This window comes from Achromobacter sp. ISS7, assembly GCF_056523125.1.
Genome location: NZ_JAWRZD010000002.1, coordinates 168706 through 275934 on the forward strand (window position 1 = coordinate 168706; position 107229 = coordinate 275934).

A 107229-nucleotide genomic window follows, 5' to 3' on the forward strand; every position below is an offset into this window, starting at 1 on the left:
GCGGCGTTCAAACCAACCGCTGGTGCACCACTCGGATCGAGGCATCCAGTACTGCTCGACGTATTACCAACGCCTGCATGCCCGACATGGTATCCGTTGCTCGATGACCGACGGCTACGACTGCTACCAGAATGCCTTGGCCGAGCGGGTCAACGGAATCCTGAAGGGAGAGCTGTTGCTCCAAAGACCCGCTGATCTGGCCCAAGCCAGACTCATGGTCAGGCAGTCTGTCCAGATCTACAACACCGAGCGCCCACATCTATCCCTACAATGCAAAACACCCGATGAAGTTCATCGGGTGCTCAGTCCGTAATTGCTACGGATACCGGCCCATAGGTGTCAACCTAGGGCAGGACGGGTCACGACTTGACCTAGATGTGGCGGGATGGCGCTTTAGGATGCCATCCCGTTTTTCTTAGCCTTGTCCGTAACGAGGGCGCTCCACCACCGCCGGCAGCGGAGTAACGAGCTTCTCGAGGAGTTGCACTGACTCCTCCAGGGCCAGGCCGTCCGGAGACTTGTAACCTCGATCGATCTCGCGCTCCCACGACGGATCACCGTCGTAGCGCACTAGGCGATCGAGGGCATCCCAAAGATCCATCTGGATCACTTGCGACTCGTAGCGAGGCAGGCTGAGCAGTACCTCGTTGGCCAGCGGCGGATGAGCATAGGCGGCCACATACGATTGGCTCAGACCAATGCGATCGCGAATCTTCAGCAGATCGTCGATCGGCAGCTTGCCCACTCGCACGTAGCGCTCCTGGTTGGGCGCCGTTGTTAGGCCCGACGGACCAGCAAACACTGGCGCATCGACCACTTCTTGTGCAATCGCGGGGCCGCTGAGCGTGGATAGAGCAATGGCAGCCGCCATACCGAGCTCGCGCGCCCGCTGGCGAAACACGGCGAGCGCTTTCATCCAGGCGCTATCCGGAGTTCCGGTCGACTCGATGCGCACATTGCCGTGGCCAAAGAAGGCTTTGGCAGCATCGCAGGGCTGGGCTTGATCACGCTCCTGCGTGTTGCGCTTTACTTGCGCGATGAGTTCCTTCAGATTCGACATATCGACCTCAAAGTTTTCGGCCAGGCGCGACGCCATAGCCTGGTTTAGGCAGCCATTCAGCCGGCAGCACGTGCGATTTCAAGATCCGCGGAGAACTCGCTCAGTTCAAGAACGAAGTCCTTCACCGGGACCCCTTCGCTGTTGACTTCGAACACGGTCAAGCTGAGACCGGCATGCACACGATCGAGAACTACGCTGGGCAACTCCTGACCCAGTCCGATCACCTCGGACACGTCATCTTCAGCGCGCCACATGATCGCGCCCTGCACGTATCGGATTCGCGTGGGGGCGCCCCGTCCGGGCCGGTATGGAATCATCAGCGCGGGCCCGGATTCGTTTGTTGCTACAGCGAAATTCAAAATGTTTTCGGCCATACTTACGTTTCTTTTGGCAGTTGTTAAAAGGCAATCCCATGAGCGAAATTCGCCCTTGGTTCAAGCAAATGCGGCGGTTCCGAGTTCGAACAACTGCCTCGGCCAGTGATGGCGCCAGCCCTGAAGAACTGGCCGCAAACCTTCGGCTCCTGGCCAGCGCTATCGAAGAGCGATTCGACCTCCCTGGTGAGCTCCAGGCAGAACTGCGACGGCGTGCGGCAGCTCACCTCTGCTTGGTGATGGATGTTGAGGCTTCCAGGGTGGATGTGGACCATCCAGCTGTTCGCGACCAAATGAACCAAGCCAGTGAATTTGCTACCGAAATCGCAGCTGCACTTGCACTGAACGGTTAATTTTAGGCTATTACGATCAAGTTCAAACCTGCAAAACCTTAGATAATTGGGCATATCTTTACTTGGAGTCGATATGTCCCATCAAGTGCTTTCCCCCGCTGCTATCACCGCCCTGCTGGAAACCCTCTCGGTTTCCCCCGTTCATGGTTCCTCGGTGTCTCGTCCGTCCACGAGCCGAGCCAGCCTCTTCCTGATGCACCCGCATTTCAGTCTCGTCCAAAACCGAGCTGACATTCCCCGATCGCAGCTTCATAACACAAGCAACGAGAACCGCTTTCCGCACTTCCGCGTGGATGTGACGGCCGAGCTCCGGGAGGTTATGCGCAACGCCGGTATGGTGTATTCGGTCGACGGCAACGACCTCGATCGTGACTATTTCCTGGAACTGCTCGAATCGGGCACCATCCTCGCCCGCTATCAGAGCATCTTGGGGTCGAGAATCATCGGCGAGTTGGCGCCAGACCAGGTGGTGGAGCTGATCGAATCGATGGCGCGCCGGCTACGTGAGCGTGAGGGCATGAAGGCCAACGACGAGAAGCCGACCGTACGCCGAGCTGCGGCAACGCCGGCTCCTGCGGGCTCCCGTATCCCGGCCGCGGTGCTCGAGCAAGCGTCCATGCTGGTGCCGCGCGGCGCCCGACTGGAACTGCCGGCCCAGCAGTTGACGGAGTATGCTGCGATCAAGAGCCTGGTGGAAAAGGCCGGAGGCAAGTATCAGCGCGGGGGCTTCAACTTCCGATCCGAAGAGCACCTGGCCACATTCGTCGCGGGCTTGCAGACTGGCCAGCCTGTCAATGAAAAGAAGCAGACGCAGTTCTTCGCCACACAGCCGCCAGAAGTCGAGGCCATGCTCGAAGAGCTTCAACTCGAACCGTACGAAACGTTCCTCGAGCCCTCGGCAGGCGACGGAGCGATCGCGGCGCCAGCGCGCGCGCTCGGCGCACAGGTCACCGTTATCGAAAACTGGCCCGAGAACGTCAAGGCACTCGAGGCCAAGGGCTTTTCCGTGATTGAGAAGGACTTTCTGCAGGTCACTCCCGAAGAGACCGGCCTCTTCGACGTTATCGGCATGAATCCGCCCTTTAGCCAGCGACAGGATGTGGCGCACATCAAGCATGCCCTTTCCTTCCTCGAGCCTACCGGCCGCCTCAGCGCCATCATGAGTCCGGCCTTCCAGACGTCGGGGATCAGCGCGCACAAGCAGTTCAGGGAGCTGCTGGAGTTCATTGACGCTCCCATCACCCCGATCGACGCAGGCGCGTTCAAAGCAGCCGGCACCATGGTCAGCACCGTGCGCGTCCACATCGACATGGCCACGCTGAACGAAAAGCTTGTGATGGCCAACAAGTCCCCCGCCGACTTTGGTCTGAACCTGGCGCCGCTGGCCGCCGATCCCGTCGATGACATCGAACGTTCGGTCCGCCCCCGACAAAAGGCGGCATGACAGCTAAGAACTTCCACTGAATACGCCGTCAGCATCCCTTCGGGGGTTGACGGCGGTCTCCGATGCCCGATATAGTCCTGACCTCGCGCCAGCGCCAGATCTGGGTACTCTGAAAAAAGGCAGCATCGGGATCATCCGATGCTTATTCACACTCGATGCAACGACTCAGTTTTCGTTTGCGGGTGACAGTGCCCTCGCATTTGCGACCCGAAATCGAAAATTTTGATGCCATTTACTGGCAACACTTGGAGTCTTAGCATGTCTGCTTTCATCAAAAGCCTCGCCTACGAGGCGCATCAAACTTCTCCCCTTCGTTCTACGTTCAGCCGTGCTCAGCACCTCGAGATCGTTTCGTCCGCGCTCGGCTACTTTCAGTACAAAGATTTCGTGGAGGCCAAGGTCGACTTTGACCAGTTGATCAAGCAGCCCACTGCCGTGCTTGTATTGAACGACGACCCCGTGCGCGATCGCATTGCATCGATCGCCGGCGCATCACTGCGTCGCGACCAGGTCGCCAGCGCAGCTTACTGGTTCGTCAATTTCATCAAGGATTTCGTCAAGGATCGTGCCCCGTGCCAAGCGTTCAAGTACGAGGAAGATTTCCTGGCCCACTGCATCGAGCATCTTGCCTTGCCACACATGCACAGCTCGCCTGTCTTCCGAGACGCCATAGCTTTTATGAACGCATCGCGCGTGGACTTTGGCGGACACGACTGGCATGGTCTTCAGCCGTTGCAAGATCAACATGATGACAGCTGGGATACGGGCTCGGGTTATGCCGACCTGACGCCCGTAGGGCTGCCGGCGGAATCCGATCACTCCATGGCGACCTCGATCGGCTTCTTGTTCCGAAAGCTGGATCGTCGCATCGTGGCTAACGCCCCGATCGATTACTGGTTCGCCGCCACCGTGACCGACGGCAACCACGGCTCCCCAACGACGGTTTGGGAATGCGGGCGCACGCCTGGCTTCATCAGCTGATCGAAAGGGCCCTGTGGGGCCCTTTCCTTTTCCCATGCCAAAAAGCTAGAATAAACGTCTGTGTACAAACCCCAAACAGATGTTTCGACCATGTCCGCGCCAGTCTCTCCTAGCTTCCAAGTTTTGCTCGACGCCGCGCGTGCTTGCGCAGTTGAGCCCAGCGACATCCACTTGGTTCTCAACGAGAGCCGGCAATCAGTGAACAACTGGCGCGTCCGTGGCGTTTCTGACGCAGGGAAAATCAAGGCACACTTGGCGTTTCATGTCCCGTTCAGAATGTTCGATCCCGAATTGGAGGCCAGCCTGACCATCATGGCAGTGCCCGACGGCGTCTATCCGGACGTGAACGCGCCGGAGTGGCCGCTTCCTATGCTGGACCAAAACCGATACGAACGCCTTTCCGACGAGGAAAAGGCGTTCGTTCAAGGCGCGGCCAGTCAGGCGATGCGGACCGTACGATCTTACTGATCGGTGCCGGCAAATTCCGCAAAGTCGGAGAAATCTTGCGTCGCCGTGATGAACGTAGGGTTCTTTGAACGCGCCCCCGCCACCAGGTCGAGGAAGGTGCTGATTTTCGAAGGCTCGACCAGTCCGTTGGGTACGCGGTGCAGAAACCCCATTGCCGTGCGCACGCGCCATAAGAGCTTGTGAAATGCTCGACCGTACGCCTCTGCGTCCCGGGAGAGCGCAACGGCTTGTTCTGGCGGAATCCCTTGCAGCAACGCCGCGCCAATCCAGCGTCCGTTCTCCAGGATGGAAAAACTGTCACCTCTTGTCGGGCCGGCCTTATCAGCATCGAAGGCCTGGGCCAGCAGAAAGAGCAAAAATTCGTCTTCCCGACGCGCATCCCACAGATAATCATCCCAGCACACCAGCTGGTAGGTATCGTACTGGCCACACAACTGGGCGTCCGAAAACGCATGAAGCTCGGGGTAGAGATTTCTGAGCCCCGCCAGCGCTGCGGCTGCATGTTCATTGGGCTCAGCATCGGCTTGGTTCGGCCATTCAAAGAGCTCGGCACGGCGCCAAAGGGCGGCGGTTCCAGCTTCAACCGTTTCCTTGACTGCCTGCTGTAATGAGACCCAGCGCTCCTCCATTGCCTTCAGATCTCTCTGAAATTGCAGAGTAACCGGCGGGAAACCGGCTTGAAACGTCAAATCTACGACGTCGGATGATCCACTTGCTCCGGGCAACTCCAAAGCTGGCCACGGGGGTAGCTGATCCAACGACAACGGTGCGTCGAGCGTCATGGCTTGCCCGCGCACACGGAAGTCTCCGAGGCCCTCGATCGCACCGCCCACCAGCAACTGCGCGAGTGCCGCGCAGGCGGCCGTCTGGTCGACATAGCAGCCAGGAAGCATCGTTCCTAACTCGGAATGTCGGATTGATGTTTGGCCGCTCCCGTCGCTCACCAGTTCGAACGGGCGGGGAATGATTGACCACGTCGTCACCGCATCCATTGCCGATACCGTGGCATCGGCAACAAGTGATGGGATATCTGCCGGCAGACCAAGCTTGCCGCCTTGGCGCCACGCCTTCACGTTGGCGACCAGCTTGCTAAACACGAATACTCCCGCGGCCATGACCTGAAAATCAGCGTTAGGAATGCCGGGGATGTCACGAAGCTCTCTCTTGAGTTCGTCGTCTGGATTCGTGGCAAACGACCCGACTTCATCGATCACCGCCAGGCACAAGGTCGGCCCCGGTTGGCTGGGGGCGTCAAGTTTAAGCATGGGTGCCTCTTTTCCGTTGATGCGCCAGGTTGTCCTCGAGTTCGACTAGCGAAATCTCGTACTGGCTCATGAGCGCTGCGATGGATCCGACCATCCGAGCACGGTCTTGGCGGTTGGCTTGATCGAGCTGCCGAATTGCCTCATCACGCTCCTGCATCGCTTCCGAAAGCGCGACTAGCTCCTGGTCTTGCTGAATATCTTCTTTGCCAGGGACAAGCGGTGCTACAGCGGTCATACAGTGCATCCTTGAAGAAGTAACAAAGATAAACAGCCTAGCAATCCGGTGATTACCACTTCAAGGGGGGCTTGCAGCAGAAAGTACTTGTCAAATTGAAAATTTCATGCCTGCAAAATCAGGAATAGAGCGCAGCAGGCGCGCCGGACCCTTGTCGGCTCGCCTGGCCTGCGGCTAGATCACCCCTTCTCCCTGCGCCGCCTTCTGGTTGATGTTCGCCAGAATCTTCGCGGCTGCTCGACGGGCCACGGTGGCGGCGATACCGTCTTCATCCGCCTCCTCATCGCCAGTCATTTCCTGGCGGACACGATCGATCTCGAAGCGCGCGGTGCCTTCCGGGAAGACGTCGGACAGTCCTTTGAGCATGAGCCAATAGTCGTCACCGAGTTCGCGCTGAGCGACCTTGCGGACCGCCACGTCAAGTGCGGACGAGTTGAATGCCCACTGCTCCATGCTCGAGGCCGAGTTGTAGAGCAACTGGCTGACCGTACCCTTGTCCGTCTTGAACATCGCAAAGACGGGGGCGCCCTTCGGGCCAGGACCCAAGCAGTCGTTCAGGATGGACAGGCGCTCGGCGTCCGACAGCTCGAACGTCGTTTGGATTTCCTTGGCCGCTTCTGCCGAACCCACGCCGAGGACGAAGAAGTTGTTGGCCGTCTGCACCAAGTCCTTGTCAAAGTCGCTGAAGAGCTGCGATGACAGCAGGGGCACCACGTTGTACTTCCGCCCTTCCCGGAAGTCTTGCTTGACCATACGCAACACGTTCTCCATGCCGTGGGCGTTGTGAAACTCGTCGTACTCGAGGAATTTCAAGGTTTCCCACATGACCTGGATCCGCGCGGATTGGTAGCGCTGGTAGCGCTCCGGCACCTGCTTGGCCACCTCATCCCACTTGAGGAAGAAGTTCTTGGCGCCCAGCTGCCGCGCGAACAGGATCATGGTTTCCGCGCGCCGGCGGCTTTCTTCGGAGCTAGCGCTGGCCAGCACTTCTTCCAGGTCGATCGAGATCACCCGGGCATCGCCCACGTCGAAGCGGGTGTAGGTGGACAGCAGCGCGTATTCGCGCGAAGCGGTGGTGATCGATCGCTGAAAAACCGCCGTGATCATCTCCGAGGTAGCCGAAGGAGTGTTCCGATACAGATCCTGAATGCTGTCGGTGTGCGCGGCCGCAATCAGGTCATCCAGAATCGGTACGGCGTAGCGCTGCGCTTGCACCGCAGCATGAACGTCGCCGGCGTCGAACAGCGCGTCCACCACGTCGTAGATCCGCGGCGCCGCGTCGTCGCTCAGATCCATACCCATCTTCAACAGCTTTTCCGTGATGTCCGGATCAAGGGCACGTTGCCACCGTTTGGCCGAAAGGCTTGCGCGGCCAAGGTTCTTGTAGGCGGCGTCGATGACCTGGCCGACAAATCTCGTGCCTTCGGGCCCGAGCCCCGGGCACAACGAGGTGACCATGTTCACCTGCGAATCCCGCTCCCGCTCCGTCGGCACATCCAACCCAAGTTGCGTGTCGAACATGTTGATCGCGTATTCCGCCGTGTTCCGCAGGCGGATCGAGATTGCTTGGTGACGGCGGCTAGGCGGCAAGATGCCGCGCGCCATTTCGATCACGTTGGCGCTGGACATGCCCTTGTCGATAATCACGATGTAGGGCAGGTCCGACAGGCCAGGCGAAAAGAGAAGGCCGGCGTTCAAGCAGTTCATCAGGAACGACTTGCCGCGGCCGGGGGGCGCAAAGACGAGGGTTCCCCAAAACGCCTGAATCGGGCTTCCGAAGGCAACCGGGTAAGGCTTGCCGCGGATCGTACGCAGCAGCAGCTGACCCTGATTCCAGGGGGAAGCGGCTTCATAGATCGGCATCATGCGAGCAAAGGTGCTCAGCGGCCCGGGAATGTACGGCGCAGGGTTGTATCGCGACAGCGACGGCGCCGTCGCCAGGAGCATGTGCAAAGGCGATCCGGATTCGTTGCTCACCGTCGTGCCGCCCCAGCTTTGCAACGCCATTTTCAGCAGCGAAATCTGACCCTGAAGCGTGTCACGGTCAGCCGCCCAGGTGGTGCATACCATCCGCGCCGCGGCGACGTACTTGCCCGCTTCGCTCATCTTTTTGAGCTCGGCCCACCCGTCGCGCAGCGCGCGGTTATGGCTGCCAAAGCCGCCAAAGAATCCAGCAAAAAGCTGATCCATTTGCTTCTGCTTCATGCCCTGGGGAGAGATCTCCAGGCTTGTGGCATAAGGAAATCGCTTACCCAGACGGGATGCCAGGTGAGAGAAGCCGGGTGCTGGGTCCTCGTGGGGGGCGACGTCGAGCTTGAGAGACCCGTACCAAATGCCTTCGCGCTCGACCACCTCGAAGTTGGAGAAGTCTTCTTTCATGGGCTCAGAGAAAAACTGACGCGCCAAGGACGCCGGCATCATGTTGCCGATGTCTCCCGTGCGGCGCAGCGTCGATCCAGTTGGTGCGCGATCGCCGAACATGTCAGGCCGCCAGTTCACGGGTACGCCAGAGCCGTCAACGAATCGACGCAGGCAGTACATCGCGTCCGAGTTTTTCATCTTGTCGACCATGATGCCGATACCCGCGGCCTCGCTTTGAATCGAGGCGACCAAATCCTCGACCATGGCGTCATGGCGGGACAGCAGCACGGGATAAATCGGGGTGATCACCTGGTTGAAGAGCGGATCAGCGGCTGAACCGCTCTTGATGTCTGTGCCCGGCACGGCGCTGGCCAAGTCTTTGGTCAGATCCGCTTGCGCTTTTCGAGTCCACTCTGCATATCGCTCAGCCTCCTGCGGGTTCAGACCCGTTTTGAGCGTGTACACCGCGAGGATGATCGTCTCGTCGTTGCAGAGCTTGCTGAGAAACTGCGCGCGAACGTCGAACCAGAGCTTCGAATTTGCCGACGCGCCCATTCGTCGGGCGGTGGTCGTCGCTCCGCGCAGAAGATCGGTGATCAAGTTCGTGGTGCCAACGGGGTCGGAGAGGTAGCCCACCGTGACTTTGTGCTGCAGGCCGGTCCCGTCCTGGAGCTTGATCTGCAGCTGATCGGAGACCTTATCCGCCATGGCATCAAAGTCGGCCGGGCCGATCAGTCGACGTGCCCCTCGGATGCGAAGATAGGTCACCAAGTCCCCATCGTTGGTACGCATCACGTCGGGCGCTACCGGCGTCCCCAGGGCTATATGAGCCTGAATGTCGCCGCGCAGCTGAAAACCGCTGATGTAGTAGAGAAACCTTTCCAGTTTGCTGCGCGACATCCACGCGAACGCGAGGATGACACCCAGCACAACGAAGATGACGATCGAGGTGCCGACCATTTATGCTCCGATTTGCACGTATAGATCGGAGAATAATATGGTGCGCGACGCGTTCTACAAAGGCAAAAGGCCGCTAATGCGGCCTTTTCACTCAACAATCGAATTCAGTTCGTCGGACGGCTCCGCCGGGCGAGAACTTGTTGATTCACGGTTTCAACGTGCTCCCGATGTTGCGCAACCAGAAGCGCGGCCAAGTCAAAATGGTTGACCCAGCACCAGTTGCTTTCCGCCAGCACAGGGGCCATTGTTGGCTGGGTGCCGGTGCGGCGCGGGATCGTAGAGAGCAGCTCCGCGAAGGCCGGCCCATAGCTGTGGCGCTCCATCTGGTTGATCCGCGCACCAAAAATCGCCACCTCGCCGCGCGCATCGATAGAGGTGGGACGTTCGATGGTGAAACCGTGCATGCCAGCCAACGCGACGATGCCGTCGATCAAAAGCCGCTCGCGCGCATTCGCGTGTGGCACGGACGCCACCTGCCCCGACTTGAATGCTTCTTCAGCTGCAGCAAGCTCTTCCATTGCAATCACGAACTGCGCGGTATGGCCGGCGACCGTGGGTTGGGTCATTATGCTGTCCTCTTTCAAGCCGGCTGCTGTCGGCGAAATCCATGGAAAACGGCTTCTTCAGGCACCAGGCCCACATCGTCGAGCAGATCCGCCTTTGGGCGCAACGCTGTGGCGAAATGCTCCATGACGCCTCGCGTTTCACCATCCCTGCCCACTTGTGCCGAATAGTGCTGAAAGACGCGCGTCGCGTGAACGGCGGCTTTCAACGGGGGTTCCAAGACGATGTAGTCCAGGTCCATGATGACATGGTGCCCGAACTTCGAGATGAGGTCGTGGAACGGTGTATCCAACCCTCGATGTGGATCGAACACCCAGGGCTGCTCCCGAGGCAAATCCCGCATTGGAGTCTGCAACATGGGGGGGGCGGAAATCGGGGTGTTCATGACACGACACCTAGCAAAATAACCTAGGGATTATACATACAGGAATTCAGCCAATCAGCGCCGAACGTATCGATACTCGGCACATGCCGCTTCGTCCACTTCGGCATCTGCCGCCGGCGCCACACCCCCTTCGATGACAGAAATAACCAAGCTGTTGTCGAGCAGGGTCGATGCGACGAAGCGCGGCATCAGATCTTCCGAGCACAGGAAATTGCCGTGGCGTAGCACCGGGTTAGTCGGCTGTGTGACCTGATAGAGCGTCGTCACACCCCAACGCTTAATTTCCTTCAGCTGCAGGCGAGCGCCGCCCTCGAATTGGATCACCTTGCCGTCGAATGCCAACGGCCCGGTGATGGATTCGGCAGTGGTGCTCACGGGTACCCAGGTAAGCGCCTGGCCAGCGGCCGAAGCGCTCGTCACAGCAGCTGCGGTCAGAACCAGTCCGGCGATTGTGCGATTGATAATGGATCGAGTCATTCTTACCTCTCAGTGGAGCGTGGCGCCACGCTGGCCAGTACGCGCGCGGCAATAGATCAGCGGCTGGCCGAAATAGACGAAATCACCCTCGCTACCGACTTTCTCGCCCATCAACAATTTGGCCATTCCTGCATGTGCCTCGTCGAGCGAGGCGAAAACCTCAGGGACTCGCGCATCCAGGTTGGCGTGGCGAATCAGTATCTGGTTCGGATTCGTCAAATCGATCCAGTAGCTGGGGTGTGCAACGCCCCAGACAGAGGCAGCTTCGAAGGCGCTCGCTACAGAGCTGCGAATGAGCGACACCACAGAAGGACGCTGTTCATCCAAGTGGTCATGATCCCGCCGGCGCAACAGATGGGAGAGCTTCATCGGAAGAAAGGTTGAGCCCTGACTCATCGTCGGCTGATGATTTTGCTGTGCGGCGGGGATGGTGCAGTTCACTCGCTTTGCTTGGTTCGACATTGTTGGGGTCACGCGCTACAAAACTTCGATGAACCATCCTAGCAAACGGGATTGCGTCGATTCAATGGGGTGTGGACTGTAGCAAGCTAGCCCCGCAGACGTTCACGCACACGCACAATCTTTCCGTTTGCTTCGCCGAGAGCCAAGCGAACCGCTGCGGCTAATTGCGCGTCGCTCCACCCGGCGCACAGGTCAACGGGCCCCTTTTTCGGCTTGGCGGCTCCGTCTGGCGCCTCCGGCATCGGATCATCGGGTCGGAGAAACAATTGCGTGCCTTCTTGCGTTCGGGCTGCTGCCTTTGCCAGCTGATCCGCCAGCTCGTTGTTTTCATGCCCTGCATGACCACGCACCCATGTCCATCGCACCTGTAGCTCGCGCATGGCCGCATCCAGCTCCATCCACAAGTCTACGTTCTTGACCTCTCCCCCTTCCCGCGTACGCCAGCCGTTCCTCTTCCAGCCTGGCAACCATTCTGTAGCGCCCCTCAGCACGTACTGACTGTCGACAAACAGATCTACGACGCCCGTCTCCCCTTCCAATGCGCGCAATCCGTTGATGGCCGCGGAGAGTTCCATGCGGTTGTTTGTCGTGTCCGAGTGAGGCTGCGCGATGTGCATGCGGGCTCCATCGGGGTAGATGATAACGGCGGCCCAGGCCCCGGGACCGCCAGGATTCTTCAGGCACGAGCCGTCACAAAAGACCTGAACCGGCATGACAGTATTCCTCAATTGAAGCGATAATTCATGCTAACAAATTGGACATTTGAAAATCAAAGCGCACCGAGCGCGAAAAGGACTTCCTATGGGCGGCAATGCACTCTCTGTACCGACCACCCGGCTTCCCGCTGCCCAGTATGGCGAGTTGGCCAAAGCAATCAGCGCCCGCTTTCCCGCCCGGGCGGCGGTGATCCCGTCGTATCGTGACAAGGCCGACTTCGGCGACATGGATGTGCTGGTGGCAGGTGGTCCCGGATATGACCCCGCAGCATGGGCAGCAGCGCTCGCCGGTGAAGATCTCGTTCCCAACGAATTCGTCAGGAACGGCGACGTCACCAGCTTTGGAATGCGACAGCCGGGCGGCGTGTTCCAAGTCGACTTGATCAAGGTTCCAGCCGAGTCCTTCGATTTTGCCTACCGGTACTTCGCCCTCAATGACATGGGTAACCTCCTCGGGCGCGTTGCTCACAAAGCCGGATTGAAGCTCGGTCATCTGGGTCTGCTCTTCACCCTACGCGAGGGCCAACACGGAGAACATGTGATCGCAGAACTTCCCGTCACCCGAGACTGGGGGGAAGCGCTCTCAATGTTGGGCTATGACGCTGCGGCGTACGAACGGGGCTTGTCTGGTGAATTCCGCAACCTGGAAGACATTTTCCAGTACGTGATCACCAGCCCGTTCTTCCATCCGGACATCTACAAGCTGGAGAATCGCAACAACGTCTCGCGCACCCGAGATCGCAAACGCCCCACGTACAATGCATTCCTCAAATGGCTCGATGATGAAGGCCGGGTCACGCCGTCGTTCTCTTGGGCGGCCAAAACGGAAATCCGCGCGCAATTTTTGCAGGAGGCGAAGCGGCTATTCCCCGCATTTGATGCGGCGCTAATCGCCGCGCGCCTGCGCCATGAGCGTGACCAATCCGTGCGTCGGAAGGTCAATGGGCGACTCATCCAGGAACTCACAGGACTGGAGGGTAAGGCTCTGGGCCAATTGATCGCAAACCTCAAAGGCGCACACGCCACCCCCGAGGACTATGCGGACTGGGTGCTCTCCGCAAGCGATGCTCAGATCCGCTCTGTGGTGATGGAACTCGCATACTCCGTCGAGCAAACGCCGCGTCCGCGCCCGAGGGGGTGAGCGCTCGACATTGCCGGCGGGATCTCCATGATCCAATCCCCGCCGGCCATCTTTCCGCTTTCCAAGAAAGGGATTCCTGATGCCTTACAAAGAATTCACCCAAGGTTGCTTCGTCGATGAAGACGGCATTGTCCGAGACATCGCGGCGCCAGGCCCATGCCTTACCTGCATCGTCTCGGGCAATGTCGTCGACCTTTGCGGACCGCTCGTAGAAGGCGACGGACGGGAGGTAATCGGCTCCTTCACTTTCTACCCCTCCCTCGATGCACTTGCAGCTGCTGGATTCCGACCAGGTCCTGATGGGCATGCGGTCGAAATCGAAGCGGTCGCGAACACTTCGGTACGTCCTCGCGGATAGGTTCCGCGTGATCAGCAGCGACGAGCCGGCCCATGCCGGCTTGAGTTCGCGCGCCCCCGTCGGTATGATGGCAGCGCGCCGGCAGCTAGCCCCTTTCCGCCTCCGCTCATACCGAGCACGGAAGACCTGCCATCCCCCTTCTTTCTGCCAATCTTCATCGGGCCGTCGACGGGTAACGGAGGCACTTGTCGTAATTGTGCGGCCCTGACTCCACGGAGATTAGGCAATGTCCACTATTACCCTTTCGACTAGTTCGCGCACCGCCATGGCGCGCAAGCTGACCCAGTCACTTGCTGAGCTTGGACATCGAGTCCCTCATGCTCAGGCCACCCGCGTTATCGCTAGCGTGCTCGACTCCAATGAACATGCTTTGGCGGCCGCGCTTAAATCTTCCTCCGCGCCACCAAGCACAGGACCTCATAAATGCTCCGTAGACGGGTGCGCGGCCGCGGCGAACTTCGAAGTCCGCTTGTTCGACATCTATCTGCACAGCGCCCCCGAGGTATTTGACGACGTCGACTACACGTGCCCTTACCTTTGTGCCGATCACATGAGGCAGAACGAGAGCCAAGCGCAAGGCGAACGCCGCCCCAGAGGTTCTGTTGCCTACCCATATACGAACCGGCATCGAGCGCAAGGGTTCACGATTTACCGGCCGCTGGCCGGCTTGGGGACTTAGCACTCGTGAGGCGGCGCAGTGCAGCATCCGCGGCTACGCGGCGCGGATGCGCTCAACCGTAGACTGCGCCGCGCTATCTGGCTGCCGAACATCGAGCAGATCCACGATGTCGGCCGGCTCGACCTCTTTGCGCACCCATGAACCGAGACGGCTGACCGTAGGACCGAGGGGCGCCTCAAAGCCAATATAGGTCACGGGCCCCTCCTCGAGCTCAGCAACGAATGACCCGCTGGGATTTGAAGACAGGCCCAGCCGCGCTGCCACACCCACGGCCCGGGCGTTCGTCTGGCGGGTCGTCACTGACACAAAATCAAGCTCATGGCCACAGCAGCCGTACGCGTGCTCTAGCAGCAATGCGGCCATGGCTGTGGCAATCCCCTTTCCCTCATCCTGCGGGCAGAGGAAGAACCCCAGGTTGAGGCCGACACGATCATCCGCCTTTTTCCTGACCCTGTAGACCACCGCGGCCGCCTGGCTCTCCATTACTTCGCGGCCGGCAGGCCGTGCCTGAACCTGCCAGCTTCCGCCGATCGATCTCCAGGGTAGGTTCCGCTGCAAATCCGGCTCGAGCCGGAGAATGTCGCGATATCTGGTATCCGCCCCTGCTTCACGCGAAACGTTGTATAGGCTGAAGCCGCCGGCACCTCGGCCCACCGACAGCCGGTATCCGGAGGACTTGTGTGACCAGTGGGCTACTGGATCGGCTCGAGGCACGAGCAATTCCATCAAGCGGCCATCCGTGGGCGCCGCGCGCCCTCGTCAATTGGTACTGAATGCCATACCCGCTCAGGAATGCCGAGCAGCAACTCGTCGTCGTCGAGCACAAAGGAGGGGCTCACGATCTTGCATTCAAACGAACCGACCTGGTCAGGGAAGATGGCCATCCTCGGTGCGATGTGCATGAATTCCTTGAGATCATCATCGTAGTAAACGCCGACGATCTCCGGGATATGCTGCCTTACCACGTCCTGGACGAAGAACTGGAGGATGAAACCATCTGCTTTCTGCAGTCGTGCATCCCCTTGCATGGCGCGCTGGGCTCCTGCACTCGAGAGGATGGGCTGGCGCGGCACGTGTTTGATGGATCCTCCCTCCCCCAGCTCCGCTTCTGCCGCCTCTTTCGTCCAGCAAAGAAAGGTCATCGGCTCGTCTGTGTCAGCGTTTTCGACGGTGACCTCATAGAGTTCGACGTACTCGATCAATCCCTGCTGTTCAGCCCAGCGCCGTACGTGTTGCCACGTATCTTCTGTCACGGCAAGCGCGTCGACGAACAATGCGTCAGCACGTGTCATCTCCCACCAGGGAAGGCCGCCCAACTTGAGGATGTAATTCCAAGTCTCCGGGCACAGCGAGGCGGATAGGCAGTCACCCTCTTGGGACGTGGCATGCCTTGACCCTCGGTCCTCTCGCTGCAACGAGCCGATGTGATAGATCGAAGGCAAATTAAGGCATGGCAATTCAATCATTTTTGAAATTCATCGGAATTGGTATTGAATAATCATACAGGGTTTTGGTAGCATGAATCATGATGAATAGACGAAGAAATTTTCGTCGACTTTTCGAGCGTTCCAGTAGCTTTCGCCGGCTTTCCATCTGAATCCGCTCGGATGTCATCGATAGGGGTGTCCCAATTAGGGACGCGAATTCTTAACCCGGGGCCAAGGCCCCGAAGAACTGCCAGATGGCAAGGAATGGTGTGACATGAAGCGATGTCGACGCTCTGCCAACGTAGAAATCTGAAGCATCCTCGGCGCCGGCCGGCGAGCGGCGGGTTCCGGTAACCCGCACGACTTGCCAAGAAAGTTTTCATCAACCGGGAGCCTCAAGGCCCCGAACTAGCTGCCCAATGGGCAAGGAAGGTGTGAAATGGTTCGATTCCGAAGTTGCCGCTCTCCCATCGAGAAGATCTGAAGCATCGGCGCCGGCCGGCGTGATGCGGGGGCTTTCCCTTCATCTCCTCTTCCCCGCACACGCTCAGCCAAGCAAGCAAGAGAAACGCCCCCATCGGGGGCGTTTTCATATGCGCGCAGATTGAGCGCACGCCACTTGACCTTACTGATCAAACGAGAGAAGATAAACGCGTGAAGTCGCCGAGTCTCAGTGCTTTGCGCAGCGCCGGTCTTCTTTCGAGATGACCGGCGTTTTTGTTTTCTGGTTCTCCAATCCAGGGTTTGAAGGGTGCGAGCGCGAAACCACCTTGCTAACGCACCCGCATCGCACCATTGCCGCGATGTTGCCTACCCATGTGAGGCCGAGCTGTTCTCAGGTGAGATAATCATCGCGCCATTACGTTCCCAGTCCTCAATCGAGCAAACTCCGATTGCCAAGCCGATTCGCATGGCAACCGTCGGCCGCCCTACCTTCCAAAGATAGGCCGCGGCGCCGGCGCACATCGCCTCGTGCCCAGAAGGTCGGTAGCCGTCTTCGGTCCATTCGCCACCCTTCTCGCAATGGACTGTGGCATGACACTGGAAGGTGCTGAGGTCATTTTCGATCAGCCCGGCGATGATCCCGTCCAGCCGGCCTGGCGCCAGGTCGATCGCTCCCTCCACTCTGAATGGACAGTTCCCGCACGGCTTCTTGAGCCGCAGGTGATGTTTCACTGGGATGGTCATCGCTTATCGCGCGGTTTCGCGGCCCTGGCGCCGACATCAGGCCGATTGCAGGGAAAGTCTGGACGGCGGGCGATGTAGCCTTTCGGTTCTTCGTCACCACAACGCAGCTTCATGTACTCACCCCAAGCAAGCTCGGCGTCCTTGAAGCAGAAGCGCTGTCCCCATCCCGTTTCACTCAGATCGATATAGATCGCTTTGGTGAACAGCAAATTGCCGATGCCGATGATCGTTCCGTCTTCGAGCGCGCGAACGTCCGTATAGGAGCCTTCCTCACGGATCCGGCTCAAGAGTTGGTTTTCAGTCTGAATCAAGATCCTCTCCCTCTGGCCGCCAAGCGGCATCGGCCCGCGGCTGTACTCAGCATAGCGAAAGGCCTTGGCGCAATTCAATGGGGTCTGAAGCCTTCTGGTCGGCCTTGATGCATTGAAGTCGGCTAGGTGGCTTTGCTAGGATGGTTCAACCTATATCCACACTTAGCCCCCTCTCATGGCAATCACGTCAAATAGCAGCGTTTCAATCGACGACTTCGAGAAGGAGGCTCGATCCGATCTCGACGCTTTCTTCGCGCACTGGCGAGCTCAGAATGCAAAAAACCCGGAGCAGTGGCCTCTTGTGTTCGGGGCTGATAATGCCGGCCTGTGGACCGAGATGCTTGTCGATTGGTTTACCAATGGCGCCCCCAAGGGTGAACGTTGATGTCCAACGTACGTAGCACGTCCAGTGCCCTGCAAAGCGCGATCGCCTTCCTTCGATCCATTGGACTCACCGTCACGGAGCGGGAAGGCGCAACGGGCTTCATCCCGCATATTCGCATCACAGCAGGCACGCTCGAGGTAGACCCAGCCTGCCCTGTCTCAAACCTCCTGCACGAAGCCGGCCATTGCGCTACGGTGCCTGAGCGTTATCGATCATTGCTAGATGGGAACATTTCTAGCGGCCAACAGCAGATGCTTGATCTGGCCATGAAAGAAGAGTGCGACCCCGACGGACCTCTCTACCGCGCGGTGGTGCAAGCTTCTGACCCGGAAGCTACCGCATGGGCCTGGGCGGCGGGCAAAGCCTTGGGCCTGGCGGACGAACTGATCATCATGGATGATGAATACGACGGCGATGGCGCCTTTGTTCGCCAGCAACTGCAGGCGAACGCTTATGTCGGTATCAACGGCTTGTCGCATGCGGGCTTCTGCGCGATTAACGAGCGTGTGGGCGCATTCCGCCAGTTGCCCGTCTACCCCGCCTTGAAATGGTGGCTCCAGCCGGCCTGACCTTATATTGACTCGATTGTGAGTCATTTGCTAGGATTGTGTATCGCAAACGAGACAGGAATTGTTGTGCTGACAGAACTTCAAAAGGAACACATCGCGAGGGTTGAGCCAGAGACGCGGGCTGAAATGGCTCGAGTGTTCGAAGAGGCGAGCGAAGTCGTGATCGTTTCACAGGACGAGGTCGGCGAAGCGCCACCCTTCGCGATCGCACTGCAAAGCGATCATTCGTTCTGGATCGACTGCTGCAGCACACCTGGCGTCGCATCAGATCGAGCGCGAGACCTGGGTTTGCGTGTCGTGCCTCTTGAAGGAAGCCGCCATGGCAACTAAGGACAACATTGAGGACGCCGCGTATGCTGTGCGGCATTCGCTGGCCACCCGTCTTTCCTCAATCCGGAAGGCCCGCGGCTTATCGCAGATTGAGTTGGCTAAGCGGGCCGGCGTCAGTCGAGCGGCGCTTGTCCGCGCAGAGGATCCAGACCAGGACCAGGATGTGACGGTGGCCACCTTGGTCAGGCTCGCGCTTGGATTGGGGCTAACCACGCGCCTGCTCGAGAAAGCCCCGATAGGCGAAGAGGCTGGCCAGTATGTGGTGCCGGCCGAGGATATCGTGCATCGCGGTGAGCGCTTCGAGCGCACCCGTCGAGAGCTTCATTGGCGTGATCGCGAGCGCGAGGCCGCCCTCGCAAATGACTGGGAAGAAGCGAACATGCATCGTCCCACCGGTGTGGCCCCCTACATGTCTGGGTTGGTCGAGAACCATACGCAAGCTCAGGCTTCCGCCGTTGCTACGGTCGTTCAATGGCTGGGGAGCGAGGTCGGATTTGCCTTTCTCAATGAAGCGCTGAAGAAGGCCGGCTACGAGATCGTGGACACGCGAGGGAATGCGGCACGGCGGCGAAAAGGCTGATCTTCAGAGGCTTGTCACTCAAAATCTTCGAGATTCGAGTGACAAGCTCCTTTGTTTCTCAGTTTGGAGCCGCAACTGGCCGGCCTGGATCGTCGCCTGCAGTAATGACGCGATGCACGTCCTGGAACTCTGTATCTGATGCTCGACACGAAAGCACAAGTCGCGGAATGCTGAGGATGCTCTCGAGCTTTTGTTTGTTCCAGGCTTCGAGGATCACTGGGTCGGCGGCCTCATCTACCCTTCTTCCGATGTCCGCAAGGACTTCACGTAGGCGCCCAATGCCGCAGGGAACGCAATCGTAATCCTGCGGGGGCGTCCAGGCAGGATCGTGGAGTAGGTTGTCGAGGCACGTCAAAGGAATCCGATAGGACTCAGCACATACCGGGAGATACGCCACCCTGCGAGCCAGCTCGAGGCGATCAACCGAAATGTCGGATAATCCACGCCCTTTCCTTGCTTGTCCCAGCATCAACTCCCAGGTGTGATCGATCTCTTGGCTGAGGAGATAAATCCCGTTCTCAGCGAGATGCAGTCGTTCCGAGCATGACGTCGAGATTGCACGACGGCTGGCACGAATGTGGATGCGCCGGCGAAGCCAAATCGACGCGCCGACGCACATCCATCCGACGCAGATGCCGGCCGCAGTAGAAGCAAGCCATGCCGCAAATGTCATAGTGGATTTCCAGAACAGAGTGGGTCTTGAAATTCATGTATCGGTTTTGATAGTCTAGTTCTGTTTTATTTATCCGACACCGATAATGTGCCGCATCTCGAGCGGATCGGGCCCCCAGCATGGACATCATCAAGCATCCGAACACGAATCAAACGTTGCCTGCGCCCCCCGACTGGAACGATGCGGACGGTCCATGCGAGCCGCTGCCCGTCATCTGTGAGGTGGACGGCCAGGGCCAAGGTTGGATGACCTCCTTTTGGCGCCCCAGCGACGAAGAGATCGAGAGGCTCCGCAACGGTGCCGCTATCGCTTTGACGGTGGCAGCCAACACCCCTGACGAACATCCTGTGGTCGGCATGGCCGTCCACACCATCTGAAGCTTCTGAAGAGCAAGCCCAACATGAACTATGTCACCTTCCGCGCGGCTTTGTTTTGCGTCGCGATGATTCCTCTCCATGTCAGCGCACAGGACGCTACGCCCTTGCGCACGACGTATTCGCCCATCGTGAAGGTCCAATCGGGGGCGGCGAATCAAACGGACAGCCTGCGGCCGGCGCGCGCCGCCCCGGAGCCAAGCTGCGAGCATCCCTCGTACAGGGTCGAGATGCCGCGTTTCAGCATCAATGGCATCGCCCTGGACTTGGGAACGGCAGCACGTCGAGCGAATGGGCCTGGCTGCGACCGTTCGGCCGCAGCAGGATCGAAATGACCACGCGCAGAAAACTGACAGGTCCCCCGCGGTTAGCGAAAGGGTCGGCAGTAAAGCTCAATCAGAGAGGGGTCGACTGCTACGGCAGCAAGTACGAGGGTGTCACGGGTACCGTGGCTGGCTACCGCATGGGCGCGCAAGACCCGTTCGTCGATTTTCCAAAGCACGGACGCTTCAAGGCGAGTCGGCTGTACGAAGTCTCCACTGAATACCTGGAGCGGATCGCCTCCAGCGCCCCCTCGGCGCACACATCCACGAGGACCTAGATTCCATGGAACACAATTCGACCGAAGAACAGGGTCTCAGCGAAGCTCTTCATGCAGCAAAGCTCGGATACGACTCCCTGGGGCGTCAAGCGCCCGAGGGTTGGATGCTCAATACGTGGGGCGTGTCAGTATCTCTCGCTGGACTTGCGTCGGCTGCCAGGCTCGTCGTAGAGATCCTTGCAGAGGCAGAGCCCGCCGATCGGGGCCCTGCCTGGTGCGCGCATGCGACCTCGGCGCTTCAAGCGTTCAACCTGGCCAAGAGCGAGTTGTTCGCCCACTGTTGCTCGAATCCCGCCTATAGCAAAGCCGGCGATCAGATCGACTTCACTGAAATCAATGATGCAGGCGAAGTGATTGCCTCATACCTGACACCGCCGGCGTCGTCTTGCGTGGCGCGCCCGGTAACATGACCACGGCCGCGCAGGTACCAAAGCCTCATTTCGATGACTGCGTGTTCTCCGCATTGCATCACGCTGTCACTCTTGCAAAAGACTTTCGAATCGAACGCGTTGAGGTCTTGAAGCGCCGGCTGCGTGAGCACGGGCATGCGGATGGCGCCATTGACGCTGCCATCCGGCTATGGGCAGAGCGCGTCGTAAAACATGGACCGAGTTGATCTGCTTAGGCTGGCAGACCCTTGAATTTCATTTGTCGGTTTTGCTAGTTTGTATCTACATTTCATAACCCTGAGGGGATTTCATGTTTGACACTGAAGCGAAGCGTCGGTGGCTAGCCCGGTTGGGCCTGGGCGCTGTATCCGTCGTGGTGTTCGGCCTTCTTGCGCCGTTCCTGTTCATGGCAGTCGGTGGCTTGGTAGCCGCAATCGTGTTCCTGGTCGTCGGGGGCGCTGCGATGGCGCTTGCTCCGGCCATGTCGATGAAGTTCGCCAATTGGCGAATCAAGGCTATTCAAGCCGAGGCTCGGCGCAATCCCATCCAGACCATGACTGCTGTTCTCATCCGGCGCCGGCAGGATCTGGGCAAGCAGAACGCCAAGATCGACAAATACGAAGCCGCCGTCCAGCTGTTTGAGTCCAAAGTCAAGTCCCTGAAGCGACAGTTCCCCGACGACCAGAAGGGGTTCGAAGAGCAGCTCGAGGGCATGAGGAAGCTTCTCGCTTTGCGCCGCGAACGTGCCCGAGATGCAAAAGCTCAACTCGCCGTCTTCGAAGCGGAAATCGACAAGCAGAAGGCACGGTACGAAGTCGCCATGGCCGCGCTGCAGGTCGAACGCCAGTCGAAGAACATCGATGACCAGGAAGTCTTCGACAAGATCAAGATCAACGAATCGTTCGACGCAGTGGAACTCGCGGTTGGTGAATCGTTCGCCCAGCTGTCCAGCGCGCTGGACGAGCTCAACTACAACCCGTCCAAGGGGCAGCGCCTGCAGGTCAAGCAGCCTGAGCCCGTGGTCATCGACGTCTGAAGGAGATTCCGATGCGCTACTACCTCATCTCCGCGGCGTTGATCCTCGGCGTTGCCCTCGTTGGCTACCTTGCCACCGCCGATAACACGCCTGAAACGCCGTCCAAATCCACCCCTGCGAAGAAGCGCTCGAGCGACTCGTTCAAGAACTTCTCGATGTAGTCCCCCCACTTTTCTGACAGGAGATTTTTCCATGCATCAACGCACTTCGCTCACCCGATTCTTCGCGCAAGCCCTGGCCGCGGCCGCCCTCATCTCTGCGGCCGGCGTGGCCCAGGCTCAGCAACTGAAGGTCGCCACCGGTGGCCCCAAGGGCACCTATTCCCAGATGTTCACGGAAATCGCTTCTGTGTGTCAGACCAGCCTGAATCTGGTCGAGCAGAACACGTCCGGGTCGGTCGAGAACATCGATCTGCTTGTGGGGAACAAGATCAACGCCGCCGTTGTCCAGACCGACGTCCTGAAGTATCGCGCCAAGGATGAAAGCCAGATCGCCAACAACGTGAAAACGCTGATCGCTCTGCACCCCGAAGAAGTTCACCTGGTGACACGAGCCGATGGCCGCAAAGAAGGCGGCTTCATGGGCCTGGGCGCCAAGCGCGTGATTCTGAACGACTTCAATGACCTGCAAGGTCGCACGGTCGCGGCCGTCGGCGGTTCGATCATCACGGCCAAGGTGCTGGCAGCGAATTCGGGCGTCAACTTCAACGTCGACGAAAGCTACGCGAACAATGCCGACGCACTGGCCGCGCTTCAAGAGAGCAAGGTGGACGCGGTGGTGATGGTCATGGGCGCGCCGGCGGCGAGCATCAGCCAGCTCGACGGAGCTTACAAGCTTCTGCCCGTCAGTGGCGCCACGGCCGAGAAACTCACGTCGATCTATGACCCGGTCAAGCTGACCTACTCGAACCTCTCGGATTCGAGCGGTGTGCCGGCCCTGTCCGTCCAGGCGCTGTTCGTTACGCGCGACTATAAGACCGAATCGATGGTGTCCGGCCTGAATGCGCTGCGCAGCTGCGTTGTCAGCAAGATCGATGAGCTGAAGGAAACGATCGGAACGCATCCGAAGTGGCAGCAGGTGGATCCGCAATCGACGGGCAAGTGGGTCGCATACTCCCGTTAATCATCGCCAGCTCTTACCTGGGCGGAGGCTCCTCCGCCCGCAAGCATTTCTGACGGAATCCCACGCATGTTCAACGATTTCTCCTCGCAGCTATCTCTGGGGCTCCATGCAGTCTTCTTTGCGCTGCTGGTTGTCGGGCTGAACCACGCATTAACGCGGTTTACGGAATTCCTTTGGATCTGGATCTGGCTCGCGGCGGCCATCTTTTATGGGCTGCATCAATGGGAGGAGCGGACGGTTCTAAACAAACCAGTGCCAACCGGAGCAGTCCTCGAATTCTCCGAATTGGTCCAGGGCACGCCGGAGTGGGATAGCTTTGCCACGATCCTGGCAAATGGCGATATGAAGTATCGCGATCTTGTCAGGATCCAAAAAGCCAGAGAGGAGCGCCTTGAAGCTGAGAAAGCTGTGGCGCGCGGCAAGAAGGATCAAGAGCGCGCAGCGCAACGCGATGCCGATATGAAAGATCTTCGGTCACGTGCGGTGGAGCACCTGCAAGCCACGAATGGCGATCTTCAAGAAGGGTCCAAGCGCGATGGGGAATGAAAATCCGGCCTATTTTCTGCTTTCTACAGCCGGCAGATGCGTAAGGATCTCCAGTACTAACCAGGCGGGCGCGCAAGGCGTTGTCAATCTGTATGAGCGAAACGCCCAGTCGATATTCCGAGAGCTACGTTCGGCTGCAAGCAGGCCGGGTTCGTACCTGCAATGGCTCGATGATCCATATCCGGCAGACAACGAGGCGACTCTTTTACGCGTAGACGATCTCGAGGACAAGGATTATGGTCAGCTGCGCCTGGCGCTGAGCTGCCATCCATCCGATGGCGAGCTCCAACTCGGCGCACCGGATCAAGAGCAAAAGCAGCTGCAGGAGTTCTTGGGACTCGAAACTCAGGTCATGCAATTGCTGCATGCCTGCAGGCCAGATGAGGCCGCACGCCAAGCTGCTGCTGATCGCGCCCGAGCACTCCTCTCGCGCTCCACTGACCGCACCTTCTTTCCCACCGACGGCTACTGCTTTCGGTGTGCTGAGGACGTCACCGAAACGACATCCGACGTATCCGGCATGACGGGATGCCCTGTGTGCAACGTTTCTTGGTGCGACTGACTGACTTACTGACTGACTGTTCCTTCATGCCATCCACACCCCTCTCTTACGTGCTGCTCTTCACCTTCGCAAGCTTGCTCGTGAGCTCGCTAATTTTATTGGGGGCGCGGCTCAAAAAACTTTTCTTTACGACAATCGCACTGAGTGCAGTAGCCCTTTGCGGACATCGATGGGAAGAATCTAGAGCGGCAGACACCCCCCTTCCCAACACATATCTCACCACAGTTATTCAATCTACAACTGGCACACCTGAATGGGATGAGTTGGCTATCATTCTCGCTGACCGGCACCCTACGTTTCGCGACCTGAAAAGGCTGGGCGAACTTCGGGAGGCGGGCGAGAAGCGTCGCCGCGCAGAAAGGGAAGCTGCTCGTGAAGAAGACGCTAAAGGTTTTGTCGACATGGCGCGTGAGCAAGCTCAAAAAGGACTGACACCACGCCTGCCGGCGGATGATTTAGCGGACAGCGAGACGCATTAACAACGTGGCCGGGAACGGTCCACGGTCTCCACCTCTCGGCATTCACCTGTGATTTGAGCGAATCGCTCAAACACTTGATCAGCTGCATAAACCACCATGCCGGAGTCGTTGCCGATCTCATTCATGGTGGTGATGCGCTTGGTCCCAGCCGAGGTCGTCACGAGTGCCAGATAAGGGCCATACAGGAACGCACGCGGAATTGCAGCTGCTGCAACCTGGTCCTGCAGCACGTCGAGAAGCAACTCGCGATCTCTGAAGAACGACCCGCCCAAGAGATTTTCCATGCCGTCCATCAGCGCATGGATCTGTTCCAGCGTTAGCCCCTTAACGTTCACCGCCATAGGCGGACCCAAAGGGAAAACGTAGCGTTGCGGCGAGTCGATTTCAGGGGCATGCCGGAGAGGATCGGTCATCTTGGTTCCTGGGGATGCAGCACGAAAAAAAAGCGGGCTGCAGTGGTAGGTTTGCTGCGGACTTAGGGGCGCGGGCGAGCCGGTGAGACTGCATCCTGCTCATCTTCCGGATAATCCACGTCGCCCGCTGCCGCAGCGATTCGCTCGGCAATCTCACTGAACAGCGGGTGATCGAGCAGTACGAGCGGGACTGAGATCGGCTCGGACGTTGCGTAGCTGGATTGCGCCGCGCTCTGCCGGAAGTCTAACGCGTCGGATTCCGTGGTGAATGTTTTGGAGTAGAGTTCATCGCTACTTCCTCCTTCTTGGATCACCAGGAAGCCCACGGGCTCATCTTTGCCAGAGAACTCCATTCCCACGCCTGATTCCGGTTGGTCCTCATCCAGTTCAGACAAGGCGTCCTCAGGATCGGTATTGGTCAGCCGCTGCTGCGCATCGCACGCCATGCGCCAGCACACCTGCGCTCGCGGATCAGCGCTCAGGTGAAACTTGAACCCATCCACCGCCACTTCCCGCCCGTAGAACGTTCGCGCCAATTCCGCCGCGAGTTCTTCGGTCTGATCCACGATCTGTTTGGCGCTTCGCACCGGCACCGAGTGGTGCTCTACGATCTCAGCGGCGTCGAAGTCTGACATGGCATTTCCCTATGTGTGAAAGCCTAATTTTACGAATGGTTCTAGTGGGTCGCAATCGACATAAATAGCGTTTCGCGCTCTAATTGTGCGTCTATATGCTGCGCCAGGCGCCAACATGAACCCACAAATACCGACCCGTCTCTTTCATGGCACTTCCCTGGCCTTCGCACGTGACATCGAGGCGCGCGGGATCGATCTGAGTAAGGTGTCGGCCGGGTACTTTGGCGTGGGCTTTTACACCGCAGAGGAGCTCGACCTGGCCAAGCGCAACTACGCTGATTTCGCCGACGAAGATGGAGGTGCCATCCTCGAATTCAGCTTGGCCGAGCATGCTCGGATCCTAGACCTTCGAACTCCAGAAGGCTTCGCGGAATACCAGCGCGTGACAGACAACGGGCGGCTCAGCCTCTCGCGTCCCGATTATGCCGCCGTGATGACGCGTGCCGGTGTGGACGGGCTGTACGACAATAGCTTCGAGGGAGTTGTTATCTACAACCCCTCCGTACTGACGCTCCATCTTGTCCACGTCGAAGATGACAAGCCTGCGTCGCTATCGCGGCCGCGGCTCTGAGCGGCACCCATAAACGATCCCACTCGCTTTGGCCAGAGGGCAAAAGCTCAGCTAAGCCGACATCGTCGTGTCGGCAAACCGCTCGAGATTCATGCGGCAGAGGCTGCGTCGCGCGTCGCGGATGAACGTCCGGGCCCAGGCTTCGTCGTTATTCCACCAACGGATCACCTCGAAAGCGGCATTGGCATCGGGCGCACGCCCCACCGCCAGCATTTCCGCGGCGATGCATGGAAAGCGAGGATCGTCCTTGGTGAGTTGGTCTTTCGGACACAGCCGCGAGTAGACAGACAGGAGTGGCTTCACTCCCTTGAAATCGTCAAAAGCGATCTTGGCGGTGTCCGGCTTTGCTGCTGGCTTCATGAACAGCATCTCCTGATGATAAAAGAAGGGTGTTTGGCGGCTGAGTGGGTTCTCAACCATGCCGAGCGGCCTACACTCGAACGCTGGCGGCCTTCGCCAGTTTCATTTCAATGTAGTCTTCGATGTCTGCTTTGATCCTATGGGGCAATGACGCAAACTGCGCTTCCGTCACGCGATTAAACGGCCATGGCGGGGCCAAACTACCCCCGGTGTCCCCCACGGCTTTCGGCCCCTCGCCGTCGGCCAGCCACCGCGCGCTGACGCCGAAAAGGTGTGCTAATCGGGGCGTGTATCTCGAAGCTGGGAAGGCGCCGCCTTCCAGTTGGGAAAGTGTCGATTGCGCAATGCCCACCTTTTTCGATACCTGCTTTTGGGTCAGGTTCGATGACTGGCGCGATTCCTTTAGGCGTTCACCAAAGGTCTGAGATTTCATGAGGGAGGTCTGTCGGCGTCATGTGTAGTCCCCTCTACTGTATCGAGACTGCTTCAGAAATTTCAACCGACATGCCCACTTGAACTTCAATGGTAGGTTTTGCTACCTTACTTTGAACTTTATTTATTGAGAATTTCATGTCTGCGAATGTTGAACATTCACTACTCTCCGCCGGTGACAGTGAAGAGGTCTGCAAGGCGTTTCTGGCAGGGATCAGCGAAGCTGACGCATCGGATCCCAGTGCGGTTGCATGGTATGGCCGTGCGGCGCACCTGCTCGCTACGGTGGTTGATGTCTCGACAGTCTTCCACGGCAAGGGCCTCTTCGAGCAACGAGCTGACCTTCTCCGAGCTCTTCTCCCTTTGCCAGCCCTCGAGGCCCAATATCTGGTCTTCCACCACATGTTCGCCGGCCGTCATCCTAACTCGTGGCCACGGGGCGCCGCGGCGCTCCATCGATATTTCTCGACCTACCTTCCGAATTACTACCTCGATCGGCTCATCGGCGAAGGCGTTGGCAAGAGCACCTCCATCGCTCAAGAGCAGCATCTCTTCCGAGAACAGCTAGTGCGTGCCTACCTGGCGTCGGAGCCAGCGGAACTAGGGCCTGAGCTGGGAAGCAGCCACGCTTGCGAGCTGCTGCTATGACCAAGCGCGCCACATTCGACATGCTGTCCCGAGCGAGCACATTGCGCCCTTTCATCCCATTATCTGCGGTGGCGGCCTTCGCGGTCGCATGTATCAGCTGGAGTCTTGCCCTCCAGATGCTGCCCGTCGACCCGCGAGCCGTGACGTGGATTAGTCTGACTACCAACTTCGCCTTGGCAATGGTTCCCTTGTTCTGCCTCAGCATGTTCGTGGCAATGTTGACTTCCCGCGTCCAGCCGCTGTATGCCCTTTCGCGCGCAATTTGCGGCGGATTGACCGTAGGAATGCTATTCGGCCTTGCGGCCATGTTCATGAACACTTTCGGAGATCGGATTTTTCAGTTCCTGGACGGATCGCCTGATGTGGCCATGTGCATTGCGCTTGCTCTTTTCGGTGGCTTCGCCTGGAAATGCGGGGTAGACGCAGCCCGCGTGGACGCGGCCTTTAGCGGGCCGGCTGAAGCTGCCAGTTACCAGGAGGCCTACATGCGGCCCTCTTCCAATGACGTCAGACGCATCGCCGCCCATGAAGCTAGCCATGTAGTGCTATACGCCGCATTGGGCGAAAACCTGCCCGATCTGCTGGTGACGCTCCGCGATGCTCCGGACTCCACTGGTTCGTTGGGTTCGGTAACAATGGTGGCCCCTACAGACCGTCTGCCGCAGGTTGGCTTTGTCGAATGGCAAATGCTCGTCTTCTTGGCCGGCGCCGAGGGCGAAAGACTGCTGGAGGGCAGCTATTCCCTGGGCGCCGCAGAAGACAAGCAGCGCTGGCTTGGCCTGGCGAAACCTTACCTCTCGGCCTTCCATGGCCCGGAGGTTTACTACCAGAACAGCGATAACCCTGCTGAGGTGCAAAGCAACGCCGCAGCGCTTTCCGCGCTCCACAGCGCGCAGGTCCGCCAGGTTCAAGCGTTCCTCCACACCAACTTGCAAGTGATGAAGGACATCGCAGGCCTCCTGCAAGAACAAAAAACACTTGACCGAGAGGATCTTCTTCCGCACCTACGGAGGGTGGCAATTCCTGCGGACTTCCCGTTGCCCGTCCAAGAAGACCGCCTCTTTCCGGGGGCGAGACAATCCAACGTCGAGGTCCGTTGTGGATAGGCCGATCCTTATCCTTGTGCATCCCGGATCCCTTTGCGGATCTGCCAACTGCAACCTTGGAGCTTCTGAAGCCCGAGCAACGCGTGATGCTGTTGCGACAACGCTTCAGTCGTGGAACGGCGATGTTCTCGTGTTGTTCGGAGATCTGTGCGAAGAACTGGACTGCTATCCACAGTTTCAGAAGGCTATCGATGCAGCCGTGGCTCGTTCGCATGCGACAGGTGGTAGAGGGCTCGCAATTTACGCCCCCGATCCCGACCATCCAGAGATTGCCTTGAAGCAGTTGAACGAATGGGGAGTTGTCGCAGGCGCTCCGCTGCGCCTTACGGGCGCATGGTTCGATCCCACCGATGCATCTGGCTGCATCAACAGCACACGCGAGGAGCTAGGCGGCGCTGGCTTCAACGATGTCGAAGTTTTGGAGTGCGCCGCCCGGCTATCTCCCTGGGTTGTGGAGCCAGAAGAGGTAGAACCGACGCCACCGCGTTCTCGCACCAAGCACAACGGCCGATAGGAACCTAGGAATGGCCAATGCCCACAAACCTCGCCTCGGCCCACTGGGGAATGACTGCACGAATGCCCGGCCCACAGGCGCATTGACGCTGGCGAGTTGTTGCGGTCCAAAACTCGATCGCATTGCTCCAGCCCGCGAGCTCTACCGCTCGCCGATGTTTCAGAAGTCTGCACGATGGGCTGAGCTCAAGGGAGATGACTGGCTCGTACTTTCAGCGCATCATGGGCTGATCGGACCAGAGGACATGGTCGAACCATATGATCAGACGCTCAAAGCGATGACGAAGGCCCAGCGCGATGCCTGGGCCCGGCATGTCGCAGCACAACTTTGGTCCTGGGCCACCGATCGGAACGTGACCTCGCTTCACGTCACGCTCCTCGCCGGCGCCGCCTATGCCGCATGGATCCCTCTAACGCATGACCTGGCTCGGGTCGTTCAACCCCTCCAAGGAATGTCGGTCGGGTATCGACTCAAATGGCTTACCGAGCAGTTAGCCATTTAAGGCCCCCTACCGGGGCCCCTACCACAACCAGATGCACTGAATAGGAATGAACATGGGTTTTCCTCAAAAGGGCGTGCTTTCAGAGACGCGAGTGCTCCAAATCTGTCAGTCGTTCAATCCCGGTAGCGACGTCGACCTGGCTCACGCGATCGAACAGGAGACCATTGCGGCACTCCAGATGCAGATGCAGTGCTTGGCGGAAATGGCTCGAAAGATTGCGGAATGCCAGGATCTTTCCGACGTACGTGATATGGCCGCTCGGTTGATTGAACAGCTCACGGTCGGGCCCAAGGGACGGTCCGAGCGAGACGCCGCCCATGGCAACGCGTCCAGTGCCTTGCGGGATGACCTACGCGATCAAATGATTGCCCTCAAAGCGGGCGCCGGGCCCGTCGAGCTTCCCGCGGTGGCGAGGCTTTACTACACCGGGAGCAGCGCGCGACGGTACCGGCGCGCCAGTACACGCAACGGCCCGGGAGAGCCGCTCTGCTTCGTGTCGACAGCGGATTCAGCACTTCGTCGAAAGGATGCGTACATCCGGTGGCTTGAACAAGTGCTTCACGAGCGTGGTTAATTCGAGCAGGCCCACCATATTGAATATCGCCCTACGGCTTTGCTAGGATGAATTCACCATTCCTAGAGGACACGAAATGACGTTCGAACAACAACTTGATGTTGAGCCCACCGCCGAAATTCTCGACAAGATTGCAGAGGTCCTCTTCGAAGCGTCCGCGAACGTCGCAAAGTACGCTGTGCAGCTGCGCGAAACGAAAGATCTCGAACTGGCGACGCAAGCCATGCACGATGTTGCCCAACTGCACTCCAAAATGCGTCTGGATCTGTTGGTTGCGCGACCGCTGCGGCAGTACCAATATGCGGCCCGCGGGATGGAAAAGCGCCTGGAAGGTGATCAGTGATGCGCCGCAACCTCGTCCCCGGAAAGAACGTGGATATCCTCGATGTTCAAGCCGGCCTGCGTGAGCTTGAAGCCGCCGGCTACACCGACCCGTTTACCGTAGAGGTCATCAGGTACGCCCTCCGACGTTGGAGCCGTGGAGAGGAAGAGCAGGCTCAGCGCGGCGCTATCGACCGTTCGTTCCATGGCATCGATCTCACCAGCTGGATGCGCGTGCTGGCGGCCGCTCGAGCTGCTGCACAAGGCTGGGCGCCGGTCACTCTACAGGAACAAGCTGCGTGAAGGTCACTTTTCGTGTGCTCCGGCTTTCCGATCTGCGGCCCGGCGTGATCGTTCATATGCAGGACGGCCGGCGCGCCAGGATCTTGGATACGCCGGCGGGAAAGCCTCTACGTGCCGAGCCCATTAGCGACGATGGGGCGGTGTGCGGCGGGGCGTTTGACTTGTATGCCATCCACGTAGATCGAATCGAGCGAGTCGCTTAGTTCCGCCCCAAAATCCCATTCTGGTTCGTATTGCCTTGAACTGTCCAACAGCTGCTTGATAGGATGCGTTTGTAGGCGGGGTGGCAGAGCGGTCGATTGCACCGGTCTTGAAAACCGGCAACGGGAAACCGTTCGTGAGTTCGAATCTCACCCCCGCCGCCAGCCTCCTTACTAGGCTAAGCGCCCCAAAAGTGCCATCAAGTTGGTGATTCGAAGTTCAACGGCACTTTCTCAAGATCGCTCCCATCATTCCCCACTTGGGGCGGCGCCCTGCTGATTCTGATTGCGAATCTGAGCCGCTTCGGCCATGTTCAGCATGGCTCGAAGTTTCGCGCAGGCCGACGCGCTTCCGGTCTCCGACTCACAGATTGAGATTGCAGCCTGCAGGGTGCAGATCATCATTTCCAGGCTTGAGATTTTCTCCAGCGCGGCCGGCGTTAGGACCAGATACGACGCACCGACTGTGTCGCCTACAACCGGTCTAATTCGATCCAGGACGGTGGTCTCGGCGGCGATGGCCACGGCCATGCCTAGGCTGGGAGCGTCCCAGCCGTATGGGTGGATTCGGGCACATTCCTCCATCGAGCGCCTTACAATCACTTCTCGCTCGGCGAGAGAGAGAATTGCCTCAGGCAAAGGTCGAGGCTGCGACATCAATGATCCTTTTCCAGGGCGCTGGAAGCGGCATCCATCGCCAAGGGTGACCCCGACACATGAGCCGCCAGGTCGAGTACTCGATCGATCCTGTGACGCACGGAATCGCTCAGGTAGTCTTGCTGGCGGATTTGCTCGAGCATCTGCAAGGGCGTCGGCATCTTAAGCTCGCCTTCGAGTACCTCTGCCTGAATGGGTTCGCGAAAGCAATTCAGCAAGGCGGCCACCGCGCGCAGCCGCACTGCCAGGGTGCGATCACGGTCAAACGCAGCTTTCGCGTCCGGTTCCAACGACCAGTCGGGACCCGACGCGGATTGCCGCGTGCTACTTAGTTGAAGCTCTCGGGCATACGCATCCAGTGAATCCGCTGCCTCGATCAATGCTGCCACGTCAATCATTCAAGTCGCCTTTAAAGGAAGTCATCAGACACCTTAACAAATCGGTTTGAACAAATTCCATAGGACTTGAACTTTTATATTCGCTTTTGGTAGTCTGAATCACTCATTATCTACCGAGACATCAATGCCGAAACATACCATTGTGGAATCGGCCTCCAATCTTCAGGGAGAGACACTGACGGTTGAAGGCTTACTCCGTGCTCATCAAGATGCACTCGCGTACCTTCGCACCCTCGCCCACTTCGGAGGCAATCTGCAGCAGGCCCGAGCGCTCGCAGAGAAGGGATTCAACGCAATCGCTGCCGTCGGGGCCGGCGCGCACGAGGGGGTTGGTGATGCCGGCATTGCTGAAGCGCTTCGGGCCCTGGCAATGACTTCCCATGAGGCGGCCAACCTACCTGCGGATGATCGAGGGGTCGCGCTGCATGACCTCGCCAAGCAACTGCTTCGTCTCGCACACGGCGCACCGTTATCGTCCCCAATCTCAGTCATCCAGGCCGCGGTGAATAGCGTTGAGCGCCCCGACAAGCTGACCGATAAGCAGTGGGAGTGGGTTAAGGCTGGAGCGCGCCTAGTTGTCGGCCGCGTCAACGAAATTTGTTCCAAAGAAGGCGTTGTTCGCTAGATGACGGCGCCGATCGAGCCCGTTCAGTTCGTTCACGGTCCGAACGTCGTGGACATTGGAGATCTACGGGTGGCCCGCGGCAGGTCGCGAAGGGCTCCATCAATCTGTCGGCACCTGAACCTAGTCTTCGACACCGCAGAGCGTCGAATCTACTGCTTGGACTGCCAATCGGACGTTGAGGCCTTTGACGCATTTATGCAGATGGTGGATCGGCACCACCACCTCGAAGAGAAAGCCGCGCGGGTGCAAAGCGATGCCGCTCACGTGGTCGTCGCTCGAGCGGCCAAGGTACTGGACCAAGCGTGGCGCAACCGATCCACGGTCCCGGCGTGCCCACACTGCAAAACAGCGATCCTTGCTGAAGACGTCGCCGATGGACTTCCCGTCTTGCCCAAAGCCCTCGAACTTCGGCGTCGAGCAAAGCGTACTACCCAGCCGGACCCTCTCTCCTCGAGTCAAACCAACCGCTACTAGATCATGGCTACCTTCAAGCGCAATCATGATAAACACACGACAGCTGCCGAAGCTGAGAGCAACATCCTTTCGGCGCTCACCAAAGCAGGCGCCGATAAGCCTCACCTGTGCTTTTCCCTATCTCAGCTTGGCTACAACGCCTTCCCCGGCTACGATTTTCGCGCTCCACAGGGTGCCGCGTTCTCTGTGGCGAGGATCGTAAAAGGCATGGAGGAGCGAGGGTTGCTGGGCTACCACTGCGACGATTTCCGACGCGGTTACTACCTGCGCACGCACAGCACCGTTGCTGCTGCCGAATAACTTTCACGGGACCGGCATGTCTATCGCATCAACCTGGCAAGTGCTACTGGGATTGAAGACATTGACGCTGGCGTAGCTGCTCGACCACGGCCTCGGTAGGCCCACCGGCCGCAGCCTGAGTTCGTTATGGTCGTATCGCTATTCTTGGCGAAATCGGCGTTGGTAACTCGCCAATCAACTTTCTCTCATTGCGCCAGATAGGCGGATTGAGTTCAAAAGCAGGATTAAGCAATGCATAACGTGCAGCGCATTCTTCAGCGCGCAGACGGGTCCGAAGTGCGCATCTCGGCTAACCCATTCTTGGGGCTTGGCGCAAAAGTGAACGTCGACGTCTTCGTGCATTTCCGCTCCAATCCCTCGGAGCCGTGGCAACTGGCCAGCGATCGCCCACATCCCGATTGGCGCACCATGTCCAGAGACGATTACATCAAGCACGGTCGCTCCCAGAAGCTTCAACTGGTCTCCCACGGAGAGATCTTCTCGGTTTCCAATGAAGCGCTGGCCGGCGACGAACCGCCATTCATCGTGAAGGATGCACCAGGCTCGTCCGATGTGATTCGAGATGCAGTGCGCCGGGGCAGTTTGCCGCGACCGCGCTAACCTGGCCGCGAAGCGCAGCAACACCAGGAGCAGTCTATGCGAGGAATCGTCGTTCGGCCCAACTCGTCGGGCGTGGCCCAGCTGCAGAGCTACTTTTGCGCCACGACCGGGCTTCCTGCAGCCATCGTCGCGGAGACACTGAAGCGCTATGAGGAGGCGGGGCGGCACTACCATAGCCTTCGTCACCTCGCGACGATCGTGGCGACCGCCGAGGCCCACGAGATTTGTCTCAGCCCAGCACAAGCTCTCGCAGTGCTGTTCCATGACGCGATCTACCAGGTGGGGGCGCCGCGAGGTCAGAACGAGCTTCAGTCTGCTGAGTTACTCAAGACGCAAACTGCAGGATACGTCGACGAGACCGTTATAGCGGTCGCCTCGCAAATCATTCTGGATACGGCGATCCACTACCCGTCTCAAGATGCCTCGTTTGTCGTCTTGGACCTGGATCTCATCGGCCTGGCAGATACGATCGAAAACGTGCGCTCCGACGGTGAGTTGGTATATCTGGAGTACCGGGACTGCGTCGACGGGTGGGAGCACTTCGCCGCGGCGCGCGCCGGCTTTTTTCGGGAGATGCTGGGCCGGCACAAGATTTTGTGGAGTCCTAAGCTCAGCGAGTATGAGGCGCGGCTTCGAGAGAACTTGACCGAGGTGGTGGCCAATCCCACGGGCCGGGGTGACAAGGTCTAGATGTCTCGAGCGCGAGCACGCACGCGCTCCGGGATCGGCTTGATGTCATCAAGTGAGAGCTGCGGCAACCATTCTTCGACCAACTCGAAGACGGCTTTAGCCTGAGCAAGGTCCCGGCGACGCTTGGCGGCATCGCGATCGGGCTGATCGCTCAACCAAACTTTGAAAAGGCCAAAGGCTCGCGGATCCACTGTCGTCATCGTGGCCATTCCGCCGCTCGAGCTGATCACCACCTGCTCGAACTTTGGCGCCGAGAGGAGCCAGTCCATGTTCCTGACTTTCACGGCCCAAAAATCGTCCTCGTTAGACCACACTTGGCCAGGCTCGGAACCTTGGAAGCCCTCATCGCGCTTGATCAGGTCGACCTGGTAGCCGTCCTTGTTCATGATGGTGTAGACCTTACCCTCCATGCGCCCGAACGATGGATCCCCTTTCTGAATCAGGCCCAACAATCCCTTCGGGTCCGGACTGGCAATCTTCAGTCTCGAACGGCTGTCCCACAGAAGGTCCAGATCTTTGGTTGCCGTGATCGGTTCGTCGAAGCTCACGCTCGCGGCCGTGGCGTAGGCATACATCGCGTTCGTGCCGATCGTGATGATTTTCCGGCCCAGCCCTGCATTCTCCAGTTGTTCCAGTGTTTGCGTCACCGGAGCAGGAACACTGCCCAGTCGCAGAGCGCGATTGAGGCGAACTTGTCGCTCCATCTTCCGGGTCAACTCATCGAACCGTTCCGTGCTAGCCTGCACTTGCGCAGAATGGGCCATATAAAGGGCCTCGGTTGCGCCAGAGCGCGGCCCTAGGCTTTTCTTCACCCGGAGACCACGGTCGTGCCTTGTGCTCACCAGATACTCCACTTTGCCTACCTTTTGCCAGCTCAGACGAGTGCGGTACCGCTCTGCCTCAGCGCGCGCAGATCGGTAGCTTGCATACAGTTGCTGAGCGTCGATGATCTGCTTCAGCTTCTCATCAGGCACTGGCGCGTAGGGTTGTGTCATAAGTGTATGATTTAAATATGTTTTATGCGTATTTTCTAAGATACCCCCAATAACGCATAAAAGTCAATATTTTCAGTAACTTAAGAGGTAAGCCCTGGATCGATAAGGGTCAGCCTGGGCGATGGGCCTTTCGCCGCCCCTCATGCTCGATCGTCTTGTCCATTTGACGGGTCAACGCAGCAGCGCGGACCGTCACAAACATCACCCCAGGCGCCTGGCCCACCAACTCTTCGGCGATATGTGCAAATTCGGACTCGAGGCATCGCACCTTTTGCGTGCTGGGCACAAACAGGCCAATTTCCGCCCATTGGTGCTGGTAGGCCGCAAGATCTCGAGGTGACTGGCCATCTCGCAGCATGTACGGAATCGCATAGATTCTGGCTTGATCAGCGGTAACGTAGCCATGACCTGGCGAGGGGGCGATGTAGATGGTGACGATGTCGCCATCGTTGAGCTCGACGGACCCGTGGTCAGCATGCAGCGTCCGCGCGGTCGCTGCGCAACGCGCCGGTGAGATCTCAGGAAACATCTGCTTGATCGCCGCGGTCATCCTTCCTACAGCGTCTTCCGTCGGCTCAACGATTTGAGCTGACGATTGCGTCTCATGAGCAGCAAGCGTACTCGTCCCTTGCTGAATGACCCGCCGAAGAGCGGCTTCGATCACGTGCTGCGGCGGGGCGGCCGGCACATCTTCAGGGTGATCCACCTCGCCGAGGTCAGGATCGCGAAACGCGTATGCGGCTTGCTGCAGCTCAATGCGCGCTGCGGCCAGATCATCAGGGCCGTCACCGGCTTCCAGCTCGCAATACTCGTCCAGAACCTGAAGCCCGTGCTGGATCTTCGTGTAAGTGGGTAGGCCGGCGGACTTTAGGATCTCATCGGCCAGGTGGACGGCTTTCTGTTGTGCGGGAGTCATGGTTCATCAGCTAGGATCTATCCACACCCATCCTAGCTGAATGAGTCGCGTGCGTTGGGGGCGGAAATACCGAAATCCGCCCCTTTCTAGCCTAGCGCAATGTCGCGTAGAAGCGCTCCAATCTTGCGGCATAAGCTCTGGCCAGCACTGGCGACGCCCATGGTTGGGTGCCATCGTTGAATGCGGCGCCACTCTCTCCGGGCCTGAAGGCGATCACTTCGAGCTGGTCGTCCGACAGATGGGCGTGCATGTGCGAGTATTCCGAGTACCTGGAACGTCCGTCGGCGAGCTTGCCGACCGGATCGTATCCGCGGTTGACTAGCAAGTACTTCCCATCGCCAACGAATTCGGTCACATAGGGCAACCAAGTTCGCATTTCGGCGTAGGCCAATGACGATTTGTCTACCACCTTGCTGGACGCCTGCAGAAAGCAGGTCATGAACTCGATGGCATGTTGAACAGCGTGCGGCATTGAGGTCAGATGGCCAACAATCTCTTGTGGCGGCGTAGCTGACGAAGGTGAACGACCATGCGTCACGCGTGGGCGAAGCGCTTCTCGCATTTCGTCTACGGAGCGCGTAAAGCGATAGAGAGGCACCACCGGCGCCGTCGCCGGCACCGAAATCGGGCTGTGATTCTTCATGAGAATTGCCCATGACGAGTAGCCGGCCGCCTTGGCCTGCGCGTCAAGAGCAGTTGCGTGGGAAATACCTTCGGAAGCTTTCGCTCGTTTGGCGTTGCGCTTCAATTGCTCGATCTGAGCGGGGGAGAGATTGAGGCTCATAGCGGATCTCGGTTAGCACGCTACCGAACGCCGGCGCGCCCACTCACCGAGTCAGGTAGCGACAATGGGAGATCGCATGACTCAAGAAGGCTCGTTAGGCACGAGCCACAATGCTTAATCCAGCTTCGCCGTCTTGGTGGGCGGGCAGGCCGTTGCACGGCCCAGCCAAAATTCTAGCAAAAGACCGCCAACTTGCGAATCCCCTTAATCGAGGTCGCCCTTAGCATCGCGAACCCTCAGCGCCAACGCTTTCTGCACAAGCCCCAAGACTTCAGGCTCGAGCCTCTCGTTCCAGCTAGACAACTCTCGCCGGTACCTCGAGCTTTCCGGCAGTCCGGACAAGTCGATAGTTCCGTCTATCGTGATGTCTATCACACCGCGATCGAACAGTCGGTGCAAATCCGCACGCAGCAGGATGCTATTAGCTGGGCTGGCGGCGCCGCGGTCAGCATGACGGATGATGTGCGCGACTTCCAATACCTCGTCGGTGCCCTCTTTGGAGATGGCGCACTCCCCAAACCGCTTGAGCAGCTCTCTTCGTACTTTGGCTTGCCCAGGCCGTAGCAGGACAGTGGCCACCCCAACCTCCAGATTCTGAAGCAACGCCGCGTTTGATACCTGGCAACGTCTGCGGACAACGGTGCCGTCAGTAGCCGTGAACACCGCGGTTGCCTTTGCCTTATCCGAGGTGATCGAGAAGACCGTGTGGCCCCATTGAAGGGTCTTATCCTGCGCTAAGCCTTGGTTCGCGGGCAAATCCGCGTCATACAACAGCGTGATGACCCACTTTCCCGCATCCTGGTCAGCACGGACGCAGGTGACCTCATATACCAGCTCCCCATCCCAGTCGTTGCCGCGTTCCACCGTCTCGAGAGAGTCTCCTTCCCGCAACTGCTCAAGATCTAGAAGGATGTATTCCACTGAACGGCGCCAAGCGACCGTGAGCAAGACGGCGCTGCCGAGACCTGGCGCCACCACGCTCAGATTGGGACGATGGCTGGGCACGCGCCCCTTCTGGGCACGTTCATGTGTTGCATTACTGGCCATCGTGAATTCACCCTAATGAATAGAGGATGCTTCCCGAATGGGCCAGCATCGCAAGCTTGCCCGATCGCGAACGGAGGGCGATGCACCGAGTGCTCTTCCATACCATTTGCATTTCCATGCGCCGTCGGGGCTGGACCATGTTGTACCTAAAAAATGTTACTTAGGTACAGCGCCCTTGCCTGAGGCAGCAACAAAAAGGGAAGGCTGCAAATAGATCAATACATTACGTTATTACTAGATTGATTTAGCAACATTTGGAGCATGTCGAAAATTTCGCATAGCGGGGACAAATTTGTCCCCTTAAATGCACAAAATTTTTGGCCCATTTCACAATGCAAAATTTCGGCATCTTGCCAAAATATGCTTTTTATCATTGTTTTGCACTTTCACCTTATAGCTTAAAAGATAAAATCAGTGAACCAGAAAAGGAGTTTTTTATGCATGGCGCAATGGAACACCCCAGACTCGCGTCCTTGAACCACACGAGGGAAGTGCTCAAAAACATGCAGGCTCTCGGCAGGCCTTCGATGAGCGGGGAACTCAGCAAAGTTCGTGTCCAAATTGCCGAGATGCTTCAACACCTGCAGCGCCTGGATTACCTGCGAGAGATCGCCGCCGGCGTTGTCCAGTTCTACGGAAAGGCACTGGATGTCGACGCGGCTACCTTCAGCGTAACTCGTGGGCAGCGCGAAGGAGCCAGGCAGGACGAAGCTCTGCTTGTGACTTACTGCAGCGTGGTAGCGGGCGGCCTGCCGGAGGAGCACGATCCAGTTGGGTACGCGGAACAGCTGATCCGAACTCTCCCCGTCCAGCACGGAATCTGGGACCCGAGCGATTCCATTTCGCGAGATGTCGGTGTTTTCTCCGGCCACGAGCCATGCTTCTACGAAGCAGCCACTGGCACCAATCGGCCCGGCACTTACACGATGCCGACGTCACGCGCCATCATTCTGGCCGCGGCAGACAGCGCGGGGATCGACGGCGTCGCACGAACCTTGTGTCCTGAAGCGTGGAAGGCTGTGAGCAAGCACCTTGCCTTGCCGGCGCTCGAGGGTCGAGAGCTGCTCGACATGCGATTGACGTCGCTGGCCGTGGCCTCCTTGTTTGAGTACGCACAAAGCCTGGAGTCGGTGCGTCTGGTTGCCCGCAGGGACAGCGCCTCCCCTGACTCCCCCTGGACGCTGTGGATCAACGAAGTCGCTGTCAATGCCTTCAGCACAGAAGCACCACAGGTGCTGCAGGGCCGCTTGATGATGGAAATGCGAAATCCGGACCACGCCTGGCCCGCTGAGCTGCACCTGTTGAAGAACAATGTGAACGTCCTTGTGGGCGCGTGCGGCGGCGCCGAGCCGGAGCCCGAGGTGGAGCTACATGTCGACCGCAGCACGGTTATGGATCATTTTCCCGAGGCGGGCCCGGCTGGCTCAGATCGGCTCGCTCAAGCTTTGCTGCCGCAGTCCTGGGGGGCCATTGCAGACCCCATCTCGGAAGAGCAAACCGCAGCCAGCCGCCCCAGCCCCCGCTAAACAACGTCGGAAGGTCGTTGACCTGCCTGTACACATCGAACACAAGGATCGCTATGTCAACGCAAACACATCAGTCGCAGGAAACTGCGACGTCGGCAATTGCTCATCTGATCGCTCAACTCGCCTTGCCTGAGGCTGCGGATGGACTAAACGCGGCCTTAGGAAAAATCCAAGGAAAGGTTGATTCTCTGGAGAGACTGAGCCACCTGCGCGCAACGGCAAAGGCTCTTCTGGATCTGCACCAACGCGTCCCATATCTCCAGAAAGCAATCCTCAGCGTTGCTCACCAGATCACAGACCAGGGGTCCGACTACACCTTCTCTCTGGACCACTGCGAGTTCATTGCCGGGAGCACGCCTGCAGACCGGTCTGTCGATGAGCTCACCCAGCAACTCGAAGATGCGATACACATGCCCATCCCATCTGCCCGGCCGGCGCCGGTGACAGAGGCGATCGACATCTTCGCCTATTGGCCAGAGATGTTCTTCAATGCGGTTCTCGGCGAACCCACGCTCGAGGCGACAGCCACTGTGGAAACAACGCGGGACGTTGTGCTGGAGGCACATGACCTCGGCGGATACGACGAGATCATCCGGGCGGTGCTGCCCTGCTCCTGGAACGAATTGGCAGTTGATCTCGGCCTGCCGATGGCTCAGGACAACGAACCTACTCGCCCGCGGCCACGTGCCTAAGCGTTTTTTGTCTATCACGGCGCCTGGCAAGTCTTCGGCGCCCTTCCCTGAGGCGAAAACCCATGACACCCGAAGAATACAAGCGTTACTGGTCGCTCATCGAGACCGCCGCGCGTGCATTGCAGTCTAAATTTGCTGAGCGGATCCAGGAGCTGGAAGGGCCGGCCCCCCTTGGTCCGCTAGTGCTACACCGCGAAGATGAATTTCGCTTGCGGCAAAGTTGGCAAGCCTATCCCGGCTCTCCAATCCACAGCATCGACATCGTGCTTGCTGCCGCGAATCTGCGACGTGACCAAGCGACGGAACGCAGGTGGGCTATTCGCTTTGGAAGTCCTGAAGACGCTGGCGAGGGAGTGGCGGTGGTACTAGAGGAACATTCATCAGACGTAGGAATGTTAAGGAAAAGCCAGCCAAACGGCACTTCCTACGCCACTACGCTCGACCCAAAGTCGTTGCTCAAATGCATCGCCGGCAAAGATGACCATATTGAGCTCGTCTCCTCAGATATGGCAGATTCCAACGCGTTTTCACGCGACCCACAGGTTCTGCTCAACAGCATCAGCCATGTGCATGAGGACTTAATCGAGGGCATTTCCAAAGATTTGGCTGACCAAATCTCCGCGGAGCTGGAGACCGCGTGGGAAGACGACATTCAACAGCGTCGTCAACGGCAGTGCTAATCAACCTTGTTGAGGAACCCATGAACCGTCAAGATTACGAACACTACTGGTCGAAACTTCACCCGGCAGCCACCGATTTACTGACCGCTATCGCCGCCCACGTGCGCCGCGCCACTGGCATGGAGCCCAACGGGCCGCCGACTCTCGATGAGGGGGACGAACTCCGCCTGAGCCAAGACTGGCAGATCCCAGGCGATGACAGCACAGTCATTGGCATCGATATCGTGCTCGCTGATGCCGAACTGCATTCGGGCACCGAGAGCCGCCTCACCTGGCCCGACAGCGTCATTGAGGGTGCGCCAGCCGAGGGCTTGAATGTCATGTTGGAGGTGCAAACTGCCCGGCATGGTGCTGTCGCTGGGTACATCCCGGCGAACCGGACTCCGGACGTCTTCACCCTTGACGTCGACGTTCTGCTTGAGCGCCTGCGAGGCATTGCCGACGACGCCACCGAATTTGCGGAGATCGTCATCGATAGCCTGAATCACCACCTGGCTAAGCGAGAAGTTTCGAACCTGGGTGATAATTCGCAGATGAACACCTTCCCTTACCGCGTTTCCTTGCAGGGCATCGGCCATTACGTTTCTGACGCCCAATTGCAAAAGATCATCGACGAAGGCCTTGCCACCAGGTTCGGCCGGCCGGCGCCCCGGTACGGGTTCACTGCCAAAGCAGGTCTTGCTCATGCCGAGGCAGCGCTGTTCGAGTCGAACAACCACGCCGAGGTGGTGGCGGCAGCGCTGAACGAGCAGTTTCAGGTCCTGGTACCAACGCCCTTCGCCGTTACGGTGCCCGAGGGTTTCGAAGCAAATCCTGGCCACGCCTCGCGGCCGCGGCCCAGGGGCTAAATCCGCCTCTTGTTTCCACGGGCCGCTGCCGGAGCGTAAAGCAAGAGCAGGCCTATCATCGAGACAGCGCTCGCTGACGTTCGGGGCTGGACTCCTTTAGGCCAGCTCCAGACTTTCCCGCCGGGCCCGCGACACCAACGCGGTCGCCAAGGCCTGCGGATCATGCAACACCTCTCGCAGTCCATGCCGGTGGATCTGGTTGCCTACCCGGAGCATCCGATCCCATTCGCTATGGCCGCCACGGTTGATCTGAACGGTGCCAAGCCCCATCAGGTGGTGGACTGCGGCCGACGGCGCCACACCCGTATAGGGTCCGTAGCGTTCAAGGGCGTGATCCATTTCAAAGAGGAAAAATAGCTCTGCGCCCTCTTCATCGACCTCAAACTCGTCCCCGGCGCGGACGTCTTCGTACAGCATGCCGGCTTTCTCGACCAGAGTCTCACAGTTCCCCGTTGCGTGACTGATCGAGCGCAATCCTTCGAAAAGGTCGTCGAAGTGCTCATCAGCGAAGGGAAGTTCGATGACCTGGTGCTTGGCAATCAGGTTGCGATCGTGCATAGGAACGTCTGTGGGCACGCGATACCGCCTACCCTCCTCGTAGATCATCTTGTACTCTTTGAGCGCCGTAAAAGGCTCCTGGTAGCCGTAGCGCCCCCAAAGCACGTCGATCGCTACGATGTCCTGTAGGGTGAGGAGCCTGAACCGCATCTCGCTTTGATTCCGCATCGACCAGGCGGCCTCGTCCGCATCGATCGATAGCGCGCAGCGCAACAGTTCGAGCGTGAAGGCCGGCGAGTACGCGTTGGGCGAAATCTTGATCTTGCCAGTTGCCGGATCCACGGTTCGAGATAACCAATTTCGGGCTGCCGGGTCGTAGTGGCGCGCTTGGATGAAGTTGCGGTAGTCGTTCAGTGGCTTCATCCATGCGTACTTTCCAGACTCCTCCGCTAGCAGGTGCTCCATGCTCTTGTCCGACTGCACCCGGGTGCAGACCCAGCAGCCATGGCGCGCCCCGCAGGCGGTACGCCCCTGCTGCCGGCCGGCTGCGAACAGGTTGACCATGCACTCGCCGCCGGCGGAATCCCGATACACCTCGGTCAGCGCTTGAAAGTCCGAGTAAGTCTCGATGAGGCCAGACGTGACGGATCCCAGGTATTCGAACACGTCCATGGTGGTGAAGTCGGCGATCGGGCTCAACACCCAGTTTTCCTGGCCATTCGACGCCGGGATGTTGACAGGTTCCGCAGCGCTCTCGCCGCGCTTGGCCATGTTGCGCCCCCGAACCACTGATTCATCGACCCTGGTGCCTACAAGCGTCACCAGGTCTGACTCTTTGAATGCGGCGCCGAGTTCTGCCTTTACCAGGGCACGGATCTTACGCTTTGTGCGTCCAAGGGGCGCTGCCTTGAGCGACTGCTGGCACTTAGCCGAATTGTCGGGCATCGAGGCAATGGTTCGCCCTCCGATCATGCTGACCAGGTAGTTGTTGGAAAGCGAAGGACTGCTGACCCAGACACTCACCGGAAGGCCCTGGGCAGCGGCGTACGCCTCGAGAGCACGAATCTCCTGGCGGGTGTAAGCATGGACCACCGGATTCTCGAGCAGCGTGTCTGAGTTCATCACGTGCAACTCTGGCACCGCGGTGCCGGCATCCCGCAGTTCGCGCATCGCCGTCAATGCCAGGGAAAGAGTCACGGAGCTGTCTTTGCCGAAGCTGCATGCAACAACTAACCGCCGGCCGGCCAGGATTTGACGTTTGATCGTAGCGACGGCGCCTTCAACCTTTTGTTCGAAGGGCTGCTCATGGTCAAGGTGAATGACCGTGACAGGGATCGCGGGCGGTAACGAAAGATCAAGCTGCATCGTGAACTCCAAGGGATATGAAACCAGCCTATCAACCCGGGAGTCGCAACTTCAAGATGCTCAGGTGCTTGAATTTACGATCGGCGTACAGAACCAAAAGGCCCACACGAAGCTGTCTTCATGTGGGCCTCAATGGCAGGGCAGGATCTTTATTACGCGCGCTGTTCTTCAGTGTGCGCCGTGCCACCGAACGCACGCAGGTTGTAAGCCAATTTGAGTTGCTGTTCGTCCCACGAACGAATGGTTGCGCACGAAAAATGGGTCATGCAAAAACGGTTCCTCTCAATTTTCGGCAGATCGCTCCAGAGTCGCAGCACACCCGCGGCATCAGGAATGGCAAACTCGTCCAGCACGTAGTCCTGGATCGCAGACAGGCGTTGCTGCCCATCGAGCAGGATTTCCGAGTGCTGCCTGAAGGTCTCAGCGTCACCGCTTTCGACGAATTCCCACAGATCATTGACCATATAGGAGCCGATATCTACCCCGGCCCAAATCGACTGGATGAAGCGCCTCTTCTGATCCAGAGTCCACACTGCGGGTCGTTGCCAAGGCGGGAGCGGGAACCCCATCACGAAGCGGTCGGCCCACGGATACTGGCGCCGCACCTCACTCTCTTCGGCGCAGAAGCGCTCGAAGCGGCTAAGAACCTCACGGATGATCGTGTTTGACACGTTGGCACCAAGACGATCGCGCTCCATTTTGATCGCCGAATCCGCACCTTCTGCACCGTTGTAGATGCGGAATGCAAGCGCCTTACTCATCAGCGTCTCCCGTCCCGCTCGGCGCAGTCGGCTCGTCAGTTCGCATGAACACCTTGCTGTTCGCGTTCTCCACAAGTGCCCGAGCCGCCGATAAATCGTAGGCTTTGAAAGCAGCGAGATCTGCGGATGCGCTGACGATATTGAAACCGATCTTCTTCGCCGATGCGCGAATGGCTTGACCGATATCGATGTCATTGCCGACGCCTTCGTAGGTGCATCCATCCCACTCTTTGGCAATCGGATCGATCAGATCGTCGACTGTCGGCGGCACAGTTGACGGAACGGCGAGAGGATACAGTCCGTACTGACCGTCAGGAAGGCTGAACGCGGCAGGGAGCAGCACATGCGAAGGGTCGCCGTTGCTCCACTCCAGCGTCGCAACAGGTTCGGTTCCTTCGGTAAGGGCTCCGATCACCGAATCGACGATGGCCTCGATCTTGTCGCGGCCAAAATAAATCGCATCCGACTCCAGCAGGGCTTTTACTGCATCGCGTGCTGCGGAATAGGACGGCAAGTCCTTTTGAGGTGTCGATCCGTTATGGTTCATCGTGCGTTCTCTGTTTCGCCCCCCGGCGGGCTGAAAATTTGGCTTGAAAGAGTGCCTTACGAGCTGAGCGCGCGGCTTATGGGCCCAGCCAGACACGGTTGCGATCGGCCCAGTCATAGACTTCCTCGAGCCAACCATTGAACATCTCCCCTGCGCTGCAGCCATTTTCCTTGTCGACAGCCAATCCCTCGACAGTACATTCCTCCATGAACTCCACGGCTTCCACGAAACCAAAATCGAAGTCGGGATGGGATAGGTCAAAGAAACTTGCCGGCAGGCGGCCGCGCAAGATCTTCGCGATGCGCACGCTGATGTCGGCGATGTGTTCAGGGCTGGTGTTGCCTTGATCCTCATGAATCACGGACTTGATGTTCACGGAATGAGACCAAATTGGCTTTCCGGCATCCCGCAAGGAACGGGCGTGCTTGTGGTTTGCGACGATGGTTTCGACGGTACGGGGCATGTTCGGATACCTTTACTTGGCCTGCATAGCGCAGCGAACGAGTTCGAGGGCTTCTGCCGATTCGAGCGAGTAGCTTTCGTGATACTCCACGGCCGGCACAAAGAACTGGATGGTCTGGTCCGGGCAGACTTCAACGATTGCCGACTGGTCATCGCCCTCTTCAATCTCCAGGAACAGTGATTCCTGTACAGCTGCCGGCAAATTCTGCAGCTTCATGTCCTTGAGCAGGAACTCACCCTCCTGGTCAGGGTACGTTTTCACTTTGAAGCCCGCGGCGAGGAGAAGAGCGCGATCCATTGAGTCAATCCTGATTTGTGCTGTTGATGAAACTACTCTACCGGGATGGGCACCCCAATTTCCAGTAGGGATGGGTATTGAACGTGCTCCCCCTGATTTGATAGGCTCACAGCATCGCGGCGCCCAGATCATCCCTCCTCTATGGGAGCGTCTCGCTGCCAGATCTGCTGTCCGAATCACCTGCCTTACTTTTTCTATGCTCACTCCCGACCACCCACTCGCCCCTTTCGATACGTCCGTGCCCTTCGTGCCTGACCGAGAGCGTGAGATCGAAGAAATTGTGCGATCCACTCGCAACATCTTCGAACGGGTGCTGATGAACAGCCTGGGAACTGCGAACACCGAAGGAACTTGCCTCTACGCCGCCATCCTGTTGGCGACCACACTAAACCGCTTCGCACGCACGTGCGCAGTCGTGTGTGGAGGCGGGCCTCCGATGGATGGAGGTCTGATCGACTCATCCGGTAGCATGCGCGGCCACTATTGGGTTGAGGGTGCCACAGCAGGTGGCTCCCTGTTTCTTGCGGACATCACAAGCGATCAGTTCGGCTTTGCGCCCGTGATTCTAATGCCGCTGGCCGCAGCGCGGGACCGGTACACGCCGGGAGACCATGCACGAATCGCGGAACATGTCGCGGAAGAGCGGATCCAGTTCGAGTTGGAGGATTGACACGGCATGCATGCCTGCGCCGACTACCTTCAACTTGGGAAGGCTTGTCTCAAACGATCAGGCCTGGATCTCCTTTCTTAAGTGCTGCCACTTCAACGTCAAGCCAACCGCCCTATTGAATCTATGCAATCGGTTTTGGTAGTCTGACACTACACATTAAAAACGAGGCACGGATGGCTACCCACAACCAAGCGTATGTCGACCTTGACAAGAAAATCGAATCGCTCGTGAGCGCGCACGTCGCTACGCGCGATGGATCACTGACCTTTAGCTCACTAAGCGTTGCGCTTTCGGCCCATGCAAACACGCTTGTGCCGGCGAACCGTCATGGCGAGGAGCAAGGGTGGCGACTTATCGATCGCCGCCTCCAGGCCCTTCGGAAGGCCGGCCGCCTTGCATACAGCCGTAAGAGCGGTTGGACCCTTCCTCAGGCATCGGCGGAGCAACGTTGATGGCGTTCGTAGCATATCGGGGTGGCCCAGACCAGCAAGTTTTCGCGCGCGTCTCATTCTCCTCTCTCGAGGCCGGCAGGTCGATCTGCTGGCACGACTCCTCGTTGTACGGTCTGCACGACACCAACGAAGAGCGCACCCCTGCCGATGACGCCTGGGAGCGATTTGGCGCCGACCTGGTCTCCACGTCGTTGGTTTGCGGGCATCCGCCGCATCGAGGTCCGCAATGATTAATGTGCCCATCACCCCTGAGATCCAGAGTCTCATCGACCGCGGGGCGGTGTTCGTGGCGAACCACTCAGGGGGGAAAGATTCTCAGGCCATGTTCATCGCGCTCTCTCGCATCATCCCGGCGGCGCAGCTGGTCGTTGTTCATGCGGACCTCGGCGAAGTCGAGTGGGATGGCGCCCTAGAGCATATTCGCGCCACGATCGGGCGAGTACCGCTTCGTGTCTGTCGATCCCGACGTAGCTTGCTGCAAATGATCGTGGACCGTGGGAAGTTCCCTTCCCCGCAGCAACGCCAATGCACGAGCGACTTGAAGCGTGGGCCAATTGAGCGGGAGATTCGACAGATGAAGGTGCCGCTCATCGTCAACTGCATGGGCATGCGAGCGCAAGAGTCCCCTCGTCGCGCAAAGCTTGCCACGTTCAAGTACAGCTCTCGCAACAGCAAGGCGGGTCGCGAATGGTACGACTGGCTGCCAATCCACGATGCAGTTGTTGAACAGGTCTTTGCCACGATCGCATCGGCCGGCCAGTCGCCTCACTGGGCATACGCCGCAGGCATGTCGCGCTTCAGCTGCTGCTTTTGCATCATGTCGAGCAAGGCTGACCTTCGTACCGCTGCGCAGCTCAATCCGCGCCTTTACAGCACGTACGTAGAACTGGAAAAGCAAACCGGCAACGTCATGATGATGCCGACAAAGAAGGACGGGAAGCTCACCCTCGAGCAAATCACAGGGATCAAAGCAACCGAGATTCCGCTGCCCTGGCCGAAACGATTAGCAGATCGTGAACCTGAACTCGCCGCACATCCGTAGCGACCCTCCTCGCCCAATTCCACAACCTCAACAAAGAGAGATTTATGTCCAAATCTGAAGATGGCCTTCGCCTCACCTGGGGCGGCTCCTTCGCCCTCACCTACGTCTTCATTGTGGTGGGCATCTGCTTTTACGGTGCCACCAGTGTTCTAGACACGGCCCTGTTGCAGGTGGCCGCGACTTTCGCACTGTTGCTCCTTGCGTCGGCCGCCTACCTCCGAATTTGGCAACTGGGGCTTGTTGTGGTCGGCTGGTTGATGATCTTCCTGGCCTTCGGGGGCACCATGGCCTTGACTAAGGATCAACCGATTTCTCCGCCCGACGCAGGCAAGATGCAAGCGATGCTCGTGAATGTTGAGGAAGCCGTAATGATGCTTCCCTACGTTGCGACCGTTGCCCTTGTCGTCGTTTCGTTGGTGAGTTGCGGTGTAGCCGCCCGCCAACTATTTCGTCGGCGCCGCAGCAGTTGATAACGCGGCTTCACTAATCCGTCGTCATCTCCCCGCGATGAGTGCCAAAGCAAATTTCTCATGAACACGACCAACTCCACCATGCCCACTCCCTCCCGCCCCTCCGCCAAGACCACCAATCCCGACGCCGCCGTGCAATTCATGGAAGAGCTGCTCGAGCAGCACGAGACCTTGAACGACATCGCGATTCAACACGGAAGCCGTACGCTGGCCGACCTCATGTACATGCAACAGGCGATTCTGACGGGCGGCTTTGTAGACGCCTGGCCCGACGAATCCGGCCTGATCAGCGTGCTGAAGACGCTCCCGTCTGTTGAACACTGGCGTAGCTATGTTGTCGCCGCGGATCCTTCGATCGATCTCGATGCGCACTTTGGCTCCTCCTCGAGCACGCCCCCGGCAAGCGCGCGCCCGACCTCGAAGCCGTAGCAAAACCGCACACCACGCCTTCTTCCTCCGAACCCAACTCAAGCATGAACATGATGATCAAAGCTGGAATCCTCGCCCTGCTGGCCGCTGGCTGCTCAACCCTGGCCTATGCTCAAGAGGGCCCTCCGCCGAGCGCTCCCCCGACTGAGGTTTCACCCCTTCCTCCCCTTCCGGCGATCCCGCGATTCCAGGTAAAGCCTGTCATGGTGAGCGTCACCTACACACCGGGGCCTGATCGCTTCTTTGGCGATATCGAGAAGGCACCCGCCGCCCAGACCGTCTCGATGACGGTGGCATCTATGCCGGCGAACCTCTCCAAGCTCATCACCACGCCGTATGTCTCCAGTTGTGCGCTGGTCGCGACATGCGCTGGAGGGCAGAAGGAGAAGGAAAAGATCCATTCCGAGGTGGAGACAGGACTTCGTATGGACCTAACGCTGCTGAATTCCGCCCACTTGACGACCGATCCATTGCCGGACTCAGCGGATGTGCAGTTCCGCATTTCACTCTCGGGTCTGTCAGTTACTCCGCCTAAGACCAGCGATCAGTGCGTCGACTTGCTGACCGTAGGCCATATCACTGCCAGCGGCGTAGTGGCGGTGCCATTCGAAGGCTCCGTCGAGCATCTGATGGGCGATGCAGGCAAGCTCACATTCACCGCTCGGCGCTGATATACGGTTCTTTCTGACGCACAGCCTCGTGGGGCTACAGTTCAGGGCGGGCGCACCGTTATCAACGGTGTACCCCGCACTTTCGCGGCTAGAATCTCCGATCAAATCCGTTTTAAAGAGAAGCTGTGCGCACGTTGGTCATCCTCGTCTTCTGGTGGTTCGCTATCAGCCAGGCCCTTCAGTTGGGCGGCATCTGGCAGTTGCGCGCTCATCCAATGCGCGACGTCACCGTGTACGTCGACCCCAATCAGACGATTAAAGGGCAGTTGTCGCGCGAATGGGACGGGACGTGGATCTTGTCAGCGGAAGACGGCAAGCATCACTTCCTCATGGGTGAAAGCCCACCAGCCATGAGCTACAAGCTGGACACCAATCGTCATAGCAGCTTCTTAGACCACTGGCGAGCGTTGCTTCCCATGTTGCTGGTTACCGTTATTGCGATGATGCTCCTGGCCCCTGGAGGGAGATTAGGCGTTTGCACCGCCTTTTGATGCGGTAACCAGAAGGCGCATTGAATCTTCAACAGCCCCCCACGCCAGACACTCTTGAAATTCAATAGTTGGTTTTGGTAGTGTGTTTCTATCTATTTGATGGCGACACACATGACTTCTCTCTGCCCGTCCAGCGTAGCCCCTGCCCCACGATTCATTGGCCGCAGCGCCTACGCGCCGGCAATGCTTGCCCGTAGCAAGACGCCCCGCGTCAAGAAGCAAGGCCTCGACGAAATGCATCCGCTGCTGGCTAACCTCCCCCTTGACTTCGGGCACGAGCTGGTGATCGACAACTTCGCTGGAGCTGGCGGCGCGAGTGAAGGGATCGAGCGCGCTATCAAGCGGCCAGTCGATATCGCCATCAACCACAACCCCGTCGCACTCGCCAGCCACGCCGCAAATCACCCCTACACCCTGCACATTGCGGAGTCCGTTTGGAACGTTGACCCTATCGTTCTGACGCAGAATCGACCGGTTGGCCTGGTTTGGCTGAGCCCCGACTGCCGCCATTTCAGTAAAGCCAAAGGCGGCACTCCCGTGGCGAAAGAGATCCGAGGCCTGGCCTGGGTCACTCTGCGGTGGGCTCTAAAATGCCGCCCTCGTAACATTATGTTAGAAAATGTTACAGAATTCCAGACTTGGGGCCCTTTGATTGAGGTTCGTCCAGGCTGCTTCATGCCGGATCCGGCGCTGCGCGGAGAAACGTTTGATGGCTTCGTTCAGATGCTCAGCGATGGGATCGACCCAAACCACTTTGCGCTTGCCGAGGCGTGCGACTTTCTGGGCATCTCCATCGACAGCGCGGAAGCGAAGCGCTTGATCAAAGGTCTGGGTTACAAAATCGAATGCCGCGAGCTGCGTGCCAACGACTATGGCGCGCCCACCATCCGTCGCCGCTTCTTCATGGTGGCGCGCTGCGACGGGCTGCCCATTGTGTGGCCGGACGCATCGCATGGCGGAGAGGGGCTGCCGCCCAAGAAGCCTGCCGCGGTCTGCATTGACTTCGACCGCCCCGCCTTCAGCGTCTTCGACCCCGAACGGCCGCGCCAGCTCGTGCCGAACACACTGCGCCGGATCACCAAAGGGCTCTTCAAGCACGTCCTTGCCACTGACATGCCCTACATCGTCCCTGCCAGCGGACGTGATGATGGTCGCGGGGAGGAAGCTCAAGCCGCAGTCATGACGCCCCTCCGAGGCACGTCGGAGGCGCACATGATTGGTCGTTCGCTGCACGAGTCAGCACCGACCGTGGCCGCCAGTGGCACGCACCATGGACTTGTCGGCGCCAGCCTGATCACGATCGGCTATGGCGAACGCGCGGGACAGGAGCCGCGTGCGCAGGACCTGCGCAACCCATTGGGCACTGTCGTCGCAGCCAACAAGCACGCGATTGCTGCTGCGCATCTCACTCATCTGACCCATCAGGGTGATCGTTCTGGGTACAGCCTCCATGAGCAGGTGCGGACCGTCACTGGAGCCAATCGTGGTGAACAGGCCCTGGTTACGGCATTTCTCGAGCAGGCCTACGGCGGTTTCTATGAGGGCCACGGACGCAGCCTGGAGGACTCCATGAGCACGATCATGGGCTCTGGTTCGCAGCAGAGGCTGGTAACTGCCTACCTGGTGAAGTACTACAGCGAGGGTGGTCAAGATCAAGCGCTGACGGACTCCATGCACACGCTGCCCACGAAAGCTCGAATGGGTCTCGTGCAGGTGACGAATATTCCCCTGGACAGCATCTCTCCCGACCACCGCGAACGGGCCCGGGCCTGCGCGGCGCTGCTGCGAGAGTATTTGCCCGAGGAGTTTCCTGGCGATGCCGAGTACGTTGTCACGTTCCTGCGTGGCCAATGGTGGCTACTGGCCGATCTCACCATGCGCATGCTGGTGCCCCGCGAGCTGTACCGCGCGCAGAGCTTTCCGGAGAGCTATATCATCGACGAAATCCCTGACCCGAAGCTGCTCTTCGTGAACGGAGTGCAAGTCGACGGAGATCCGCGCTTGCTGCCGCGCGTGCCGCTGTCGAACACCGACCAAGTCAAGATGTGCGGCAACAGCGTGTGCCCCCTCGTCGCGGAGGCGCTCGTCGCAGCGAACTTCCACCACGAAGAGCTTATGCCCAGCCGGTTGGTGGCGTAAGCCAGTCAAGTCGTGACTATGCCCCTTCTGGCCTGCCGGCAGGGCTTCGACCTGGGTCGTGAGGCATTGACGGGACTTGGTCGAAGCCCTGACACCGCTCGCGGTGTCGGCGGCGCGAGAGCGACCCGGGCAACCCACACACAACAATGGAACCTTCATGATCCAGGATATCTTTCAACCATCCGCAGAAGAGCTGGCCAGGCCGGAGTGCATCGCAAAGTCGCTCAGCCTTCAGTATCAAAAAATGAAGCGCGTCGGTAATGGAAGCTTCACTATGCCCGCGGGAACGACCGCGACTGTGCTGTGCTTCGACGGCATTTGGCGTTTCGATTTCGAGGATGGATCTAGCTTGTACTGCACCTTTGGTGTGATCGACGGCAGAGAGGCCTTTGACGCAATGACCTGGGCGGCTCCCGACGAAGAGAAATAGCCCGTCCCGAGGGTTGCTATTGGCGGATCTATTCCAGCCAACCCGTGGTAGTCTCACTGCCGCTCATCACCTGATGTTGTTTGCACACCTTACAATCACTCGGATTGACTGTCGCCAGCGCGGATTTCACGGGCTTATCCTATATCCGGACCATTGAGATCCCGGCTTGGGGCCATGTTGTATTGTTTTTGGACGCCCTATGCTTGTGGCTGTGCCTCGTGGGCGGGGCGTGGAAGGCTTTGGCGAACACGGTGATTTGGCGATTCCAACAGTCATATCCACAACATCGCAGCCAAAAGCGCAAACTGTGAAATGGAGCGGTTCAATGTCAGCCGCCAACGGTAGAGAATTCGGAACCTGCTAGCCCGCCCGAGCCAAGTCGCTTGGTGGTGAAAAAATTGAATCGCAAGGACTAACAGCAGTTCACATTCAGAGCCTTCCGTAGCACTGCCAGCTCACCGCGCGGTGATGACTAGGTCACAGGGATAAGCTCGCAGGCAAGTCCACTACCATTCCATCCCGCCTCCACACTGCAATAAAGTCGCGTCCAGTCCGCCCCCTAGAGAACAGCCATTCCGGCTCGATTTTGGCGTGCGGCAGCTTCCAGATCGGCTTTTGCGCATGGACCCCTGTGTTCCCAATGAAGACGTAGGCATCGCAGTTGGCGACAATCTCCGCTTCATCCACGCCGTGCTCGTTTCCGCCGGCCGCCTGGTTGTTTGGATCGTACTTATGGGTAAACCACGAGGCGATGACGACCTTCGGCTGCAAAGCCTTTACTGCATCCAGCGCATCGAATTGCTCAACATCTTGCCCGTAGCGGATGGTCGGCTGCTGGATCGACGCGTAGAACTGCCTCACTTCCGGCCGGTTCTGCAAGAAATTGTCTACGCCTCGGATGTTGACCCCCATCGCCCTCAACGCCCTCGAGAGTGCCCCGGTCCCGGCACCGATCTCAATTGCAGAGCGGCCGGCGATGTACCGCGCCAACCAGGCAACCAATTCTTCCGTCGGCAAGCCGTACAGCGCCTGTTTCACGCACAGCATCAGACGCTCATTCAGCGTCGTAGTTGCGTAGAACGACGCAGGAAGAACTCGTGGCCCCCCCTCCGCCTCCATGACGGCGGGGGCGAGATCGCGAGTGCTCCTCGTGTCGAGGACGAAAGGTCGAAGAGTCATATGAAATCTCTGTGGGTGTGAAGGGACCTTATAGATTCCGCTTCAAGCCAAATGAATCCGTGAGTTTAGCTGCCGCCCAACAGGCCCGACGTCTTGAAATTTGAGCTACCACATTGCTAGGATGGTTCTCACATCAAAACAACGACGACAAAGCTATGCCTCGCGAAACTAAAACCCATCGCCTCGATGCCGAAGACATGCGCCGCACCCTGCAGTTGGTCCAGGCTGGTGAAATCAGCGTCAGCCGCGCAGTTGAGGTATTGGACATGTGGCTCGCCGGGCGCTACACCGATGACCTTCTGCCGCCCCCGGCCGATTGTCTTCCGGTGTTGAACGATGATCGCATCATCGCCTCATTCCAATCCGCCGGAGTCGAGTTTCAGCGCTTCGTTGACGCGCGGGGGCGGGAGGTCCATTGGACTTCTGGCTCCCAGGATGCATCCCTCCTGATCGACGGAGTGCGCACCGTTCTCGCCGCACAAGATCAAGCCAGTGCATTGCTCTGACTACTGAGCGCACAGTTGCGGCTCCATCGGCTGCTTAGATCATTGCGAACACCTGTTCTTGACCCTCATGAAATCTTATCTTGTCGCCGTCGAATACGACATTCTCCGCGGCCTCACCCCCTCGGAACGCGTTTCCATCCCCTTGGAGCGCCGGCCGGTTCGGGTGGCGACCATGTTGCGTGAAGACGCATTCGTCGCCTCTGGGGGCGTCATGAAGCACCACATCACGGTGTTCCTCGAGGATGAAACCCACGATTGGCGTTGGGATAGCGGTCGCTTCCGGTACTACACCCGCGTCGCGGACAAGGCTGATGTCCTGGTGGCTTACCAGACGGTATATGTGGGACCATTTGCGCCTGAGGAATGGGTGAGAGCATTCATGGCAGAGCATAAGCTGCATCAGGCTCGCCGCAACCTGGCTACACACCTCGTGCAGGACGTATATGACCGCCAGCTCGCCGAACTGCGTTCCCTGCCTGCAGAGCGGCGCATCGTCGCGTCTGCCATCAATTCAATGTCTCGTTACCTCAACGACAGCGGCGACGCTCGCTTCGCTCCCTGGCAATCCGACCTTGCTGCATGGCTAGCGACACATAAGGGATTTGCAACAGTGCTGTCGCATCACGCGAAGGATCGCTCGCCGTCGATGTAGCCGCGGAAGGGGCATTGAAACTCCGGCATCCGATTTGATAGCCTGTATGGACAAATTTAAATTTTCAGACAGAGATCATGGCAAAACGAGCAAACGTCTTCCCTGGCGCGGTGGTAAAGGCATTCTTCGCTGACGAGAGCGAAACTTTTTGGCCCCAGGGCAGCCATGTAGACGAGGACGTCTACATCGTGGATGGTGTTGAGGTTTCCGACGACTTCGATTCCGCAAAGCTGGACGACTCCGCAGCAGTCGAAGTTGTGAGCGGCTTTATCGTGCTCGAAAGCGGCGACACCAAAGATCTGCTCACGCAGATCCGCAAGTGGGTCAAGATTCAGAACACAGAACGTATGTTCATCGAGTTCCCGAAAGAGAAGCGAGCCGAGGTGGCCGCCGCCTTGGCCGCAGTTGGCGTCAAGTTGCCCTGACCTCAGCGAGGCCTGCATGTCACAGAAGAACCAGCGAGTAGTCGAAACCAAGTGGGTCGGCACCGGCCGAACAGAGATTGACCTGGGTCACACCTGGACCACTCCGAATGCTGCCAAGAAGATGATGCGCGAGCTTAAGCAAAAGCACCCTGCTCGCCTGTTCTCGATTCAGACCCTTCAGACAAAGCGTTAGGGGGATCGAGCTAAACTGCGTTCAATTTTTCGTTTTCACGCCCCCATGAGCATCGACCGCGCCCCCCTGATCACGATCGACAGTGAGTCCTCGAAGGACTTGGACGACGCGTTCAGCGTCTTCGCTAATTCAGACGGAGGCTTCGACGTTCGCGTCGCGATCGCCAATCCCCTGGAACACGTCCCGATCGGCTCGAAGCAAGATCTAGCGGCACAGGCACTGGGGGCGACGGTCTACGTTCGGGACTTCGCTTTGCGGCCGATGCTCCATGAGAAGATCTCGACCAACTTGGCTAGCTTGGTTCAGGGGCGGGAGCGCCAAGCCATTGTGTTCAATATGCGGCTGGCCCCCGGGCTCGACGTCGTTGATTTTGATCTCGATCTGAAGTTGATCCGGGTGGAGGAGCGCCTCAGCTACAAGTCCATTCCAGATGTTCTGGAAACAAAGGGCCATTCCGCCCACCAGGTGGTGTCTACTGCTGTGCGCCTGTCTTCGGCGCTGCTGCGCAAGCGGCGAGAGAGCGGCGCGCTGGCGCTCTACGACATGGCGCGTATGCTAATGACAACCGAAGATGGGCACATTGTCCGGGCGCCGAGCCGAGAGGCAATGATCGGGAATATCGTCATCCAGGAACTGATGATCCTGACCAACAGCCAGGTCGGGCAGTACATGGTCCGGAAAGGCCTGCCCGGGGTGTTTCGAAATCACCGACGTACCGCGGCCGCGCCTCGCGCTCATGACCTTGCTCAGACGATCGAAAGCTGGATGGACGCCGGCACGGTCAGCGCACAGCAAGTACAAGATCAATTCAACGCCATTGTCGGCCGCGCGCGCTACGAGGCTACCGTTACCGGCCACTATGGCTTGAGTTTGCCCGTTTATCTGCACATCACCTCCCCTCTGCGCCGGTATGCCGACCTCGTGAACCTTCGTCAGCTCAGCGCACACGTGAAAGAGGAACCGCTGCCGTATGACTCGGCCCAGCTCGAGGCGTTGACTTCGGACTTAAACCAGGTGCTCGACCAGCAGCGCACCGACCGCGAGGAGTCGTACAAGCGCAAGGTCGCAGAATCTGCAGAACGGCAGCTGGCCGCCGGCGACCTCGAAGCAATGGAAGAGAACCAGCTGTCTGCTGCCATCAAGATGGTCGTTGAGGCAGGTGCTTTTCCAGCCTTGCTCGAAGACGAGTTGGTTCGCCGCGCTACCCTTGACATCCTGCCGGCGGCGATCGCGACCCGTCTCATCTTTCAGCTTCCGCTCCCTTTTCTTTCCGAAAGGCTACGCCTTACTCTGCGGGACTGGTTGGCGAGCACCCCCGCTCGAGCTGCTGCAATGGTGAACTCGGCTGTGCAGCTTCAGGCCATTACTGAGGCACCCGGAGAGGTGGTCCAGGATCCGCAGACGATGGTGTTTACGGCCCATGCCGAGTTGCGTCTTGAGAATGGATCATTGCACACCGGCACCGGGCGGGGTGCCCAGAAGCGCCAGGCTATCCAATTGGCCCAGGTGCAGGCGCTTTGCTCCATCCTTGGCGTTCCTGACGCCGTGCCGGCGGCAGTCCCCAGCATTGACGCTAGCAGCCCATCCGAAGGAAACACCAAAGGTGCCCTGCTCGAGTGGTGTCAAAAGGCAAAGATCGCTGCGCCGGTCTTCAAGAACACTTCGGAGGGGGCCGCGCACTGCCCGGCATTCGGCGCTTCGGTCACGATCGTCTACCAAGGCAAGACGTACGCCGCGACAGCAACGGGTGCCGGCTCGAAACGTCTGGCCGAACAGCAAGCTGCGCAGTCGCTCTTAAACCAACTCGGCCAGGTAAAGCCCGGACGCACTTCCAAGCCGGATGTGCTGGCCACGGCTAAGGCGGCGGCAGAGAACCCGGTCTCCCAGCTAACCATCTGGTCTCAAAAACAGAAAGACGCGGCCGTGACCTATGCGTTCGTCGCGCTGCCCGGCAACACGCCTGCATTTCGTTGTACCGTGGATGTCCGTCTTGGCGAAGAACACTGGCTGGCTGAGGCAGATGGGACCAGCAAGCAGCAGGCCAAGACTGCCGGTGCCGCGGCGGTCCTCGATCTAATGACGCACTGAGTCGCGCGTCGATACCTGCAGAAGCAAGAAAAAGGCCCCCCGAAGGGGCCCCTGACAATCTGGCGATTTACGCCCGGTTCACCGGACGATCATCAAGGTCGATGAAAGTGTCAGTATCGCGGTTCACGATCACGCGCCCAACGTACCGATCTTGATCGTACTGATGCGGGTTGAACGTCACATCGACGCCGCGTTTTTTCAACGCGGTAAGCGAGCGCTTGTCGAGTTCGCCACCCGGAGCGATGTACTCACGGACCGTTTCGCGTGCTTCCTCGACCTTCTTCGCGTCTTCGTGCGGAAGCTGGTCCAGCACATCCTCGTGGTTGAGCGGATCCCCTTCGCAGTCGATATTTTCGGGCATCTCGATGTCCCGGGTGGCTTCGATCGCCTCGACGACCTCGTCCAGCGTGGGCTTTGTCATTCTCATGTTTTTCTCCTGTTGCTCAGTTCCGGCAATAAAGCACCGGCGTCGACACAGACTGCCCAACTTTGGGCAAGCCTGATAGAAGACACTGGGGGCTCAAGGCGAGTTCACAAGGGTGGGGAAAACACCCTTGTCTTGGTCGTGATGGCAGGTTCCAGGCACATGGAGAGGTTGAATTTCAATACTCGGTTTTGCTATCTTGATTATCACTTAATAAAGGTGACTCATGAACCAAGCCTCTACCGAGTTGAAAGCGCTGTTTACCCTTGAAGGTCGTAACGTCTATGAGGGCGATGAGCTCCACGTGGATCCGGTCTTTCACCGAGAAGCTGGCGCGCGCGTTGAAGCCTATCGCGCGGCAGACGGCTCTGGCGTGGCTCGTTGCCGCAGCGCAAGCGGCGCAGTGCCCCTGCTGCCGTTGCATGCCCTCTCCTGGCAGCCCTTCCCCGAGACGGTCGTTCGCGAATCGCTGGTGCGAGGTGGGCTGCGGTCGCCGAGCACCGGTCACCTGCAAGCCTACGAAATTGGCCGCAAGGAAGCGGCCGAAAGCACTGCGCGTCTGCGTGCGGAGGCTGACCGAGCGATCTTGACGCTCCAATCTGCCCTCATCGATCTTCGCGCCAGTAATGTGGCCGAAGCTCAAGCACGCATCGAACATCTGCTCCAGTTGTTTGGCGCTACGGTGGACGAATCGCACTGTGATGCTGACGCGTACTTTCAGGCGGGGCTTGGTGGCCAAGGTGCTGCAGCTGTGCCTGCAAAGACAAGCCAGGTTGCCGACCAGGTCGCGCTTGATGAAGCACGGAGGCTTGACGAATCCATCAAGAAAGCCTTCGAGGACGCTTACATTGCTTGGCATCCCTACCTCGCGCCAGTCGTCCGTCGCCTGATCCTGACCGACCGCGCTCGCCAAGATGTCGCAGGTCCGCTCCCCAGGCTGGGGAATTGGCTGAGGGGCTACGACACGGGCGTCTCCTCAGAAACCATGGCCGCGGTCTATCTCGGCGCTCGAGACGGCGATTTTGACGCCCCCCATGACGCCGGAGATTTTGGCCGTTGTTACCGGCTACTCGCTGCAGTCCCTGAGGTGCGTACGGCCTTCCCCCGCATTAAGCAACTCATTCCGTCCTTTGCCGGCGTAATCGAAAACTGGGCGGAGCTGGCTGATCTGTACGAGCGCGGGCAGGACACTCGTAAGGAATTCTCCGCGCTCCTCGCCTCCTCGCGACGTCCCGCAGCTATCGCCGCCGACGAACTCTCGGAATGAATTCCGCCTAGGACGCTCATATGACCACGAATCACACACTCACCGCCGCCGATCGCAGCGCGCTGCTCGCCCTGGCCGAAAGAATCGAAGCCTCGAAGGATGTTCCCATCCCCATCGACGTATCTGCGGCGCAGCTGCTCCGCAACCTCATCGCCAGTGATCACCTGTCGGCCGTGCCCGTGGCTTATCAGGTAAGAAGGCTCGACGCCTCGGCGCCATGGGAGCCTTGCACGCTGGAGCTTTACGAAGCCACGCTCCAGACGGGACGCTACTGCGGCCTGAAGAACGGCCCTCAATCTGAGGTTCGTGCGCTGGGGGTGATCGAGGCTCAAGATCTTCCCCGCGCTCTTCCAGTCGCTGGGGGGCACTGATGGCTTTCAACGTCATCCCAGGGTTCACCGGGCTTGGCCGGCGACGCGGCACGCTCCTAGGTGAGGGCTCTCACCCGATCAAGACCTACAACCTCCTGCTTTTCACCGTCGTGGTGTTCGAAAGCCAGCCGACCATTCAGGCGTTTGCGGAGTTTTTGAAGGCCAATGCGAGCCCCGACGAATACTTGGCGGAGCACCGGCCACAGGTTCGAGCCAGGCTGCGCCGGGCGGTTGAGAAGGCCAAGCGGCAGGCATCCCAGGACGTCCGCGGCCGCGTTGAAGCGAACGCCGCAGACACCCAGCAGGTTCGCGAGCGATGTGGCCGTCTCCAATCGCGGGTTGACGACCTTCAACGCGCACTACGCTGTCAGATCCTGGCGATGGCTGATGCCCTCCAGGAAGCCGAAGATAGCCGACTGAGCGTGGATCGTTACCTGTTCCTTCGTTCGTTGATCGGACCGGGCAACAAAGGCAACCCCGAATGGACCGAGTTCTTGGCATTTGTCAGGGACCAGCCCGACACGCCAGAAGGCTTCGAAGCGGCCATTGATGCTGCCATGGCTGCCCGCAAGTCGCTCGCCGCACAAACCGAGCGAGGACAGTGATGGTCTACGTAGATCACATGCAGGCGTCCTACAGGCGGATGAAGATGTGCCACATGCTGGCCGACAGCGATGACGAGCTGCACGCGATGGCAGAGCGTATCGGTGTCGCGCGGCGCCATCACCAGAAGCCTGGCACACCTCATAGCCATTACGACATTTGCCGGGCCAAGCGAAAACTGGCTGTGAAGGCAGGCGCCATTGAAATTACTCGCTCCCAATTGGGCGCCCTGATCCGGTTGAAGCGTGCCCGGGAAAGCCAAGCGGTCGGTGCCTAACCTAACCCACAAACATAAAAAGGAATTGCTGTGCCTACACCTGAGTTGGTGACCTGCCCAAAGGACGAATACGAAGCCATGTGCGCAGTCATGGCCACTCTGGATCCGGCCACGGTTCCTGGACTGACTGTGGCCCAGCGATGCGCGCTTGGCGCCTTCGCAAAGCCCCATAAAGCTGACGATGCGCGCTCCTCCGAGGTCCGCATTCTTCGCGGCTACGTCAAAGACCTGGAAGACACCCTCGATAAGATCGCTGTGTCGCTCGGCGTTGAGGGACGCCGGCCGGAACTACTGATCTTCAAATGTGGTCAGGTCGCAGAAGCGCTCCAGGCCAGTTCGGAAGATGCTGCTCGTTGGCGGTGGATCCATCCCTTTCTTGAGCTCGAAAGCGATTTCCTTTACGAATCCGGAACCGCCCGTTACTCGCTCATTCACCTGAAAGGCGACCAGGTCGATCTACCTCCAAGCCTCTACTACAAAGATGTCGTCGCCGGCGTGGATGCGGCGCGCGCTCTCGCAAGGAAACAAAATGGCTGAAAACAGCAAGATCGAATGGACGGACCATACGTTCAATCCGTGGGAAGGTTGTCAAAAGGTAGGTCCGGGCTGCGACCATTGCTATGCCGAGACGCGCAACGCTCGGTTTGCTGGTGGCAAGGCCGTGAACTGGGGGCCAGGCGCTCCCCGTCGGCGCACCAGCGCGAGCAATTGGCAAAAGCCCGTTTCCTGGAACGCCGCTCACGCGGAATTCCTCGAGCGACATGGCCGGCGTCAGCGCGTCTTCTGTGCCAGCCTGGCTGATGTGTTCGATAACGCCGTGGATCCAGCCTGGCGCAGTGATCTATTCGATCTGATCGAACGGACCCCCAACCTCGACTGGCTGCTGCTGACCAAGCGGATCGGCAACGTTGCGCGCATGCTTCCATCTCTGGAATGGGCCCGGCGCGACAACCTCTGGCTGGGTGCAACGGTATGCAATCAAGCAGAGGCGGATCGTGATATTCCGAAGCTGCTGGCGCTCCCTGCCCATGTTCGCTTCCTGAGCATGGAGCCGCTGCTCGGCCCCGTTGATCTTACGCCCCATCTGCAGGCTGCATCGACCGCGGCAACCCATGCGCTGGATTGGGTAATTGTCGGAGGGGAAAGTGGGCCGGGGGCGCGTCCCATTCACCCCGACTGGCCGCGCAACCTGCGCGATCAGTGCCAATCCGCTGGCGTGCCCTATCTCTTCAAACAATGGGGAGACTGGAGGCCAATCTGCCAGATGGACGAAGACGAGCACCGGGCCTTGTACCGGTCCAACGTCGTGGCGCGCGCCAATGAGAGCCAGGTCAACCTGGACGATATCTATGGAAGGCGCTGTACCGTCGACACTGGCGTCCTTCACGCAGACGGTACCCACCTGGACATCACGGCGCCCATGGCATTTCGACAAGGTTCCGGAGCTATGCAAGTATTTCGCGTAGGGAAGCAAGCGGCCGGACGTGAACTGGATGGGCTTCTATGGAGTGCTGGACCGTCGCAACAGGCGAGCGCGCCGGCAGCACTCCCAGGAAGCACCTCATGAGTTCCTGGGTGAAAGAAGTTGAGGCCAGCGAGGTCAAGGATGGCCAACAGTACTTCGTCGCCCGGCGTCGCTTGGAATATGCGCCTGGCATGTTCTCAGAATGGCGCTTCCAAGGAACCGACTCGAAACATCGCACCGTCTTCATCAAAAAGCCGGGTATTGCGACCATCTTCACTGGAGGTCCTAAGCTGCGCGCACAGCTTGTGCGCATGACCACGCTGATTGCCGTCGAGGTGCCAGCGGATGCTCACAAGCGTTGGCGCGCACGCGTTCTTCGAACTGGATGATGCAAACACCAAAACCATTGAACTTCTATTCTCCAATTTGCTACCTTAGTTCATACGTTTAAGGATGAACCGTGGACGCAAAGAAAAAAAGCGTGAAAAAGACTGACGAGGCTTCCGTGGCCGAACATGGTCGGTCGTGCTCCAACGAAGCAAGCGCTGGCGCACGAACTTCAGATAACGCAGTCGCCGTGTTGCGAGCCTACGCAGAGGGCCGCATCAACCACGTTTTCAATGGGCAGTGCCCTGATGAGGTCGAAGGACACGAAGTACGCGATGACGACTGCCCTGTATGTCGCGCGATCCTCGCGCTGCAGCAGGGCGAGCCGACGAAACGTATCGACCCTTTCGACGCGGAGGTACTGTCCGAACGCCTGAGGGACGTGGCTGCTAGCAACTACGAGACTGCTATGTCGTTCGGAATCTCTCGCGACAGCTTCGAGCGCTGTGCGAACGACGCTGCAAAGGTTGTTCAGGAGATGACAGCGACATCGCTATTGGCAGATGGGCAATATGCCGCTCGGTGGCGTGCATATGCTGCTCAGTTTCCGCAGATCTCTGACGCATTTGTCGCCGGTCATATGGTTCGAGCTGACCAGGCAAATGTTTGCTCCAACCCTCAAGAAATTCGTATTTCCGCGGCGATGGTCCAATCCGCCCGTGATGCCTTTGACAAGGCATCCTTTCCCGAACTGAACAAGTGGAAGAAAGCCTTGGATGCCGCTATTCAGGTCGCCGTTCAGGACGACCAGAAGAGGAGCCACGTCACCGCTGCGATGGTGATGGTCGCGCGCGACGCATACCATCAAGCCCCTCTTCCGGAAGAAAACTGCTGGACTTGCGCTCTGCGCGCAGCATTCATCCTCCGTCAGGAGCGCTGATGGATCGCGTAAACGAAAAGTCAATCCACCTAGGAAAGAACATGACCGACCAATCATTATCTCCTGCACGACTGGAAGAAATGGCAGTCAGCGCCCGGGAGTGGGCGATGCAGCGGGGCACAGTCGAGAATTATCCGGCGACAGCTCGCGCCCATATCCGCGAGCTAGCCGACGCACTACTGTCCAAGACTCGCACTCCTGTCGCAGAAGACTCGCTGGCAGTTCAGGCGTTGAAATCCGCACAAAACAACATTGCCGCGCGTCGTCCGCCCGGCAGCAGCGACCCCCAAAGCCCGCGGTATGACCATGATGCATTCCTGTGGGACTACTACCAGCGCGCTATCGATTCCCTCGCCTTGGCAAGCGCCCCTGTAGCCGATGGGATAACGCCCGCAGGGATGAAAGAAATCTGCCCGGCGTGCGGACACCAGTTTGCTTGTTTCCACAACCCGTACATTGACGAGCTGCGCGCCTCCCTGGCAAGCGTCCCTCTGGCGAAGCCGAAGCGTGCGCCCCTCGATGACTGGCGTGTTCAGGCTATTGCTGAGTGCCTGGAAGCGGAATGGGATGAAATGTCCCCGGACCTGGCAGAAACCAATGCACGGATCATTGTCGGCTACCTGATCGACTACGAAAATGAATCTGCCCAGATCGAAGCCGCTAACGCTGAAGGTTCGCTCGAACCCGTGGTGCAGGCAGTCCGCAACCTTCGGGAAGGCAGCCCTTCTGTCGACGGTGCGTCGCGACCCCACGTCGAACTCCAGCAGCATGCCCCGGACTCGATCCGAGCGCTTATCGCCAAGCACACCGAGCTGATGCGCAGTAACGACTACGGCTACTTCGAGCTTGCCCGTACCCGGCAGACAGGATGGATGGCATGGCTCTGTTCACACCCTGTTGAAACTCACCCCGACCGTAAGATTTTGGCGCGGGGCCAGGGCGAAACGCCTGACGACGCATGCCGGGAGGCGCTGGCTGACTTCGAAAGGCGCAGCGCCCTGCGGGAACAAGCTGAAGGACAGATGCAAGGTTGCAACTGCGCCACCTGCCGCCCGCATAGCGTCGAGATGCGCATGATCCTATGCAGCGTCTGCGGTGATAAGCGGTGTCCGCGCGCGGCAGATCACCGTAACGCTTGCGCCGGCGAATCGGCGCGCGAGCAAGGATCCGAGGTGATTCGCCCCCCTGGGGATGCTGAGAAATTTGCACAGAAACCAGCCACGAGCGGAGACTCCTATGAATGAAACCCTGAATGCGCCTGCCGGCTGGCGCGACGTATTCGTGCGGCGTGCCCTGGTGAGTCTGGCAGAAGCCCACGTCGCCGGCATCGACGCGCCTAATCAAGCTGTCCGAATCATGGAGGTCCTGGACGGCGTGCTTGCCGGGGCGGCGCCAGCGCGATTTGGCGACAATGCGCTGACATTGAACGGATATCAGCTACGCGATGCACTGAAGTTCCTCGCTCCCGATGGTGAAGCCGAGCAGTTGGAGCAATCCGTCTGCATCCAGCACGGCCCCGCACGCGACAGCGTAGACGGACATGAGCCCGCGGGCCTTCTCTGCTGGCTCGAGGAATATCCCGAGGAAGGCAGCATTCGACTGGACGACGAACCTACCAGCGAGAGCCAGGCCGCCCAGACTCCATCCACGGTAGAGAGTGCGAAGACCAGCGAGCAACTCCGCGCGATCAAGCAACGTGAACGCGACGACTCCGAGTTCGCATACTTCGACGCCCGTTCGGAAATCGACACGAAGAGCAACCGCAAATTGTTTCGTGCTGGCTTCGACCGCGGTTACGACTCCGCCATGTCGGCCGAGCTGGAGAAGTAGGCCATGGCTGGTGATCAAAATCTCACCTTGTTGGACACTGCAGCCCCAATTGCGACACCCACCATTCCAAAACGCTCCGCATCGAAACAGGCAGCGGCGACTGTAGCCCTGGGGCTGCTGCCCAAGTTTGTGGAACGAGTTCGCTGGGGGTTCACGGATAAGGCGACCGAGGTGGTCGACGCGATGGCTGTTGCCCTGCAAGAGACCCATCCCTCTCTGGCTGACAAGCTACGGCGGCAACAGACTGTGAGGCCCGTGAAGCTGAATCCTCCGGGGGACATCTTGGCATTCGAAGAGCCGGCAGTTCGGTTCTCGGATGTGGTGCTGCCTCGAAGCGTGGAATTGTTGTTGCCGGCCATCCTGCAGGAGCATGCGCGGGCAGCCGAACTGGCCGCTTATCACCTGGAACCTCGACACAGGATCCTGCTGGAAGGTCCGCCCGGAAACGGGAAAACGCTTCTGGCTCAGGCCCTGGCGTGTGAGCTGGAACTGCCGCTGATGCGTATGAACTACAGTTCCTTGATCACCAGCCATTTGGGTGAAACCGGCGCCAACCTGGCTAAAGCATTTCACTACGCTGGTGGCGCGCCGTGCGTGCTGTTCCTTGATGAATTCGACAGTATCGGCGCAAGTCGGTCGAGCAACGACGTCGGAGAGATCCGCCGTGTGACCAACCAGCTATTGCTGTTGATTGACCGCTTGCCCGCTCATAGCGTGCTGATCTGCGCGACCAACCTCAAGGAACAGCTCGATTCGGCGCTAGTGCGACGATTTGACTTTCCGCTACACCTTCCTGCCCCGGACCTCGACACCAGGCTCCGTTGCGCGCAGCGAGAACTTGCTGTCGAGCGAACCCCAGGACGCGACGTGTCGCACCTGGCATCCACTGTCGCCGCGCACGAGTTCCTCAACCTGGCCGCGTTGGTCCGACATTGCCAAGAACTGCGCCGCGATCTGGTGTTGAACGACGGACGAGGCGTACCCGCAATCATGGGCGCACTGGTTCCATCCGCTGCCTCACGACATACCAAGGAATCTGCATGACCACCACACATCCCGCATCTGCACTACAGGCAGCCTGGCCGAGTGACGACCAAATCCTGGAAGTTTTTGCCGAATTCGGGCGACCGAATGACGAACAATGCACCATGACGTACAACGCTCCGCAGATCGTCGCAGCCGTGCGCGCCCTGCTGAGCAAGCAGCATGCCACGGCTTCCTTTCATCAAGATCTCTCTCACCCGTTGGAACTGGCGCCCCCCGCGCAGGACCTTGCAACGAGCCTTGTGCCAGCCGGTTCGAAAGCAGCCCACGTGTCCGCATCTGAGACGCACGAGATCGCGGACTTCATGAACGGTGGTGCATACGCCCGACTCCTTCAGTCGGTACAGACGAAATCTAAAGGGACCGCCCAGTTTGCTGACATCCGTGCCGAGCTGAACCAGCTCGGTATGATGGCGCACACCGCCATGAACCAGGACCCACGCGACATGCGCAACATCATGGAGGATTTGGCGGGCCGCCTCTTGGCGCTAGCTGGCGACGCGCCGGCGGCCAGCCCTCTTGCAGCGGGAGGGACTGTGGCGTGGTTCGATCCAAAGGGCGACATCACACTGTGGAAAGAACTGGAGGATGCGCAGGGCGAAGACAATCTGGCCACTGTGGCCCCCTTGCTGCGCAAGCTGTGCGCACCCCTCTCCGATTCGGGGGCTCTTCGCGACCTGCTTGCCGAGCGCGCACGACAGATTCAAGTCGAGGGTTTCAGTCTAGAGCGAGACGACTCGTACATCAATGGCGAGCTCGCCCAGGCCGCGGCCTGCTACGCCGCAAGCTCCCAAAGTCGGGACATCTCCTACATGTCTCACCTGTGGCCCTGGGCTAAAGAGTGGTGGAAGCCCGGCACGACACGTGAGGATCTCCTCAAAGCAGGCGCGCTGGTCCTGGCGGAGATCGAGCGCATTGATCGCGCGCGGGCGGCCCATGCAGCGCTGAAAGTGAAGGACCAATGATGAGCAAGCCATCGGCTGTTCTGGTTTGGCCGCAAGTGTTCATTTTCTCTGCGGGCAATTCGGCAACGCATCCGCCTCTTGATATTTTCGAGCTGGTGAAAGCGGGGATCGAGAAGGCGCTGACGGGAGATAGTCACACTGTCGCCATTGCGGACGACGTAATCGCTCAAATGCAGGAGCTGCTTTCATCGGACAGAGCGGACCTTGATCGCGCCATGGCAACCATTCAGACGGCTGTGTGGAATCTTGTCGTCATCGACCAAGCCCTGAGCGCGGGCGCGTCACGCGACGAATCACGTGCTCTCATAACTGCGGCACAAGCGTTTGAAGACTTGCCGCCCTGGTGCAGCGAAACGCGCAACTCGACAGGTGAAGTTGCCTTTGCTCGTGCGTTGCGGGAACATGACGCATCGCGCCGGGCCGGAAACATGCTTCAGTTTTTGGCTGAGACTGGGGGCGCAATCGAGACAGATCGCCTGGGCGGAAGAACGATCTATCGGGTCTGGTGGCCCGGAACCGATAAGCACCAAAACGAATGGTATCCCTCGCCTCTGGCCGCGATTGAAGAGGCCCAGCACGAACAAAGGGATGGTGAAGCATGAAGCGAATGACACTGGAAGAGTTCCAGGCAGCGTGCAAAGCGCAGGCCTCGAGCGGCGAACTCACAACGGTGAAGTGTCCCATGTGCCGCACTTTGCAGAACGGGTACGACTTCATCAACGCTGGTGCCGGCAAGGACTGGGGCGAGGTGAGCCGCTTCCTGGGTTTCTCGTGCCTGGGACGATTCACCGGCGCGGAATCACCCCGGAGGGAGGCGGATGGGAGACCCTGCAATTGGACCCTCGGTGGATTGCTCCAGACTCACCGCCTCGTGGTGGTCACTCCTGATGGCAAAGAACATCCGCATTTCGAGCTCGTCACAAAAGAAGAGGCCGACGCGCATCGCGCAACGCAGCTTCGCTTAGCAGAGAACTCATGAGGGACCCGAGGGCCAGGCGGAAATCAATAGCGGGGCAGCGCGTAGGTCATTCGGTGAACGCTTGAACTTCAGTTATGCGTTTTGCTACCTTGAACTAAGCCTTTTCAAATCTCACTCAATGATGATCTACGACACGAACCGCCTCGCCCAGTTAATCCGCCAAGTCGATCAACACAATCAGCTGGGCCCGGTAGCCTTAGCCGACGCCCTGATGCCGATCCTCGCCGAGCGCTTTGAGGAAGAGCTTGATCGGCGAGCGGCGCACGCGCACGACGCGCTGATGTGGGTCGCAACGGCTCTCGCCGCAGTGGGGCATGAAGACAAAGCAATCATCATGGAAGGCCGCTCGCGCACTGTGAAAGACATCCTGGAAGAGGCTACCACCGTTCTGTCGTCGGATGATGCCTCGCCTCTAGGCGCTCTGTGCGCACGAATCCACGTGCGTTCCACCGATACCTATCCCGAACTGTCGGTTGAAGTTGTGGATGGTTCGCACCTGCAGCCGAGCGACAGCCCGATTCATGTTTATGCGCTGCCGCCGGCGAAACAGCTTGTGCTTCACGGGCCGGCGGACCTGCCCTCGCTAAGTCACCCGGACGCATGGCTCTTGACTCGAGCCTCTGGAACCCGCTGGGCGGTCACTGACGAACCGACACAGACGGCCAGGGCTGTCTACGGGGCAGATAACGTCACGATTGACGAGCTTGTCCTGCGCCGCAACGTAATGTTGCCCCCCGCCGCCGAGCGCAAGCTCTTCGAGAAGTGGGCCCGGACTGTTTTCGATGCCGACAAACTTGTTCGCGCGCCCTGGCCCCATGACGAAGAGTATGCGTGGTCGAGCGCTCAGTATGCGTGGCAGATTTGGCAGGTCCTGCGAAAGCTGCCTGCGCTCGCGACGACTTGCGAAGTCCCTGGCTCCCAAAATGGCGCGCCGACTGATGTAGGCATGACCGCTGCCCCGCCCGATGGCCAATCGCTTGGCGCCTCATACGAAGCTCTGCGCAACGTCATCGAGGCGAAGATCGCCAGTCTGGGTGACGACAAATTTGCTCGATCATCTGTCACGGTCGCCGCGCGAAGCGCCCTTCAGAAAGTATTCCCGTCTCTCTGGCGTCAAGGGTATAGGACGTTCCAAACTAACTGCGAAGCCCTGCAGGTGTCTCCAGCGCAAATGGCCTCTGCTGTCACCGTTCTGGACAATACCTTCGCAATTCCTGATGCACCAGCCACGCACGTTGGCTCATTGGGTAAAGGTCGTCTCACCATTCGTGGGAAGGGGCTGTACTTCGAAATGGACACTGCCGCTGCGATGCTCGCGTTCTTTTACGAGGCAAGTGGCGATGAGGGCCGATGGACTGTCGCGGTCACCTCTGAGGGCGAGACCTACCTGGCTGAGCACGATATGCGCCGGCCGTCGGTAAGCATGTCGCACACAAAGAGCGAAACAGCAGCGATCAAGGCCCTTGAGCGCATCGCAACTCAACACTTCGGCGTCAAGCTCGAGCGCGTAGCGCAGCTCCAGGCGTGACGCCTCATCGACGGCAACCATCGCCGCCATAAACTCCAGACGTGTGGACTCCCACAATGAATGCAACCTCTGAAAAACCTGATATCCGCGCAGCGCGCGAACGGTGGCGCCATGTCGGCAACGAATGGGCTGACTTGGCCACCAGTGTTCTTCAAAGTGCCAGGAACATCGCTGACGGCATTTCGGACCCAGCCAGCGCGCTTGCCAACATGGAAAAATGCCAGGTTCACTGCGATCAAGTTCAATCGGAAGCCCAAGTGGCCGATGGGGGCCAGACGGCCTCGCCAGACCAGATCCTGCTTGCGCGCAAGGCAGAAGCCCAACACTGGAAGGACATGTTTTTCAAGGGCATGGAACTTATCCGTGGGGTTGAGGCTGGCCAGGTCGAACCGGCTATAGCAGTAGACCAGATCACCTGCGAACTGGACGGATGTCGTCGCGCAAGCGAGTACGCCTACATGCTCGAACAGAATGAGCGCCCGACAAATGATGAAATCGCCGCGGTGCTGACGCCCCTCGGCCTTTCCACTCCGACACAAACCGCGGCCGCCATCACGGCTTTCCGATCCCTGCTCAAGAAGTTCGGGCGTAATGGCGATAGCGCACAGTGCTTCGAGGCCGCCATTGAATTCGCGCTCACAGCAGATAACGGCCTGGAGTTCCTGCGGCTTTGGAACCAGGGGGAATTCAATGTCTGCCGCGATCGATGGCCCGAAGCCCCGAACACGTGCTACCAGCGCGCAGGCCAACAGCAGGCCGAAGCGAAATAAGCCAATCCGCCGGAATCACCATCCGTTGATAGCTCCTGCATGCGGTGTCAGTACGACGACAGGGCCTGACATTCGCCTCAAAGCATGCCTCCCTTGAAGTTCAGGGAGGCATTTTGCTATTTTGGTTTCATCACTTTTGGAGATTCTTATGCCCTTGGACGTCGACCGCCTCGCCCAGCATATCCGCTTCGTGGATGGGGAGCACAAGCTTGGAGCCGGCGCGCTCGCCGAATCCTTACTGCCGTTCATCGAAAGCGAACTGCGCACTGATACCGCCCCCTCTGACTCGGCTGCGGTCACCGCGCTGCTTTCCGCCGCACGTGCGGTCGTTAACGCGGACGACGCCCAAGCGCTGACGTCGCAGCTGATCAACGTTCTTCGGTCTGCGGCCAACGAGCTCGAAATCGCTCGAGCAGCAAGCGCAGGCGGACGGTAACGGCTAATGCTGACCGATCTGGCCGAAACAAAAACTGGCTTAGCAAATCCAGAGTGGCTCGCCCTGGCTGCGGGCCCACTCGGTCCCATCTCAATTTTGGGCGTGGACGCGCGGCACAACACTCGGGGAAAGCTGTCGCCGCCGGCGCCACTGCCAGTGCTCTCTCGAAGAGCTCTTTCCCGCGTCACCCATCGGATTGTCCCTCCCTCCCTCTGTCACTGTTGCTTGGGGACGGTCAAACTCGTTTCGAATGACGAGATCTACGCCGGAAAGAAACACGGGAAATGGCCATTCGCCTACCTTTGCCAGTCGTGTGGCGCGTACGTTGGCCTACACCCCCACACCGACCTCCCGCTTGGGATCATGGCCACCAGACCCACTATCGATGCCAGGCGCTCTGCGAAAGAAGCGTTCCAAGCGATCGTTCGGCGCCACCATAGCGGCGATCGCGCTGCCGCGTATGCCTGGCTCGCGATCAAGCTGGGTATCCCCGAGCCCGCTTGCCACTTCGCCATGATGAACATCCATCAAGCTCACACTGCAAAGGCAGCTTGTCTCGAGTTGCTGCGCTGCAAGTAGGCCAATGCGACCGCCATCGCCTCAAGAAGCAACAAACGAGCCGGGGTGGCGAGCTAGTTAGGCCTGGAGCAGTCTTGGTTTAGGCGCTCCATACCTTGAACTTCGAACACTCGAATTGATATCTTGAATCGATGCCTCCAGGTGGAGGCGCATCATTCAACGAGCAAGTTCACGGGAAGAGGTTCGAGATGAGCGTGTTGCTGCAGATGATTCAGGTCAACGCACCTCTGCACACTTGGCGCGAGTTTAAGCAGGAAAGCCGCGCGCAGATTTGGATCTCGAAGGAAAACTCTCGCAAGATCGCCCAGATCATCATGAAGCAATGCGGCCATGCTGATGTGATCAATCTGGTCGTCAGCGAGTTCGACAGCTTTCCGGACACGCTGCGTCGCGATTTCAGCGACCTGGCCAACAGCCAAGGGGCGTCATCCGGCAATGTTCGCAAGGGCCTGCAGCGCATTAATGAGCGACTCCAAGGCCGGTTGCTGCGTGAGAATCAAGAGACCTACTTCAATCAGCGCGTCGAATCGATCGATGGCGTCCGCTACAAACGCGTCCGAGTGGACCCCGCGCGGGCTGGAGCGATGCGCAAGTATGGCACCTTCAAGTGATCGTCCTCACCTCGTTTGTCCCAGTTTTGAACCCACAATAGGTCGCGCTCCTCGAGGCAAAATGAACATCGACATCACACAGATCAAATCCGCGGCGCAAGCAGGATCGTCGCCCAGCGCTGAAACCGCTTTGGCGCTTATCGAGCGGCTCGAGCGTGCCGAGGCTACGATCAACGATCCCCGGCTCGCCGGCCTGGAACTGGATCGCAGGATGGCTGATTTCGGCCTGGAGGGCGCTTCGTGCCAAGCGATCGCGGAGGCGTTTGCTGAGCAATTCCGCCGGTCCGGGTCACCCAACTATGTCGAGATGCACTTCGAACATAGCGATGCGGAAATTGGGGCCCTTTTTGTGACCCTGCAGCGGGTCAACGGCAAGACCCCCCATCAGCTCCGCGCTGAAGCAGAGGCTGCAGCGCCGAAAATCCACAATGCGGCATTGGAATGTGCAGCCCAGCTCGCAGACGAGGAAGGTGCCATGACGACTCGCGGTCCCCTAGCCTCTATCATTCGCGCGATGAAAGTCATGGCACCCAAACCCGTCCTTGACGACATTTCGACCTAACGGGAGCGGCTATGGCCACCAAACGCGCGAGCGCGGGAGAATGCTCAATTCTGCAGGGTGCCACGCTTCACACCGGCATGGCGCAGGCCGGTATTAATCCCGAGGGGGCGCGTGCCGCCGATTGGCTGGCAGGCGCTCGTTTTGCTGATGCTCAGTGGCTCGCGCGGCCAGACGATGAACGGATCCAAGCAGGTGCCGCCTGGGAGACTGGCGACGCAGATCTGGATACCGCGCTGAATCTCGTCGGGCACGGTGGACATGCCGCGGTTGCGCAGTTGAACGCCGTGACACGGCTCCAGGTGCGACTCGAGGGCGGACAGCCGGCTAATCCTGTTCATGGCGATCGCACTCTGGCGGGCGTGCTCGCGACGGCGGTGCAGGCTCTATACTTGGCGGACAGCAGCGACTACGGCAGTGCGTTATGGTCGATTATCCGCCTGGTAGATCCCGCCATGGTCGAAATACTGGCCCGCACACCCGGGGGTGCCCAGGCCGAGTGCCAGCGCATGCTGGCAGCAATTTCTGAAAACTAGGCATCCTCCTCTTTCATGATCGCCGGCATGTCACAGTCCCTGGCACCCTTATCTTCCGATGAGCTCGCCCACCACATTCGCCAAGTCCTTTGTGCCGTCGGCGTGACGCCGCCCTTGAGTCTTTCTGACGCGGGGATGGCTGCACTCCAAGATGCCATCCAAGCCGCTGCTGCGGCCGGCACTGGCAGAAAATGCGTACCAACGCTGGTGATGGGACTGAGCGAATGGGTGCTTTCTAGTCGAGAGGCCGCGGGCCTGACGCAAGCTCAACTGGGAGAGCGGGTAGGCGTGGGTAAAGGAAACGTCTCCGCATGGGAAAACTCGCGTCACGAACCCAGCTATGCCCAACTACTGGAGATCGGCCGCCAAACTGGCTGGCCTCATCCTCTACCAATGCTTCCATAGCGAAAGTCCACAACCAGCAAGCAAAGGCTTGAAATTCAATGTTTGATTTTGCTATCTTGATTCTGTTTCATTTGAGGATCATGGTATGCAGACTGCCACTTCGCTGGTTTCGGGCGCCACGTGCGCATGCACGGCATTCGAACGCCAAAAATGCCGCCCCGGTGTTGGCCTCATTGATGCGGATTGTCCGCGCGCGCGTGCGGCCTCCCCTGCTCAGGTCACTACCCCTCAGCCTGCTATCCACATCCACGGACCAGTAGGCATCCCTTCAATCGTCGACGCCGTGGCCGACGAGATCAAAGGAGAAAACTACCGCGTCAGGACGCCGGCGCGCTTCATCAAGCACAACCTTCATGACGACGCGTACGCGCGCATCAAGGAGGACATCGCCGGATTGCTGGGGGTACACCAGGATTTGGTGGACTACGTGTACTTTGCCTGCGCCAAGGGCGCCGAGGAACATACCGACCAGCTCGATCCGGCCGTGTTCACGCACCGTACTGTGATCGTCCCGGTGCTGCTACCGGCAGGGAAGACGATTCTTCATGCCGATGGCGATCGCGTGGTACTGAAGCATGGAATCGCCTACGAAATCAACCATGAGCGTCCGCATTCAGTCACTGTGGAAGACGCCATTTCCGGCTGCGTCGTCATCATGGCTTCGGTGAAGCGTACGCCGGCAGAGGGAGCAGCGGCATGAGCGCGCTCAATCCTTGCCCGCACTGTCTGGAAGCCGAATCGCGACTCACTGCATATCGACTCGCGCTTGCGCGAGAGTTCCCGCCTAATGCAGACGGTGACTATGACGTCGGCAGCGTACACGCGAACGTCCGTCAGCTGAAAGAAGATTATCGGTTGCTCCGCGACTCCGGTGCGTCTTTGATCACCCTGCTCGACGCCGCCGACAACAAATGCGTCAACCCGCCCGATCTTCGCGTCAACAGCCTGCTATTTGGCGAGCACATCGTGATCCAGTTGACGACCCATGTCGGCGCGCCCCGTTGGGCGGTTCGTACGCACGTGCGCGGGATCTGCCTATCAATTGCCGGTGAATGGGAAGAAGAGCCCTCGCCGAGCAGCAGATCCGACGTCTGGCTGCAGGCGCACCGCTTTCCGAACCTCGAGGCGGCTGTCTCGGCTGCCAAATCTGCCCCGAACCCGATCGAATAACACCTGGAGCAATCATGAGCATTCTGACCGCCGCCGAGCTGGCCAGCCGCCTCCATAACCGCGAATATCGCAACGAACTCAGCCGAGATGAGGAGCGTGAGGCCAAAAACGCTGGCCTGCTTATCGTCTTCGGTGCCAGTGACGACCTGGTCGAATTCCGCGGAGCCTTTCACGATGAGACCGGCGCCGCGGATTCTGCCACTGTGCGATTCCATCGTGCCGGCATCCTGCCCGACTGGGATAGCCTCGACAAGTCGGAAGAGGACGCCGTTCTGGACTACTTCGAGCTCGAGCAAAGCGCTAACCAGATCACCGCCCACTGGGACAAAGCGGGCTACTCGTGGTTCATTGAGCCTGGTATGGGCCTGGCATACGCGGCTTTCGATGTCGTCGAGGACGGTGAGAGGTTCTGCCGCGGCGTTGTCATCGACCTGAACAGCACGCTGCGCGGATGGCGGACGACTGGCCCGTATGAAGGCAACACCGATGAGGTTGCCGTGAGCGCGGCCGTGGCCCTCCGCGAAATCTTCCCTGCCGGTGTTCCGGAGCCGTCCCTGACCCCGCGCGACATCAACGGCCAGTCCTACCTGCAGGCGTGCTGGCGCGACGATCGAGACTCGTTGTCTATGACGCTTTATGTCTTTTCGCCGCAGCCTGGCCGCCTCCGTCTGCTGCAGGATGGTGGGCGTCACATCCCGGTAGTCGACGAAGACGATGCACGCGCCACCGTGGACAGCATCATGTACATGGCGAAGAACATCCAGTAGATCGCCCATCGCCCCTAATCCGGCCAAGCGCCTTTCTCGCAAGATGATTCATCCACTCATTCCGCTCCTTCTAAGGCCGCTGCTCGCCTTTGTCCCGATCATGGTTTTCGCGACATGGGGTTTGGTGCTTTCTCATTACTACATCGCTCCTGGCTCGATCTCGGCCGGCGTTCGCTACGCAAGCTTGGCACTGTGTTTATTTGGCCTGTACCGAATGACGACATGTGTGTGGGCGGTTCGGCGGGTTAGGCGCTTTACGCCTCATCTCTTGGTCAAGCCCAGCGAAAGCGCTCACACTCGTTCCGAGTGCAAGAAGCTTGCCAAGTCTCTCAGAAAGCATTTCGACGGAGATGTGCCGACGTTTTCCTTCGTGCCGGCGCGGCATGAGAATCGGGAGATTCTCCACGTGTTCTGGCAGCACTCATGCGCAGCCATGTCCGTAGCCTTCGTTGTGGATCGCGATGGCGCGGGAGCGGTAGAGGCTTTCCCGCACCCCAAGCTCTATTCAGTGCGGGTGATGTCGGATGCAATGCTCATCGTACATGCGATCCAGGCTATCGCGTGGCGAGAACATCCCTGGCAGTTCGACAGCCCTACACCTCCTCAATACTGATCATTCCGATGCATTCTCAATTCAGTTTCGCTACCTCGTGCGGCAAAAGCCTTGCTGTATTTCACGGAGTCTTCTGCGATGCTCAATGAAATTCTCTTCCAGTTCCTTATCTCTGTCGCCGTGATTGCGACCATCGCAAGTGGCGCTCTCGCTCTAGGGGTGGAGTGGACCTCCATCATCTCCGCCCTTCTCACCGTCCTTGGTGGTTTGCTCGCTCTTGGAATTATCTGTTCGTACATCGAATCTTTGCCCTGGCGACTTCGTATTGTGCGTCTTCAAGAGCATATCCGCGCGACCACGGCTCGACTTACAAATGGAGCAGTCAAGACCTTCTACAGCTCACCCTCGCGCGCCTTCATTGTGTCTATGGCAGACGTAATCAAGGCGCGCTACTCCGGGGACTCGATCCCTCGCGTGACGCTCACGGCATACCGCTCCGAAGGGGTTGAGCATCTCGCCGCTCGCTGGACGGCCGTCGGATCCAGTTTGAAACCAGACACGGTTCTGACATTTCGGGTCGACCAAGCGTTCAAGGACCGGTGGTCAGATCCGACCGACGATCGCCCTTACCATCCGGTCGGCGACATGGTCGATGCCTTCGTCCTGGCTAATCTGATCGATGATGCCGTCAGGGGCAGAGCTCCGTGGGACACAGATGTTGTGAGAGACGCCCAAGCGCCCCAAGCGATCACATAACCGCCGTGGCGCATCTGCGCTGATCGCTGCACGACAAGAAACAGCCTAATGTCACGGAGTCTTCTGCAATGCCTAACCTAGTCCCCTCCCTGCTCGCACTAGCCCTAATCGCTTACGCTGCAATTTACTCCGTCTATAAAGACGTGGCGGAATGGACCACCCTGCTCGCCTTGTGCGTCGGCTGGCTCGCCGTCTCTTACGCACTGGCATTCATGGGGCGATTCAGCGTTGTGCGAGTACGAGAGCCGGTGCTCGCGGCCACCGCTCGACTCGTTGATGGAACGGTCAAAACCTTCTACAGCGCGAATTCACGGGCTTTCGTTGTCGGTGCTGGGGCCATTATCAAAGCGCGCTGCTCAGGCGACCGCGTCCCTAACGTGATCCTTAAGGCATATCGCTCCGAAGGCGTTGAACACCTTGAGGCTCGTTGGCCGGCCTCCGGCACCAGTGCAAAGACAGACACGGTTCTGACTTTTCGGGTCGACCAAGCATTTGACGACCGGTGGCCGGATCCTTCCATCGATCACGCCCACCTTCCGGTTGGTGACATGGTGGACGCCTTCGTCCTGGCTAGTCTGATCGATGACGCAGCGAGAGGCCAAGCTCCGTGGGACGCAGCGGTTGCGGACCATGATGAAGCACACAAATCTATTGCCTAACCGCCGGCACATGCCCTGAACGGCCACGATCAACGCCCCTTTTGGTACTCACATGTCCTACAACGTCTCGTGTTCCCTGAGTAAGCAAACTATTGCACCCGGCCACCTTTGCATGCTGCTCCCCCTTGTTCAGCAGAAGTCGTTTACCCCGGCTGCCGTTTCGCACCGTGGTGAGCCTGTCGGCCATTTCTTCGGCGACACCTCGTCGGACTGCTATCCCAGCGCGCGGTGGTTGCCGGCGCACACCCTGATTGAGGCCGCTTACGACGATGGCCGCCAGTTCTACCTGTCGCAAGACCATCGCAATCTCGTCGCCGCCATGCGGTACATGCAGGAACTTTACAAGGAACGGCTTTCGACGCAGATCGGCGAAGGGGCGGACCGTCAGTTTGACTTCCATTCCTACGTCAATACCGAGCTTCCGGATCTTGCCGAAGTCTTTCAAGACTCGCGCGCGCTTCACCGGCTGGAACTGTTGGAATCCAATCTGATCGAGCCGGTCAATGCAGCGTGGGAGTATCTGAGCCAGGCATTGGTGGCCGGCACCGTGTTCTCGTTCAGGCAAGGCACCCCCGCGCCGGTTCGCCTCGCCGCGTTCCACCAATCGGCCGTTCGCAGCGTGATCGAACTTAGCGAAACGCTGTGCGATTGGGAAGACAACACCTTGGGGCGCCGCGAATCGTTCGAACGTGCGCTTGCCCGCACGATCGAAGAATGCAGCGAAAAATTGAGCTCGAAGACGCAAGCGGTGCAAAGCAACGTCAAGGTCCTGCTAAACCGCCTTAGCAGCCCCGCATCGGCGGCAAAGACTCTTGACCTGGAAGGGCCCAAATCGGACTACGCCCACATCGTCATGGATTTTCAAAGCAGCATGTGCGATGAGCTGATGAAACTCGGTGACGGCTCGAACGTGTCCTCGCGCATCTCGTTGTACTCGCGTAGCACCATTCGGGCTTTGTTCTTCGGAGAGATCACGCTCGAGCAGTGTTATGCAGAGCTGTTGCCCGACCTGGATGCCCTATCCCTGACTGGCGGCATGATGGCCATGAACATGAAGTTCGAGCCGACGAACTACGCCGGCCAAGACTTCGACAACGAGGCCGGTCAGCGCTACTCGACCTTCATGAACAACATGAGCAGGGAAATGACTGCGCTCTACGGAGAGGCTGACGTCGACAATGAGCGGCATCGCCCCAACCCCAAATGAGATCAACCGGGTAGATCGCCCACTATTCCCACAATCGCAAGGAAAACGATGACCTCTCTCGCCGATCAACGCCCGTTTATCCTCGTGCTCGATCCTCCTGGGCTTATGGGCAAACGACCCCGGGACCACATCCCCTTTGCGGGGGACATCCCCCGCGATGCCCTGAACCCATTCCTGCAGGACTTGCCGTCGACCGCCTCCCAGCACTGTGAGCGACGGCTCAAGAAGGCCGCTTTGGTTCCTTCCGACTAGGAGCCGCCGTCCTCTCCCTGCCCGCGCCCCCTTTCTTAGGCATCTCGGGGGCGTGTGGCAGCTGCCGGGGCTTGGCCTGCGAGCCGGTTGGCACGCTCCATCAGCTCATCAGCAATGACGGGATCGACCTGCCGCATGCCGTGGGCCCACAACTCCACCATACGCGCGCCGCGCGCAAACTCCCGATCGGGATTATCGGCCTGGAACTGCTCTACGGCCGCGGCGGTCTTTACAAGGGCCTGGCCCATTCGCTCTTGCCACTGCTTTTGCCGCGGCACCGAGATGTCGCAGACCTTCCCAAGCAACTTCAGTGCCTCAGCTGTCGGCCACCGCTTCGTGCCGCCCAGCGTCAGCGCCATGCCATCATTCGCATCGCCAAAGTTGTCACGGGGCGCATAGGCAGCCATGGTCAACATGTCGTAGACAGGCGAAAGCCGCGGCGTCTGACCCGGCTCATACAGCAGGCCGAAGTTTTTGAGGTGAGCATCACCGTTTCGGATGGTCGCGGCGAGGAGATATTGGGCGTAGAAGAGTTCCGAGCTGCGCTGGCCTTCGGCGCCCGGGCAGAACGCACGGATGGTCTTCACGATGCGCTCGACCGAACCGCTGAACTTGTCGCGCGCCGGTTGACCCGTTAGCGCACACATGTCTTCGAAACCCTTTGCCACGCCGTCCCTGTCCTGGTCGAAGCGGTGAACCAAAATGCGGCTCGCGTCGCCGGCCAGGTGCGTATCAGGAACTTCCAGACCCATTTCGCGCGCGGCCATCATGCCGAAATGCTCGAGCAGGACAATGTCGTCTCGGTCGGGGTCGTTCAGCTTTACGACCCATTGGTCGATGGCGAGCGTGCGCTTCACCCCGTCGCCCTCGACGGGACTGCGCGCCAGGAACTTAAGGAACCCGCCTGAAACCCCTGGGCCCCGGCTATCCTCGCCCAGATAATGCTGCACGATGGATTTGAGATCCGCAGACAGCAGACTCTCCAGAGCCTCGTGCATGCTCTTCTCCGACGGCCGCTCGCCGTGGGGCACGGCCTTCACCTGGCCGATCAGGTTTTCGCCCACAATCGCCAGCAACTCCATGTCACCGAACTTGTCGAAGTTCTTGGCGAAGGATCGTTCCAGGGTCTGTCGCAAGGCCCCCTCGGGCAGCGAGACCTGGAAAACAGGGAAAAGGAATGGGCTGTTCCAACTTGCGGTGCGTGGCGGCATGAGCAGCGACACAGCCAGCTCGCGCGGCACGTCCGGAAGATAGGTGAAGGCGTACGAGGTAAGGCCCGTCTGTTCGAGCACCCCTACCATACGGTTCTGAACGTAAATATCGAGCTTCATGATCGCGGTCTCGCGGATGGCTGTCTGAAACCGGCCTCGTTTTCCTGAAGGATATCGTCCAGGGTGGGAGGCCGATACTCGGCGGGAGACAAGGTCAGTTCGAGATTGAGCACTCGCATCAGGCGCCGCAGGGTTGAGAGGCTGCAATCCCCCCCTCCTTCGATCGCCACAAGTGCCCGACGACTAACGCCGGCCTGGTCGGCTAGTTCCTGCTGGGTAAGCCCCTGCTCTTTTCGGGTCTCACGCAGCATTTCGATGAGCGGATCTCGGTCAGTAGCAAACATAGCGTCGAACAAGTGAAGTATTCCGCTCATTTTATCAAATTTGCTATCAAAAGAGAAGTTAACTTATCATGCGGTGAGAAGTAAACGACTCAATATGCTCCTGCATTCGCATTTTGCGCAGAATACTTCCTATTCAAGCTCGGCTCTTTGCATCAGGCCGGCTAAGTCCGGATACATGAATCCGTTCACGTCCTTGAAGCGTGCCAACTCCGGGAGGCGCTCGCGCGTCACTCGAAGTTTCAACGCCCCCCCGCCATACCTCTCGACGTGAAATCCCGCCTCATAAGCGCGTAATGCCATGGTGAACATCATCGATCGGTCCAGGGCGCGCAGCCAGGTCGCCCACACCGTTGACTCCTCGAGTCTGGTGCGTCGATTCCAGGTGCCGCTGGCCAAGGCTAGCCAGTGGTTGTAGGCGACCAGGCCGGCGGAATAGGAAAGGCAGGCCTCCGGGTGCGCTGTGAATAGGCCAGGTAGCCTGGCGCCGGCGCTGAGCGACGTGTAGCCGCTCTGGTCCAGCCAAATGCTGTTGATCGTGACCTTGGCATACTTGGATAACCACGCCAGTTCTGGTTGCGCCATCCAGAGGCGCATGGTGTTGCGCTTCTTACCTGCTTGGCCATAGGCGGCCAGGGCGGCGATATCGCTTGTCGCGTTGTCCCATTCCACCGTCGCTTTCACCAGTGTGGGATGCTCGATGCAATACTGCAGGGTGTTCTCGCCCATGGACACACCTTCAACCCGAACCCAGCCTCGGCCAACGGGCAGAGGACACTCCATCAGCTGCTGCACGTAGTTCAGACGATTGAATCGCAGCGTGACGAACACCGAGTCGGGCTCGAAGGTGGGCGAAGGCCAGTCGGGGGCGGACGCTTCCTGATATGCCTGCGTCAGTGCGCGCACGAGATCTTCTCGGAAGCGCGGATCCGGCACCGGAGCATGCGGCAGCATCTTCGCAATGTCTCGCATCAGGAAGGCCTCCTGCACGCGCAATGGCCCCAGCTCTGCCACATCCCAGCCGTAAGCCCGCGCTGCGATCGTCATGGTGCGCGTCATCAGGGTAGCGAGCCGCATTGCGTCATCGGGAGCCATCTGCCCGTCTCGGGTCGACGGAATGCCGAGGTCGTGCGCGATCTCGGCCAGCAATACCCGAAAGTAGTACCCGCTGCGTAGCGTCGGGTGGTTCTTGACCTTCTCCTCGAAGACCGGCAGGTTACTCACCCACAACGCATCATTTCGAAGATCATTGGTCGAGCGCACGCGCTGGGGAGCCACTTCCGGCAGGTACGCGGTGCCGTTACTCACTTCATCAGGATGATCAAACAGCACAACCCCGCAAGGCAGCGGTGCCAAACGGATTTGGGCAAACGGGGGCGCAGGACGAGCTCCGGCCGCGGGCATGGCTGATACGTCAGTCATAGGCTTCCTCCGGGTCGACCAGCGCTTCTGCGCCCACGGTCTCCTGAACCGGCGCCGCGCCCGGGCGTGCTACCGCGGCCATCTGTCGTTGTAGCAACCGCGACCAGTTTGCCGGCTCAGCAAATGCGGGTTGCTCCGACCTCCAAATGCGGCCCCATTCTTCTAGCGTGCTGGGCGAGAAGAGCATTCTCACCTGGCCAAGCACCGCCTCACGACGGTCGTATTCGTCCTGGGTCAGGTAGGACAAAGCCGAGGCCAGGTCCGCAGGAACCAGCCGTTTGATATCGAGCTCTGTAGCGCGGGCGGGCCCGTACATGGCATGAGCCAGTTCGCCCAGATTCTCCTGCGACGCGAGGAGCGCGAATATCTTGCGTGCCATGGCTGCTTCGCCAGGATCTGTCAGAGCGATCGCAATTGCACGCTGCAGGTGGTTGAGGTCTTGGGCCGTCACGCCGCCTTCAGCCGGCACCCGGATAAGGGCCGTCACCTTGCCGTGATGCCCCTCCTCCAGTCCGGTGGCCAGGCCATTGCGGCTCACCTCACCCACGTGCTGGTAGGGATGGCACAGCTTGCAACCTCCAGCCAGATTCGCTGGAGAATTGTTCAGGTGGTTTCCGTCCAGGTGAGTGACCTCGTTGGTCTTCGCGCTTCGAAATCCACAGTAGACGCATCGATGCTGCGAGCGCTCTAGCGCGGCGCCTCGCTGAGACTTGAACGCAGCCTCGGCGTCTGCGACTGCTTGATCCGTAGGGCGGGCGACACGGCGCTTGATGCCCATCACCAGTTTGCGAAGCCCCTGCTTCACGCTTGCCGCGGCCACTGCATTCATGATCTTCCTTCGCAAAAATGGCGCAGCGCTCCAAGAGACATCTGCGCCACTAACTATTCGGATGGGGAGAGCTGCCAACACCCTGGCCCTCCCCGTGAGCGATACATCTGCTCGGCAGGTTTAGTTCCCCGCCAGGCGGCCCCCTCTGACAGTGTCCGCCTGGCGCCCTGGTTGGCTCAGGGCTGTTGCATTTTGGGGTCGATCCTCATCGCGGGATCAGAACGACGCGGCTTCGCCCACCGTGCCGTCGCCGGCGGTTTCAGCCAGGGTGGTCACCACGAACCAGAGGATGCACAGGAGCGCACCGCCGCCCATGCTCAGGAAGATGTGGGCGACCTTGACGTTCTCGCGGTCGTTGGACTTGTCCCAGATCAGCTTGCAGCCATAGAAGATGGCGCACACGCCGACAGCGGCCGCGATGGTCATGATCAGGTTCACGCCGTCGCGCACGGTGTCACCCCACTTGTCGAACAGGCTCGACAGGCCGGCCGCATGCACCTCAGCGACGGGCATCAGCGTAAGTGCGATGCCGATCATGAGCATCAGCACGCCGGGGTTGCGCAGCGCCGCCTGGCGCAGACTGACGCCCATCGACTGCGAGCGGGAGAAAAGGGCAATGCCCATGTTTTGGTACAGACCGGTCACGACGGACGTGACGCCAAACAGGTTTTTCATAAAATGCTCCGATCAGAGATTCACAGTTGAACTACACCAAACAGCGGATTCATACGTGCAAAATCTATCTTTAATTCGACGTAAGAACCCGTAAAAAGCCGGTCAGGTTGACCGCCAGAGCGCCAAAGAAAATGTGCCAAAAGCCTTTCCAGCCATTGTCTTGAGCGCTACCTCTTCCGCTGGCCAGGGCGTTCCACTGCACCAGCCCGCGGAAAATTGCGATAAAGCCGATCGCGTAGACCCACAGCACTGCCGCATTCACGGCCTGCTGTAGCAGAACGTTGTCCTTCACCGGACTTGGCATGTAGGACATTGCTGCGTTTGGGTCTTCGCGGCCGGCGCCGAACATGCTCACGATGAACTGATCCACCATGAACGAGAGCTGCACCATGATGGCGCCGATCAGAAGGTTGATCGCGACCGGGCCGGCTGTTGGCTGCCCGTGTCGTTGCCCCTTCGAATGGGCGACCATCTTCGAGAAGCCGGAGTAGATAAAGGCGGAGCCCATCAATACAGCCGCACCACTGGTGAGAAACCCCACCAGCGATGTCACCGTCTCCTTTGAGCCTTCGAGAATCGCTGGCCATTCCATATCTACCCCTGCATCAGCGAATTACTTGGCCGCCCGGATCACGCCGCGCGTGGTGTGTACGGTCGTGCCTTCGATCTTGGTCACCCGCGCGCCATTGAGCGATGCGCCAACCTGCAGCTCAACCAGGCGCTCGCCGTTCGTCACCCAGGCCTTCTGCGGCTGCATGCCGGGCTGGGTTGTCGACGGATAGGTGGCCACTACGGAGAAACCGCTCACGCCCACATCAGCCGGCTTGGCTGCGGCATCCGCTCGAGCGGGAGCCGGACGAGGCGTGGGAGCTGCTGGTTTTTGCGCGGTCGGCTTCGCTTCCGACGTCGACTTGGCGGGTGGAGGAGCGGCCTTCTTCACCGGCGGTTTGGCGGCTTGTTTCGGCGGTTGCTTGGCCGCCTCGAGTTTTTCGAGTCGGTCAGTCAAGCCCGAAACCGCAACTTCCAGGGCGGCGATGCGCTTTCCGTGGTCATCCAGCTCAGCCTGCTGCTGACCGGCCTTTTCACTGGTCATGACCAGTGCCTTGGCGAGCACCTCGGACTTCGCATTCAGCTTGACCAGGTCCTCGTTCACGGAAGCGGCAGCGGTGTCGATCGGTCGATCCTGAGGCGCCGGGTATTGCGAGGATTGCGCCGGCTGGACGCCGGAAACAGGCACTGGCACGTCGGCCGGGGCTGCAGAGGTACTCAGCGCCCCCTGCGGTTGAGGCGGACTGGGCTGCACGTCACCGACAGCGGGAACTGTCGGCCGCGTCTCCTCAATGGCTGAGGGCGGCGCCAGCGGGACAGGCTGTGTGGGGGCTGTCACTGGGACTGAGGGCTGCACTTTGGGCGTCGGGATGGCAGCAGGCGCAGGAACATCGGCGGGGAGAACCATTGCCGAACCGCCAGGGGTCTTGGGGCTCATCTTGTAGACGATGGCACCGCCCATGCCGCCGAACACGAGCAAACCGACGCCGCCCAGCAGCAGGATGGTCTTCAGCTTCGATTTCTTGGGCTTTTCATCCTGAGCCGGGTATTCGTCGCCTGCGCCCACATCCGAAGCTCCGGCCGGGTAATCCGTTTCCGGCACGTAGTCGCTGCCATCGCCACGGGACGGGTACGCTTCACTATCGGGATCGGCCGCTGGGGCAGCCTGGGCATTTTGCGTGCCCATATTCATCCAGTCGTCTTCGCCGCTGACCCGCGGCGAAGACGCATCCTCTGCAACGAGCATTGTTGCCAGGGGTTGGTCAGAATTGCTGCCCGGGTGGACCAGCGCCGATTGGTCGACGCCGTCACCGGCAAGCCAGTCATCATTTTGGTTGTTCGTGCCGCTCATGGGAGTTCCTATCGTTTTGGGCGTGCCGTCACTTGACGTAAACAGGGGCGTTGAACATGATCCCGAGCGCAAGATCTCGCTCGAGCGTCACGCGATTGGGTTTGGCGGCTGCACGATCGATTGCGCGCTCACCAATCTGCACACCTTTGTCGATGGCGCCGCCAATACCTTGGTTCTTGGCGTCTTCGCGGCTCGCTCGCTCCTGATCGACAATGACCGCAGCGTCCCCCACTCCAGTTGCGACCGAGGTAGAAGGCGTACCAACTGCAGTGAAGTACGTGCTGGCACCAGACAGGCCGGCCATCAGTACAGGCATTACGAACCGGTCGAAGATCCGGCGATCGACGTCGCCATTCATCGCGTCCGTGGCGGTCTGTTCGTTCAGCGCGATGGCGTCGATTTCGTAGTACTGGCCCTTAAAGCGCATGGAAGTGAATCGCATGCCCACGTCTTCCACGTCGCCGGACGCCTTCATCGGGACGACCTGGCCGCGAAGCTCGGCGCCCTCCAGCGCACCACCTTCAATGCGCACCAACACCAACTGGGATTTGTAGGTGTCGATCGGCGTGCGCAGCGTGGCAGGCAGGATCTCGTCGGCGCCGACGAGCTCGTCTTGATCAACTGCGCGCTCGGCCCCAGTTGCCCGCACGCCAGATGAAGATGAAGCGCCAGCCGCCTTTCCAGATCCGACATCCTCTTTCGCAGGATCCATCAGCTTGACCGTCTGGACCGTGGCCGGCGCCATGCCATTGACCATTGCCGTCAGCTGCGTCAACAGACCCTTCTCAAGTTCCCCGAGCTCTGAGCCTTGTCGGGTGACGCGCTGCTGGTTCTGCTGGTATTGCGCGTACGAGCCTTGTGTAGGCGCACTCGGCGGCGGTATGTTGTCCGCAGGTTGTGCCACAGGCGACGGCTGGCCCAGGACTGCGTCAGGAACGTAGGAACGTCCAGCACGACGAGCTGCTTCGGCCTCGGATTCTTGAACGCGCGCCAGGCGTTCCTTGGCAGCGGGGCTGATGTCCGTGACCGCCCCCTCACCAGGTGGAATCACGCGACCGAGTGTCGACGGCGGGGGCGCGGAGCCCTCTTTCGAGCTGTTCAGCCACATCAGGCCCCCGACCACGATCACGCTCCCGAGGAGAAGCCCGCCGACGATCTTGATGGTCCTGATTAGCCCTTTATCCAGTGGCTTTTTCTCGCTCATATCTGTTTTGTCACCATGACACTGATAATTGAAAAGCAGTTTATCGGCCGAGCGCGAAAGCTCAAGGCAAAACCAGCTCGTTTTGGAAGGTACGCTTACTGGGAGCGATCGGCCTTGAGCCCGTTCGCGCCGCCTCGCCCCGCCTTCATCGGAAGCAAGCCTTCGACCGTGAACGATTGAACCTCACCGTTTACCGACACACGAACCACCGGGCTGCCAGGCAATGCGTACACGATGGTGCCGTCGAGCGCCGGCTGCATGTTGTACCAACCTGGGGACACTACGTGGGCCGATGTGCGCAGCACCAACTGGCCATTTGCGGCCTGCCACGCGCGTGTATTGGACTGCTCAACGCCTGCGCCAGTGACTTTGAGTCTGGTGGCGCCTTTGGGTGTCGCCCCATAGAGGAAATCCATGAGGTTTCCGCCCGCCACGTCGGGCCGCGGCGACAGGCCACCTGGCACAGGGGCAGCGTCCGGAGAGAGTCCAGGGATGTGCAGGTCCGCACGGTAGTCGGTTTCGTCTTGGCCAGGCGTCACGATGAAGTTCACTGGCGCCGTCAGTCCTTTAAGCATCACCCCGACCGAACCGCTCAAGTGAGGCGAGTTGGACGCAACCGAAAGAACGTGTGGAGCCATTTGCGTGACGGTAAATGCCTCGGCGTAGAAGTTATTGGCGAAGGTGATGGGCCAGGGATTGCCCGCTGCGTCCACGAAATTGACGGTAGCTCCCAACCCTCGAGAGACTCGAACAACCGGCGGCGTGGCGCCAGGGCTGAGGTCGACGTTGTATTGCACCGCACGTCCGACAATGCCAGGTCGCGCTGGCGTGAGAGCGGCACCCTGCCGGGTGTAAAGCTCTTCGAGGATCTTGCGCAGCTGTTCCGCATTAGCAGGTGCCAATCGCTTGACCGCCTCCTCTGCCAAGTCGATTTTCGGGCTGGGGAGTGAGTCCGCCGATGTCGAATTGTTCCCCCGGGGAGCACCACTTTGTTGCGGAACACTGGTGCGCTGCGCGCCGGCCGGAACGCTCTGACGCTGTTGCGGCCCAGGTGCTTGCGTGCCCTGCCCCGCTTTCGCGGGGGCGGGAACATTGCTCCTGTGCTCGATGTTCCCTTCGTGTGTGTCTCGAGCCGGTTGTTGCTTGCCGGCTGCGGCAGCGTCATTTAGCAGCGGGTTTGAATCCGCACCGCGGTCAGCCACTTCAGCGACCTCAACGCTGCCGCCCATTGCCTCGAGATAGGACTGAGTCTGGGCAACGGGATCGTTCTGGGCATGTGCTGGTGCAGCAGCCACGGTCGACAGGCCGGCCACCAGGACAGCGAGGATGCGCAATCGAGTGCCGACCCGAAAGGCGAGATCACGCGACGCAAGAGGATGGGGTTGAGTCAAGTTGCGAGCTCCGGCGTTGATGAATGCGGGCCCGACAAGATGCCGCCCGATCCGAACAACGTGTAGGCACAGGGTGTGCATTAACGTTGTTTGAGTCTAGCGACGAAGATGAAAAGCTCAAGGCAAAACCGAACAGTTTTGGCAACGAGACAGCGCTTACAGTGATCGTTGGCGGAGCACGCGCCACACGGTACGAACACGCAAAAAAAACAGGAGGCGCAATAGCCTCCCGAACGATACTTCAAGCCTGAGTGCTCATCCTACCGATCGGTTCAATGAGCGCGTTGCAAGCCCTCCAACGCACTGGCCTCGATCCCATAATTCAGGCGGCCCAGGTCTTCCGCGTACTTCTGAGGGTTATGGAGCCGATGGCTGGTGGCGATCCAGCTCAGCAATTGCCCAAGCATGAACGCGTCCGGCACTGACTGCGCGGCCTCTGCCAGGCGAGCGACCTCTTCCCGGCTCTGACCCAGCGGCAGGTCAAAGTCCTCGTGCGCATCATCGAATTCGACACTTGCCACATGACCACGCTCCATGACGCGGTCGTAGTAGTTTTGAAGCACGACACTCTTGAGCCCCGGGTGCATCACGACGGGGTGTGCCGGCGTCAATACGGGGCTGCGGAACGCCAGCAGATCGGCCAGCTTGCCGTACGCCAGACCGAACAGCAATTGGTTCGGAGCGGTATCCGCAAGCGTGAGCAGTTCCATCTCCGTCTGCACGTTGCGCATCGACAGGCCGCCCGCAAGGTTGAGCCATTTCGATGCTTCCTGGTTTCGCCAGTGTGCGTCGTAAACCCCCAGCGCTCGGATAACGCCGGGGAGGCCCAAAGCTCGGAGTTCAGACAACACACGCGCCGAACCAGCTTCCGTCGTTGCTGCGGAGGGCTGATCGACATATTCAGCACGGCAGTCCGCAGTCGACTGGGAAAAAGAGGCAAGGTTGTCCATACGCGTATGTTCCATAAGTGGTTCAGTGATCAATCAAAAAACGACCAACATCGGCACCAAGATAGGGGCCGGCCTAGCATTACGTCACGCTTTTGCCGTTCAGCAATTCGTATAACTTCGATCAGCTCTACTGCTTGATGTAGGGAGCCAACTGAATAGCGTTGATGGAAATACCTCGAAGGTTCTCCTCCAGCGGCACGCGCACCACGGTTATCGTGGCACGACGCTGTTGTGCCGGGTAGCGCTCACGGGTGCCCTGGTAATAGAGGGTAATGACCGCAGAGACTTCCCAGGTTGCGCGCCCCTGAATGAGCAACGGGCCTCGCTGCAGCGTGGGTGGCTCGGTGGTCACCGTGAGGACAACTCGCTTGTTGCGGATGTCCAGCAGCGTCGAATCGATCGCCTTGGTGAACTCTTTGCCCCCTGCGGAGGTATAGCAAGCCAAAGCCGAATTCATCGTGCGGCGATAGTTCTCGAAATCATGAGAGAAGCTGTCGCGAAGACACTCATCCACAAATCCAAGCACGCGCGGCTCAGTCACGAACGCCTGCTGTAGCGGGACCGGCTTGATAATTGCGCCCGTTTCCGTGGTGGCAATTACCTCAACCTTTCCTGCCAGAACGTACCAAACCAGCACGGCATCAGATATCGCCATCACCAGCACGACCGCCAGCAACAGCAAATTGGTCCTGATACCACGGGCTACGCCGACGTTTTCTGTCGATTCCGACCGTTTGGTCGGCGCTCGTGATTGAGTTGACCTAATATTACCGTCTGTAATAGGTTTTGCATTAGGTAATTGGCCTTTTTTTTGCCCGTTATTCTGTGATGCGTGGCGGGGAGGCTGCACGGGCGGTCGCGCTTGGGGGGCGGTCGAGCGACTCGAGGTCGTCATCGCGTAGATTCCTTCGAATTCGGTTTATTAGGTGAAGACCCGTGCCTAAAAAGCTTGGGAACGTTCGGAATCGGGCACGTATACGAGTCAGTGGGAAACAGTTTTCCACTGAGTGAAAGACCGTAAATCGGCGTGCAGCGCGAGACGATCAAGCAAACGAGGATCAGTTTGATGACGACACCGACGACGCATGCCCACTTGAGGAACGACTCAGCCTTGCCGAGCCAGTGCATCGACAATTTGTTTGCCAGATCGCGACGAAAGCTCTCATCCGGTTGGTAGCTCATGGACGAACCTTCGTAAGGGTGCGGCGAAGAGAATCCTGCGTAATGGGTTCTCCCCCCTCCGCTGGAGAAGGTTGTTCCGCAGCCTCTGCTGGGCCCGATAATTGCAATCGCGCAGCGGCCGGCGCAGCGATGCGGGGGGTGCCCAGGCCTTGGAGCGCCGGTGGCATATGCCCTTGCACTTGCGTCTTGGCACGCGCTGCGACCAGTACCGTTTCGAACCGACGCATATATCGGTCGAATTCGATCGGTGCAGCCTGAAGATCCGGCATTTCTGCACAAACCTTCGTCCAACCACCCATTTGGTGAATGGCCTCGATCAGGACAGGGTCGTCCAGTTTTGGGGCAACATACGGGCTGCCACTGACCACGGCCTGGTGAATGTCCTGGAACCCCCGAACGGGTTCAAGGCGAGCTCGAATGGCGCCGTATTTCGGCATGAAGTTCGCGTCGGATGTCCCGCTTTCCATATGCGCTTTCAGCGCGCGCACGATTTGGGGATCTTCATAGACGCTGAATACCTGGGCCTCCCAAAGCACTGTCTCAAACTCGGACATGAGATGCTTGTAGTGGGTGGCCATATGCGCCAGAAATTCTCTGGCGGTTGTTGGCATCCCGGACATTGTCACATTCGCCTCGCGTTCAAAATGCGGCATCAGCCACCTCGCTGACGTTCACGCAGGGTGGCCATCGCCGCCTGCGCATGAGCCATCCGCTCAACATTAGTATCCAGAACGTCTCGCTGATTGCTGGCGAGTTGAGCCGATGATCCACGTGCAGGCCGGCCGAAAGAGAAGGACCCGGCTGGACCAGGTGTGGGGGTCCGAGTCGACGGCACCGACGGGTTTGCGCCCCCGACCACGGACGCAGGGAGTGTGGGCGCCTCGGGCACCAAGTGGTTGTATCGAATCTGGTTGGTGAGCCATCGACGGAACTCGCTCACCCATGACGCTGAGGTCGTTTGTTGGCTTCGCTGTCGATCGACGAAGTTCTGCCAGATCTCAGCGTGGCTATTTGCTGCAAAGCCCCTGTCTTGAAGGATTTGCACAAGCTCAGGGGTGAGGGGCGCGTTTTCTGGAAGTCGACGCTTGACCTTGGTGTCGGCCAGCGGCCCAATGGCTTTATCGCGAGTGGCAGGTCCAACTAGTGCTGCTAGTTCCTGGCCTTGGGCCGGAAGCAACTCGCTATTGAACAAATCAGGCGCCGAAATAGCGACGACCGTGCTGTCTTGCAATTGTCGAAGCGCGTCGCTATAGCCAGCATCGAGCCGCTCCGCCAACGCAACCATCGGTTCAAAGGCGAGGGCTTCTTTTGTCTCTTTCCATCCTGCGGTGAGGATGGCGTAGTTGTCTCGCGTGACGTCGAGGGGCAACTGAGCTGCAGTCGCGAGCGCTTCAATTGATTTGGGCAGCTGGCCGGCGGGTACGGAATGAAAGGCCGCACACAACAGATTTATGCACGCGCGTACGATGCGAGCATCCCCAGCTTGGAAGGCTGGCAACCGAATTAGCCAGGTCGGCTGCAACGGCACATACATCAGCATCGAAAGATCGGGGCCCGATTTGCGCGTGGTCATACAGCCAATTGTTACCGTATCAAAGTCAGGTCTGGACGTGCAAAACCTAGGTTTAACAGCCTAGATCAAGGACACCCAATACTAAAAAAGGTAATCCAATCGGCTTTGAAGCAAGCGATAACCCATTGATTTAAAACGAATTGAATGGGACAACCGCCTGTCATGCCCTCTTGAATTTGCGTTGTTGAATCATTATAGTCTATTTCATACACTTAGAATCAACAATTGAATTTGTATCACGGGAACCCAAGAATGAATCGTAGCCTGCCCATGAAGCCGACGGTGATGGTTGTCGGCAACCTCGAGAAGACTTCCGGTGATGAGACCCCTCACATCCGCGATATGCGCTTTCATTTCGACGGAGCGCCCCCGGCGCCCCGCGAAGCCGTGGTGATTCAGGCCGAATGGGATGACGAAAAATGGATTTGGGTCGTAACGCAATGGCGTCGCATGGAGTCGTCGCTTGAGCCCGAGCCGCAGGCGGCTGTAGTTGAGGAGCTGGCAGAAGCTCAACCGACGTCAGAACAGACCTCGACTGACAGCGATCGCTGCGAACCGGGGGCAGCCAGCGCTGCTGTCCTCGACGCGACCCGCACTCCTGAAGCGACGACTGCTGCGCCCAAGGCGTCGGCACAGCGCCAAGGCTTTGCTTTCGGCTCGAAGACCCCTTCCGCACCGACGAAGGGCCCCGCCACGGCTCCGAACCCGGCCGCAGCACCCACGGAGCAATCCACGGCTACCCAAACGCCGGATTCCGCTGCTGTGGCTGAAGCTCGTGAGCACGCAGAGCCGCGATCCGGCTTTGCTTTCGGCCAGAAGCCCAGCCAACCGGCACCTTCCACCGCACCTCGCCGGATGTATACGCCCCCGCGCCCCCCTGCTCGTCCTGGGTCGTCACAACAAGGCACTTCCGGTACGGCAAGCACCGTCAAGACGACGGCCAAGCCGGCGCCTTCAACAGTTCCTGCGAGCCAACGCCCCCAACCCCTGAGTGCCGCTCCCACGCAAGCGCGTGCTGCCGTCCCCGTTCGCCCGCCCCAGCAGGCGGGGGCGGCGCAACGCCGCGGCGGGTTTGGCATGGGTCCCTCCGAAGCCCACGCGGCAGCGGATATGCCCGCGCCCTTCCCCGCCGCTTCAGCGGAGACTCGAGGCACGCTGAATTCGCCCAATAGCGACGATCATCTGCGCCAATGGGGCATGGATCCGTCACAAGACTACGAGGCGCTGGATATTCCGTTCTAGAACCAATATTGCACGTACAAACTCGTGAATTAAAACGGATTTTCCGCTCATGACATTTTCGTTTGCCGATGCTGGCGCGCAAGCGGCCAATGCAGGTACTACCTCGCGTCCAGCCCCCGCCCTTGCGCCAAAAGTGTCAACGTCCTACGTTGCTGCCGCCACCCAGGCATCCACTGTGCTGCCGGCGGACGCGATGGTCGACCCCCTCTCATCCCCTGATGCAGAGTTTGAAGTCTGCAGCTGGCTTCTCCGCCTGAGCTCGGAAGATCTTGACCAAGGTCTTCGAGTGCTCGAGCGCCTGGCCGACACAGATGTTTCGCTCTCGCTACACAAATGTATTGTTGAGGCCGCGCGTCACTTCATCACCCGCAACCAGGTGTGCGGCGCCTCGGCGGTTCTTGACTATGCCGTCACCAAGGGGCTGGACGTTGGGGGCGCTGATTACCTGGCTCAGGCAGTGTCGGATCCCATCTGCTTGGCGGCGGACCTGGATCGCATTCACCAAGACGTTGAAATCATTCTGGACTATGCAGCGCGCCGCCGCACGCGGTCGATGCTGCAGGATCGGCTGAACGATCTATCGACCAAACCTATGCGAGAGGTGGTGGGCGCACTCGCGGACGACGTCGTGGCGCTTCAGGCGGATTCGAATGTCGCCTCCAATGAGCCGAAGCATATTTCGGAGGTCATGGCAGAGGTGCTCGAGGATGCCTTCGGAGAGAGCGTCGAATCGGCCCCCATCTCTACGGGCTTTCCTGATCTCGACCTGCGGCTCAACGGTGGATTTCGTGACCAGGAACTGATCCTCGTCGGCGGCCGTCCGGGGATGGGCAAAACCGCTTTTAAGTTGGGCTTGGCGCGCAACATGTCACTCGACACGTCGCACCGGCGCAATGTCTTGATTTTCTCCCTGGAGATGACAAGCAAATCTCTGGGCTCTCGCATCCTGTCTGCCGAGTCGGCGGTGCCTGCCAAAATCCTTCGCTCCGGGATGGCCGGTTCGGACGATGCCTATCTAAGCGCCCTGCACCAGGTGCTGCCCCGTTTCGCGGGGCTGGACGGCTCTGAGGACTGCTCGAACTCCCGGTTGTGGATCGATGACACTCCGGGCCTTTCCTTGCAGGAAATCAGATCCCGCTCGCGCGCTTTCGCCAGAAAATTCGGTCGTCCAGTGATCTTTGTGGACTACCTGCAAATCGTCAGCCAGACAGACCTGCTGGCCGGCAACGGCGCGCGTGAAAAGCGCAGCGAAGCGGTTGGCATGGTCTCTCAGGGTTTGAAGGCTCTTGCCCGTGAACTGAACACGCCTGTGATCGCACTCTCCCAGCTCAATCGAAGCCTCGAGCAGCGCGCGAACAAGCACCCCATGATCAGCGACCTGCGGGAATCGGGCAGCCTGGAGCAAGACGCCGACATCATCCTCTTCCTCTATCGCGACGTGATCTACAACCCGGACACGCCGGACCCCGATGAGGCACTGGTGCTCGTGGGCAAGCAACGCGAGGGGGAGCTTGGACCTGTTCCCCTCACCTTTAATAGTGCAGTCGTGCGATTCGAACACCGCGGATTCTCTTCGCGAGGCGCCAACTACTGACCTTCCCTCAACCCCGCGCTCCCCCCGTGGCGCAGGGCTTTAAGCCGGATCCGACCCTCGGACCGGCTTTTTTTTTGCCTTTTTTAGGAGCGATTCTGAACTTCAGATCAGGGTCATGAACTGCGACAAAGGGAAATATTCGCGTTTAAAGCGCAAAAAGAGTCAAAAGTGACCGTTACATTGTGGACTAATGTTACGTTTGGTACATGCCGACACAATGCGTAGGATTGACTGGCATATTTTAGAATTGATTTTGGATCAATAGTATTGATTTTAAATGTGTGGATCGGCATAATGGTTGCAAGGGTACAGAACGGAGCGGAACTCGTATGCACCCGAAGATTTCATGCAATCAAAGTCGGTCGGCTTCCGCGCCTGGACCGCAAGTACGGAGAGCTTCATGACCGCGCCGCAAGCGACGAACGAGAGCGAGAAGAATGACCCGAAGAGCCTGGCAGAAATGGCTCAAGATCTCCACGACTCGGAGCCTTCGACGCCTGAAGCCATCTATACGTCCGCTCCACAGGAGACGAAGAGCCGCATCGCTCAGCTGCTGGACCAGTACGAAGCCCAGCCCAATCGCCGGCGGGTTGTGACATTGCGCGAGTATCTTCTGCGCATGCAGCAAGTGCCCCGCATGTCGACCCAGCATGAGGCGGAGAATGGTTTCCGATCGCCTGGCGACATGTCTGTGGCCATGGTTCGCCTGCTGACCAGCATGATGAGCTCGCGGTTCCACACTGAGAAAACGCAAAATGATATGGATAAGCCGGTGAGCCCGGTCCGCCAGATGCTTCTCCTGGCGTTCGAGGCAAAGCCGCGGCCTATCAGCTTCGCGATCACGGGATACACTTCGTCCGACTTCATCGCCTATATCTACCAGGATCTCGCTGAGCATGCGATGCGCCTGGCGGGCCGCCACCTGCCCAAGCCCTTCGGCGAGCGCATCGACGACATCAAGGCTTGGATGAGAGAGGGTGCTCCCAAAGTCGGCACGAACTCCGCAAGTCGCCACATTCGGCGCCGCTTGATGGTGCTTCTGAGCCGAACGAATCATCAAGTCGCAAGCTTGCTTGACGATCGCGAAATGCCAAGCGAGCTGGTGTTTCTCATCCACAAGCTGCTTGAGCGAGACGACGACGTCGGCTTTACCCAGGGCGCCTTGCGACCGTTCAAGGACGTTCGCGAGGATTTCAACCGCTTGGCGGAATTCGTTGTGCGCATCAATGCTGAATACGCCGATGCGCTGCCCGACAGCACTGAACCCGACGAACCTCCGAATCCACGGGACCAGGTGGAGAAAAAGCGCGATTTGCTGAAGCGCGTGATTTGCCCCGCCAAGGTGCCAGGTTGGGACTTTTTCAACTGGTCGGTTGACCTGCCTCGTGGCCGTATGCCTGGCGTGCCGAATCGAGAGAAGCCGGTCGTCCAGCAATTCGATGAAGCTGGACGGCCAGTGAAGCCGCCAAAGCGTCAATACCGTCGCAAAGCGCAACCGGCTGGAGCCGGCGCCCAGGTGTCCACTCAACAACAAGAAACTCCGAACGACGCATTGAGGGAACTCGACGATCTCCTCAGCTAGCGGGGTCAAAAAAAACCGGCATAACGTAGCCTAGGCGCAGGGGCGCCTGGGGATACATCAGAGTACTGAGATCCAAATCATGAACCAGATAGACACCCTTGTATCCGAGCTGAGTGATATGGCCGCGCCGGCCACGCCGGCCAAAAAGAAGGAGCAGGTGCGCAAATACAAGAAGCGGGGGGCTTTCACTCTTACTGCCGTGTTGGTGGCCCAGGCCAATCGCCCGAATCCGGACGAGCCTCTGAGCTTGCTGCAGAGCTGGCTGCCCTTGTCTGAGCGAGCCTTCGATCGGTCTGGTCCTGCCGGCTATCGGCATCCTGGCGTTATTCCTGCCCTCGGAGACAGCCGCTCCTTCCTGCGTCTGGGACCGGCTATCGACGCCTACGCGGCCGAGCGCAACTGGGTGGTTCAGCCTGTTCAGTACTTCTACCATCCTGAAGCTATGGAGCCGCTGCTGAATGAAGGCGCGGCAGGGTACCTGGGGAAAGTGTCCGTAATCAATCGGAAGATTCCGCTCGATGAGCGCGTGTTCATCGACGTGAACACCGAAACGAGCCTGGATGGCGCGGATGAGCTTCGCGACCTCTGTGTTGCTGTTCTCAAGAAAGCCAAGCTGGACATTCCCCAGTACGTGAACACTAGCCACGAACGGGTGGCGCTGTCGATGCTGTTGAAGGACTATCCCTTCCTGGTTCACCACATTTTCAAGAAGCTTCCGAAACTGCACATCCTCCGGCACAAGGGCCGTGTGAACGGTCGTGAAGACGTCGTGAACCACATCTTGTACCGCAAGAAAGATGTTTCGGAATTGAACGCGAAGTCGTTGATGCGTCCGCAAATGCTCAACTTCGTTAAGTAGAGACGACCGTGTTTGGACGAGAGTAAGGGAGCTAGCGGCTCCCTTTTTCGTCTTACTGAATGCACTTGACCTGCTGAGCGGCCACGGGTTCTAGCCCACAATCCTGACCCGCATCGCCGCCGGGGCCATGGCACCGCCAGGCGAAATTATGTCCTTGCCAAGCCCAGTTGAACGGATACTGACCCGTTGTTTCAACGTAGTAGGCTGCGGGCGCATATCCAGCCGGGCAGGTCGAACCCGTGACAGTCAACGCTCCGCCCACCGAACGCCAGATACCTGACTGGCACGAAAGCGTTCGCCCGGTGGACGAGTTCGCGATATCGCCCTGGTTGTAGCCTGCGCAGCTCGCGTTCTCGCCGGCGATGAGCGTGGGATACAAGACGCTGCCCGTCACGCGGCCAGTCGCGGTGATCGCGCCGCCGGCCGTCACCGAACCAGAAGCGTTAACATTGCCACCGATCGTAGCGTTCGTGCCCACGCTCAATCCTGTCGTGGCCACGAGCTGACCGCCTCGCACCGTACCGTTGGGGGCGCTGATGTCGCCTGTTGCCGCGGTGACGCTCTGGTCAGCCTGCAGCGTTTGGCCCTTCACCGTTCCCCCGCTGGTCACGATATTGCCCGTCGCAGCGATCGAGTTCGTCTGAAGCTCGTTGACGGCGGTGATGTTGTGGTTGTTCATGCCCAGATTGGTGTTCATCTGGTTGAGCTCAGGATGGCCGGCCACAGCATTTCGGTACAGATAGTCTGTGGTGACCGCCCCGAGCTCGTTCAGGAACAGCGCAGACACCACCTTGCCGGATCCGCCCGGGTTGGCGCCATAGTCTGCCAGGTTGAGCTCGAAGCTATCGAACGTTGTTCTAACTTGAGTCGCGCTACCGCCGCGTAGCGTGAAGCCGCCGGCCGCGCCGATGCTCTGAGCAATCATGAGCGCCTGGTCTGGCGGAATCTCCTCCCCTCCCCGCGTATACACGATGCCCTCGAGGTTCGCTTTGGTCGGATCAGGTTTACGCGCCGCCAGCACGAATTCCTGCCCGTAGGGATTCTTGTTGTAGAAGCTCGGGCTCAGGTAGTCCGGCTGCAGATCCTCAATCGGAATCTCCACCCGGCCGGTAGCGGACGCTTGCGCCAGCACAGTGCCGTACTCGTCCTCCAAGTACTTGCTGAATGCCTTGGAAACGGCATTCATCTGCTCGGCTGTTGTGCGGACGGTCTGATTCTTCAGATAGTCCATATAGAACTGCGCGCCTGCGGCCATGGCACCGATCGCGATGATCAGTACAAAGGCAGATTCGAGAAGCCCCCAGGCGTGTCGAACGCGAGATATCACCCCTGCTCGTTGCCGAACGGATGAGCTCCTCATAGATTTGCGCCTCGCGGCGAAGGTGAGTACCTGAGTCGAATGGAGCATCATTTCACCGTGTTCCGTTGTAGAAAAGTTGGGACATCAGCCTGTCATGTTGAACGAGGGCCGGCATTCAAAGACTCGTGTGATCTGACGCGGGAAAGCTGACGCGCCGGCCTGAGCCTCCTCGGCTAAATCTTGTCTGATGTCCACCAGGACGGGCCCGGTCCCGTTATGACATGAGCACGAGCCAGTCAGCGGGTTAGGCACAACGCATTGGTTGTATACGCCTCGAGTGGGATTCTGCGCCGGCAGCGAAGGCAGGGGCGGTGTTGTTCCCCAGGACACGACAGGCACCAACTCACGAGACCACCAAACGTATCGCTCGTAGTTGGCCCCCATGGCAGACAACCAGGTGCCAGATTGGCATGTCACGAGTCGGCCTGCTGTAGTGCTGGCGATGTCGCCCTGGTTGTAGCCCGCGCAACTCCCGTTCTCACCTGCAATCAAAGACGCGTGCAGCACCAACCCTGACGATCGTCCTGCGGCACGTACCTCTGCTCCTGAGGTCACATCTCCCCCGGCATCGAGGGTTGCACCGATAACGGCGGTGGCGCCAACAGTAAGCGACGACGCGGCCTCGAGCCGAGCGCCACGGATGGCACCTAAGGGGGCATCGATATCACCCAACGCTGCCAAAATGCCGATGTCAGCCATTAGCATCTGGCCTTTCACCGTCCCGCCACTTGAGACGATGTCGCCCGAGGCTGTCACGGTCTTCGCCTGCAGTGCTCCGGCGTTGTCGATGTTGTTCTCATTCATTCCGAGATGAGTGTTCATCCGATTGAGTTCCGGATGGCCAGGAACAACGTTGCGATACAGGTAGTCCGTTGAGGTCGCTCCGAGCTGATTCAGAAAGAGCGCGGAAACGATCTTGCCCGTGCCCCCAGGATCTGCGCCGAAATCAGCCAAATTAAGCGTAAAGCTGTCGAAAGTGGTGCGAACCTTCATGGGATCGCCGCCGCGAAGCGTGAAACCGCCTGCGGCGCCAATGCTTTGCGCGATCATCAGAGCTTGGTCCGGCGCAATCTCGTCGCCGCCTCGCGTGTACACGATGCCCTCGATGTTCGCCTTTGCAGGGTCAGGCTTTCTCACGGCCAGAACGTACTCCTGGCCGTACGGATTCCGGTTATAGAAACTCGGGCTCAGATACTCTGGCTGCAGCTCTTCAAGCGGAACCTCATAAACGCCCGTGGCGCCGGCGTTAGCGACGACGGAGCCAAACTCATCTTCCAGATACTTGGTGAACGCCTTGGACACGAAGCTCATCTGCTCTGCCGCAGTACGAACAGTCTGATTCTTCAAGTAGTCCATGTAAAACTGCGCGCCTGCTGCGAGAGCACCGATCGCAATTATCAGCACGAAACTGGTTTCGAGAAGCCCCCAGGCGTGTCGCAACTGGGTAATTCCCGTTCGTCGAAATACGGGGATCCCCCGTGCGGTCGTGCTGATGCGAAAAGTCATGATTCACCTTTTTTGAATAAGCGAGCAGATGGGGTGTCCAGTCGAGCTCGGAATTCAACGTAATAGTCTCGTCGTGGGCTTTTTGAAGCGCTTTGTGTCTTCAACGGGCCGACGGAGCTGCTTGTCCCAGAGGGTTGAGTTTGGCCTGTCTCATCTGCATGTCGATGTCGTTGGCCAAATTGCTGACCTTGCCTGTGCCTATACGGCTGCGTGCGCCGCTGTTTTGGTCCCCGATCAGCGACAGGGCCTGGTACTCGTACTTGTAGTCAAATCCGGCAGCCGTCTTCACCCTCTCGAGGTCTTGCCAGATGACCATCTTCAGGCCTTGAGACAACTTCCGATAGGCCGCTTCAATGTCCCCATTGGCCGCCAGTGATGCAAGCCGCTCGATGGCCTTTTCCACCGACCCGGCGTGGACCGTGCTGATGATCAAGTGGCCATTCAACGACGCCTCGAGCACTGCTTGCGCTGCAGCCTCCTCACGCACCTCGCCCAGGAAAATGACGTCGGGGTTTGCGCGCAACGCACGGACCAGGTGCTCCTTATAGCCACCGGTGCGTCGCGATGCGCGGATCTGCATGCAGCGCCCCTTTCCTAGCGGGCCATTCAGCGGCACTTCCGGCGGATCTTCGATCGCAACCGCAATCCCGCCGATCCGACTCATTCGCTCCACGAGGATTGCGACGCCCGTAGAGGTTTTGCCGGCCCCCGTCTCCCCTGCGACCAGAATGAGGCCGCTGAGTTTTGGGTCCAGTGCCTGGCGGGCGAAGAACGGAGCAATACCGACCTTCTCGAGGGGGCGTAGTTCCGCGGTGGATCGACGCAAGATGAACAAATCGTTGCCGTTGTGATCGCGCATATGGGTGATGCGATACATCACCTTGTCGATCGTTCTGGCGAATTCCGGATCACGTTCAGATGCGAACTGGAAGCGGCATTGACTCCTCAACTCCATCAGCGCCGGATCAAGCATCTTCGGTGCGGCGTCAATGAGATTGGGAGAGTTCTTCAGCCCCTTGAACTCAGCAAAATCGACCCCGAGGAAGAGGTCTACGAACTCATAGTCCGCCAAGCGGGTTCCTGGGATATGTTTGGTGCTCATGAGCTGCCTTGTCGTGCTCGAGCCTGGGGGCGCAGGCTGCTCACTTTCCCCCCGTCGACCAATAGACTCGGTCGCCGGCGCATACGGCTTTGATTTGCTGGCTCGTAAGGGTGGCGATCAGATACGAACCCGATCCCCCGCTGGTCGATGGTGCGTTCCCAGCGCCCACTGTTTGAAGCAACCCGCTATGCACGCCAAGAACGACCAGGCGGCAGATGCGCTCTGGCAAGCCGCTATATGTGACTGCGAAATTGCCTCTTCCATCCTGGGTCGTGATGGTGACGTTCCCAGCCCACCTGTTTCGGATGGTGCCGTTCGGATCGGAGTCAACGCCATGGGGCAGTAGCGAAAGTTCGACGAGCTCGCGCTGGATGTCTGTTCCAACCGGGAACCCGTCGACCTTCTTCGTCTGTCGCACAGACTCGGCGATATAGCGCACATTTCCCACCTCGAGGCGGGAGTCGCTGTCGTCGACCATCCGAAGAATCGCGGCGGCGGTTACAGCCAACATCGCGACAGCGATGATGAAGGCCATGCCGACTTCCAGCAGCGTGGCTCCCTTGCGCGCGCAACCTTTGCCTGCGTCCTGGTCGACACGACGCCGTTGGCTACGTGAGGAAATGTGCATTGGTGTCGATTCCAGAGGCAGGACAATTACCGCGTATTAGCGCGAGCTGGTATCCCAGGTCACCGTGTTGGCCGCAGCCGCGCACATCGTCGACGCGGACGTTGCAGTGATGCTGGAGATCGCCACCGTGGCGGTGGTACCGGAACCCACAGACTGGAGGATGCCGGGTTTGGTGCCCGTCACGAGCTGTACGCAGTCTTCTCGCGGGATCTGGGTGTAGGTGATGGAGAAATTGCCCCCACCATCGGTCGCATTGACGGTAATCGCGCCGTTCCAACCATTCCGGATCGTCACGTTGTTTCCGGAAACCGTCTTGGAGATGTTCGCGGGAATCATTTTCATGTCGTCGAGCGACTTGACGATGGCGCCGGTCGCCGTGTCGTAGCCCGCGGATGTCCGCATGCGGCTGATGACGCCCGACAGGTTGGTGATGGTCTGAACTTCCGTGGCGACGGTACTTTGGCGCATGGTCACGCTGGCGATGCCCAGCACGCTGCCGATGATGGCCACGAAGATCAGCAGCCAGAAGCCCATTTCGAGCAGAGTCGCGCCATCGCGCGAGCGACGAACGCTCAGACGGCGAGAAAGCGCACTCGGCCGCGAATTCGCGCCACCGTTTCGTGTGGCCGATTGGAAGCGGCTCGCGACCGCCTTGAAACCGTCGTTGTGGGGTTCGCCTTGAGCGGCGAAAGAAGAGGTAAACATGGGTTCTCCAGGGGATGAGGCATCCTTCACGCCCGTCATGCCTATTCGATCAGGATGCTTGGTACAAAACCGATTGATAAAATATGCCTCGATGTAGTGCGTAGCAAGGCAAAAGCAAACCGTTTCCAGGCTCAGTGAATTTGCTGCGCCAGAGACTGAATGGACATCACGCCCGCCAGAATCAGCATAATCAGGCCGCCGCTCATGCAGATGCCTGCAGCCAGCATGATCTTGGACGCTGCCCCGATCGCGGCGACGCTCTTTTCAAGCCAGCGCTCGCCGAAGCTGGCCAACTTGTCGTCAAATCCTTCCTGCTCGGCCAAGATGCGCAAGAACTGAACGGCTCTTTCGTCCGGGAAATTCTGGCCAGCAGAATGAAGCGCAAGACCAAGGTTGCGGCCTGCGTTGATGCCCTGCAGCGCCGCGCCGATCCGTGACCGCAACCAGGGACTGCCGTTCTTGCCCATCATCGTGAGGATCTCCTGCACACGGATGCCGGCACGAAGCATGACCGCGATATTGAGCAGGAAGGTCGACCCGTGCAGCATTCGGTAGATCGACCACGGAGGAATTCGGTCGAGGTAGAGGCGCAAGCGCGTCTTGTGCAGGTTCGGCATCGACCAGGTGATCCACGCACCGATCAAGGTAGCAACGCCGGCGGCTATGATCCCGTAATTTGTGACGAAATCGGCGATGACCCGCAAAACGGCCGCGGCGCCTGTCCACTGCTCCGGCGGCATCATGCGAGCGAACTGCGGCACCATCTTGGTCGACACCTGCCAAAGCAGCAGGCACACCATGGCCATGAGCAGCATCGGATAGGCCGACCCAGCCAGCACCGCACCCATGATCTTTCGCTTCGCCTCAATGATGCGAATGGCGTCATTGAACGCGCCCTTTAGGTTGCCGCTGCGCTCGCCCGCGCGAATCAGTTGCGTCTCTTGGTCCGGGATCCACGGTTCGAGCGCATCTGCAAGGGGGCGCCCCGACTCCATGGCTGTTACCGCCTCGTAGATGATGATTGCACGGACCTCAGTCTTCTTGCGTCCGTCCTTACTCTCGACGCGATAGATCTCGCGAAGCGCCCTCACGAGCATCACGTCGTTGGAGACGAGCAGCTCCAGCGCCTCATAGATCTCGATGCGGCCGCTGGCGCCAATGACGCCTCCCATCCCAGAAAACTGCCAGCGCATAATTTTGCGCACGATCGGATTGCTATAGAACGACACTGTCTTGCACCTATGACATAGATAATTGAATGTCTCGATTTGCCCTTGCTTCGCGTGTCGCTTAGGTAGCAGATGAGTTGAAGTGTTGATCCCACCAACCCGGATCAAGCAGGCCTTCCTGAACCTTTCGCAAGGCGACCTCTCGGTGGGTAAGCCGGCCGGGGCATTGCATCCATCGTGTCCTTGCTGCCTCTGCTCCGTGCATCCGATACGTAAACAGGTAGTCCTCGTTAGGCCGAATCACCTCTGCCAGGATCTGGTAGCCACCAGATTCCTTCGGTGCGTGGATGTGATGGATCAACCCAGTCACCACCGATGGGGAAAACAGCAAGTCGTCGATGCTCTTCACACACATGGATCGAAGGCGCCGCAGGGTGTCGTTGGCGGACGCAGCAACCACTGTCGTCCACACGCTGTAGCCGCTTGCTACCAACTCGAAAGCCGCGCGAATCGACTTCTCGTCCCGAAGCTCCCCCACTACAAACAGATCCGGAGCTGATCGAATGCCTTGTCGCAGCGCCTGGTCCCAGGGGTCGCGTTCGGCATCAAAGCTCATGTCGAACGCGTCCACCCGGATGTGGGGCATGCCCTGGAACGCCGGTGCCAGATCGTCCTGAAGAACCACCACATGGGCGTTGGATCGTTGCGCGAGGGCCACCACCGCGGCGACGGCGGTCGACCTGCCGGTGCCGGTGACCCCGGAAATGATGCGCAAGCCAGGAGAGCTATCGGCCATCGCTGCAACCTCCTTCACTTGCTCTGGCAGATAGCCCAGATCTTCCAAAGTGAGTTGCGGGCGAGCGCGGCAGTCAGAAGCTTTGATATCGGTCATTATTGGAATTCCATTAGGGTTATGTGTCAGCTTTGGGCAGGTTGAAGTCACGGGGGCGGATGTTCTCCTTTCCGCGCTCAAAGTCCCCTGCTTTGCTGTAGTCGATGCCCATCGTTCGCTTGTCCTTGTCGAGCGGGCTCACGACGGCTTCGGCTTGTCGCGGGTCGACCCAGCCTTCGTTGATGCGACGAATGGCGGCCATGCACTTCGTGATCCCGCCCATCTCACGCACCCAGTAGTCTTTGGCCTTTGCCTTTCCATGGGCACCGAACGCCTCCATAAACGGCAGGTCGGGGATGATCACCTCAGCGACCGCCATACGGCCCACGATGCCGATGCCACCGCACGTGGGGCACTCGTGGCCACGGCGCCGGAGGCGAACGCCCTGAACGTCGCAGTAGGACTCGACGCGCGCTTTGACGTCGGAAGCCACCAGGTGCTTGCCCTCTTTCCAGGGAATGCTGCAATCTGGGCAGAGCTTCTGGACCAATGTCATGTTGGCCAGGCCGGTGACAATTTCGGGATCCAGCATGCGATCGGTTTCGACCTCCAGCCCTTGCAGACGCGGCATGATCCCCACCGCATCCGTCACGTGGACCGTGGTCCAGACGCCATGCCCGGTCATTGCGGCATCGAAAGCCGCTTTGGCTGATCCAGGATCGCGGATCTCACCGATCATCATCGAGTCCGGATCCTGGCGCATGCAGGCCTTGATGGCGTTGGCCCACCCGCGACGGATCGATTCCTCATCGGTCTTATCGGCCTTCAGGGGAATTCGAACCGCGCCTTCAATGTCGTACTCCGGCGGGTCCTCGATCGTCACCACGGAGACGCCTACATACTCTTCTGCGCCCCCTTCACTCTCGAACGCCGCCCCCTGAACCTTTGCGTCAGAAATGAGCTTCGTGAGGTTTGACACCAGCGTCGTCGATTTGCCGGAGCCGGTTGCACCTGAAAGGATATTGATCCCATACGTTTGAGAACGCATGAAATCGAACATTTCGATCTGCTCGGGGAGATATCCCAACTCCTCGAGCGACGGGACTTGCTTGCCCGGATCGTAGAGGAGACGAATCACCATTCGCGGTCCGTAGACCGTCGGGCCAGCAGCTATGCGAGAGCCATACAGCCCGCAACGCGCGACATAATTTGCATGCAAGCGCGCATCCTGGAACGTGTCAGGACGATAGGTGGCATCAGCAATGTCGCACATCGATTGGTAGATCGTGCTGCACATGCTTTTAATCTTTTCAGTGGGGAGCTCCTGAACACGATAGAGATCTCCATGGATACGGAAAAAAACCGCCCCGACTATCCCCCACATATTCAGATGGATGTCTGACGCACCTCGCTTGACCGCTTCCTGGATCAGGCGAATAACGTCGATCTGCTGTGCAGACGTGCCGCCCTGACTGTCCAGAACGATCGAACGATCTCTTGCCTCCGCCAGCACCTCGTACATCTCACGGATCACCGTGACTGTCGTTGGCACCTGGCGTAGTAGGCGAGCCCCTTTGCGTCTGATCAGGTCGACGTAGCTGAGGACGTCGCCTGATCGCTCCGATCCCGACCGCACCAGTAGCGTCATGTCGCTCAAGAGGCACATAACCTCTTGCTGCTGGGGCGCGAGCGGATACTTCTGGCCTGCGCCAGACAACGTCGTCATGCCCTGCGCCTTGGCACGTTGCGCGAGGCTTACCGCTTGTGGAATCGCCGGTTGTTGGGTCATCAGCTTAGAAATCAGAGGGGAAATCGAGGCGCTTCGTCCAGGCTTATCGCGGTGCAGGCACAGCCGGGTTCAGCCCCTGGCGGTTACCTGCACTGCCGGCCGTCTGATTCGCAATCGAAAAGACATTCAGCGGGAACTTCTCCCCGCCCTTGGTCAGCGTCACGCGGCTGGGGGTGATGGTCGACACCACGTACCCCCCATCAACCACGTCGCCCACTCGCACGTCCTGCTTGACCCCCGACGGAAAAACAAGTGACGCATAAAGCACCTTGTCAGCGCCAAAAATGGCAAGCACATGAGGGGGGCGTTCCGCTGAAATAGCGCCGCTGCTCGTGGCCTTCGGTGCGGCGCCCGTTGATGCGACCGGGCTGGTGGCGGCCGGCCCGCGCTTGAGTTCCGCAAGCTCGTT

Annotated in this window: 133 protein-coding genes and 1 tRNA gene (2 of these 134 cut by a window edge); 80 read left to right on the forward strand and 54 right to left on the reverse strand. The window is 59.1% G+C overall.

What is annotated here, in order from left to right; all coding sequences use genetic code 11:
• Positions 1 to 313, forward strand: a protein-coding gene (locus AC1HFW_RS32400) for an IS3 family transposase (protein WP_479286325.1) (it extends 916 nt beyond the left edge of the window). Within the gene, positions 1 to 313 belong to an annotated coding region that runs on past the window's edge; the region does not span the whole gene.
• Positions 314 to 415: 102 nt separating this feature from the next.
• On the opposite strand, the gene AC1HFW_RS32405 is transcribed toward AC1HFW_RS32400, so the two are convergent.
• Positions 416 to 1096 carry a hypothetical protein gene (locus AC1HFW_RS32405; protein WP_479286813.1) on the reverse strand — a complete coding sequence of 227 codons (681 nt, stop codon included), beginning with the start codon at positions 1094 to 1096 and terminating at the stop codon, positions 416 to 418.
• Between the two features lie 20 nt (positions 1097 to 1116).
• Positions 1117 to 1434, reverse strand: a complete 318-nt coding sequence (locus AC1HFW_RS32410) for a hypothetical protein (RefSeq protein ID WP_479286815.1) — start codon at positions 1432 to 1434, stop codon at positions 1117 to 1119.
• Between the two features lie 38 nt (positions 1435 to 1472).
• Between AC1HFW_RS32410 and AC1HFW_RS32415 the strand changes: the two genes are divergently transcribed.
• The 4 genes from AC1HFW_RS32415 to AC1HFW_RS32430 all read left to right on the forward strand — a co-directional run bounded on the left by AC1HFW_RS32415 (position 1473) and on the right by AC1HFW_RS32430 (position 4680).
• Positions 1473 to 1787, forward strand: coding sequence for a hypothetical protein (locus AC1HFW_RS32415; RefSeq protein ID WP_479286816.1), 315 nt, complete (start codon positions 1473 to 1475; stop codon positions 1785 to 1787).
• Positions 1788 to 1860: 73 nt separating this feature from the next.
• Positions 1861 to 3231 (forward strand): DNA methyltransferase family protein, encoded by a 1371-nt coding sequence (locus AC1HFW_RS32420; RefSeq protein ID WP_479286818.1) that lies wholly within the window; start codon positions 1861 to 1863, stop codon positions 3229 to 3231.
• A 258-nt stretch (positions 3232 to 3489) separates the two neighbouring features.
• A complete protein-coding gene (locus tag AC1HFW_RS32425; RefSeq protein WP_479286820.1) occupies positions 3490 to 4212 on the forward strand; it encodes a hypothetical protein in 723 nt (240 codons plus the stop codon).
• 60 nt (positions 4213 to 4272) lie between these two features.
• Positions 4273 to 4680 carry a hypothetical protein gene (locus AC1HFW_RS32430; protein WP_479286821.1) on the forward strand — a complete coding sequence of 136 codons (408 nt, stop codon included), beginning with the start codon at positions 4273 to 4275 and terminating at the stop codon, positions 4678 to 4680.
• Here the strand turns inward: AC1HFW_RS32430 and AC1HFW_RS32435 are convergent.
• The 8 genes from AC1HFW_RS32435 to rnhA form a co-directional block, all read right to left on the reverse strand.
• On the reverse strand, positions 4674 to 5945 hold the full coding sequence (locus AC1HFW_RS32435; protein WP_479286823.1) for a hypothetical protein: 1272 nt from the start codon (positions 5943 to 5945) through the stop codon (positions 4674 to 4676). The two genes, AC1HFW_RS32430 and AC1HFW_RS32435, sit on opposite strands and share 7 nt — an antisense overlap.
• Positions 5938 to 6180 carry a hypothetical protein gene (locus AC1HFW_RS32440; RefSeq protein WP_054432524.1) on the reverse strand — a complete coding sequence of 81 codons (243 nt, stop codon included), beginning with the start codon at positions 6178 to 6180 and terminating at the stop codon, positions 5938 to 5940. The genes AC1HFW_RS32435 and AC1HFW_RS32440 overlap by 8 nt, the downstream gene beginning before the upstream one ends.
• Positions 6181 to 6354: 174 nt before the next feature.
• Positions 6355 to 9501: a hypothetical protein gene (locus AC1HFW_RS32445; RefSeq protein ID WP_479286825.1), complete on the reverse strand. Its 3147-nt coding sequence runs from the start codon at positions 9499 to 9501 to the stop codon at positions 6355 to 6357.
• Positions 9502 to 9605: 104 nt separating this feature from the next.
• Positions 9606 to 10067 carry a hypothetical protein gene (locus tag AC1HFW_RS32450; RefSeq protein WP_479286827.1) on the reverse strand — a complete coding sequence of 154 codons (462 nt, stop codon included), beginning with the start codon at positions 10065 to 10067 and terminating at the stop codon, positions 9606 to 9608.
• A gap of 14 nt (positions 10068 to 10081) precedes the next feature.
• Positions 10082 to 10450: a hypothetical protein gene (locus tag AC1HFW_RS32455; RefSeq protein ID WP_479286829.1), complete on the reverse strand. Its 369-nt coding sequence runs from the start codon at positions 10448 to 10450 to the stop codon at positions 10082 to 10084.
• Positions 10451 to 10504: 54 nt separating this feature from the next.
• Complete coding sequence (locus AC1HFW_RS32460; RefSeq protein WP_479286831.1) at positions 10505 to 10927, reverse strand: hypothetical protein; 423 nt, start codon at positions 10925 to 10927, stop codon at positions 10505 to 10507.
• Between the two features lie 9 nt (positions 10928 to 10936).
• Positions 10937 to 11368: a hypothetical protein gene (locus tag AC1HFW_RS32465; RefSeq protein WP_156350206.1), complete on the reverse strand. Its 432-nt coding sequence runs from the start codon at positions 11366 to 11368 to the stop codon at positions 10937 to 10939.
• Between the two features lie 107 nt (positions 11369 to 11475).
• Entirely contained in the window at positions 11476 to 12102 is a 627-nt protein-coding gene (gene rnhA, locus AC1HFW_RS32470; protein ID WP_082404597.1) for a ribonuclease HI, read from the reverse strand.
• Positions 12103 to 12190: 88 nt separating this feature from the next.
• Here rnhA and AC1HFW_RS32475 point away from each other — a divergent pair, with 88 nt between their 5' ends.
• Positions 12191 to 13246, forward strand: coding sequence for a hypothetical protein (locus AC1HFW_RS32475; RefSeq protein ID WP_479286833.1), 1056 nt, complete (start codon positions 12191 to 12193; stop codon positions 13244 to 13246).
• Between the two features lie 1070 nt (positions 13247 to 14316).
• On the opposite strand, the gene AC1HFW_RS32480 is transcribed toward AC1HFW_RS32475, so the two are convergent.
• The 4 genes from AC1HFW_RS32480 to AC1HFW_RS32495 form a co-directional block, all read right to left on the reverse strand.
• A complete protein-coding gene (locus AC1HFW_RS32480; RefSeq protein WP_156350208.1) occupies positions 14317 to 15009 on the reverse strand; it encodes a GNAT family N-acetyltransferase in 693 nt (230 codons plus the stop codon).
• On the reverse strand, positions 15009 to 15749 hold the full coding sequence (locus AC1HFW_RS32485; RefSeq protein WP_479286835.1) for a hypothetical protein: 741 nt from the start codon (positions 15747 to 15749) through the stop codon (positions 15009 to 15011). The genes AC1HFW_RS32480 and AC1HFW_RS32485 overlap by 1 nt, the downstream gene beginning before the upstream one ends.
• A gap of 771 nt (positions 15750 to 16520) precedes the next feature.
• The gene (locus AC1HFW_RS32490) at positions 16521 to 16898 is read right to left on the reverse strand and encodes a hypothetical protein (RefSeq protein WP_479286836.1); all 378 of its coding nucleotides are present in this window, start codon (positions 16896 to 16898) and stop codon (positions 16521 to 16523) included.
• A complete protein-coding gene (locus AC1HFW_RS32495; protein WP_479286838.1) occupies positions 16895 to 17209 on the reverse strand; it encodes a hypothetical protein in 315 nt (104 codons plus the stop codon). The genes AC1HFW_RS32490 and AC1HFW_RS32495 overlap by 4 nt, the downstream gene beginning before the upstream one ends.
• 175 nt (positions 17210 to 17384) lie before the next feature.
• On the opposite strand from AC1HFW_RS32495, the gene AC1HFW_RS32500 reads away from it, so the two are divergent.
• The 4 genes from AC1HFW_RS32500 (at position 17385) to AC1HFW_RS32515 (ending at position 19073) form a co-directional block, all read left to right on the forward strand.
• On the forward strand, positions 17385 to 17594 hold the full coding sequence (locus tag AC1HFW_RS32500) for a hypothetical protein (RefSeq protein WP_479286839.1): 210 nt from the start codon (positions 17385 to 17387) through the stop codon (positions 17592 to 17594).
• A complete protein-coding gene (locus AC1HFW_RS32505) occupies positions 17594 to 18163 on the forward strand; it encodes a hypothetical protein (RefSeq protein ID WP_054432535.1) in 570 nt (189 codons plus the stop codon). The genes AC1HFW_RS32500 and AC1HFW_RS32505 overlap by 1 nt, the downstream gene beginning before the upstream one ends.
• Before the next feature lie 66 nt (positions 18164 to 18229).
• Positions 18230 to 18493: a hypothetical protein gene (locus tag AC1HFW_RS32510; protein WP_156350211.1), complete on the forward strand. Its 264-nt coding sequence runs from the start codon at positions 18230 to 18232 to the stop codon at positions 18491 to 18493.
• Positions 18483 to 19073: a helix-turn-helix domain-containing protein gene (locus tag AC1HFW_RS32515; protein WP_054432536.1), complete on the forward strand. Its 591-nt coding sequence runs from the start codon at positions 18483 to 18485 to the stop codon at positions 19071 to 19073. Before AC1HFW_RS32510 ends, AC1HFW_RS32515 begins: the two co-directional genes overlap by 11 nt.
• Positions 19074 to 19131: 58 nt before the next feature.
• Here AC1HFW_RS32515 and AC1HFW_RS32520 read toward each other — a convergent pair whose 3' ends face one another.
• Positions 19132 to 19746, reverse strand: coding sequence for a hypothetical protein (locus AC1HFW_RS32520; protein ID WP_479286842.1), 615 nt, complete (start codon positions 19744 to 19746; stop codon positions 19132 to 19134).
• 119 nt (positions 19747 to 19865) lie between these two features.
• On the opposite strand from AC1HFW_RS32520, the gene AC1HFW_RS32525 reads away from it, so the two are divergent.
• The 9 genes from AC1HFW_RS32525 to AC1HFW_RS32565 all read left to right on the forward strand — a co-directional run bounded on the left by AC1HFW_RS32525 (position 19866) and on the right by AC1HFW_RS32565 (position 24855).
• A complete protein-coding gene (locus tag AC1HFW_RS32525) occupies positions 19866 to 20123 on the forward strand; it encodes a hypothetical protein (protein ID WP_054432537.1) in 258 nt (85 codons plus the stop codon).
• A gap of 23 nt (positions 20124 to 20146) precedes the next feature.
• Positions 20147 to 20455, forward strand: coding sequence for a hypothetical protein (locus AC1HFW_RS32530; RefSeq protein ID WP_479286844.1), 309 nt, complete (start codon positions 20147 to 20149; stop codon positions 20453 to 20455).
• A 271-nt stretch (positions 20456 to 20726) separates the two neighbouring features.
• Positions 20727 to 21131, forward strand: coding sequence for a hypothetical protein (locus AC1HFW_RS32535; RefSeq protein ID WP_479286846.1), 405 nt, complete (start codon positions 20727 to 20729; stop codon positions 21129 to 21131).
• A gap of 289 nt (positions 21132 to 21420) precedes the next feature.
• Complete coding sequence (locus tag AC1HFW_RS32540; RefSeq protein ID WP_479286848.1) at positions 21421 to 22146, forward strand: zinc ribbon domain-containing protein; 726 nt, start codon at positions 21421 to 21423, stop codon at positions 22144 to 22146.
• An 11-nt stretch (positions 22147 to 22157) separates the two neighbouring features.
• Positions 22158 to 22307, forward strand: coding sequence for a hypothetical protein (locus AC1HFW_RS32545; RefSeq protein ID WP_156350221.1), 150 nt, complete (start codon positions 22158 to 22160; stop codon positions 22305 to 22307).
• Positions 22308 to 22338: 31 nt separating this feature from the next.
• Positions 22339 to 23268 carry a TAXI family TRAP transporter solute-binding subunit gene (locus AC1HFW_RS32550; protein ID WP_054432539.1) on the forward strand — a complete coding sequence of 310 codons (930 nt, stop codon included), beginning with the start codon at positions 22339 to 22341 and terminating at the stop codon, positions 23266 to 23268.
• 66 nt (positions 23269 to 23334) lie between these two features.
• Positions 23335 to 23814 (forward strand): hypothetical protein, encoded by a 480-nt coding sequence (locus AC1HFW_RS32555; RefSeq protein WP_054432540.1) that lies wholly within the window; start codon positions 23335 to 23337, stop codon positions 23812 to 23814.
• A complete protein-coding gene (locus tag AC1HFW_RS32560; protein ID WP_479286850.1) occupies positions 23774 to 24376 on the forward strand; it encodes a hypothetical protein in 603 nt (200 codons plus the stop codon). Before AC1HFW_RS32555 ends, AC1HFW_RS32560 begins: the two co-directional genes overlap by 41 nt.
• 26 nt (positions 24377 to 24402) lie before the next feature.
• A complete protein-coding gene (locus AC1HFW_RS32565) occupies positions 24403 to 24855 on the forward strand; it encodes a hypothetical protein (RefSeq protein ID WP_156350224.1) in 453 nt (150 codons plus the stop codon).
• Here AC1HFW_RS32565 and AC1HFW_RS32570 read toward each other — a convergent pair.
• Positions 24852 to 25268 (reverse strand): hypothetical protein, encoded by a 417-nt coding sequence (locus tag AC1HFW_RS32570; protein WP_479286852.1) that lies wholly within the window; start codon positions 25266 to 25268, stop codon positions 24852 to 24854. The genes AC1HFW_RS32565 and AC1HFW_RS32570 overlap by 4 nt on opposite strands.
• 62 nt (positions 25269 to 25330) lie before the next feature.
• Positions 25331 to 25903 (reverse strand): hypothetical protein, encoded by a 573-nt coding sequence (locus AC1HFW_RS32575; RefSeq protein WP_479286853.1) that lies wholly within the window; start codon positions 25901 to 25903, stop codon positions 25331 to 25333.
• A 115-nt stretch (positions 25904 to 26018) separates the two neighbouring features.
• Between AC1HFW_RS32575 and AC1HFW_RS32580 the strand changes: the two genes are divergently transcribed.
• A complete protein-coding gene (locus AC1HFW_RS32580; RefSeq protein ID WP_479286854.1) occupies positions 26019 to 26474 on the forward strand; it encodes a hypothetical protein in 456 nt (151 codons plus the stop codon).
• Between the two features lie 51 nt (positions 26475 to 26525).
• On the opposite strand, the gene AC1HFW_RS32585 is transcribed toward AC1HFW_RS32580, so the two are convergent.
• Positions 26526 to 26834 (reverse strand): hypothetical protein, encoded by a 309-nt coding sequence (locus AC1HFW_RS32585; RefSeq protein WP_156350226.1) that lies wholly within the window; start codon positions 26832 to 26834, stop codon positions 26526 to 26528.
• A gap of 70 nt (positions 26835 to 26904) precedes the next feature.
• Complete coding sequence (locus AC1HFW_RS32590; protein ID WP_479286856.1) at positions 26905 to 27267, reverse strand: helix-turn-helix domain-containing protein; 363 nt, start codon at positions 27265 to 27267, stop codon at positions 26905 to 26907.
• A gap of 137 nt (positions 27268 to 27404) precedes the next feature.
• Here AC1HFW_RS32590 and AC1HFW_RS32595 point away from each other — a divergent pair, with 137 nt between their 5' ends.
• The 7 genes from AC1HFW_RS32595 (at position 27405) to AC1HFW_RS32625 (ending at position 31599) form a co-directional block, all read left to right on the forward strand.
• Entirely contained in the window at positions 27405 to 27914 is a 510-nt protein-coding gene (locus AC1HFW_RS32595) for a hypothetical protein (protein ID WP_479286858.1), read from the forward strand.
• Entirely contained in the window at positions 27911 to 29020 is a 1110-nt protein-coding gene (locus AC1HFW_RS32600; protein ID WP_054432547.1) for a hypothetical protein, read from the forward strand. The genes AC1HFW_RS32595 and AC1HFW_RS32600 overlap by 4 nt, the downstream gene beginning before the upstream one ends.
• Before the next feature lie 524 nt (positions 29021 to 29544).
• The gene (locus AC1HFW_RS32605) at positions 29545 to 30036 is read left to right on the forward strand and encodes a DUF6884 domain-containing protein (RefSeq protein WP_479286859.1); all 492 of its coding nucleotides are present in this window, start codon (positions 29545 to 29547) and stop codon (positions 30034 to 30036) included.
• Between the two features lie 52 nt (positions 30037 to 30088).
• Positions 30089 to 30610 (forward strand): hypothetical protein, encoded by a 522-nt coding sequence (locus tag AC1HFW_RS32610; RefSeq protein WP_479286861.1) that lies wholly within the window; start codon positions 30089 to 30091, stop codon positions 30608 to 30610.
• Positions 30611 to 30686: 76 nt separating this feature from the next.
• The gene (locus tag AC1HFW_RS32615) at positions 30687 to 30953 is read left to right on the forward strand and encodes a hypothetical protein (protein WP_054432550.1); all 267 of its coding nucleotides are present in this window, start codon (positions 30687 to 30689) and stop codon (positions 30951 to 30953) included.
• Positions 30953 to 31234, forward strand: a complete 282-nt coding sequence (locus AC1HFW_RS32620; RefSeq protein ID WP_479286862.1) for a hypothetical protein — start codon at positions 30953 to 30955, stop codon at positions 31232 to 31234. The genes AC1HFW_RS32615 and AC1HFW_RS32620 overlap by 1 nt, the downstream gene beginning before the upstream one ends.
• 277 nt (positions 31235 to 31511) lie before the next feature.
• A tRNA-Ser gene (locus AC1HFW_RS32625) sits at positions 31512 to 31599 on the forward strand.
• 84 nt (positions 31600 to 31683) lie between these two features.
• Here the strand turns inward: AC1HFW_RS32625 and AC1HFW_RS32630 are convergent.
• Complete coding sequence (locus AC1HFW_RS32630; RefSeq protein WP_479286864.1) at positions 31684 to 31959, reverse strand: hypothetical protein; 276 nt, start codon at positions 31957 to 31959, stop codon at positions 31684 to 31686.
• A 131-nt stretch (positions 31960 to 32090) separates the two neighbouring features.
• The gene (locus AC1HFW_RS32635) at positions 32091 to 32489 is read right to left on the reverse strand and encodes a hypothetical protein (protein ID WP_054432554.1); all 399 of its coding nucleotides are present in this window, start codon (positions 32487 to 32489) and stop codon (positions 32091 to 32093) included.
• Between the two features lie 124 nt (positions 32490 to 32613).
• Here AC1HFW_RS32635 and AC1HFW_RS32640 point away from each other — a divergent pair, with 124 nt between their 5' ends.
• The 4 genes from AC1HFW_RS32640 (at position 32614) to AC1HFW_RS32655 (ending at position 35178) form a co-directional block, all read left to right on the forward strand.
• Positions 32614 to 33114 carry a hypothetical protein gene (locus AC1HFW_RS32640; protein WP_479286866.1) on the forward strand — a complete coding sequence of 167 codons (501 nt, stop codon included), beginning with the start codon at positions 32614 to 32616 and terminating at the stop codon, positions 33112 to 33114.
• 477 nt (positions 33115 to 33591) lie between these two features.
• A complete protein-coding gene (locus tag AC1HFW_RS32645; RefSeq protein ID WP_479286868.1) occupies positions 33592 to 33888 on the forward strand; it encodes a hypothetical protein in 297 nt (98 codons plus the stop codon).
• Between the two features lie 231 nt (positions 33889 to 34119).
• A complete protein-coding gene (locus tag AC1HFW_RS32650) occupies positions 34120 to 34488 on the forward strand; it encodes a hypothetical protein (protein WP_479286870.1) in 369 nt (122 codons plus the stop codon).
• A 36-nt stretch (positions 34489 to 34524) separates the two neighbouring features.
• Positions 34525 to 35178: a hypothetical protein gene (locus AC1HFW_RS32655; protein ID WP_479286871.1), complete on the forward strand. Its 654-nt coding sequence runs from the start codon at positions 34525 to 34527 to the stop codon at positions 35176 to 35178.
• On the opposite strand, the gene AC1HFW_RS32660 is transcribed toward AC1HFW_RS32655, so the two are convergent.
• From AC1HFW_RS32660 to AC1HFW_RS32675, 4 genes are all read right to left on the reverse strand, one after another.
• Positions 35175 to 36173 carry a GSU2403 family nucleotidyltransferase fold protein gene (locus tag AC1HFW_RS32660; RefSeq protein WP_479286872.1) on the reverse strand — a complete coding sequence of 333 codons (999 nt, stop codon included), beginning with the start codon at positions 36171 to 36173 and terminating at the stop codon, positions 35175 to 35177. The two genes, AC1HFW_RS32655 and AC1HFW_RS32660, sit on opposite strands and share 4 nt — an antisense overlap.
• A gap of 109 nt (positions 36174 to 36282) precedes the next feature.
• Positions 36283 to 37089: a hypothetical protein gene (locus tag AC1HFW_RS32665; RefSeq protein WP_479286874.1), complete on the reverse strand. Its 807-nt coding sequence runs from the start codon at positions 37087 to 37089 to the stop codon at positions 36283 to 36285.
• Between the two features lie 91 nt (positions 37090 to 37180).
• Positions 37181 to 37873 (reverse strand): hypothetical protein, encoded by a 693-nt coding sequence (locus tag AC1HFW_RS32670; RefSeq protein WP_479286876.1) that lies wholly within the window; start codon positions 37871 to 37873, stop codon positions 37181 to 37183.
• A gap of 204 nt (positions 37874 to 38077) precedes the next feature.
• Positions 38078 to 38794, reverse strand: a complete 717-nt coding sequence (locus AC1HFW_RS32675) for an HNH endonuclease (RefSeq protein ID WP_479286878.1) — start codon at positions 38792 to 38794, stop codon at positions 38078 to 38080.
• A gap of 458 nt (positions 38795 to 39252) precedes the next feature.
• Here AC1HFW_RS32675 and AC1HFW_RS32680 point away from each other — a divergent pair, with 458 nt between their 5' ends.
• The 4 genes from AC1HFW_RS32680 to AC1HFW_RS32695 all read left to right on the forward strand — a co-directional run bounded on the left by AC1HFW_RS32680 (position 39253) and on the right by AC1HFW_RS32695 (position 42666).
• Positions 39253 to 40446 carry a hypothetical protein gene (locus AC1HFW_RS32680; protein ID WP_479286880.1) on the forward strand — a complete coding sequence of 398 codons (1194 nt, stop codon included), beginning with the start codon at positions 39253 to 39255 and terminating at the stop codon, positions 40444 to 40446.
• A gap of 53 nt (positions 40447 to 40499) precedes the next feature.
• Positions 40500 to 41138, forward strand: coding sequence for a hypothetical protein (locus AC1HFW_RS32685; RefSeq protein ID WP_457988111.1), 639 nt, complete (start codon positions 40500 to 40502; stop codon positions 41136 to 41138).
• 62 nt (positions 41139 to 41200) lie between these two features.
• On the forward strand, positions 41201 to 41818 hold the full coding sequence (locus tag AC1HFW_RS32690; RefSeq protein WP_156350251.1) for a hypothetical protein: 618 nt from the start codon (positions 41201 to 41203) through the stop codon (positions 41816 to 41818).
• Positions 41819 to 41838: 20 nt separating this feature from the next.
• On the forward strand, positions 41839 to 42666 hold the full coding sequence (locus tag AC1HFW_RS32695) for a hypothetical protein (RefSeq protein ID WP_479286882.1): 828 nt from the start codon (positions 41839 to 41841) through the stop codon (positions 42664 to 42666).
• 96 nt (positions 42667 to 42762) lie between these two features.
• On the opposite strand, the gene AC1HFW_RS32700 is transcribed toward AC1HFW_RS32695, so the two are convergent.
• From AC1HFW_RS32700 to AC1HFW_RS32720, 5 genes are all read right to left on the reverse strand, one after another.
• Positions 42763 to 44529, reverse strand: a complete 1767-nt coding sequence (locus tag AC1HFW_RS32700; RefSeq protein ID WP_479286883.1) for a phosphoadenosine phosphosulfate reductase domain-containing protein — start codon at positions 44527 to 44529, stop codon at positions 42763 to 42765.
• A gap of 152 nt (positions 44530 to 44681) precedes the next feature.
• Complete coding sequence (locus AC1HFW_RS32705; RefSeq protein ID WP_479286885.1) at positions 44682 to 45290, reverse strand: DUF262 domain-containing protein; 609 nt, start codon at positions 45288 to 45290, stop codon at positions 44682 to 44684.
• Entirely contained in the window at positions 45283 to 45837 is a 555-nt protein-coding gene (locus AC1HFW_RS32710) for a hypothetical protein (protein ID WP_479286886.1), read from the reverse strand. The genes AC1HFW_RS32705 and AC1HFW_RS32710 overlap by 8 nt, the downstream gene beginning before the upstream one ends.
• 76 nt (positions 45838 to 45913) lie before the next feature.
• Positions 45914 to 46300 (reverse strand): hypothetical protein, encoded by a 387-nt coding sequence (locus tag AC1HFW_RS32715; protein WP_479286888.1) that lies wholly within the window; start codon positions 46298 to 46300, stop codon positions 45914 to 45916.
• Positions 46301 to 46312: 12 nt separating this feature from the next.
• Positions 46313 to 46597, reverse strand: coding sequence for a hypothetical protein (locus tag AC1HFW_RS32720; RefSeq protein ID WP_479286889.1), 285 nt, complete (start codon positions 46595 to 46597; stop codon positions 46313 to 46315).
• Between the two features lie 238 nt (positions 46598 to 46835).
• Here AC1HFW_RS32720 and AC1HFW_RS32725 point away from each other — a divergent pair, with 238 nt between their 5' ends.
• The 8 genes from AC1HFW_RS32725 to AC1HFW_RS32760 all read left to right on the forward strand — a co-directional run bounded on the left by AC1HFW_RS32725 (position 46836) and on the right by AC1HFW_RS32760 (position 53391).
• Positions 46836 to 47267, forward strand: a complete 432-nt coding sequence (locus AC1HFW_RS32725; protein ID WP_479286890.1) for a hypothetical protein — start codon at positions 46836 to 46838, stop codon at positions 47265 to 47267.
• A gap of 678 nt (positions 47268 to 47945) precedes the next feature.
• Positions 47946 to 48761 carry a phosphoadenosine phosphosulfate reductase domain-containing protein gene (locus tag AC1HFW_RS32730; RefSeq protein ID WP_479286891.1) on the forward strand — a complete coding sequence of 272 codons (816 nt, stop codon included), beginning with the start codon at positions 47946 to 47948 and terminating at the stop codon, positions 48759 to 48761.
• A 44-nt stretch (positions 48762 to 48805) separates the two neighbouring features.
• Entirely contained in the window at positions 48806 to 49231 is a 426-nt protein-coding gene (locus AC1HFW_RS32735; protein ID WP_479286893.1) for a hypothetical protein, read from the forward strand.
• Between the two features lie 60 nt (positions 49232 to 49291).
• Positions 49292 to 49660: a hypothetical protein gene (locus AC1HFW_RS32740; RefSeq protein WP_479286895.1), complete on the forward strand. Its 369-nt coding sequence runs from the start codon at positions 49292 to 49294 to the stop codon at positions 49658 to 49660.
• Positions 49661 to 49704: 44 nt separating this feature from the next.
• Positions 49705 to 50331, forward strand: a complete 627-nt coding sequence (locus tag AC1HFW_RS32745) for a hypothetical protein (RefSeq protein WP_479286896.1) — start codon at positions 49705 to 49707, stop codon at positions 50329 to 50331.
• Positions 50332 to 50456: 125 nt separating this feature from the next.
• Positions 50457 to 50822 carry a hypothetical protein gene (locus AC1HFW_RS32750; RefSeq protein WP_479286898.1) on the forward strand — a complete coding sequence of 122 codons (366 nt, stop codon included), beginning with the start codon at positions 50457 to 50459 and terminating at the stop codon, positions 50820 to 50822.
• Between the two features lie 183 nt (positions 50823 to 51005).
• The gene (locus AC1HFW_RS32755; RefSeq protein ID WP_479286900.1) at positions 51006 to 52961 is read left to right on the forward strand and encodes a DNA cytosine methyltransferase; all 1956 of its coding nucleotides are present in this window, start codon (positions 51006 to 51008) and stop codon (positions 52959 to 52961) included.
• 157 nt (positions 52962 to 53118) lie between these two features.
• On the forward strand, positions 53119 to 53391 hold the full coding sequence (locus AC1HFW_RS32760) for a hypothetical protein (protein WP_054432579.1): 273 nt from the start codon (positions 53119 to 53121) through the stop codon (positions 53389 to 53391).
• Between the two features lie 477 nt (positions 53392 to 53868).
• On the opposite strand, the gene AC1HFW_RS32765 is transcribed toward AC1HFW_RS32760, so the two are convergent.
• Entirely contained in the window at positions 53869 to 54438 is a 570-nt protein-coding gene (locus tag AC1HFW_RS32765; RefSeq protein ID WP_457988102.1) for a class I SAM-dependent methyltransferase, read from the reverse strand.
• Between the two features lie 287 nt (positions 54439 to 54725).
• On the opposite strand from AC1HFW_RS32765, the gene AC1HFW_RS32770 reads away from it, so the two are divergent.
• The 4 genes from AC1HFW_RS32770 to AC1HFW_RS32785 all read left to right on the forward strand — a co-directional run bounded on the left by AC1HFW_RS32770 (position 54726) and on the right by AC1HFW_RS32785 (position 58434).
• On the forward strand, positions 54726 to 55076 hold the full coding sequence (locus AC1HFW_RS32770) for a hypothetical protein (RefSeq protein WP_457988101.1): 351 nt from the start codon (positions 54726 to 54728) through the stop codon (positions 55074 to 55076).
• A 67-nt stretch (positions 55077 to 55143) separates the two neighbouring features.
• A complete protein-coding gene (locus AC1HFW_RS32775) occupies positions 55144 to 55728 on the forward strand; it encodes a hypothetical protein (RefSeq protein ID WP_479286903.1) in 585 nt (194 codons plus the stop codon).
• A 77-nt stretch (positions 55729 to 55805) separates the two neighbouring features.
• Positions 55806 to 56153, forward strand: coding sequence for a hypothetical protein (locus AC1HFW_RS32780; protein ID WP_156350261.1), 348 nt, complete (start codon positions 55806 to 55808; stop codon positions 56151 to 56153).
• A 238-nt stretch (positions 56154 to 56391) separates the two neighbouring features.
• Positions 56392 to 58434 carry an RNB domain-containing ribonuclease gene (locus tag AC1HFW_RS32785; RefSeq protein WP_479286905.1) on the forward strand — a complete coding sequence of 681 codons (2043 nt, stop codon included), beginning with the start codon at positions 56392 to 56394 and terminating at the stop codon, positions 58432 to 58434.
• Positions 58435 to 58501: 67 nt separating this feature from the next.
• On the opposite strand, the gene AC1HFW_RS32790 is transcribed toward AC1HFW_RS32785, so the two are convergent.
• Entirely contained in the window at positions 58502 to 58861 is a 360-nt protein-coding gene (locus tag AC1HFW_RS32790) for a hypothetical protein (RefSeq protein ID WP_054432585.1), read from the reverse strand.
• Positions 58862 to 59084: 223 nt separating this feature from the next.
• Between AC1HFW_RS32790 and AC1HFW_RS32795 the strand changes: the two genes are divergently transcribed.
• The 29 genes from AC1HFW_RS32795 (at position 59085) to AC1HFW_RS32935 (ending at position 79462) form a co-directional block, all read left to right on the forward strand.
• Positions 59085 to 60125, forward strand: a complete 1041-nt coding sequence (locus tag AC1HFW_RS32795; RefSeq protein WP_054432586.1) for a hypothetical protein — start codon at positions 59085 to 59087, stop codon at positions 60123 to 60125.
• Positions 60126 to 60145: 20 nt separating this feature from the next.
• Positions 60146 to 60496: a hypothetical protein gene (locus AC1HFW_RS32800; protein ID WP_479286907.1), complete on the forward strand. Its 351-nt coding sequence runs from the start codon at positions 60146 to 60148 to the stop codon at positions 60494 to 60496.
• The gene (locus AC1HFW_RS32805) at positions 60496 to 61101 is read left to right on the forward strand and encodes a hypothetical protein (protein WP_054432588.1); all 606 of its coding nucleotides are present in this window, start codon (positions 60496 to 60498) and stop codon (positions 61099 to 61101) included. Before AC1HFW_RS32800 ends, AC1HFW_RS32805 begins: the two co-directional genes overlap by 1 nt.
• The gene (locus tag AC1HFW_RS32810) at positions 61101 to 61376 is read left to right on the forward strand and encodes a DUF4031 domain-containing protein (protein WP_479286909.1); all 276 of its coding nucleotides are present in this window, start codon (positions 61101 to 61103) and stop codon (positions 61374 to 61376) included. The genes AC1HFW_RS32805 and AC1HFW_RS32810 overlap by 1 nt, the downstream gene beginning before the upstream one ends.
• Positions 61377 to 61466: 90 nt before the next feature.
• Positions 61467 to 61913 (forward strand): hypothetical protein, encoded by a 447-nt coding sequence (locus AC1HFW_RS32815; RefSeq protein ID WP_479286910.1) that lies wholly within the window; start codon positions 61467 to 61469, stop codon positions 61911 to 61913.
• Positions 61906 to 62943 carry a phage Gp37/Gp68 family protein gene (locus AC1HFW_RS32820; RefSeq protein WP_479286911.1) on the forward strand — a complete coding sequence of 346 codons (1038 nt, stop codon included), beginning with the start codon at positions 61906 to 61908 and terminating at the stop codon, positions 62941 to 62943. Before AC1HFW_RS32815 ends, AC1HFW_RS32820 begins: the two co-directional genes overlap by 8 nt.
• Entirely contained in the window at positions 62940 to 63230 is a 291-nt protein-coding gene (locus tag AC1HFW_RS32825) for a hypothetical protein (RefSeq protein ID WP_479286913.1), read from the forward strand. Before AC1HFW_RS32820 ends, AC1HFW_RS32825 begins: the two co-directional genes overlap by 4 nt.
• A 71-nt stretch (positions 63231 to 63301) precedes the next feature.
• Entirely contained in the window at positions 63302 to 64108 is an 807-nt protein-coding gene (locus AC1HFW_RS32830) for a hypothetical protein (RefSeq protein ID WP_479286914.1), read from the forward strand.
• Positions 64108 to 65352, forward strand: a complete 1245-nt coding sequence (locus AC1HFW_RS32835) for a hypothetical protein (RefSeq protein ID WP_479286915.1) — start codon at positions 64108 to 64110, stop codon at positions 65350 to 65352. The genes AC1HFW_RS32830 and AC1HFW_RS32835 overlap by 1 nt, the downstream gene beginning before the upstream one ends.
• Positions 65345 to 65938 carry a hypothetical protein gene (locus tag AC1HFW_RS32840; RefSeq protein ID WP_479286916.1) on the forward strand — a complete coding sequence of 198 codons (594 nt, stop codon included), beginning with the start codon at positions 65345 to 65347 and terminating at the stop codon, positions 65936 to 65938. The genes AC1HFW_RS32835 and AC1HFW_RS32840 overlap by 8 nt, the downstream gene beginning before the upstream one ends.
• A 3-nt stretch (positions 65939 to 65941) precedes the next feature.
• Complete coding sequence (locus AC1HFW_RS32845) at positions 65942 to 66982, forward strand: AAA family ATPase (RefSeq protein ID WP_479286918.1); 1041 nt, start codon at positions 65942 to 65944, stop codon at positions 66980 to 66982.
• A complete protein-coding gene (locus AC1HFW_RS32850; RefSeq protein ID WP_479286919.1) occupies positions 66979 to 67947 on the forward strand; it encodes a hypothetical protein in 969 nt (322 codons plus the stop codon). The genes AC1HFW_RS32845 and AC1HFW_RS32850 overlap by 4 nt, the downstream gene beginning before the upstream one ends.
• Entirely contained in the window at positions 67947 to 68549 is a 603-nt protein-coding gene (locus AC1HFW_RS32855) for a hypothetical protein (RefSeq protein ID WP_479286920.1), read from the forward strand. The genes AC1HFW_RS32850 and AC1HFW_RS32855 overlap by 1 nt, the downstream gene beginning before the upstream one ends.
• Entirely contained in the window at positions 68546 to 68926 is a 381-nt protein-coding gene (locus AC1HFW_RS32860) for a VVA0879 family protein (protein WP_479286921.1), read from the forward strand. The genes AC1HFW_RS32855 and AC1HFW_RS32860 overlap by 4 nt, the downstream gene beginning before the upstream one ends.
• A 118-nt stretch (positions 68927 to 69044) precedes the next feature.
• Positions 69045 to 70454, forward strand: coding sequence for a hypothetical protein (locus AC1HFW_RS32865; protein WP_479286922.1), 1410 nt, complete (start codon positions 69045 to 69047; stop codon positions 70452 to 70454).
• Between the two features lie 56 nt (positions 70455 to 70510).
• Positions 70511 to 71224, forward strand: coding sequence for a hypothetical protein (locus AC1HFW_RS32870; protein WP_479286923.1), 714 nt, complete (start codon positions 70511 to 70513; stop codon positions 71222 to 71224).
• A gap of 148 nt (positions 71225 to 71372) precedes the next feature.
• Entirely contained in the window at positions 71373 to 71660 is a 288-nt protein-coding gene (locus tag AC1HFW_RS32875) for a hypothetical protein (protein ID WP_457988082.1), read from the forward strand.
• A gap of 6 nt (positions 71661 to 71666) precedes the next feature.
• Positions 71667 to 72239, forward strand: coding sequence for a zinc-finger-containing protein (locus tag AC1HFW_RS32880; RefSeq protein ID WP_479286924.1), 573 nt, complete (start codon positions 71667 to 71669; stop codon positions 72237 to 72239).
• 188 nt (positions 72240 to 72427) lie between these two features.
• Complete coding sequence (locus tag AC1HFW_RS32885) at positions 72428 to 72850, forward strand: hypothetical protein (protein WP_479286925.1); 423 nt, start codon at positions 72428 to 72430, stop codon at positions 72848 to 72850.
• Positions 72851 to 72911: 61 nt separating this feature from the next.
• Entirely contained in the window at positions 72912 to 73412 is a 501-nt protein-coding gene (locus AC1HFW_RS32890; RefSeq protein WP_156350278.1) for a hypothetical protein, read from the forward strand.
• Positions 73413 to 73423: 11 nt separating this feature from the next.
• The gene (locus AC1HFW_RS32895) at positions 73424 to 73945 is read left to right on the forward strand and encodes a hypothetical protein (protein ID WP_479286926.1); all 522 of its coding nucleotides are present in this window, start codon (positions 73424 to 73426) and stop codon (positions 73943 to 73945) included.
• Positions 73946 to 74155: 210 nt separating this feature from the next.
• A complete protein-coding gene (locus tag AC1HFW_RS32900) occupies positions 74156 to 74350 on the forward strand; it encodes a helix-turn-helix transcriptional regulator (protein WP_156350349.1) in 195 nt (64 codons plus the stop codon).
• Positions 74351 to 74435: 85 nt separating this feature from the next.
• Positions 74436 to 75050, forward strand: coding sequence for a hypothetical protein (locus AC1HFW_RS32905; RefSeq protein WP_479286927.1), 615 nt, complete (start codon positions 74436 to 74438; stop codon positions 75048 to 75050).
• Entirely contained in the window at positions 75047 to 75520 is a 474-nt protein-coding gene (locus tag AC1HFW_RS32910; RefSeq protein ID WP_156350282.1) for a hypothetical protein, read from the forward strand. Before AC1HFW_RS32905 ends, AC1HFW_RS32910 begins: the two co-directional genes overlap by 4 nt.
• A 14-nt stretch (positions 75521 to 75534) precedes the next feature.
• Positions 75535 to 76287: a hypothetical protein gene (locus AC1HFW_RS32915; protein WP_479286929.1), complete on the forward strand. Its 753-nt coding sequence runs from the start codon at positions 75535 to 75537 to the stop codon at positions 76285 to 76287.
• Between the two features lie 43 nt (positions 76288 to 76330).
• Positions 76331 to 76900, forward strand: coding sequence for a hypothetical protein (locus tag AC1HFW_RS32920; RefSeq protein ID WP_479286930.1), 570 nt, complete (start codon positions 76331 to 76333; stop codon positions 76898 to 76900).
• 51 nt (positions 76901 to 76951) lie between these two features.
• Complete coding sequence (locus tag AC1HFW_RS32925) at positions 76952 to 77596, forward strand: hypothetical protein (protein ID WP_479286931.1); 645 nt, start codon at positions 76952 to 76954, stop codon at positions 77594 to 77596.
• A gap of 68 nt (positions 77597 to 77664) precedes the next feature.
• On the forward strand, positions 77665 to 78255 hold the full coding sequence (locus AC1HFW_RS32930; protein WP_479286933.1) for a hypothetical protein: 591 nt from the start codon (positions 77665 to 77667) through the stop codon (positions 78253 to 78255).
• Between the two features lie 112 nt (positions 78256 to 78367).
• Positions 78368 to 79462, forward strand: coding sequence for a hypothetical protein (locus tag AC1HFW_RS32935; protein WP_479286935.1), 1095 nt, complete (start codon positions 78368 to 78370; stop codon positions 79460 to 79462).
• 287 nt (positions 79463 to 79749) lie between these two features.
• On the opposite strand, the gene AC1HFW_RS32940 is transcribed toward AC1HFW_RS32935, so the two are convergent.
• The 13 genes from AC1HFW_RS32940 to AC1HFW_RS33000 all read right to left on the reverse strand — a co-directional run bounded on the left by AC1HFW_RS32940 (position 79750) and on the right by AC1HFW_RS33000 (position 92452).
• Positions 79750 to 81045: a type II toxin-antitoxin system HipA family toxin gene (locus AC1HFW_RS32940; protein WP_054432608.1), complete on the reverse strand. Its 1296-nt coding sequence runs from the start codon at positions 81043 to 81045 to the stop codon at positions 79750 to 79752.
• On the reverse strand, positions 81042 to 81359 hold the full coding sequence (locus tag AC1HFW_RS32945; RefSeq protein ID WP_054432609.1) for a helix-turn-helix transcriptional regulator: 318 nt from the start codon (positions 81357 to 81359) through the stop codon (positions 81042 to 81044). Before AC1HFW_RS32945 ends, AC1HFW_RS32940 begins: the two co-directional genes overlap by 4 nt.
• A 99-nt stretch (positions 81360 to 81458) precedes the next feature.
• The gene (locus AC1HFW_RS32950) at positions 81459 to 82748 is read right to left on the reverse strand and encodes a hypothetical protein (RefSeq protein ID WP_479286936.1); all 1290 of its coding nucleotides are present in this window, start codon (positions 82746 to 82748) and stop codon (positions 81459 to 81461) included.
• Positions 82741 to 83577 (reverse strand): hypothetical protein, encoded by an 837-nt coding sequence (locus AC1HFW_RS32955; protein WP_479286938.1) that lies wholly within the window; start codon positions 83575 to 83577, stop codon positions 82741 to 82743. The genes AC1HFW_RS32950 and AC1HFW_RS32955 overlap by 8 nt, the downstream gene beginning before the upstream one ends.
• A gap of 216 nt (positions 83578 to 83793) precedes the next feature.
• Positions 83794 to 84252, reverse strand: coding sequence for a DUF6750 family protein (locus AC1HFW_RS32960; RefSeq protein ID WP_479286940.1), 459 nt, complete (start codon positions 84250 to 84252; stop codon positions 83794 to 83796).
• Between the two features lie 70 nt (positions 84253 to 84322).
• Complete coding sequence (locus tag AC1HFW_RS32965) at positions 84323 to 84844, reverse strand: hypothetical protein (RefSeq protein ID WP_156350292.1); 522 nt, start codon at positions 84842 to 84844, stop codon at positions 84323 to 84325.
• 21 nt (positions 84845 to 84865) lie between these two features.
• Positions 84866 to 86152: a hypothetical protein gene (locus tag AC1HFW_RS32970; RefSeq protein WP_479286942.1), complete on the reverse strand. Its 1287-nt coding sequence runs from the start codon at positions 86150 to 86152 to the stop codon at positions 84866 to 84868.
• 28 nt (positions 86153 to 86180) lie between these two features.
• Positions 86181 to 87356, reverse strand: coding sequence for a DotG/IcmE/VirB10 family type IV secretion system protein (locus AC1HFW_RS32975; RefSeq protein WP_479286943.1), 1176 nt, complete (start codon positions 87354 to 87356; stop codon positions 86181 to 86183).
• Positions 87357 to 87451: 95 nt separating this feature from the next.
• A complete protein-coding gene (locus AC1HFW_RS32980; RefSeq protein WP_479286945.1) occupies positions 87452 to 88747 on the reverse strand; it encodes a DotH/IcmK family type IV secretion protein in 1296 nt (431 codons plus the stop codon).
• A 272-nt stretch (positions 88748 to 89019) separates the two neighbouring features.
• Positions 89020 to 89697 (reverse strand): hypothetical protein, encoded by a 678-nt coding sequence (locus tag AC1HFW_RS32985; protein WP_479286947.1) that lies wholly within the window; start codon positions 89695 to 89697, stop codon positions 89020 to 89022.
• A 127-nt stretch (positions 89698 to 89824) separates the two neighbouring features.
• Positions 89825 to 90379: a DotI/IcmL family type IV secretion protein gene (locus AC1HFW_RS32990; protein WP_054432619.1), complete on the reverse strand. Its 555-nt coding sequence runs from the start codon at positions 90377 to 90379 to the stop codon at positions 89825 to 89827.
• A 496-nt stretch (positions 90380 to 90875) separates the two neighbouring features.
• Entirely contained in the window at positions 90876 to 91532 is a 657-nt protein-coding gene (locus AC1HFW_RS32995; protein WP_156350298.1) for a hypothetical protein, read from the reverse strand.
• Positions 91532 to 92452: a hypothetical protein gene (locus tag AC1HFW_RS33000; RefSeq protein WP_479286949.1), complete on the reverse strand. Its 921-nt coding sequence runs from the start codon at positions 92450 to 92452 to the stop codon at positions 91532 to 91534. The genes AC1HFW_RS32995 and AC1HFW_RS33000 overlap by 1 nt, the downstream gene beginning before the upstream one ends.
• Positions 92453 to 92704: 252 nt before the next feature.
• Between AC1HFW_RS33000 and AC1HFW_RS33005 the strand changes: the two genes are divergently transcribed.
• From AC1HFW_RS33005 to AC1HFW_RS33020, 4 genes are all read left to right on the forward strand, one after another.
• Positions 92705 to 93694 carry a hypothetical protein gene (locus AC1HFW_RS33005; protein ID WP_479286950.1) on the forward strand — a complete coding sequence of 330 codons (990 nt, stop codon included), beginning with the start codon at positions 92705 to 92707 and terminating at the stop codon, positions 93692 to 93694.
• A 49-nt stretch (positions 93695 to 93743) separates the two neighbouring features.
• Positions 93744 to 95288: a replicative DNA helicase gene (locus tag AC1HFW_RS33010; protein ID WP_479286952.1), complete on the forward strand. Its 1545-nt coding sequence runs from the start codon at positions 93744 to 93746 to the stop codon at positions 95286 to 95288.
• Between the two features lie 400 nt (positions 95289 to 95688).
• Entirely contained in the window at positions 95689 to 96870 is a 1182-nt protein-coding gene (locus AC1HFW_RS33015) for a hypothetical protein (protein WP_479286954.1), read from the forward strand.
• 79 nt (positions 96871 to 96949) lie between these two features.
• Positions 96950 to 97729: a hypothetical protein gene (locus AC1HFW_RS33020; RefSeq protein WP_054432622.1), complete on the forward strand. Its 780-nt coding sequence runs from the start codon at positions 96950 to 96952 to the stop codon at positions 97727 to 97729.
• A gap of 52 nt (positions 97730 to 97781) precedes the next feature.
• Here AC1HFW_RS33020 and pilV (AC1HFW_RS33025) read toward each other — a convergent pair whose 3' ends face one another.
• The 9 genes from pilV (AC1HFW_RS33025) to pilP all read right to left on the reverse strand — a co-directional run.
• Positions 97782 to 98960, reverse strand: a complete 1179-nt coding sequence (pilV, locus tag AC1HFW_RS33025) for a shufflon system plasmid conjugative transfer pilus tip adhesin PilV (RefSeq protein ID WP_479286956.1) — start codon at positions 98958 to 98960, stop codon at positions 97782 to 97784.
• A gap of 213 nt (positions 98961 to 99173) precedes the next feature.
• On the reverse strand, positions 99174 to 100595 hold the full coding sequence (gene pilV / locus AC1HFW_RS33030) for a shufflon system plasmid conjugative transfer pilus tip adhesin PilV (RefSeq protein ID WP_479286958.1): 1422 nt from the start codon (positions 100593 to 100595) through the stop codon (positions 99174 to 99176).
• A 100-nt stretch (positions 100596 to 100695) separates the two neighbouring features.
• Positions 100696 to 101697, reverse strand: coding sequence for an ATPase, T2SS/T4P/T4SS family (locus AC1HFW_RS33035; protein WP_082404625.1), 1002 nt, complete (start codon positions 101695 to 101697; stop codon positions 100696 to 100698).
• A gap of 40 nt (positions 101698 to 101737) precedes the next feature.
• On the reverse strand, positions 101738 to 102325 hold the full coding sequence (locus AC1HFW_RS33040; RefSeq protein WP_479286960.1) for a type 4 pilus major pilin: 588 nt from the start codon (positions 102323 to 102325) through the stop codon (positions 101738 to 101740).
• Between the two features lie 36 nt (positions 102326 to 102361).
• Positions 102362 to 103030: a type 4 pilus major pilin gene (locus AC1HFW_RS33045; RefSeq protein ID WP_197287912.1), complete on the reverse strand. Its 669-nt coding sequence runs from the start codon at positions 103028 to 103030 to the stop codon at positions 102362 to 102364.
• 131 nt (positions 103031 to 103161) lie between these two features.
• A complete protein-coding gene (locus AC1HFW_RS33050) occupies positions 103162 to 104259 on the reverse strand; it encodes a type II secretion system F family protein (RefSeq protein WP_156350306.1) in 1098 nt (365 codons plus the stop codon).
• A 61-nt stretch (positions 104260 to 104320) separates the two neighbouring features.
• Positions 104321 to 105091: an ATPase, T2SS/T4P/T4SS family gene (locus AC1HFW_RS33055; RefSeq protein ID WP_479286962.1), complete on the reverse strand. Its 771-nt coding sequence runs from the start codon at positions 105089 to 105091 to the stop codon at positions 104321 to 104323.
• A 19-nt stretch (positions 105092 to 105110) separates the two neighbouring features.
• On the reverse strand, positions 105111 to 106820 hold the full coding sequence (locus AC1HFW_RS33060; RefSeq protein ID WP_082404629.1) for a GspE/PulE family protein: 1710 nt from the start codon (positions 106818 to 106820) through the stop codon (positions 105111 to 105113).
• A 43-nt stretch (positions 106821 to 106863) separates the two neighbouring features.
• On the reverse strand, positions 106864 to 107229 hold the 3' portion of the coding sequence (gene pilP, locus AC1HFW_RS33065) for a type IV pilus biogenesis protein PilP (RefSeq protein ID WP_054432631.1). The gene runs 168 nt beyond the window's last position; the window shows 366 of its 534 coding nt (coding positions 169-534); its start codon lies off the right edge, out of view; its stop codon occupies positions 106864 to 106866.

What these genes read in the sequence shown, in the direction of transcription:
- AC1HFW_RS32700 (WP_479286883.1), bottom strand. Translation starts at nt 44,529, where the DNA reads ATGCAGCTTGATCTTTCGTTACCGCCCGCGATCCCTGTCACGGTCATT.
- AC1HFW_RS32480 (WP_156350208.1), bottom strand. Translation starts at nt 15,009, where the DNA reads ATGGAATTGCTCGTGCCTCGAGCCGATCCAGTAGCCCACTGGTCACAC.
- AC1HFW_RS32575 (WP_479286853.1), bottom strand. Translation starts at nt 25,903, where the DNA reads ATGTCAGACTTCGACGCCGCTGAGATCGTAGAGCACCACTCGGTGCCG.
- AC1HFW_RS32460 (WP_479286831.1), bottom strand. Translation starts at nt 10,927, where the DNA reads ATGACTCGATCCATTATCAATCGCACAATCGCCGGACTGGTTCTGACC.
- AC1HFW_RS32565 (WP_156350224.1), top strand. Translation starts at nt 24,403, where the DNA reads ATGCCATCCACACCCCTCTCTTACGTGCTGCTCTTCACCTTCGCAAGC.
- AC1HFW_RS32935 (WP_479286935.1), top strand. Translation starts at nt 78,368, where the DNA reads ATGCTGCTCCCCCTTGTTCAGCAGAAGTCGTTTACCCCGGCTGCCGTT.
- AC1HFW_RS32845 (WP_479286918.1), top strand. Translation starts at nt 65,942, where the DNA reads ATGGCTGGTGATCAAAATCTCACCTTGTTGGACACTGCAGCCCCAATT.
- AC1HFW_RS33035 (WP_082404625.1), bottom strand. Translation starts at nt 101,697, where the DNA reads ATGAGCACCAAACATATCCCAGGAACCCGCTTGGCGGACTATGAGTTC.
- AC1HFW_RS32705 (WP_479286885.1), bottom strand. Translation starts at nt 45,290, where the DNA reads ATGAGTAAGGCGCTTGCATTCCGCATCTACAACGGTGCAGAAGGTGCG.
- AC1HFW_RS32525 (WP_054432537.1), top strand. Translation starts at nt 19,866, where the DNA reads ATGGACATCATCAAGCATCCGAACACGAATCAAACGTTGCCTGCGCCC.
- pilV (WP_479286956.1), bottom strand. Translation starts at nt 98,960, where the DNA reads ATGGACTATCTGAAGAATCAGACCGTCCGCACAACAGCCGAGCAGATG.
- AC1HFW_RS32860 (WP_479286921.1), top strand. Translation starts at nt 68,546, where the DNA reads ATGAAGCGAATGACACTGGAAGAGTTCCAGGCAGCGTGCAAAGCGCAG.
- AC1HFW_RS32615 (WP_054432550.1), top strand. Translation starts at nt 30,687, where the DNA reads ATGACGTTCGAACAACAACTTGATGTTGAGCCCACCGCCGAAATTCTC.
- AC1HFW_RS32960 (WP_479286940.1), bottom strand. Translation starts at nt 84,252, where the DNA reads ATGAAAAACCTGTTTGGCGTCACGTCCGTCGTGACCGGTCTGTACCAA.
- AC1HFW_RS33000 (WP_479286949.1), bottom strand. Translation starts at nt 92,452, where the DNA reads ATGACCACGCGCAAATCGGGCCCCGATCTTTCGATGCTGATGTATGTG.
- AC1HFW_RS32930 (WP_479286933.1), top strand. Translation starts at nt 77,665, where the DNA reads ATGCCTAACCTAGTCCCCTCCCTGCTCGCACTAGCCCTAATCGCTTAC.
- AC1HFW_RS32680 (WP_479286880.1), top strand. Translation starts at nt 39,253, where the DNA reads ATGCAAAATTTCGGCATCTTGCCAAAATATGCTTTTTATCATTGTTTT.
- AC1HFW_RS32970 (WP_479286942.1), bottom strand. Translation starts at nt 86,152, where the DNA reads ATGAGCGGCACGAACAACCAAAATGATGACTGGCTTGCCGGTGACGGC.
- AC1HFW_RS32865 (WP_479286922.1), top strand. Translation starts at nt 69,045, where the DNA reads ATGATGATCTACGACACGAACCGCCTCGCCCAGTTAATCCGCCAAGTC.
- AC1HFW_RS32640 (WP_479286866.1), top strand. Translation starts at nt 32,614, where the DNA reads ATGCCGAAACATACCATTGTGGAATCGGCCTCCAATCTTCAGGGAGAG.
- AC1HFW_RS32765 (WP_457988102.1), bottom strand. Translation starts at nt 54,438, where the DNA reads ATGCTGTGCGTGAAACAGGCGCTGTACGGCTTGCCGACGGAAGAATTG.
- AC1HFW_RS32905 (WP_479286927.1), top strand. Translation starts at nt 74,436, where the DNA reads ATGCAGACTGCCACTTCGCTGGTTTCGGGCGCCACGTGCGCATGCACG.
- AC1HFW_RS32800 (WP_479286907.1), top strand. Translation starts at nt 60,146, where the DNA reads ATGACCACGAATCACACACTCACCGCCGCCGATCGCAGCGCGCTGCTC.
- AC1HFW_RS32720 (WP_479286889.1), bottom strand. Translation starts at nt 46,597, where the DNA reads ATGGATCGCGCTCTTCTCCTCGCCGCGGGCTTCAAAGTGAAAACGTAC.
- AC1HFW_RS32660 (WP_479286872.1), bottom strand. Translation starts at nt 36,173, where the DNA reads ATGACACAACCCTACGCGCCAGTGCCTGATGAGAAGCTGAAGCAGATC.
- pilV (WP_479286958.1), bottom strand. Translation starts at nt 100,595, where the DNA reads ATGACTTTTCGCATCAGCACGACCGCACGGGGGATCCCCGTATTTCGA.
- AC1HFW_RS32635 (WP_054432554.1), bottom strand. Translation starts at nt 32,489, where the DNA reads ATGATTGACGTGGCAGCATTGATCGAGGCAGCGGATTCACTGGATGCG.
- AC1HFW_RS32670 (WP_479286876.1), bottom strand. Translation starts at nt 37,873, where the DNA reads ATGAGCCTCAATCTCTCCCCCGCTCAGATCGAGCAATTGAAGCGCAAC.
- AC1HFW_RS32915 (WP_479286929.1), top strand. Translation starts at nt 75,535, where the DNA reads ATGAGCATTCTGACCGCCGCCGAGCTGGCCAGCCGCCTCCATAACCGC.
- AC1HFW_RS32965 (WP_156350292.1), bottom strand. Translation starts at nt 84,844, where the DNA reads ATGGAATGGCCAGCGATTCTCGAAGGCTCAAAGGAGACGGTGACATCG.
- AC1HFW_RS33045 (WP_197287912.1), bottom strand. Translation starts at nt 103,030, where the DNA reads ATGTTTACCTCTTCTTTCGCCGCTCAAGGCGAACCCCACAACGACGGT.
- AC1HFW_RS32570 (WP_479286852.1), bottom strand. Translation starts at nt 25,268, where the DNA reads ATGACCGATCCTCTCCGGCATGCCCCTGAAATCGACTCGCCGCAACGC.
- AC1HFW_RS32920 (WP_479286930.1), top strand. Translation starts at nt 76,331, where the DNA reads ATGATTCATCCACTCATTCCGCTCCTTCTAAGGCCGCTGCTCGCCTTT.
- AC1HFW_RS32820 (WP_479286911.1), top strand. Translation starts at nt 61,906, where the DNA reads ATGGCTGAAAACAGCAAGATCGAATGGACGGACCATACGTTCAATCCG.
- AC1HFW_RS32500 (WP_479286839.1), top strand. Translation starts at nt 17,385, where the DNA reads ATGGCAATCACGTCAAATAGCAGCGTTTCAATCGACGACTTCGAGAAG.
- AC1HFW_RS32805 (WP_054432588.1), top strand. Translation starts at nt 60,496, where the DNA reads ATGGCTTTCAACGTCATCCCAGGGTTCACCGGGCTTGGCCGGCGACGC.
- AC1HFW_RS32405 (WP_479286813.1), bottom strand. Translation starts at nt 1,096, where the DNA reads ATGGCGTCGCGCCTGGCCGAAAACTTTGAGGTCGATATGTCGAATCTG.
- AC1HFW_RS32505 (WP_054432535.1), top strand. Translation starts at nt 17,594, where the DNA reads ATGTCCAACGTACGTAGCACGTCCAGTGCCCTGCAAAGCGCGATCGCC.
- AC1HFW_RS32665 (WP_479286874.1), bottom strand. Translation starts at nt 37,089, where the DNA reads ATGACTCCCGCACAACAGAAAGCCGTCCACCTGGCCGATGAGATCCTA.
- AC1HFW_RS32745 (WP_479286896.1), top strand. Translation starts at nt 49,705, where the DNA reads ATGAACATGATGATCAAAGCTGGAATCCTCGCCCTGCTGGCCGCTGGC.
- AC1HFW_RS32735 (WP_479286893.1), top strand. Translation starts at nt 48,806, where the DNA reads ATGTCCAAATCTGAAGATGGCCTTCGCCTCACCTGGGGCGGCTCCTTC.
- AC1HFW_RS32740 (WP_479286895.1), top strand. Translation starts at nt 49,292, where the DNA reads ATGAACACGACCAACTCCACCATGCCCACTCCCTCCCGCCCCTCCGCC.
- AC1HFW_RS32885 (WP_479286925.1), top strand. Translation starts at nt 72,428, where the DNA reads ATGAGCGTGTTGCTGCAGATGATTCAGGTCAACGCACCTCTGCACACT.
- AC1HFW_RS32690 (WP_156350251.1), top strand. Translation starts at nt 41,201, where the DNA reads ATGACACCCGAAGAATACAAGCGTTACTGGTCGCTCATCGAGACCGCC.
- AC1HFW_RS32685 (WP_457988111.1), top strand. Translation starts at nt 40,500, where the DNA reads ATGTCAACGCAAACACATCAGTCGCAGGAAACTGCGACGTCGGCAATT.
- AC1HFW_RS32730 (WP_479286891.1), top strand. Translation starts at nt 47,946, where the DNA reads ATGATTAATGTGCCCATCACCCCTGAGATCCAGAGTCTCATCGACCGC.
- AC1HFW_RS32695 (WP_479286882.1), top strand. Translation starts at nt 41,839, where the DNA reads ATGAACCGTCAAGATTACGAACACTACTGGTCGAAACTTCACCCGGCA.
- AC1HFW_RS32520 (WP_479286842.1), bottom strand. Translation starts at nt 19,746, where the DNA reads ATGACATTTGCGGCATGGCTTGCTTCTACTGCGGCCGGCATCTGCGTC.
- AC1HFW_RS32870 (WP_479286923.1), top strand. Translation starts at nt 70,511, where the DNA reads ATGAATGCAACCTCTGAAAAACCTGATATCCGCGCAGCGCGCGAACGG.
- AC1HFW_RS32490 (WP_479286836.1), bottom strand. Translation starts at nt 16,898, where the DNA reads ATGACCATCCCAGTGAAACATCACCTGCGGCTCAAGAAGCCGTGCGGG.
- AC1HFW_RS32530 (WP_479286844.1), top strand. Translation starts at nt 20,147, where the DNA reads ATGAACTATGTCACCTTCCGCGCGGCTTTGTTTTGCGTCGCGATGATT.
- AC1HFW_RS32610 (WP_479286861.1), top strand. Translation starts at nt 30,089, where the DNA reads ATGGGTTTTCCTCAAAAGGGCGTGCTTTCAGAGACGCGAGTGCTCCAA.
- AC1HFW_RS32515 (WP_054432536.1), top strand. Translation starts at nt 18,483, where the DNA reads ATGGCAACTAAGGACAACATTGAGGACGCCGCGTATGCTGTGCGGCAT.
- AC1HFW_RS33040 (WP_479286960.1), bottom strand. Translation starts at nt 102,325, where the DNA reads ATGCACATTTCCTCACGTAGCCAACGGCGTCGTGTCGACCAGGACGCA.
- AC1HFW_RS32875 (WP_457988082.1), top strand. Translation starts at nt 71,373, where the DNA reads ATGCCCTTGGACGTCGACCGCCTCGCCCAGCATATCCGCTTCGTGGAT.
- AC1HFW_RS32580 (WP_479286854.1), top strand. Translation starts at nt 26,019, where the DNA reads ATGAACCCACAAATACCGACCCGTCTCTTTCATGGCACTTCCCTGGCC.
- AC1HFW_RS32425 (WP_479286820.1), top strand. Translation starts at nt 3,490, where the DNA reads ATGTCTGCTTTCATCAAAAGCCTCGCCTACGAGGCGCATCAAACTTCT.
- AC1HFW_RS32825 (WP_479286913.1), top strand. Translation starts at nt 62,940, where the DNA reads ATGAGTTCCTGGGTGAAAGAAGTTGAGGCCAGCGAGGTCAAGGATGGC.
- AC1HFW_RS32535 (WP_479286846.1), top strand. Translation starts at nt 20,727, where the DNA reads ATGGAACACAATTCGACCGAAGAACAGGGTCTCAGCGAAGCTCTTCAT.
- AC1HFW_RS32645 (WP_479286868.1), top strand. Translation starts at nt 33,592, where the DNA reads ATGGCTACCTTCAAGCGCAATCATGATAAACACACGACAGCTGCCGAA.
- AC1HFW_RS32620 (WP_479286862.1), top strand. Translation starts at nt 30,953, where the DNA reads ATGCGCCGCAACCTCGTCCCCGGAAAGAACGTGGATATCCTCGATGTT.
- AC1HFW_RS32975 (WP_479286943.1), bottom strand. Translation starts at nt 87,356, where the DNA reads ATGAGCGAGAAAAAGCCACTGGATAAAGGGCTAATCAGGACCATCAAG.
- AC1HFW_RS32590 (WP_479286856.1), bottom strand. Translation starts at nt 27,267, where the DNA reads ATGAAATCTCAGACCTTTGGTGAACGCCTAAAGGAATCGCGCCAGTCA.
- AC1HFW_RS32855 (WP_479286920.1), top strand. Translation starts at nt 67,947, where the DNA reads ATGAGCAAGCCATCGGCTGTTCTGGTTTGGCCGCAAGTGTTCATTTTC.
- AC1HFW_RS32600 (WP_054432547.1), top strand. Translation starts at nt 27,911, where the DNA reads ATGACCAAGCGCGCCACATTCGACATGCTGTCCCGAGCGAGCACATTG.
- AC1HFW_RS32585 (WP_156350226.1), bottom strand. Translation starts at nt 26,834, where the DNA reads ATGAAGCCAGCAGCAAAGCCGGACACCGCCAAGATCGCTTTTGACGAT.
- AC1HFW_RS32710 (WP_479286886.1), bottom strand. Translation starts at nt 45,837, where the DNA reads ATGAACCATAACGGATCGACACCTCAAAAGGACTTGCCGTCCTATTCC.
- AC1HFW_RS32985 (WP_479286947.1), bottom strand. Translation starts at nt 89,697, where the DNA reads ATGGACAACCTTGCCTCTTTTTCCCAGTCGACTGCGGACTGCCGTGCT.
- AC1HFW_RS32550 (WP_054432539.1), top strand. Translation starts at nt 22,339, where the DNA reads ATGCATCAACGCACTTCGCTCACCCGATTCTTCGCGCAAGCCCTGGCC.
- AC1HFW_RS32760 (WP_054432579.1), top strand. Translation starts at nt 53,119, where the DNA reads ATGATCCAGGATATCTTTCAACCATCCGCAGAAGAGCTGGCCAGGCCG.
- AC1HFW_RS32955 (WP_479286938.1), bottom strand. Translation starts at nt 83,577, where the DNA reads ATGAATGCAGTGGCCGCGGCAAGCGTGAAGCAGGGGCTTCGCAAACTG.
- AC1HFW_RS32455 (WP_479286829.1), bottom strand. Translation starts at nt 10,450, where the DNA reads ATGAACACCCCGATTTCCGCCCCCCCCATGTTGCAGACTCCAATGCGG.
- AC1HFW_RS32945 (WP_054432609.1), bottom strand. Translation starts at nt 81,359, where the DNA reads ATGAGCGGAATACTTCACTTGTTCGACGCTATGTTTGCTACTGACCGA.
- AC1HFW_RS32810 (WP_479286909.1), top strand. Translation starts at nt 61,101, where the DNA reads ATGGTCTACGTAGATCACATGCAGGCGTCCTACAGGCGGATGAAGATG.
- AC1HFW_RS32595 (WP_479286858.1), top strand. Translation starts at nt 27,405, where the DNA reads ATGTCTGCGAATGTTGAACATTCACTACTCTCCGCCGGTGACAGTGAA.
- AC1HFW_RS32850 (WP_479286919.1), top strand. Translation starts at nt 66,979, where the DNA reads ATGACCACCACACATCCCGCATCTGCACTACAGGCAGCCTGGCCGAGT.
- AC1HFW_RS32835 (WP_479286915.1), top strand. Translation starts at nt 64,108, where the DNA reads ATGGATCGCGTAAACGAAAAGTCAATCCACCTAGGAAAGAACATGACC.
- AC1HFW_RS32950 (WP_479286936.1), bottom strand. Translation starts at nt 82,748, where the DNA reads ATGACTGACGTATCAGCCATGCCCGCGGCCGGAGCTCGTCCTGCGCCC.
- AC1HFW_RS33015 (WP_479286954.1), top strand. Translation starts at nt 95,689, where the DNA reads ATGACCGCGCCGCAAGCGACGAACGAGAGCGAGAAGAATGACCCGAAG.
- AC1HFW_RS32995 (WP_156350298.1), bottom strand. Translation starts at nt 91,532, where the DNA reads ATGCCGCATTTTGAACGCGAGGCGAATGTGACAATGTCCGGGATGCCA.
- AC1HFW_RS32715 (WP_479286888.1), bottom strand. Translation starts at nt 46,300, where the DNA reads ATGCCCCGTACCGTCGAAACCATCGTCGCAAACCACAAGCACGCCCGT.
- AC1HFW_RS32420 (WP_479286818.1), top strand. Translation starts at nt 1,861, where the DNA reads ATGTCCCATCAAGTGCTTTCCCCCGCTGCTATCACCGCCCTGCTGGAA.
- AC1HFW_RS32560 (WP_479286850.1), top strand. Translation starts at nt 23,774, where the DNA reads ATGGCGATCTTCAAGAAGGGTCCAAGCGCGATGGGGAATGAAAATCCG.
- AC1HFW_RS32770 (WP_457988101.1), top strand. Translation starts at nt 54,726, where the DNA reads ATGCCTCGCGAAACTAAAACCCATCGCCTCGATGCCGAAGACATGCGC.
- AC1HFW_RS32900 (WP_156350349.1), top strand. Translation starts at nt 74,156, where the DNA reads ATGGGACTGAGCGAATGGGTGCTTTCTAGTCGAGAGGCCGCGGGCCTG.
- AC1HFW_RS32555 (WP_054432540.1), top strand. Translation starts at nt 23,335, where the DNA reads ATGTTCAACGATTTCTCCTCGCAGCTATCTCTGGGGCTCCATGCAGTC.
- AC1HFW_RS32840 (WP_479286916.1), top strand. Translation starts at nt 65,345, where the DNA reads ATGAATGAAACCCTGAATGCGCCTGCCGGCTGGCGCGACGTATTCGTG.
- AC1HFW_RS32650 (WP_479286870.1), top strand. Translation starts at nt 34,120, where the DNA reads ATGCATAACGTGCAGCGCATTCTTCAGCGCGCAGACGGGTCCGAAGTG.
- AC1HFW_RS32410 (WP_479286815.1), bottom strand. Translation starts at nt 1,434, where the DNA reads ATGGCCGAAAACATTTTGAATTTCGCTGTAGCAACAAACGAATCCGGG.
- AC1HFW_RS32890 (WP_156350278.1), top strand. Translation starts at nt 72,912, where the DNA reads ATGAACATCGACATCACACAGATCAAATCCGCGGCGCAAGCAGGATCG.
- AC1HFW_RS33055 (WP_479286962.1), bottom strand. Translation starts at nt 105,091, where the DNA reads ATGACCGATATCAAAGCTTCTGACTGCCGCGCTCGCCCGCAACTCACT.
- AC1HFW_RS32910 (WP_156350282.1), top strand. Translation starts at nt 75,047, where the DNA reads ATGAGCGCGCTCAATCCTTGCCCGCACTGTCTGGAAGCCGAATCGCGA.
- AC1HFW_RS32655 (WP_479286871.1), top strand. Translation starts at nt 34,525, where the DNA reads ATGCGAGGAATCGTCGTTCGGCCCAACTCGTCGGGCGTGGCCCAGCTG.
- AC1HFW_RS32815 (WP_479286910.1), top strand. Translation starts at nt 61,467, where the DNA reads ATGGCCACTCTGGATCCGGCCACGGTTCCTGGACTGACTGTGGCCCAG.
- AC1HFW_RS32795 (WP_054432586.1), top strand. Translation starts at nt 59,085, where the DNA reads ATGAACCAAGCCTCTACCGAGTTGAAAGCGCTGTTTACCCTTGAAGGT.
- AC1HFW_RS33005 (WP_479286950.1), top strand. Translation starts at nt 92,705, where the DNA reads ATGAATCGTAGCCTGCCCATGAAGCCGACGGTGATGGTTGTCGGCAAC.
- AC1HFW_RS32435 (WP_479286823.1), bottom strand. Translation starts at nt 5,945, where the DNA reads ATGCTTAAACTTGACGCCCCCAGCCAACCGGGGCCGACCTTGTGCCTG.
- rnhA (WP_082404597.1), bottom strand. Translation starts at nt 12,102, where the DNA reads ATGCCGGTTCAGGTCTTTTGTGACGGCTCGTGCCTGAAGAATCCTGGC.
- AC1HFW_RS32790 (WP_054432585.1), bottom strand. Translation starts at nt 58,861, where the DNA reads ATGAGAATGACAAAGCCCACGCTGGACGAGGTCGTCGAGGCGATCGAA.
- AC1HFW_RS32775 (WP_479286903.1), top strand. Translation starts at nt 55,144, where the DNA reads ATGAAATCTTATCTTGTCGCCGTCGAATACGACATTCTCCGCGGCCTC.
- AC1HFW_RS32755 (WP_479286900.1), top strand. Translation starts at nt 51,006, where the DNA reads ATGCTTGCCCGTAGCAAGACGCCCCGCGTCAAGAAGCAAGGCCTCGAC.
- AC1HFW_RS33020 (WP_054432622.1), top strand. Translation starts at nt 96,950, where the DNA reads ATGAACCAGATAGACACCCTTGTATCCGAGCTGAGTGATATGGCCGCG.
- AC1HFW_RS32605 (WP_479286859.1), top strand. Translation starts at nt 29,545, where the DNA reads ATGGCCAATGCCCACAAACCTCGCCTCGGCCCACTGGGGAATGACTGC.
- AC1HFW_RS32415 (WP_479286816.1), top strand. Translation starts at nt 1,473, where the DNA reads ATGAGCGAAATTCGCCCTTGGTTCAAGCAAATGCGGCGGTTCCGAGTT.
- AC1HFW_RS32785 (WP_479286905.1), top strand. Translation starts at nt 56,392, where the DNA reads ATGAGCATCGACCGCGCCCCCCTGATCACGATCGACAGTGAGTCCTCG.
- AC1HFW_RS32475 (WP_479286833.1), top strand. Translation starts at nt 12,191, where the DNA reads ATGGGCGGCAATGCACTCTCTGTACCGACCACCCGGCTTCCCGCTGCC.
- AC1HFW_RS32880 (WP_479286924.1), top strand. Translation starts at nt 71,667, where the DNA reads ATGCTGACCGATCTGGCCGAAACAAAAACTGGCTTAGCAAATCCAGAG.
- AC1HFW_RS32940 (WP_054432608.1), bottom strand. Translation starts at nt 81,045, where the DNA reads ATGAAGCTCGATATTTACGTTCAGAACCGTATGGTAGGGGTGCTCGAA.
- AC1HFW_RS32545 (WP_156350221.1), top strand. Translation starts at nt 22,158, where the DNA reads ATGCGCTACTACCTCATCTCCGCGGCGTTGATCCTCGGCGTTGCCCTC.
- AC1HFW_RS33060 (WP_082404629.1), bottom strand. Translation starts at nt 106,820, where the DNA reads ATGACCCAACAACCGGCGATTCCACAAGCGGTAAGCCTCGCGCAACGT.
- AC1HFW_RS32540 (WP_479286848.1), top strand. Translation starts at nt 21,421, where the DNA reads ATGTTTGACACTGAAGCGAAGCGTCGGTGGCTAGCCCGGTTGGGCCTG.
- AC1HFW_RS32440 (WP_054432524.1), bottom strand. Translation starts at nt 6,180, where the DNA reads ATGACCGCTGTAGCACCGCTTGTCCCTGGCAAAGAAGATATTCAGCAA.
- AC1HFW_RS32485 (WP_479286835.1), bottom strand. Translation starts at nt 15,749, where the DNA reads ATGATTGAATTGCCATGCCTTAATTTGCCTTCGATCTATCACATCGGC.
- AC1HFW_RS32895 (WP_479286926.1), top strand. Translation starts at nt 73,424, where the DNA reads ATGGCCACCAAACGCGCGAGCGCGGGAGAATGCTCAATTCTGCAGGGT.
- AC1HFW_RS33010 (WP_479286952.1), top strand. Translation starts at nt 93,744, where the DNA reads ATGACATTTTCGTTTGCCGATGCTGGCGCGCAAGCGGCCAATGCAGGT.
- AC1HFW_RS32780 (WP_156350261.1), top strand. Translation starts at nt 55,806, where the DNA reads ATGGCAAAACGAGCAAACGTCTTCCCTGGCGCGGTGGTAAAGGCATTC.
- AC1HFW_RS32450 (WP_479286827.1), bottom strand. Translation starts at nt 10,067, where the DNA reads ATGACCCAACCCACGGTCGCCGGCCATACCGCGCAGTTCGTGATTGCA.
- AC1HFW_RS32445 (WP_479286825.1), bottom strand. Translation starts at nt 9,501, where the DNA reads ATGGTCGGCACCTCGATCGTCATCTTCGTTGTGCTGGGTGTCATCCTC.